This is a genomic window from Psychrobacter aquaticus CMS 56, from assembly GCF_000471625.1.
Classification (GTDB): Bacteria; Pseudomonadota; Gammaproteobacteria; order Pseudomonadales; family Moraxellaceae; genus Psychrobacter; species Psychrobacter aquaticus.
The window spans coordinates 1-99,471 of the sequence record NZ_AUSW01000017.1; the positions used below are offsets into that span (position 1 = coordinate 1).

Annotated in this window: 85 protein-coding genes; 43 read left to right on the top strand and 42 right to left on the bottom strand. The window is 43.5% G+C overall.

Going from position 1 to position 99,471, the window contains the following annotated elements; translation table 11 throughout:
* Positions 1-392 precede the first annotated feature (392 nt).
* Positions 393-716, top strand: coding sequence for a DUF1244 domain-containing protein (locus M917_RS05430; protein ID WP_021813780.1), 324 nt, complete (start codon positions 393-395; stop codon positions 714-716).
* A gap of 102 nt (positions 717-818) precedes the next feature.
* Here the strand turns inward: M917_RS05430 and M917_RS05435 are convergent, their stop codons facing one another.
* Both M917_RS05435 and rluF read right to left on the bottom strand, forming a co-directional pair.
* Positions 819-1,256, bottom strand: coding sequence for an SRPBCC family protein (locus tag M917_RS05435; protein WP_021813781.1), 438 nt, complete (start codon positions 1,254-1,256; stop codon positions 819-821).
* Between the two features lie 81 nt (positions 1,257-1,337).
* The gene (gene rluF / locus M917_RS05440) at positions 1,338-2,324 is read right to left on the bottom strand and encodes a 23S rRNA pseudouridine(2604) synthase RluF (protein WP_021813782.1); all 987 of its coding nucleotides are present in this window, start codon (positions 2,322-2,324) and stop codon (positions 1,338-1,340) included.
* Positions 2,325-2,757: 433 nt separating this feature from the next.
* On the opposite strand from rluF, the gene M917_RS05445 reads away from it, so the two are divergent.
* Positions 2,758-3,531, top strand: a complete 774-nt coding sequence (locus M917_RS05445) for a sulfite exporter TauE/SafE family protein (RefSeq protein WP_021813783.1) — start codon at positions 2,758-2,760, stop codon at positions 3,529-3,531.
* A gap of 111 nt (positions 3,532-3,642) precedes the next feature.
* Here the strand turns inward: M917_RS05445 and M917_RS05450 are convergent, their stop codons facing one another.
* Positions 3,643-4,347, bottom strand: a complete 705-nt coding sequence (locus M917_RS05450) for a hypothetical protein (protein ID WP_021813784.1) — start codon at positions 4,345-4,347, stop codon at positions 3,643-3,645.
* 507 nt (positions 4,348-4,854) lie between these two features.
* On the opposite strand from M917_RS05450, the gene otsB reads away from it, so the two are divergent.
* Genes otsB through M917_RS05480 form a run of 6 tightly spaced genes read left to right on the top strand, consistent with a single transcriptional unit; the run spans position 4,855 to position 10,914 of the window.
* Positions 4,855-5,742, top strand: coding sequence for a trehalose-phosphatase (gene otsB / locus M917_RS05455; RefSeq protein ID WP_227500816.1), 888 nt, complete (start codon positions 4,855-4,857; stop codon positions 5,740-5,742).
* Entirely contained in the window at positions 5,739-7,406 is a 1,668-nt protein-coding gene (locus M917_RS05460; protein WP_021813786.1) for an alpha,alpha-trehalose-phosphate synthase (UDP-forming), read from the top strand. The genes otsB and M917_RS05460 overlap by 4 nt, the downstream gene beginning before the upstream one ends.
* Positions 7,407-7,419: 13 nt before the next feature.
* Positions 7,420-8,508, top strand: a complete 1,089-nt coding sequence (locus M917_RS05465) for an acyl-CoA/acyl-ACP dehydrogenase (RefSeq protein ID WP_021813787.1) — start codon at positions 7,420-7,422, stop codon at positions 8,506-8,508.
* Positions 8,496-9,395, top strand: coding sequence for a PIG-L deacetylase family protein (locus M917_RS05470; RefSeq protein ID WP_021813788.1), 900 nt, complete (start codon positions 8,496-8,498; stop codon positions 9,393-9,395). The genes M917_RS05465 and M917_RS05470 overlap by 13 nt, the downstream gene beginning before the upstream one ends.
* Positions 9,379-10,191, top strand: coding sequence for a class I SAM-dependent DNA methyltransferase (locus tag M917_RS05475; protein ID WP_021813789.1), 813 nt, complete (start codon positions 9,379-9,381; stop codon positions 10,189-10,191). Before M917_RS05470 ends, M917_RS05475 begins: the two co-directional genes overlap by 17 nt.
* A 51-nt stretch (positions 10,192-10,242) precedes the next feature.
* The gene (locus M917_RS05480) at positions 10,243-10,914 is read left to right on the top strand and encodes a glycosyltransferase (protein ID WP_040642078.1); all 672 of its coding nucleotides are present in this window, start codon (positions 10,243-10,245) and stop codon (positions 10,912-10,914) included.
* A 217-nt stretch (positions 10,915-11,131) separates the two neighbouring features.
* Here the strand turns inward: M917_RS05480 and M917_RS05485 are convergent, their stop codons facing one another.
* From M917_RS05485 to M917_RS05500, 4 genes are all read right to left on the bottom strand, one after another.
* On the bottom strand, positions 11,132-11,842 hold the full coding sequence (locus tag M917_RS05485; RefSeq protein ID WP_040642079.1) for a DarT1-associated NADAR antitoxin family protein: 711 nt from the start codon (positions 11,840-11,842) through the stop codon (positions 11,132-11,134).
* Between the two features lie 404 nt (positions 11,843-12,246).
* Entirely contained in the window at positions 12,247-14,436 is a 2,190-nt protein-coding gene (locus tag M917_RS05490; protein ID WP_040642082.1) for a 3-hydroxyacyl-CoA dehydrogenase NAD-binding domain-containing protein, read from the bottom strand.
* A 59-nt stretch (positions 14,437-14,495) separates the two neighbouring features.
* Positions 14,496-15,704, bottom strand: coding sequence for an acetyl-CoA C-acetyltransferase (locus M917_RS05495; RefSeq protein WP_021813793.1), 1,209 nt, complete (start codon positions 15,702-15,704; stop codon positions 14,496-14,498).
* Between the two features lie 285 nt (positions 15,705-15,989).
* The gene (locus tag M917_RS05500; protein WP_021813794.1) at positions 15,990-16,622 is read right to left on the bottom strand and encodes a hypothetical protein; all 633 of its coding nucleotides are present in this window, start codon (positions 16,620-16,622) and stop codon (positions 15,990-15,992) included.
* Between the two features lie 401 nt (positions 16,623-17,023).
* Between M917_RS05500 and M917_RS05505 the strand changes: the two genes are divergently transcribed.
* Complete coding sequence (locus M917_RS05505) at positions 17,024-18,223, top strand: sugar transporter (RefSeq protein ID WP_040642084.1); 1,200 nt, start codon at positions 17,024-17,026, stop codon at positions 18,221-18,223.
* A 99-nt stretch (positions 18,224-18,322) separates the two neighbouring features.
* Here M917_RS05505 and arfB read toward each other — a convergent pair whose 3' ends face one another.
* The 6 genes from arfB to M917_RS05535 form a co-directional block, all read right to left on the bottom strand.
* Entirely contained in the window at positions 18,323-18,736 is a 414-nt protein-coding gene (gene arfB, locus M917_RS05510; RefSeq protein ID WP_021813796.1) for an alternative ribosome rescue aminoacyl-tRNA hydrolase ArfB, read from the bottom strand.
* Between the two features lie 46 nt (positions 18,737-18,782).
* Complete coding sequence (locus tag M917_RS05515; RefSeq protein WP_021813797.1) at positions 18,783-19,664, bottom strand: HpcH/HpaI aldolase/citrate lyase family protein; 882 nt, start codon at positions 19,662-19,664, stop codon at positions 18,783-18,785.
* Between the two features lie 170 nt (positions 19,665-19,834).
* Positions 19,835-20,596, bottom strand: coding sequence for an SDR family oxidoreductase (locus M917_RS05520; RefSeq protein WP_021813798.1), 762 nt, complete (start codon positions 20,594-20,596; stop codon positions 19,835-19,837).
* Positions 20,597-20,654: 58 nt separating this feature from the next.
* Entirely contained in the window at positions 20,655-21,449 is a 795-nt protein-coding gene (locus M917_RS05525) for an SDR family NAD(P)-dependent oxidoreductase (RefSeq protein WP_021813799.1), read from the bottom strand.
* A 3-nt stretch (positions 21,450-21,452) separates the two neighbouring features.
* Positions 21,453-22,460 (bottom strand): NADP-dependent oxidoreductase, encoded by a 1,008-nt coding sequence (locus M917_RS05530; RefSeq protein ID WP_021813800.1) that lies wholly within the window; start codon positions 22,458-22,460, stop codon positions 21,453-21,455.
* Positions 22,461-22,482: 22 nt separating this feature from the next.
* Positions 22,483-24,303: an acyl-CoA dehydrogenase gene (locus M917_RS05535; protein WP_021813801.1), complete on the bottom strand. Its 1,821-nt coding sequence runs from the start codon at positions 24,301-24,303 to the stop codon at positions 22,483-22,485.
* 289 nt (positions 24,304-24,592) lie between these two features.
* Here M917_RS05535 and M917_RS05540 point away from each other — a divergent pair, with 289 nt between their 5' ends.
* On the top strand, positions 24,593-25,591 hold the full coding sequence (locus M917_RS05540) for a GlxA family transcriptional regulator (RefSeq protein WP_021813802.1): 999 nt from the start codon (positions 24,593-24,595) through the stop codon (positions 25,589-25,591).
* A 29-nt stretch (positions 25,592-25,620) separates the two neighbouring features.
* On the opposite strand, the gene M917_RS05545 is transcribed toward M917_RS05540, so the two are convergent.
* The gene (locus M917_RS05545; protein ID WP_040642085.1) at positions 25,621-26,892 is read right to left on the bottom strand and encodes an LD-carboxypeptidase; all 1,272 of its coding nucleotides are present in this window, start codon (positions 26,890-26,892) and stop codon (positions 25,621-25,623) included.
* 283 nt (positions 26,893-27,175) lie between these two features.
* On the opposite strand from M917_RS05545, the gene M917_RS05550 reads away from it, so the two are divergent.
* On the top strand, positions 27,176-27,670 hold the full coding sequence (locus M917_RS05550) for a YkvA family protein (RefSeq protein ID WP_021813804.1): 495 nt from the start codon (positions 27,176-27,178) through the stop codon (positions 27,668-27,670).
* Between the two features lie 108 nt (positions 27,671-27,778).
* Here M917_RS05550 and M917_RS05555 read toward each other — a convergent pair whose 3' ends face one another.
* Positions 27,779-28,084 carry a hypothetical protein gene (locus M917_RS05555; protein ID WP_021813805.1) on the bottom strand — a complete coding sequence of 102 codons (306 nt, stop codon included), beginning with the start codon at positions 28,082-28,084 and terminating at the stop codon, positions 27,779-27,781.
* Between the two features lie 62 nt (positions 28,085-28,146).
* Complete coding sequence (locus M917_RS05560; protein ID WP_021813806.1) at positions 28,147-28,698, bottom strand: hypothetical protein; 552 nt, start codon at positions 28,696-28,698, stop codon at positions 28,147-28,149.
* 404 nt (positions 28,699-29,102) lie between these two features.
* On the opposite strand from M917_RS05560, the gene dnaQ reads away from it, so the two are divergent.
* The 3 genes from dnaQ (at position 29,103) to nudC (ending at position 33,716) form a co-directional block, all read left to right on the top strand.
* Positions 29,103-30,704 carry a DNA polymerase III subunit epsilon gene (gene dnaQ, locus M917_RS05570; RefSeq protein WP_021813807.1) on the top strand — a complete coding sequence of 534 codons (1,602 nt, stop codon included), beginning with the start codon at positions 29,103-29,105 and terminating at the stop codon, positions 30,702-30,704.
* A gap of 231 nt (positions 30,705-30,935) precedes the next feature.
* The gene (locus M917_RS05575; RefSeq protein ID WP_021813809.1) at positions 30,936-32,618 is read left to right on the top strand and encodes a hypothetical protein; all 1,683 of its coding nucleotides are present in this window, start codon (positions 30,936-30,938) and stop codon (positions 32,616-32,618) included.
* A 141-nt stretch (positions 32,619-32,759) separates the two neighbouring features.
* Entirely contained in the window at positions 32,760-33,716 is a 957-nt protein-coding gene (gene nudC / locus M917_RS05580; RefSeq protein WP_021813810.1) for an NAD(+) diphosphatase, read from the top strand.
* Here the strand turns inward: nudC and M917_RS05585 are convergent, their stop codons facing one another.
* Positions 33,717-34,646, bottom strand: a complete 930-nt coding sequence (locus M917_RS05585) for a DMT family transporter (protein WP_021813811.1) — start codon at positions 34,644-34,646, stop codon at positions 33,717-33,719.
* A 367-nt stretch (positions 34,647-35,013) separates the two neighbouring features.
* Here M917_RS05585 and M917_RS05590 point away from each other — a divergent pair, with 367 nt between their 5' ends.
* From M917_RS05590 to M917_RS05610, 5 genes are all read left to right on the top strand, one after another.
* Entirely contained in the window at positions 35,014-35,877 is an 864-nt protein-coding gene (locus M917_RS05590; RefSeq protein WP_021813812.1) for an RnfABCDGE type electron transport complex subunit B, read from the top strand.
* Between the two features lie 32 nt (positions 35,878-35,909).
* Positions 35,910-36,605: an endonuclease III gene (gene nth, locus M917_RS05595; RefSeq protein WP_021813813.1), complete on the top strand. Its 696-nt coding sequence runs from the start codon at positions 35,910-35,912 to the stop codon at positions 36,603-36,605.
* A 451-nt stretch (positions 36,606-37,056) separates the two neighbouring features.
* Positions 37,057-38,223: a methionine adenosyltransferase gene (gene metK, locus M917_RS05600; protein ID WP_021813814.1), complete on the top strand. Its 1,167-nt coding sequence runs from the start codon at positions 37,057-37,059 to the stop codon at positions 38,221-38,223.
* A gap of 72 nt (positions 38,224-38,295) precedes the next feature.
* Positions 38,296-38,652 (top strand): DUF3144 domain-containing protein, encoded by a 357-nt coding sequence (locus tag M917_RS05605; protein WP_021813815.1) that lies wholly within the window; start codon positions 38,296-38,298, stop codon positions 38,650-38,652.
* A 224-nt stretch (positions 38,653-38,876) separates the two neighbouring features.
* On the top strand, positions 38,877-39,194 hold the full coding sequence (locus tag M917_RS05610; protein WP_040642054.1) for a hypothetical protein: 318 nt from the start codon (positions 38,877-38,879) through the stop codon (positions 39,192-39,194).
* A gap of 285 nt (positions 39,195-39,479) precedes the next feature.
* Here M917_RS05610 and M917_RS05615 read toward each other — a convergent pair whose 3' ends face one another.
* The 6 genes from M917_RS05615 to M917_RS05640 form a co-directional block, all read right to left on the bottom strand.
* Entirely contained in the window at positions 39,480-41,123 is a 1,644-nt protein-coding gene (locus tag M917_RS05615) for a BCCT family transporter (RefSeq protein WP_021813816.1), read from the bottom strand.
* A 173-nt stretch (positions 41,124-41,296) separates the two neighbouring features.
* Positions 41,297-42,547, bottom strand: a complete 1,251-nt coding sequence (locus M917_RS05620) for a PQQ-dependent sugar dehydrogenase (RefSeq protein WP_021813817.1) — start codon at positions 42,545-42,547, stop codon at positions 41,297-41,299.
* Between the two features lie 179 nt (positions 42,548-42,726).
* Positions 42,727-45,324: an ATP-dependent chaperone ClpB gene (gene clpB / locus M917_RS05625; RefSeq protein WP_021813818.1), complete on the bottom strand. Its 2,598-nt coding sequence runs from the start codon at positions 45,322-45,324 to the stop codon at positions 42,727-42,729.
* Positions 45,325-45,823: 499 nt separating this feature from the next.
* Positions 45,824-46,393: a L,D-transpeptidase family protein gene (locus M917_RS05630; protein WP_021813819.1), complete on the bottom strand. Its 570-nt coding sequence runs from the start codon at positions 46,391-46,393 to the stop codon at positions 45,824-45,826.
* 114 nt (positions 46,394-46,507) lie between these two features.
* Positions 46,508-47,287: an SDR family NAD(P)-dependent oxidoreductase gene (locus tag M917_RS05635; protein ID WP_021813820.1), complete on the bottom strand. Its 780-nt coding sequence runs from the start codon at positions 47,285-47,287 to the stop codon at positions 46,508-46,510.
* A gap of 102 nt (positions 47,288-47,389) precedes the next feature.
* Positions 47,390-49,117: an AMP-binding protein gene (locus M917_RS05640; RefSeq protein WP_021813821.1), complete on the bottom strand. Its 1,728-nt coding sequence runs from the start codon at positions 49,115-49,117 to the stop codon at positions 47,390-47,392.
* A 450-nt stretch (positions 49,118-49,567) separates the two neighbouring features.
* On the opposite strand from M917_RS05640, the gene M917_RS05645 reads away from it, so the two are divergent.
* Genes M917_RS05645 through M917_RS05655 form a run of 3 tightly spaced genes read left to right on the top strand, consistent with a single transcriptional unit; the run spans position 49,568 to position 52,645 of the window.
* Positions 49,568-50,605, top strand: coding sequence for a FecCD family ABC transporter permease (locus tag M917_RS05645; RefSeq protein WP_040642056.1), 1,038 nt, complete (start codon positions 49,568-49,570; stop codon positions 50,603-50,605).
* A complete protein-coding gene (locus M917_RS05650; protein WP_021813823.1) occupies positions 50,602-51,846 on the top strand; it encodes an ABC transporter substrate-binding protein in 1,245 nt (414 codons plus the stop codon). The genes M917_RS05645 and M917_RS05650 overlap by 4 nt, the downstream gene beginning before the upstream one ends.
* A 31-nt stretch (positions 51,847-51,877) precedes the next feature.
* The gene (locus M917_RS05655; RefSeq protein ID WP_021813824.1) at positions 51,878-52,645 is read left to right on the top strand and encodes an ABC transporter ATP-binding protein; all 768 of its coding nucleotides are present in this window, start codon (positions 51,878-51,880) and stop codon (positions 52,643-52,645) included.
* Positions 52,646-52,670: 25 nt separating this feature from the next.
* Here the strand turns inward: M917_RS05655 and M917_RS05660 are convergent, their stop codons facing one another.
* The 3 genes from M917_RS05660 to M917_RS05670 form a co-directional block, all read right to left on the bottom strand.
* Positions 52,671-53,540: a DMT family transporter gene (locus tag M917_RS05660; RefSeq protein ID WP_021813825.1), complete on the bottom strand. Its 870-nt coding sequence runs from the start codon at positions 53,538-53,540 to the stop codon at positions 52,671-52,673.
* A gap of 749 nt (positions 53,541-54,289) precedes the next feature.
* The gene (locus M917_RS05665; RefSeq protein WP_021813826.1) at positions 54,290-54,652 is read right to left on the bottom strand and encodes a 5-carboxymethyl-2-hydroxymuconate Delta-isomerase; all 363 of its coding nucleotides are present in this window, start codon (positions 54,650-54,652) and stop codon (positions 54,290-54,292) included.
* 50 nt (positions 54,653-54,702) lie between these two features.
* Positions 54,703-55,581, bottom strand: a complete 879-nt coding sequence (locus M917_RS05670) for a DMT family transporter (RefSeq protein ID WP_021813827.1) — start codon at positions 55,579-55,581, stop codon at positions 54,703-54,705.
* Positions 55,582-55,938: 357 nt separating this feature from the next.
* On the opposite strand from M917_RS05670, the gene M917_RS05675 reads away from it, so the two are divergent.
* Entirely contained in the window at positions 55,939-56,814 is an 876-nt protein-coding gene (locus tag M917_RS05675; protein WP_021813828.1) for a LysR substrate-binding domain-containing protein, read from the top strand.
* 1,110 nt (positions 56,815-57,924) lie between these two features.
* On the opposite strand, the gene M917_RS05685 is transcribed toward M917_RS05675, so the two are convergent.
* Positions 57,925-59,046: a DNA topoisomerase IB gene (locus M917_RS05685; protein WP_021813830.1), complete on the bottom strand. Its 1,122-nt coding sequence runs from the start codon at positions 59,044-59,046 to the stop codon at positions 57,925-57,927.
* 179 nt (positions 59,047-59,225) lie between these two features.
* On the opposite strand from M917_RS05685, the gene M917_RS05690 reads away from it, so the two are divergent.
* A complete protein-coding gene (locus M917_RS05690; protein WP_021813831.1) occupies positions 59,226-59,678 on the top strand; it encodes a GNAT family N-acetyltransferase in 453 nt (150 codons plus the stop codon).
* A 118-nt stretch (positions 59,679-59,796) separates the two neighbouring features.
* Here M917_RS05690 and ppnP read toward each other — a convergent pair whose 3' ends face one another.
* The 3 genes from ppnP to M917_RS05705 form a co-directional block, all read right to left on the bottom strand.
* Positions 59,797-60,081 carry a pyrimidine/purine nucleoside phosphorylase gene (ppnP, locus tag M917_RS05695; protein WP_021813832.1) on the bottom strand — a complete coding sequence of 95 codons (285 nt, stop codon included), beginning with the start codon at positions 60,079-60,081 and terminating at the stop codon, positions 59,797-59,799.
* Between the two features lie 43 nt (positions 60,082-60,124).
* Positions 60,125-61,220 (bottom strand): peptide chain release factor 2 gene (gene prfB / locus M917_RS05700; protein WP_131657721.1). Its coding sequence is split into 2 segments (ribosomal slippage): positions 60,125-61,147 and positions 61,149-61,220, totalling 1,095 coding nucleotides; the frame shifts between segments, so codons are not numbered across the junction.
* Positions 61,221-61,348: 128 nt separating this feature from the next.
* Positions 61,349-62,050: an HAD family hydrolase gene (locus tag M917_RS05705; protein ID WP_021813834.1), complete on the bottom strand. Its 702-nt coding sequence runs from the start codon at positions 62,048-62,050 to the stop codon at positions 61,349-61,351.
* A 187-nt stretch (positions 62,051-62,237) separates the two neighbouring features.
* Here M917_RS05705 and M917_RS05710 point away from each other — a divergent pair, with 187 nt between their 5' ends.
* Positions 62,238-62,687: a hypothetical protein gene (locus tag M917_RS05710; protein ID WP_040642059.1), complete on the top strand. Its 450-nt coding sequence runs from the start codon at positions 62,238-62,240 to the stop codon at positions 62,685-62,687.
* Between the two features lie 108 nt (positions 62,688-62,795).
* Here M917_RS05710 and M917_RS05715 read toward each other — a convergent pair whose 3' ends face one another.
* Positions 62,796-63,332, bottom strand: coding sequence for a gamma carbonic anhydrase family protein (locus M917_RS05715; RefSeq protein WP_021813836.1), 537 nt, complete (start codon positions 63,330-63,332; stop codon positions 62,796-62,798).
* Between the two features lie 150 nt (positions 63,333-63,482).
* Here M917_RS05715 and M917_RS05720 point away from each other — a divergent pair, with 150 nt between their 5' ends.
* The 5 genes from M917_RS05720 to greA all read left to right on the top strand — a co-directional run bounded on the left by M917_RS05720 (position 63,483) and on the right by greA (position 70,460).
* Complete coding sequence (locus M917_RS05720) at positions 63,483-64,037, top strand: phosphatase PAP2 family protein (protein WP_021813837.1); 555 nt, start codon at positions 63,483-63,485, stop codon at positions 64,035-64,037.
* A 320-nt stretch (positions 64,038-64,357) separates the two neighbouring features.
* Positions 64,358-65,590: a glutamine-hydrolyzing carbamoyl-phosphate synthase small subunit gene (gene carA, locus M917_RS05725; protein ID WP_021813838.1), complete on the top strand. Its 1,233-nt coding sequence runs from the start codon at positions 64,358-64,360 to the stop codon at positions 65,588-65,590.
* Entirely contained in the window at positions 65,587-66,267 is a 681-nt protein-coding gene (locus M917_RS05730) for a hypothetical protein (protein WP_040642060.1), read from the top strand. Before carA ends, M917_RS05730 begins: the two co-directional genes overlap by 4 nt.
* A 128-nt stretch (positions 66,268-66,395) precedes the next feature.
* Positions 66,396-69,659, top strand: coding sequence for a carbamoyl-phosphate synthase large subunit (carB, locus tag M917_RS05735; protein WP_021813840.1), 3,264 nt, complete (start codon positions 66,396-66,398; stop codon positions 69,657-69,659).
* A 324-nt stretch (positions 69,660-69,983) separates the two neighbouring features.
* On the top strand, positions 69,984-70,460 hold the full coding sequence (gene greA, locus M917_RS05740) for a transcription elongation factor GreA (RefSeq protein WP_021813841.1): 477 nt from the start codon (positions 69,984-69,986) through the stop codon (positions 70,458-70,460).
* Positions 70,461-70,614: 154 nt separating this feature from the next.
* Here the strand turns inward: greA and M917_RS14195 are convergent, their stop codons facing one another.
* On the bottom strand, positions 70,615-70,773 hold the full coding sequence (locus tag M917_RS14195; RefSeq protein ID WP_021813843.1) for a hypothetical protein: 159 nt from the start codon (positions 70,771-70,773) through the stop codon (positions 70,615-70,617).
* Positions 70,774-70,859: 86 nt separating this feature from the next.
* Here M917_RS14195 and M917_RS05745 point away from each other — a divergent pair, with 86 nt between their 5' ends.
* From M917_RS05745 to M917_RS05760, 4 genes are all read left to right on the top strand, one after another.
* On the top strand, positions 70,860-71,804 hold the full coding sequence (locus M917_RS05745) for a hypothetical protein (RefSeq protein ID WP_021813844.1): 945 nt from the start codon (positions 70,860-70,862) through the stop codon (positions 71,802-71,804).
* Between the two features lie 295 nt (positions 71,805-72,099).
* The gene (locus M917_RS05750) at positions 72,100-73,368 is read left to right on the top strand and encodes a putative DNA modification/repair radical SAM protein (RefSeq protein ID WP_021813845.1); all 1,269 of its coding nucleotides are present in this window, start codon (positions 72,100-72,102) and stop codon (positions 73,366-73,368) included.
* Positions 73,369-73,447: 79 nt separating this feature from the next.
* Positions 73,448-74,320, top strand: coding sequence for a TIGR03915 family putative DNA repair protein (locus tag M917_RS05755; protein WP_021813846.1), 873 nt, complete (start codon positions 73,448-73,450; stop codon positions 74,318-74,320).
* 103 nt (positions 74,321-74,423) lie between these two features.
* Positions 74,424-75,839 (top strand): glycosyltransferase, encoded by a 1,416-nt coding sequence (locus tag M917_RS05760; protein ID WP_227500817.1) that lies wholly within the window; start codon positions 74,424-74,426, stop codon positions 75,837-75,839.
* Positions 75,840-75,841: 2 nt separating this feature from the next.
* Here M917_RS05760 and M917_RS05765 read toward each other — a convergent pair whose 3' ends face one another.
* The 3 genes from M917_RS05765 to M917_RS05775 all read right to left on the bottom strand — a co-directional run bounded on the left by M917_RS05765 (position 75,842) and on the right by M917_RS05775 (position 80,446).
* A complete protein-coding gene (locus M917_RS05765; protein WP_021813848.1) occupies positions 75,842-77,284 on the bottom strand; it encodes an APC family permease in 1,443 nt (480 codons plus the stop codon).
* A gap of 304 nt (positions 77,285-77,588) precedes the next feature.
* Complete coding sequence (gene gabT, locus M917_RS05770; RefSeq protein WP_021813849.1) at positions 77,589-78,854, bottom strand: 4-aminobutyrate--2-oxoglutarate transaminase; 1,266 nt, start codon at positions 78,852-78,854, stop codon at positions 77,589-77,591.
* Between the two features lie 128 nt (positions 78,855-78,982).
* Positions 78,983-80,446, bottom strand: a complete 1,464-nt coding sequence (locus M917_RS05775; RefSeq protein ID WP_021813850.1) for an NAD-dependent succinate-semialdehyde dehydrogenase — start codon at positions 80,444-80,446, stop codon at positions 78,983-78,985.
* A 362-nt stretch (positions 80,447-80,808) separates the two neighbouring features.
* On the opposite strand from M917_RS05775, the gene M917_RS05780 reads away from it, so the two are divergent.
* Entirely contained in the window at positions 80,809-81,588 is a 780-nt protein-coding gene (locus M917_RS05780) for an IclR family transcriptional regulator (protein ID WP_021813852.1), read from the top strand.
* Positions 81,589-81,627: 39 nt separating this feature from the next.
* On the opposite strand, the gene M917_RS05785 is transcribed toward M917_RS05780, so the two are convergent.
* Both M917_RS05785 and M917_RS05790 read right to left on the bottom strand, forming a co-directional pair.
* On the bottom strand, positions 81,628-82,827 hold the full coding sequence (locus tag M917_RS05785; protein ID WP_021813853.1) for a CaiB/BaiF CoA transferase family protein: 1,200 nt from the start codon (positions 82,825-82,827) through the stop codon (positions 81,628-81,630).
* A 219-nt stretch (positions 82,828-83,046) separates the two neighbouring features.
* Positions 83,047-84,231 carry an acyl-CoA dehydrogenase gene (locus M917_RS05790; protein ID WP_021813854.1) on the bottom strand — a complete coding sequence of 395 codons (1,185 nt, stop codon included), beginning with the start codon at positions 84,229-84,231 and terminating at the stop codon, positions 83,047-83,049.
* 176 nt (positions 84,232-84,407) lie between these two features.
* On the opposite strand from M917_RS05790, the gene M917_RS05795 reads away from it, so the two are divergent.
* Positions 84,408-85,235: an IclR family transcriptional regulator gene (locus M917_RS05795; RefSeq protein WP_021813855.1), complete on the top strand. Its 828-nt coding sequence runs from the start codon at positions 84,408-84,410 to the stop codon at positions 85,233-85,235.
* 18 nt (positions 85,236-85,253) lie between these two features.
* On the opposite strand, the gene rtcR is transcribed toward M917_RS05795, so the two are convergent.
* Positions 85,254-86,960 carry an RNA repair transcriptional activator RtcR gene (gene rtcR / locus M917_RS05800; RefSeq protein ID WP_021813856.1) on the bottom strand — a complete coding sequence of 569 codons (1,707 nt, stop codon included), beginning with the start codon at positions 86,958-86,960 and terminating at the stop codon, positions 85,254-85,256.
* A complete protein-coding gene (locus tag M917_RS05805) occupies positions 86,953-87,960 on the bottom strand; it encodes a DUF4062 domain-containing protein (protein WP_021813857.1) in 1,008 nt (335 codons plus the stop codon). The genes rtcR and M917_RS05805 overlap by 8 nt, the downstream gene beginning before the upstream one ends.
* 240 nt (positions 87,961-88,200) lie before the next feature.
* Here M917_RS05805 and M917_RS05810 point away from each other — a divergent pair, with 240 nt between their 5' ends.
* The 7 genes from M917_RS05810 (at position 88,201) to M917_RS05840 (ending at position 95,492) form a co-directional block, all read left to right on the top strand.
* Positions 88,201-89,433, top strand: coding sequence for an RtcB family protein (locus M917_RS05810; RefSeq protein WP_021813858.1), 1,233 nt, complete (start codon positions 88,201-88,203; stop codon positions 89,431-89,433).
* A gap of 18 nt (positions 89,434-89,451) precedes the next feature.
* A complete protein-coding gene (locus M917_RS05815; RefSeq protein WP_021813859.1) occupies positions 89,452-89,898 on the top strand; it encodes a hypothetical protein in 447 nt (148 codons plus the stop codon).
* A 28-nt stretch (positions 89,899-89,926) separates the two neighbouring features.
* Positions 89,927-90,502: an SMI1/KNR4 family protein gene (locus M917_RS05820; RefSeq protein WP_021813860.1), complete on the top strand. Its 576-nt coding sequence runs from the start codon at positions 89,927-89,929 to the stop codon at positions 90,500-90,502.
* Positions 90,503-90,523: 21 nt separating this feature from the next.
* The gene (locus tag M917_RS05825; RefSeq protein WP_021813861.1) at positions 90,524-90,982 is read left to right on the top strand and encodes a DIP1984 family protein; all 459 of its coding nucleotides are present in this window, start codon (positions 90,524-90,526) and stop codon (positions 90,980-90,982) included.
* Between the two features lie 508 nt (positions 90,983-91,490).
* Positions 91,491-92,609, top strand: a complete 1,119-nt coding sequence (gene rtcA / locus M917_RS05830; protein ID WP_021813862.1) for an RNA 3'-terminal phosphate cyclase — start codon at positions 91,491-91,493, stop codon at positions 92,607-92,609.
* Positions 92,610-92,829: 220 nt separating this feature from the next.
* Positions 92,830-94,632 (top strand): FMN-binding glutamate synthase family protein, encoded by a 1,803-nt coding sequence (locus M917_RS05835; protein WP_021813863.1) that lies wholly within the window; start codon positions 92,830-92,832, stop codon positions 94,630-94,632.
* Positions 94,633-94,688: 56 nt separating this feature from the next.
* Positions 94,689-95,492 carry a phosphodiester glycosidase family protein gene (locus M917_RS05840; protein ID WP_021813864.1) on the top strand — a complete coding sequence of 268 codons (804 nt, stop codon included), beginning with the start codon at positions 94,689-94,691 and terminating at the stop codon, positions 95,490-95,492.
* A gap of 112 nt (positions 95,493-95,604) precedes the next feature.
* Here M917_RS05840 and M917_RS05845 read toward each other — a convergent pair whose 3' ends face one another.
* The 3 genes from M917_RS05845 to M917_RS05855 form a co-directional block, all read right to left on the bottom strand.
* Positions 95,605-96,801, bottom strand: coding sequence for a globin domain-containing protein (locus M917_RS05845; RefSeq protein ID WP_021813865.1), 1,197 nt, complete (start codon positions 96,799-96,801; stop codon positions 95,605-95,607).
* A gap of 341 nt (positions 96,802-97,142) precedes the next feature.
* On the bottom strand, positions 97,143-98,366 hold the full coding sequence (locus tag M917_RS05850; protein ID WP_021813866.1) for a vWA domain-containing protein: 1,224 nt from the start codon (positions 98,364-98,366) through the stop codon (positions 97,143-97,145).
* 55 nt (positions 98,367-98,421) lie between these two features.
* Positions 98,422-99,279 (bottom strand): AAA family ATPase, encoded by an 858-nt coding sequence (locus M917_RS05855; protein WP_021813867.1) that lies wholly within the window; start codon positions 99,277-99,279, stop codon positions 98,422-98,424.
* Positions 99,280-99,471 lie beyond the last annotated feature (192 nt).

Below are 99,471 nucleotides of genomic sequence, written 5' to 3' on the forward strand. Positions count from 1 at the left end.
TATACATAGAGATAATCAAAAAATCTACATCGTATATATATCATATGATGTAGCTTATAGTTAATTAGCATTGTTTCTATAATTTTAGTCCGCGAGCCTTGCCAAGGTTGGGGTTTCCCGCTCCAAATATGGCTTGAAAAAGCACTAAAAGCCTCACTCCTTAAATAGGAAGTGAGGCTTTTTTTTGTCTAATTTTTGGGGTTTGGAAATGAAAAGTGGTTTAATATTATGATTAAGAAGTTTTAAATTAGTGAACCCCTACTATGATGAGTTTACCAAGTTTGTTTGTACGATTTTTTTAATATAGATTGATACAGGTTATCAGCACTCTTAAAATGCCAAATATAATAACAAACACCCACAAACACACATTAATGATTAGGAAAAATCTTATGGCAAAATTAGAATCAAACATCGAATTAGAAGCCGCGGCATTTCGTCGCTTATTGGCTCATTTAGACGAGCGTAAAGATGTACAAAATATTGACCTAATGAACCTTGCCGATTTTTGTCGTAACTGCTTATCTAAATGGTATCAAGCTGCTGGTGAGGAACGTGGTATTGAAATCGAATACGAAGATGCGCGCGAGCTTGTTTATGGTATGCCTTACTCTGAATGGAAAGAGAAGCATCAACAAAAAGCAACACCAGAGCAATTAGCGCGTTTTAACGAGATTGAAGCTGCCAAAAACGAGAGTGATAAAGGACAAGACTGATTAAGAATAATAAGAGTTGCCCAAACTCCATAAGCGACACTCAGAGCAAACTATAAAAGATATTACAAAGACCCCAAGATAAAACTAAACATTGCCTCTAATTTAGCGGCTTTCTAAAGACTTGAGCATGCTATTAAAGACTATTGTGCCTTGTTTCTGCATTTTACGATCAAACAAACGCCCAACCAATGGCACAACCAATCGGCCTTCAGAGATCCAAGTCACGTGTGTGCTTCCATCCCCTAAGTCTTTTAAATCAATAATGCCCTTATAGTGCTCCATTTTTATAGGCTTAGCTTTTTCGATTTGATATTGCATATGCGTAGGACGCTCAAACGCAGTAATTCGCTCCCAGACTTTAAAGGCTCCGGTTTGTACCGTTCTTAAAGCGCCGACTCCATTACGCTCTTCATCACCTTCGGTCACCAACTTAGCCACACCTACAGATTTGAATAACCCATAACTGGCATGGTCACTTAGTGCCTCAAACACCTCATCAATTGGTTTTCTGACAATGCGTTCTACTTTTATTTTAAACATAACATTATCTCGCTAAGGTTAAAGTTATTTAGCTTACTGCCATTTCAGAAATAAATAAAGCAGTCACACTTTAAAAACTTATTACCGTGAAGAGCCTCGACCTTTTGCAGGACGCTTGCCATTTGTGGCAGGTTTGCCATTGCCCCCAGACTTTTTGCCATCACCAAAAGGACGTCTATTTTTACCTTTAGAACCTGCTGGTTTTTTAGCATCATCCTTGGCGTATTTATTACGGCCCTTTGCTGCACTCGCTGATTTTGAAGATGACCTCTCTTTTGACGAGGCATCAGTACGAGGTTTTTTGCGTGCTGCATTGCCAGATTTCTTGCCCGAATGATTGTCTTGCGAGGAAGAGTCTTCTACAGATTTAAGTAAAATAGACAACTCTGTTGGGGTTAAGTCTCGCCAATCACCAACGGGAGTACCTTTGAGACTTACATTCATAATCCGCGTACGCTCAAGCTTCACGACTTCATAGCCGAAATGTTCACACATACGGCGAATTTGACGGTTCAAACCCTGTACTAGCGTGATGTTAAATACGTTGGGCGCCACTTTAGTAACAGGACATTTTTTCGTCATCTTGCCAAGCATAGGCACGCCGCCCGCTAAACCCTCAATAAAACTATCTGTTATCGGCTTATTCACCGTTACCAAATACTCTTTCTCGTGATTATTACCAGCACGCAATACTTTATTCACCAAATCGCCATTGTTGGTCAAAAAGATTAGACCCTGAGAGTCTTTATCCAAACGACCAATCGGGAAAATACGTACCGAATGTCTCACAAAATCGACAATGTTATTTTTCTCGGAGCTTTCCGTGGTGCTCACAATGCCCACTGGCTTATTTAAGACAATAAAAACGAAATCATCAGCCTCTCGTAGTTCAATAAGCTGCCCGTTGACTTTTACCGCATCTCCAGCAACCACTTGCGCGCCTACTTGAGCACGCTTGCCATTGATGTACACATTACCTTGTTCAATAAAGCGGTCAGCGTCGCGCCTGGAGCAAATACCGCTTTCGCTAATGTATTTATTTAAACGAGTCGAGGAAGCGTTGAACATAAAGCACCGTTTTACCTGATAAGAAGCATTTTTTGCTAAGAAAAAAGCCTAAATTGAATGGATTATCAATAACGAAACAGCTCACATTATATAGGAAATTGAGCAACTCTTTGAGGAGAGATGGGCAAAAACCTAGAAATATATGCAGAATCATAAAATCGGAATGGCGTCAAAAGAGTTTCTTACAACCTGTGTAAACATTAGATTTAACATCAGAATCATGCTTTTAATCTGATACTCTATAAGTTTCTACCAACTTACTATAGTCAATCCACTATAAAATAAATACAGTACTACCAGAATAATATTTTCTTATTCTCTGTCAGCAACGGCACAGCAAGCAAAATTTGCTCCAGTCCCGCATCATAATTTAGGGAGTGTCCTAGCGTATTCATTTTATTTAGTATCGACCATATGGGAATAGGATTTTATAGTGGACAGTATTTTAAACCTATTGCAAACCATCCCAACTTGGCACTTAGTAGGCTTGTTTGTGGCTGGCATGCTTGCTTTTATTATCTCTATTATATCGGGTGGTGGCGGTGCCATATTACTGATACCTGTCACTTCTTGGATGATCGGGGCAACCGCTGCAGCCCCTGTGATCAATTTGGCCACTTTTGTTAGTAACGGCTCGCGGATGTATTTATTCTGGCATGATATTGATTGGTCGTTGACCAAATACTATGTGCCAAGTGCTCTCGTCGGGGCATGGCTGGCAGCATTGATATTTAGTCGATTGGATGCAGGCTGGATTCAGTTATTGATTGGCGTATTTTTAGTGTCTACCATCTTCCAATATAAGTTCGGCAAAGTCAGTAAAACGTTTGATATGCCCAAAGTAGGCTTTATACCGTTAGGCTTTGTCATTGCCTTTATGAGCACTTTGGTGGGTGGTCTAGGTCCTATACTGAACCCCTTTTATATGAATTCTGGACTAGAAAAAGAAAACCTTATCGCCACCAAAACGGCCAATTCTTTTTTTGTGGGTATTATACAAATCGCTAGCTACGCTTTTTTTGGCTTACTCACTGCCAAGCTTTGGGTCTATGGTCTTGTATTAGGATTGGGTGCGGTTATTGGCAATATCATTGGCAAACGCTTTTTGGCGGGAATGAGCATTAGTCAGTTTAGAGTTATGCTACTCATACTCATGGTCATCAGTGGCTTGATCATGATAATAAGAAATATCAATGTAATTTTCTAATCCGTTTTTATTAACACTGTTCTGTTTTTTGCCGTGGGCCAAACTCTCAACAGCCAAAAGGCTGTCCTAGACTATTTTATCTAGAGCAACCCTACAGACTGAACCACCCTACTATTCCGCATCATCTAATAGTTTGTTAAGCGCCTCTACCATAGCGTCATCTATGATGTTGTTTTCTACATAGCTTACTATCTCATCGATGGTCGTCAGATCCATTTCTCGAATACCTAAGCTCGCTAGCTGCTCATTAATAGAGTCTAAACTTTCATTACTTTCAGTATCATCCAATAAATTTTCTTCGAATCTTCCTCTGACGAACCAATACATTTTTTCTAGCACGGTTTCTTTTTTGGTCAACGTAGAATAACCGTCGCCATAAATGAATAGATTAAAATGATACGGTATCTCTACATCATTAATGAAAAAAGTACGCATGCATTCTAATGTATAGGCTTGAATCTCTTCATTTTCGACATCTTCATCACCTTTATTATCCTCATCATATTCAATCGCTTCTTCTATCAATCCGCCTAGTATTTGATAGTCGCCTACTTTGATTTTATGATTGTAAATTATACTAGAATCCGCTATCGCATCGAAAATAATGGCACTGACATCCAAGGTATGATTATCAATATCATAAAATACTTTTAACGCTGGTAAAAACTCTGTCAGCTTTTCTTCGGGCACTGGAATGAGAAACTGCTGCTCGTATATTTTAATCATGTCTTCAGGCGCATAGGTATTGGCACTATCAGTTTCATTTCTGCCGGTAGGCTGCATCGGTAAAAAATTATACGGGTTATTATTGGTCATGTAGTACGGCCTTGTTATTTGGGTTGGGTTTGTTAAATATCTATGGGCGTATTGTCTCTTATTCAGACGCTTTTGGATATACCGTTATAAAAATACCCGTTCAATCAGTCTTATCCAGTGACTAGCCATTACAAGTATCTACGCTTGTAAACTTACCTTCAAAAAATAGAAAAACTTTTATCAAACTGTCACTCCTTCTTGTACTGTTTGACTCAATCTTTAATAAGGCAAGCCTTTGATTTTGTGAATAAATACTCCATAACAGAATCGCATTAAATGATATTCGATAAGTTACAGAACTTACGCTAAATTAAACATTCTCGCTATCGGAGATTGCTTGGGTCTATGGCACACTCATGATAAGGCTTAGTTAATTATTGGTTATGAATTTATAAATCACTACTTAACGACCTATTGGCTTTACATAGATTATCTCGAATTTGGGTTAAATAAGGCCAAAACATAAGACGGCTCTATTTAAAAGGAAAAAATCTGACTTCTGCAAGGATGCTCCGCTTGAATTTATCCCCTATATATATTCAGCCAAATAACTTTGCTGATTACTTATCCAATCAGCAAGAGTATTGTTTGTTTTTAGATATAGATGGCACGCTTGCCAATTTTACGCTCAATCCAAAAGACAGCGTCATCCCAAGTTCGACACTAGTTCTTTTACAAAAAATCCAAAGTCACGGTGTCAAAATCGCTGCCATCACAGGACGCAGCCTGATAGAAGCAAAGCAGATGCTCTCCCCTATGACATTACCCATTGCAGCGACTCACGGATTAGAAATAGCGTTTGATGATGAGACAGACAATGACGGTATCACTATTGATACCACTGAGCTGTCTACCATTAGGCAAGCCATAATCGACTCTTGCACACCTTATAATGACTTCATTATAGAAACCAAACCCTATTCTGTCGCCTTACACTATCGGCAAAACCCTACTCTAGCCGATGTGGCTGATAGCATTGTGTCAACCGTTCTGGACAGTCACGCTGATTGGACAGTAAAGGTAGGAAAATATGTGTTTGAAATTGTGCCAAAAGGGATAAATAAAGGCGCCGCCATTTTGAGCTTATTAGAAAAAATGCAAACCAATGAGACGTCTTGTGCGATTTTTATCGGTGATGATGTCACTGACGAGGCAGGATTTGTAGCAATACAAGAGGGAAATGGCGCAATAGAAAACGCCTTCTCGCCAGCAACTGGCATGGGTATTAAAGTGGGTACTGAGCCAACCTGCGCCCATTATTATGTAAATGACATTTCTGAAGTGACGGTTCTACTTCAAAGCTTTTTAACCTTTTGCCAAACACACGCCACGCTAGCGCCTGACTTAGCAGCTGTTAGCCCTACTACTAACAAAACAGCGAGACACTTGATATGAGCCGCTTAATCGTCTTATCCAATCGGGTTAAAATGCCCGACAATAACCCGATGGCAGGTGGACTTGCGATAGCATTGCACAACGTATTGACAAGAAATTCAGGCATCTGGATGGGCTGGAATGGCGAAATAATTGACCCCTATGCAGACACCCATAACAGCTGTGACACCAATGAATTTAGCAATAGCAGGCAAAATGCTTTAGCAAATTCTGTTCTGCAAAGGGCTGATGCAAAAGTCACTTATATGACCACTGCTCTAACTCGCAAACAATATCAGCATTTTTACTGCGGATTTGCCAATAGTGTGCTGTGGCCACTGTTACACGAGCGCACTGAGTTAATCAGCCAAGCACCAGAAGATTATACAGGCTATCAAGTGGTAAACCGCCTTTTTGCTAGCCAATTAAAAAAAGTCGTTCAACCCGATGATGTGATTTGGGTGCATGATTATCACTTTTTAAGTGTGGCGTATCATTGTCGTCAATTGGGCATGAGTAATCGCATCGGCTTTTTCTTGCATATTCCATTTGCACCATTGGCATGTTGGCAACAGCTTGATAAAAGCCCTGAACTTATTACGCATCTTGCCCATTATGATGTGCTCGGTACACAAACTCAGAAAGGTAAAGCCAATGCGCTTGCTGTCTTTCGACATTACTTAAAAGACAGTATTTTAAGAGATTCGCCGATAAACGTATTAGATGCAGAGCAAAATTTTGCAAGCTCTCATAAACCAGCGAGCGCGCAGTTGATGCTCAATCTGGACTTAAGCGCCCCGCACTGTTTGGCAATTAATGCCTATCCAATCGGCGTCAATATAGCAAAAATCCAGCAGCAGGTCATGAACTCGTCCTCATATTTATCTTCACAATCTGCCCAGCATAATCAAAAAATAGCGGCTATAAAACCTACCGCCCAACAAATCATTGCGGTAGATAGGATTGATTACTCCAAAGGTCTATTGAAACGTTTTTCAGCGTATCGCTCTTTTTTACAGCACTATCCGATGTATCAACATCAGCTAAAATTATTACAAATTGCGTGCCCTAGCCGCTTAGACTTACCTCTTTACCAACAGCTTTACGATGATGTCAGACAAGCAGTGAATGGCGTTAATCAGCATTTTTCGCATAGTGAATGTAGAACAGATGCCTTTAAAGCCAATGATCTTAAAGCCGATGGTTTGAAAGTTAGCGACGTTAAAGCTGGCACTCTTATAAAAAATTGGCAGGCGATTACATATAGCGAAAAAGTCTTAAGCCACGAGACAGTAATGACAGCGTTTTGGCATAGTGATATCGGCTGGGTGAATTCACTGAAAGACGGTATGAATCTAGTCGCCAAAGAATACATTGCCGCGCAAAATCCTGACAATCCAGGAGTGCTGTTGCTGTCACAATATGCAGGGGCTGCCGAGCAAATGCAAGCGGCGGTCATCATCGACCCACACCAGCCCAAAAGCATCATCCACGGTTTAAAAATGGCTTTAGAGATGCCACTTGCGCAGCGAAAGGAACACCATCAGGAGTTATTGCACGGATTGCAGCAAGACAATTTGCACGCTTGGCAGCAAAATTTTTTAGATGATGTATACAATGGCAAAAGCCGACAAAAAAGCAGCGAACACCCAGCCGCAGTCCAAATGCCTGAACCACAAGAATAGTGAGGAGACGTGTATGTCATTATTAAATACCAGAAATTCGTTATTGCTAAATATCAAATCCGCCATAGAAGAAATCATTACCGCTGATAATCAATCCATCAGTACATTTGTCATCACCGATACATTGCGCCATGACATTTTAAATATCTTAGTGACTTATAGCGACAAAATTCCTCACCCTGCCAATGGTGACGGCAACCATTCACAAACCTTGATCCGTTGGCAGATTTTGGCATATGTGGCAGGCATTGACTTAACGATTGCGAAATGGTTCGAGTCGCACTTAGACGCGCTTAGTATTTTACATGAAGTGGGCTATAGCGAAGCGACACAAGGGCTATGGGCAATTTGGGCAGCAGAAGGTCATCCTGATCCCATACGTTATCAACAAGGCAAAATCAGTGGCACGAAATCGTGGTGTTCAGGGGCCAATATCGTTCATTATGGCCTCATGACTTACCGAGATGAACAGGGTCAATCACAACTGCTAGTTGTGAACATGAAGCAAGATGGGATCAGTATCGATAATGGAGCATGGCAAGCGGTCGGCATGCAAGCCACTGATACGGCTACTATACAGTTTCATCAAGTAACAGCCAGTAATGTTGGGGCGGCAAATGCATATTTAGAGCGTGTGGGATTTTGGCATGGAGCAGCAGGTGTGGCGGCTTGCTGGTATGGGGCAACGACTTCTCTAGCTGACTATTTAATAAAGGCGTATCAGCAAAAACCAAATGATTATAAAGCCATGTATTTGGGGCAGATTGGTACGGCATTGGCAGTTACTCAGCAGTACTTTCATCACGTTTCTCACTTGATCGACAGTCAACCAAATCGCAGTCATGAACTTGCCATTCGCCAATTAAGAGCAAACGTCGAGCAGCTGGCGCGCGAAGTCATCGAAACCGTTGGACTGGCATTGGGCGCGGCACCCTTTTGTGGTAATGCCCATTTCGCAAGACTAGCAGCGGATTTGCCTGTGTTTATTCGCCAAAGTCATGGCGCGTTTGACTTACAAAAGATTGGCGAACTATCAAGTACTTTAACCAGCGAATCAATCACTGCATCAACTGATGGGGAGGAAAATATATGGCAACTGTAACCAACAGTATGTCAAAAAATCCCGCATGGTCTGACCTAACATTTAGCGATAATGGTACAGGGATCAGTACCAATGCCGTAACCGATCATACGGCAGCGCCTGAACACCATCACCCAATTGTCGGTGACCGTGTGATTGAAGGTGATGGCACCAGTCAAAACGCTTGGCAAAACTGGCAAGGGTTGCAAGATTTACCTCGATTGCATATTGCACAAGACTTCTTACCGCATCAGCGTGTGTGTGTCTTTGCCCCTCATCCCGATGATGAAATCTTGGGCTGCGGCGGTATGCTGCAACAACTGGCGGCAAATGGCAATCCCATCGTCCTTGTCCATGTGACCAATGGCACGCAAAGCCACCCAAACTCGCAAATTTATCCGCCGCACACACTTGATATCATTCGCCCGCAAGAAAGCCTTGCTGCATTAGACATACTAGGTGTGGCGATTCAAACGACGACTGTTTCTCTAGATTTACCTGACGGTGATGTGTTCGCCCAGCAAGCACAGTTTAACGAAAAATTGGCCGCTATTATCCAGCCTGATGATATTTTGGTGACGCCCTTTATTCATGATGGGCATCCTGATCATGAAGCAACAGGGCAAGTGGTCGCCGCATTTGCCAAACAGCACAATCTGGCCTGTTATCAAGCATTAATTTGGGCGTGGCATTGGGCAAAGCCTGACGATAGCCGCATTCCTTGGCATTCTGCCATTAGATTGGACTTAACTGCGGAGCAGCTACAGCGTAAAACTCAAGCCATTGCTTGCTTTACAAGCCAAATAACCGTTGATGAAAGTACGGGTAACTCGCCCATTTTATCGGCTCAAACCATCGCTAGAATTAGCCAGATCTGGGAGGTCTATTTATATGAGCCACACCTCTAAATCGACGACACCAATGAGTCTTACCGATGATTCGTATGTCCCTAAAACAGCCTCGGCTGGCGATGCCGCTATTGATCATCAATCTGATACTTATTCAGAAACCTATTTTGATGCCTTATATAGTGACAGTACCGACCCATGGGAGTATCAGACGCGCTGGTACGAAAAACGCAAACGAGATATGTGTCTGGCGGTACTGCCACAAGCGCAATATAGCAATGCCATTGAATTGGGCTGCGGTAATGGTGTATTCAGCGAATTACTTGCCCGCCGTTGTCAGGCATTGGTCAGTATCGATGGTAATAAAAATGCGGTAGAACTTTCCACACAACGCTTGGCAGGATTTTCTCATGTCAGAGTGATACAAGGAGTGATTCCTAATGGATTATTGACGCTAGGTGAGGCACTTTTAAGTACTTATCCTTTATCAGACTTACCTGCCAATCCATCGCCCTTTGATTTGATTGTCATTAGCGAAATTCTATATTATTTATCACCAACTGATATCGATACAGTAATCGCTTGGATCGAACAAAACCTTGCCATAGGTGGCACGTTATTATGCTGTCATTGGCGCTACCCCATTGATGGCTTTAAGATGACAGGCGAAATGGTACATCAACGCTTACACCAAACGTTTAACTTGACCAATACTGTGCCAAGCAATAAGACAGTTAATATAAAAAATCATCAAGGGACTTTTACGCATCAAAGTAAGATGGTAGATACCGATTTTTTATTGGATGTTTGGCAAAACTCTCCGAAATCAGTCGCTATGCAAGAAAACTTAATATGACGGATATGACAATCAGTAAAATAGCGCGAGGAAGATGGAAACATGGCTGATATAAAAATCGGTATTGTGATTCCTGCTCATAACGAGGCGATGACTATTAGCGATTGCCTAGCATCGGTTCAGACCGCTATTGAGCAACTGCCCTCAAACATTTCGGCGTATCCGCTTGTGGTGCTGGATGACTGTACCGATGACACACTGGCGTTAGTCGAAAACGCAGGTGTTGATTATATAGAGTGTGATTATCATTGTGTAGGAAAGGTGCGAGACCTGGGCATTCGCCATGCTATCAAAAAAGGCGCAACATGGATTGCTTGTACGGACGCAGATTCAATCGTGACGCCAGATTGGTTGATGGAGCAAGTTACTCATATTAAGCAGCAGCCTACCGATATGATTTGCGGCGTAGTAGACGTTGATAACTGGGCGCATCTGACATCACAAACGCGAGAAGCTTATATCGCGCATTATCAAGATATGATGGGACATCGTCATATTCATGGGGCAAATTTGAGCTTTAGGGATGAGGCCTATCTCGCCGTTGGTGGCTTTGCACCACTACCTTGCCATGAAGATGTGGATTTGGTCAAAAAATTTGAAAATCAAGGCTATGCCATTACTTGGAGTAATCATGTCCGTGTGATTACCAGTAGTCGTTTAGAGGCGCGGGCGAATGAAGGTTTTGCGGCATTTTTAGCAAATTTAGAGAAGAGTAATTTATAAAGCCTTAGTATTAAATATCGCAAAAAATTTACACCAGCAATACTGTAGCGACTTTAAAGCATTTCAACTATATGAGTCAAAACGTTCTATCATTACTGATCACGCAATGTCTAAACCTTATTAAAAATAACAACGTACACAAACGAAAAAAGCTACAATACATAGGCTTATGTATCGTAGCTTTTGGCTGACTCAAATGTTTTATCGTTGCTGGCTATCAGACCCAGCCAGCTTCCAAAAGGTTCTCGGTATTACTCACTTTAAACTCATGATATAAATTAAAAAATACCATTGGATCTTCAACACTATCGAGCAACTCACGTTTATTCAGCGCGACAAACATGGCAAGTGCATAAGCTGCACAGTGGATAGATTTCTTGGGATTAAACTCAAGATCGGTAAAAGCCTGATATTGCATCACTTCTTCATGCAGCTGAGTATTTTGTTTTAGGGCATTCACATACAGCCAATCATAAAACGTGGTTAATGGCTCGACACTCCATTCCATACCAAAATAGTTATAGCCAATCAGTTCACCCGAGGTTATTAAGCGCTCGTCTTTTCTGGTTTGTCGTGGCGGCACACTTAGCAAATCAGTATAAGGGCCACCGTCCTCAAAAATCATACTGCTTTGAAAGGCATTTTCGACACTGTACTGACTACCATCATCATTCGTGAGCTTTAAGCTCAATGGACTTAGCGGAAAACTCAACTTGTTGCCAGACTTGCTGGACAGCTCTAACACGTGACTGAAGCCATATTTTTTGCGAATAACTTGATGCATATCATTGATGGATTTTTTCTTTTGTCGACTCGCAAACCCTACATGCCGCTCGAACCGAACCATGTCCGTTTTTACCAGATTGTCACTGGCGACTCTCGGCATAAATACAGGTCTGTGTTCTACAGCGTCTGGTGTTTGTTGCATAGGGTTCTGTCTTGGTTCCATAGCGATGTGCCTTATATCAATATATCAATGGTCTTGTATAAATGTTCTTTTATAACGGGTCTGGCATAAATATGATCGGTATCAAATAAAATAAATACGCGACATTATAATACCAAAGAGGCGCTGATCGGCTTCAATGAAAGCATACCGTCGCCTTTTTTTGGTTACGAAAAAAGCCTGTTAGTATACTGATTTTACCAAGTTTATCCCTACTGTTTCTTCAAAATAACGCGATTTTCTGCCATCTTATTGAATCAGTGATAGTTGATCCAGTTTGAAAGTGGTACAAGGCAATCGAGTACAGATGTATATGTCATACTTCAAGCGAGGTTAACGCTGTAACTCTTTTATAGTGGATTGACTATATCAAATTATCCAGCGGATCAGTCGTCCGAGAACAACTCACCTTTATCTGCCATCTCTAACAAAATCTGGGCAGGCGCAAAACGCTCACCGTATTGAGCCGCAAGCTCATGACTGCGCGCGATAAATGCCTCCAAACCCGTGGCATTGATAAACTGTAGCGTACCGCCGTGATGAGGCGCAAAGCCCCAACCAAAGATAGAACCAATATTGGCATCAGCGACAGAGCGCACGACTTTTTCTCCATAACACTTGGCGGATTCATTGGCTTGAATAAACATCAAACGATCAATCAAGTCTTGCTGAGACGGCTGCTCAGATTTTGGTGGATACAGATTCATCAGTTCAGGCCATAAATGTTTGTCACCATTATCCAAATACTCATAAAAGCCTTTGCCATTCTTTTTACCCTCGCGATTGTGCTCTTTCACCAGCGTTTTGAGTATTTCATAAGAAGGACGCACCTCAACAGGCTTGCCCTCAGCTGCCAGATCAAGCTGCTGCTGTTCGCTGACGTGCAATGCCAAACTCAATGACACCTCATCTTGTAGCGCCAATGGTGGCATCGGCATCCCTGTTCTCATACCAGCGACTTCGATACTGCGTGGATGAACGCCCTCACCTAACATCGCCATGCCCTCTGTGACATACGTGCCAAATACACGCGAGGTATAAAAACCGCGACTGTCATTCACAACGATAGGCGTTTTGCCAATGTGCATCACATAGTCAAAAGCTTTGGCTAAAGTGGCATTATCGGTTTGCTCACCCATAATGATTTCAACCAATGGCATCTTATCAACTGGCGAAAAAAAATGCAGGCCGATAAATTGGTTCGGGCGCTTGCTGGCTTTTGCTAATCCTGTAATCGGCAACGTGGAGGTATTAGAAGCGTAGATAGCTGTGTTAGCAATCATCGCTTCACTCTGTTCGGTACACTTGGCTTTAATCTCACGATTCTCAAATACCGCTTCAATCACAAGATCGCAGTCTGCCAAATCATCGTAGGAAACAGTCGGTTTGATGCGATCTAATAGCTCTTTTTTTTTCTCTTCAGTCGAATGCTGACGGCTGATCGCTTTATCCAAAATAGTGGCAGAATAGACTTTGCCTTTTTCAGCATTTGCCATTTCAGTATCTAGGAGTACTACCTGTATTCCCGCCTTGGCGGTGACATAAGCAATGCCCGCGCCCATCATACCAGCGCCCAAAATACCAACTTTTTTGGTTGCTGAACGCTCCATACCATGAGGACGAGACTGACCTTTTTTGATACTGTTAAGCTGAGTCCAAAGGGTATTAATCATATTTTTAGATTCAGTGGACAGCACACAAGCAGCAAAGTAACGCGACTCAATCTCAAGGCCAGTATCGATATCCACGAGGCAGCCTTCGAACACGCAAGACAGGATATGGGTAATCGCGGGATAATTGCCGTGTGATTTTTGATTGGTCATAGCAGGCGCTACTGAAAATATTGGCACGACGTTGGGATGGTTGCTGTCACCTCCGGGGATTTTGAAGCCTTTTTTATCCCACGGTTGTTGTGCATTAGGATTACCATGAATCCAGTCTTTGGCTTGTTTTAGCATATCTGCTCTACTGCTAGCAGTGGCATCTATCAGGCCGATGTCTTTGGCAGCAATTGGATGCAGCTCTTTGCCTTGGTTCATTAGCATCAATGCCGATTCAATACCTATTAAACGTGGTAAACGCTGAGTACCACCACCACCCGGCAATAAGCCCAACTTGACCTCAGGCAGGCCTAGTTTGGTTTTAGGTGAGTCAATAGCAATGCGATAGTGACATGCTAGCGCCAGCTCTAAACCACCGCCCAGCGCTGTTCCCGTTATGGCCGCAACGACAGGTTTTCCTGATATTTCAAGCTTACGCAGACTACTCTTGAGATTTTTAACCAACTCAAACGCTTGCTCAGCCGTTTCAATATGAGCCAGTTGATCGATATCTGCACCAACGACAAAGGTTTCTTTACCAGAGGTTAAAATCAAACCTTTGGCAGCGTCATCACTGATAAAGCTGTCTGCTATCGTTGATAAAAAAGCCTCTGTAAAGCCATCACCGATGACATTCATTTTACGATTCGCTTGATCGATAATGACGGTAACAATACCATCAGCGTCACGCTGGGCAGAGAAGTTTTCTAGCTCGTTAATTGTCGTTACGCTGTCTACTGTATGGTTATTTGTCATCATTTTTATCCCTTAAATGATTCTTTGTATATTATTTTTTCATCTATTTGCGAAAAGGGTTAAACACGCTCAATAATAGTGGCAATCCCCATACCACCGCCTACGCACAGCGTAATCATGGCGGTTTTTAGGTCACGGCGTTCTAACTCATCCAGAACAGTTGTCATCAGCATCGCACCCGTCGCCCCAAGCGGATGACCCATGGCGATAGCACCGCCATTGACATTCACGATGTCGAGCGAGAGTCCAAAATCATCGGCGGTATTCAGCGGTATCGCGGCGAAGGCCTCATTGATTTCCCATAGGTCGATATCTGAGGCTTGCATGCCCGCTTTTTTGAGGGCTTTTTGACAGGCAGGCGTTGGACCTGTCAGCATAATGGCAGGTTCTGAGCCAATAACGGATGCCATGGTGATTTTGGCACGTGGCTTTAACCCTGCTTTTTGACCAGCCGCCGCATTACCCACTAAGCAAATTGCCGCGCCATCGACGATACCCGACGAGTTACCCGCATGATGCACGTGATTGACGGATTCAATGGTGGTATATCTGTCTAATATCACGCTATCAAAGCCAATTTTGCCAAGCTTAATAAAAGAAGGGTTAAGACCAGCCAAGGTTTCGACAGTGGTATTGGGACGGATGGTTTCATCTTTAGCCAATAGCATCATGCCATTGATATCCGTAACGGGGACGACAGATTTGTCATAATAACCCTGCTCCCAAGCATAGGCAGCACGGCAGTGTGACTCCGTGGCAAAGGCATCGACCTCATTACGACTAAAGCCTTTGAGCGTCGCTATGGTGTCCGCACCAACCCCTTGCGGCACATAATGCGTGGCTTCATTGACGCGTGGATCCATATACCAAGCACCGCCATCAGAGCCCATCGGTACACGGCTCATGGATTCTACGCCACCTGCGACCACCATATCCTCCATACCTGATATGACTTTGGCAGCGGCCAAGTTGATTGACTCAAGCCCTGATGCACAAAATCGAGACAAGGTTAGACCTGCCACACTTTGCGCCCAGCCAGCATCAATGACGGCAATACGCGCAATATCAGAGCCTTGTTCACCAACAGGTGTCACGCAGCCGAGCACCACATCATCGACCAAGCTGGTATCCAAATTATGGCGCTGCTGCATCTCTTTTAATAAAGTACGAACCAGCCAAATCGGTGATGCCTGATACAAAGAGCCGTCTTTTTTTCCTTTACCACGCGGCGTGCGGATAGCCTCATAAATGTACGCAATCTCAGTCATAAAAATTCCTTTTTTATGGTTCAAATAAATAACAATCGTAATCTGGTCAGTTTACTTACTGAATAATTCGTTTGTTTATCCATATCTAAAATCAGAGTAGCAAGAAACACCAGTGTAAGTACTATATTTTATAGACTGTGCAGGCTTAGGATTGATTATAGCTATAAAAATATTTATTCTCTCCAAAAAGCAAAAACCCCACAATAAAGTGGGGCTTGGTTCATCTGAATCTGTATGTTACTAATATTACGCTTAGGATATCAGCATTTTCGTATATCGAAGCGTCTACACACTACTGGATTTTGGCAAACGGTACATTAAACTATCAACTACCTTGTTATTGTGCTCAGTCATTAGCTCGTAGCCTTTAATAACTCCGTCAAAAGGCAAACTACCTTCGTAACGCTGGTAGTGCTCACAAATACTTTCTTTCACAATCAAACTACGCTCTATTTCCTCTAATTCGGCAAAGTCATCCGGCAAACGTATATGAGCCAAACGTGAGGCATTACTGCGCGCCAGCCAATTTGCACCATCAAACTTAAATACTATCTTCGCTTGCAAGCTGTAGCTTGGTAAAACCTGAGGACAATGCGTCAAATCATATTTGATTTTGGCAATATCTTCTGCAAATGGCGTATAAGGTATCTCAAGCACCGCAAACAATTTGGTTAAAAATTCGTCAGCCGTAAAGTGTTTGTCAATATAGCTGCCGTCAAGCCCAAGGTGTTTGTTCGACAGAACATGCCGTAGCCGCTCACAGGCAGGTATGGTATGTTTTAAAGGATAACCCATGGCTTTGACAATGTCTTGTGAACACAGTTTGAGCGTGTCTATTTGATTGACCGCGTATTGTGCAAGAGGGTGACGGGGATGATAACGACGAGTATATTTGGATTGGTTGGCAGTGTGGCTCATGATATTAAACACCTTATACTCCTGTAACTCCGACGAAAAAGGTTGAAATACGCCCAAATAGGCAAATAAAATCAGGCACAAATGAGGATGTCGGAGTACAGGCTCATGCGCTTTACCAGAATTGTTTTATATCGTGCTGGAAGTTGCAAGGTTTGTACGCCACTATTTTATTGCAATAATAATTGGCACACAAAACCGTTAAACCCACGATATAGCATTCAATAATGATAGCACATCAAATGATAAAAAATAAATACTGATACAAGCGCTCATTATCAAAAAACTCCTTTAACTGTTGCCATTGACTTGGTATCTTGCCCCGACATCCTTATATCACTTGATATTTTTCATATTGCTTTTGGCTATATTGCTGTATTAGCACCTTATTTGTGTTGGATTTTATGAAACATAACCTTGAGGCGAGCTCCTATTCTCGCCGAACTCAGTATTTTCAAGTATTCTTGATGGGCGTTAGTGCGTTCATTATGAATACCACAGAATTTGTCCCTGTCGCTCTATTAAGTGACATTGCCCAAGATTTCTCCATCACGACGGCAGAGACGGGCTGGATGTTGACGCTTTATGCGTGGATCGTCGCTGCCATGTCATTGCCACTGATGCTACTCACCAGTCGGTTTGAGCGCAAGCGTTTGCTCTTGGCATTGTTTGCGGTATTTATTGCCAGTCATGCCTTGTCAGTATTTGCATGGAGTTTTAACGTGCTGCTTATCAGCCGCGTTGGGATTGCGCTATCGCATGCGATATTTTGGTCAATCACGGCGGCCATTGCCATACGTGTGGCACCCGAAGGCAAAAAGGCGTTGGCGCTTAGTGTGCTTGCGACCGGTACGTCATTAGCGATGGTGCTGGGTGTGCCGCTAGGACGATTGATCGGTCAATGGTTTGGCTGGCGAGCGACCTTTGGCGGTATTGGTGTCGTGGCGCTCATTGTATTTATTCTACAAGCGAGACTATTGCCCACACTGCCCAGCATGTTTGAGGGGTCTTTTAGAAAAATCCCAGAGTTACTAAAAAATCCTATGCTGGTCTGCCTATACTTGCTTATTTTGCTCGTCTTTACAGCACACTATACCGCTTACTCTTATATTGAGCCATTTATGCGTCAAGTTGGCTCAATCAGTGAAAACTCAGCCACTTTTATCTTGTTATTATTCGGTGTGGCAGGCATTGCGGGCAGTGTGATATTTAGTCGCTGGGGTGACAAATTCAATACTAGGTTGATGCTGATATCGACGATACTGATGCTGGCGTCCATGCTCGTGTTGTTGTTTGCCGTGACGTCTGTATGGGCGCTCAGTGTGATTGCGCTGCTTTGGGGAACAGCACTTATGCTGCTGATTATCTCCATGCAAGCCAAGGTGCTCATGGTGGATGTCAGCGCCCAAGACATGCTGATGTCGATGTTCTCAGGTATTATTAATTTAGGAATTGGCGCAGGTGCTTTGTTCGGCGGTTATGCGGTGACGCACGTCTCTCTATCAAGCGTAGGCTATGTTGGGGCAGCTATCGCTGTTGTGGCGTTGCTACTGATGCTATTTATGATAAGATGCTTTCCTGAGTTGAGCAAAAGACTCGGTTAATTACAACCTTGGTTAGTTGCGACTAGTAAAATCAACAAAAAAATGCCAGCTCAGGAAAAGGGCTGGCATTTTTCATTGTTCCTTTAAAAAGCAATTTCCTTAAAAGTCTACTTTGCCGCGCAACACTTTGGTCTTGCCGCGCTGGGTTTTTTGATCCACTCGTTTTCGCTTAGCATTTCTACTCGGCTTGGTTGACTTGCGGGTTTTATTAACATAAGTGGCTTTTATGATAAAACTGCGCAGACGTTCTAGCGCATCGATTTTGTTTCTTTCTTGCGTGCGAAACTGTTGGGCTTTAATGATGAGTACGCCCTCCTTGGTGATCCGACTGTCTTTGCTATCCAGCAGGCGCTGCTTGTGCTCATCGCTTAAACTTGAAGCCGTGATATCAAAACGTAGATGAATGGCAGAGGAGACTTTATTGACGTTTTGACCGCCCGCTCCTTGCGCGCGTATGGCGCTGATATCGACTTCATTGTCACTTAGGCTAATTGTATCGCTGATAAAAATCATAATGTGCTTTTATAAAGTATTGGTGTGGATGGTTTATGATAAAGCATTATCCGCCCGTCTGCCACTGAGTCAATAACTGACGGCAGCGCGCAATCACTGGCGCATCGACCATCTCGCCCTCTATCTTAAACACCGCCTGACCGCTGCGCTCATACTCTGCGACCACACGCTTGGCAAACTGAATTTCCTTGTCTGTCGGCTGTAAAGCTTTGTGGACAATGGCTACTTGCTTGGGATGAATACAAAGCATCCCTGACATGCCCATTTGTGACCATAGCTGTACTCGATTTCGCAGTCCTTCTTCATCCTTAAAGTCAGGATAGACGGTATCAATAGGCGGGGCGAGCTGGTGTACTTTTGAGGTCAAAATCAGCTGATAGCGAATCTGATTGGCGATGATATCTGCGGCAGGCGTGCCCACTTGTACACGTAGATCATTACACAAGTCTAAAAATCCATAACTGAATGCGGTAAGACCAGTGGCTTTCGCCATGCTGTCTATTTGATATAAACCAGCAGCGCTTTCTATGAGCGCAATGACTGGCAGACCCGTACGCTGGTGGACATATTCAATGTCTGCGACCTGCTCTGCTTTTGCCAATAGCACACCCGCCAGCTTTGGCATTTGCTGATATAATATTAAGTCTGCAACAAACGCCTCACTGCTCGCTTGATTAATACGTAACCAAATTGGCTGATATATTTGCTTCTCGTTTTGATCGTCATAGTAGTTTTTTAATGCCTCTCGAGCTTGCACTTTGTCCGCTTCGGCAACGGCATCTTCTAAATCGACAATCACCGCATCCGCCCCCCTCGCAAATGCTTTTTCTATTCGATCAATTCGCGTCGCGGGGACGAATAACCATGTGTTATTGTGAGCAGTAGTCTTCGTTTTATTACTATCTTTATTATTACTAACTGAATCCATATTTGCCTCCCTACATTTTGACGCCACCCATTTATTTGAACTTCTATCTGAGCATACCTTATTTTAGATGTTTGCATTAAAACATGAATCAAAAAAAACCGCATAAACAATACTTTCATGCGGTTTTCGATTTTGAATACTGTCGCTATTTTGCATTTAACCATTTAAAGCTAGGCAAGCATGCCACCATCAACCACCACTGTCGCGCCTGTGGTATAGCTTGAAGCATCAGACACCAGATACAATACCGTCCCCGCCATTTCATCGGGATCAGCCACACGTCCTAGCGGTATGGTATGCAGCGCCATTTTTAATATTTTGTCATTGGTAGTCAGTGCGGAGGCAAATTTAGTATTCGTCAAGCCCGGCAATAGGGCATTCACACGAATATTTAATGGGCCACACTCTTTGGCAAAGGCTTTAGTCATGCTAATGACAGCAGCCTTGGTGATTGAGTAAATACCCTGCTTGTCACCCGCAACCAAGCCGTTGACCGACGCTGTATTTAAAATCACACCGCCGCCCTGCTCGCGCATCATCTTGCCAGCCGCCGTCGACATAAAGAAATAACCGCGAATGTTCACTTCTACAGTTTTATCAAAAGCGGCCAAATCCGTGTCCAAAATATGACCATAATAAGGGTTTGCCGCCGCATTGTTTACTAAAATATCAATTTGACCGAACTCACTTTTAATATGCTCAAAAATCGCATCAATCTGCTCCATGTCTCCCACATGACAAGCAAACGCGCTGGCTTTATGACCATTCGCTGTAATGCTATCCGCAACCGCTTGGCAAGCATCGACTTTACGACTAGAAACGATCACGTGTGCCCCTCTTGACGCCAGCAGACGGGCGATAGATTCACCAATACCGCGACTGGCACCCGTCACCAACGCAATCTTGCCCGTTAAATCAAATAAATCTTTCATCACTATTCCTTATAGTTTAAATGCTTGAATAAAAGCCTTATCAAAAATCCGTTTGATATTAAGCCAGCATGCCGCCGTCCAAAGTAAAGGCATGACCGTTCATAAAACTGCTCTCGTCGCTAGCAAGCCACGCAATCGCGCCAGACACTTCATCGACTTCCCCTAAACGGCGCAGTGGGCTGGCCTTTATGGTGGCTTGCTGTGCGCGCTCGTTCATATTTGCCATGGTATTGCGTACCATTGGTGTGTCGATAAAACTTGGACAGACTGCATTAAAGCGAATATTGACACGTGCATACTCATGAGCAGCGGACTTGGTTAGTCCCATCACTCCATGTTTGGCGGCGCTATAAGCCGATAGCAAAGGCGCGGAACGCAGACCTGCAATAGAGGCCACATTAATCACATGACCACCGCCATTGGTCGCCATACAAGCAACAGCAGCACGCATACAGTGCCAAACGCCTTTTAAATTGACCGCGATATTACGATCAAAATCATCATCGCTCAGCTCATGCATGGGCGCAGGTTGATGGTCAATACCTGCATTATTGATCACGACATCGAGACCACCCAGCGCTTGCATCGCAAAAGCAAACAACGCGCGCACTTCATCGCCACTAGTGACATCGACTTTTTTAAACACGATACTATTGCCAGCATCTTGCCCTTGCTTGGCAACGGCAGTCCCCATCTCTTCTGCCAAATCGCCAATCACAACCTTGGCGCCGCGACTGGCCAGCAGTAGCGCACTGGCAGCACCAATACCAGACGCACCGCCCGTGATTAAAATCCGTTTGCCGGCCACATTACTGGCCACGCCTGATGCAATTCCCTTTGTATTCACTTTCATGATCTATCCCTCTACCTTAAGAACCAACTTGCCGAAGTTTTTACCTTTAAAAAGCATCATCAAGGTATCAGGGAACGTCTCGATACCCTCAACGATGTGGTCTTTAACCTTGATATCACCTGACTGAATCCAGCCTGCAATATCTTTCATTGCCGTCGGGTATTCTTTGATATTATCAAAGACGACAATGCCTTCCATACGCGCGCGATTGACCAATAACGACAGATAGTTTGATGGACCTTTGATCGGTGTCGTGTTGTTATATTGGCTAATCGCACCGCAAATTACGATACGCGCGCGCAGATTGATTTGGGTAAGTACGTCGTTCAATATGTCGCCGCCCACATTGTCAAAGTAGACATCGACACCGTCTGGACAAGTTTGCTTAAGCGCTTTTTTCACATCTTCGTTTTTATAATCGATGGTCGCATCAAAACCCAACTCATCTATCAAAAACTGACATTTCTCACTACCGCCCGCAATACCAACTACTCGGCAGCCTTTGATTTTGGCAATTTGACCAACTAGGCCACCCACTGCGCCAGCCGCGCCAGATACGACGACGGTTTCGCCTGCTTTTGGCTCGCCCGTTTTTAATAATCCAAAATAACCTGTCATTCCCGGCATACCGAGCACACCTAGGTAATAAGACAGGGGTGCAAGATTTGGATCAACCTTATATAATCCAGTACCGTCACTAACAGCATACGACTGCACACCGTTGTGACCACAAACATAGTCGCCGACTGCAAATTTCTCATGCTTACTGTCGATGACTTCACCCACTGTCCCCGCGCGCATGACATCACCAACTTGTACCGGCTCTATATAAGACTTCGCATCGTTTAGCCAGCCGCGCATTGCCGGATCTATAGAGAGGTATGCGATTTTTATCAGTAACTGTCCGTCAGTAATGGTCGGTAATTCTGACTCGGTATATTCCCAAGTATCGGCGCTCGGTTCGCCAACAGGTCTTGCTTTTAGTCGCCACTGCTTATTCATCGTTGTCATTTCTCTTTCCTTAGAGCTGTTATTAGAACCATTCAGCTTGCATGTCAGTGCAGACCGAGTTGGTGTTGGTGAGTAATTCAATATCGCGTTTGATTAGTGGTAACTCCCAATCGATAAAGTATTTTGCCGCTTGTATTTTGCCGCGATAGAAGTTTTGTTTGTCACTATTTTTGGTTTCATTCTTTTCGGCTTCAATCAGTAACTGTTCAGCTTTACTGGCTTGACGAATCCAAATCCAGCCCACCACGATTGAGGCAAAAATATTCATCAAAGCCTGCGCGTTACCCGTGAGTGTCACCGCTTTTTCTGTCTGTAGAATGTTGCCCAAATGAACTAGAACTTCATGTAAATGCGCCATATAAGGCGTCAATTTACCTGCCAATTTAGCGGTCTCAGGTGTGGTAATACTTTCCAAATCTTGGGTGATTTCCCGTTTCAAAATCTGAATACCCAGACCCTTGTTTTGCCATAATTTGCGAAATGACAAATCCAACGCTTGCACGCCATTTGTGCCTTCGTGAATGGGGTTTAAACGATTGTCACGCCAAAACTGCTCGGCTTGATACTCACGCGTATAACCAGCACCGCCCAATACTTGAATGCCCAAGTCATTGGCTTTGGGGCCATATTCAGACGGCCATGCTTTTAGCACAGGCGTGAGTAAGTCCAACAACTCTGACAGCTCGTTTTTTAACACATCATCTTCACAAGTGTTGATGCGGTCGATCAGGTTTGAGCCGTATAAGCACAATGACATCCCGCCTTCAGAATACGCCTTTTGCGCCAGCAGCATCCGCTTCACATCGCCATGTTGAATAATGGCAATTGCCGCATCTTCAGGTTTGTTATTGGGTGCAATCCTGCCTTGCGTTCTGTCTTTGGCATAATCAAGCGAATATTGATAACCGCGATACCCAATCATTGCCGCGCCAAAACCAACCGCGATACGCGCCTCGTTCATCATCTTAAACATATAACGCAAGCCAAAATGCTCTTCGCCAATGAGATAACCGTAACATTCGCCGTCATCACCGAAGCTTAATGCCGTGGAAGTCGCACCTCGATAGCCAAGCTTATGAATGAGTCCTGTTAGATGCACGTCATTGCGCGCGCCAACGGACAAATCGTCATTTAAACGATATTTTGGCACCGCAAATAAAGAGATACCTTTCACGCCCCTAGGGCCGCCTGGCACTTTGGCCAAGACCAGATGGACGATATTGTCAGACAGCTCATGATCGCCCGCTGAGATATAGATCTTGCTACCTTTCACTCGATACGAGCCGTCCTCTTGTTTTACTGCGGTGGTTTTGATATCCGCCAGCGACGAGCCAGCGTGCGGCTCTGTTAGCGCCATCGTTCCAGTAAACTCACCCGTCAACATGCGCGGCATAAAGGCCTCTTTGATCTCATCACTAGCGAAATGTGAAATGACATTGATCGCGGCGGTGGTCAAAAAGGGATACGCAGTGGTTGATGGATTGGCTGCCATAAAATAGCCTGCCACTGCGGTCATGACCGTCTCAGGCAACTGCATGCCCCCATCTTCAAAGCTGTAGCGCCCAGCAATAAAACCTGATTCGCGAAAGGCATCAAAAGCAACTTTTACCTCGTCTATCATGCTCACTTTTTTGCCATCGAACTGCGGCTCATTCTTATCCGCCAAGTGGTTGTGAGGCAAAAATAAATCAGTGGCTATTTTGTCTGCTGTGTCTAATACGGCGTCAAATGTGTCGCGGCTGTGTTCCGCAAATTTTGGATGTTCAGTTAGCGTCTCAGTACCTAAGACATCATATAGTTGGAAGGGTAATTCAAAATCGTTGATGAGTTTATCTGCTGCCATAGTGTTCTCGTTAGTATTGTCGTTAACAAATGAGTGAGGCTTATCACTAAATACTAAGCTAATTTTGTGCGCTTCCGTATTGTCATTTATGACATAATTATGGTCAAATAAGACATATTATCGATACTGCATAAAATGGGTACCAGACATTATGACGCGAGACGGGTACAAATTTTTCTTGCTTTGCCTTCGCAGCTCGATGCTACAAAAAACTTGTCCCCGTCTCGCTGTGTTTTTTGATATTAACTTAACTATAGTATTGGCAAGCAATAAAGGAAAACAAAGACTCATGTCTCAATTAAAACCGTTTAAGGTCATTATTTTAGGTTTCGATGGCGTGCTGGGCAGTGTACTGGCTGGCGCATTGGACTTGTTTTCGTTTACAGGTGTCAGCTGGCAGCGATTTTTGAATGAGGCGGTAGCGCCTAGATTTAACGTGCAGACAGCCAGCTTAGGCGGGGTCGATATTCGATGTAGCAATCGCTTAATCATGCAAGCGCATTGCGATATTCAAGAAGTAGCCGAGTGCGACTTACTGTTAATCCCTACCATCGGCGATTCAATTGATAAAGTATTGATGCAAAACAGTGAGCTATTGCCCCATCTAAAAAGACTGGCAAATACCAAAGCGGATATCGCCAGTAACTGTAGCGGCGCATTTTTTTTGGCCGCAGCAGGACTGTTAGACAATAAGGTAGCGACAACCCACTGGGGTTATGCGAGTAAATTTAAGGCAGACTTTCCGCTGGTGGATTTGCAGGAAAACCAATTTGTCACCCAGTCGGGCAACATATTTTGTGCGGCAGGTGGCAGCGCTTTTTATGACTTGGGATTGTTATTGATAGAACGTTATTGTGGACGTGAGATTTCTACGCAAGTGGCAAAAACTCAGATTATCGACAGCAAAAGAGGCAATCAAAACAGTTATACCAACGTGACGTTGCACAAACCGCATGCAGATCAACTGGTCAAACAAGTACAAGAATTCATTGAAGAAAATTTTAATCAGTCTATTCAAGTGAACCACTTAGCTACCATGGTCAATATCACACCGCGTACGTTAAACAGACGCTTTCAAGCCGCTGTTGCCATGCGTCCGATTGAGTATATTCAAGCTGTCAGAATCGAACAGGCAAAGCGTTTATTGGAATCAGGCGATGTGACCATTAAATCGCTGGCGGATAAGGTTGGCTACGATGACCTCTCTTCGTTTACCCGTTTATTCAAACGTGCTACTGAGCTAACTCCTAAAGAATATCAGGATAAATTTTCGCGATTGGCGATTTAGGCTTTCTTTATTACTACTTTCTCTGATAGCTAAACGTTTTGCCACAACCCTTCTACATGCATGGCATCCGCCTTAATAGTGGGATAATCCGTAAATGACAATTGATAACCGCCGCTAGTATTTGGACTGATTTGACAGGTCGACCCCAGTGGAAAGCTGTGCTTCTCCCCAATATGACCAAAGCGCATGCCACTATAAATCGGCAATCCTGTCAGCTCATGTAATTGCCGAATAACGGTGGCAACATCATAACGTTTATCATAACTGTCCTCCCCTGCACCAGACAATGCCCCAAACACAATCGCTTGCTGACCTTTGAACACGCCTGCCAAATACAAATCATACAACATGCGCTCAATGCGATAAGCCTGCTCGCCCACATCTTCTAAAAACACAATACCACCGTCAATGCGTGGCAAATACTCACTACCTGCCAGCGCCGATACCACGCTCAGATTGCCACCCCAAATAGTGCCCGTTAATGTTGTTGGCTGACCTTTTGTTAAAATGCTGGTTGTCAGAATATTGGTTGTCAAAATACTGGGTAAATTTGGACTAGTCAGCGATGCATCTTGTATGTTAATGGTCAGATTAGGATTGCACAGCGCTTCAGCAAATTGTTGGCACGTCACTCTATCTGGTTTGGTTTTGCCAAACTCGCTATAAAGCATGGGCGCGGCAAGCGAACTCATATCGCCTTTTGCCAGTAGCGCACACTGAATGGCGGTCACATCGCTAAAACCTGCGAGTATCGTGCCACGCTCCGCCATAATACGCCCAAGCGTCGTCCAGTCAACCATGGGCAGTATACGCATCGCACCATAACCGCCGCGCACACCTAATAATAATTTTGGTGCCGCTATCGCACCAGTGGCAAGGTTTTGAAAATCACTAGCCCGCTGTGAATCCGTACCTGCAAAGCGCAAATATTGACGATTGGTAATCAACGGGTTGTCTACTTTAAAACCAGCGCAAGCCAGACGATCTAATGCCAATTGATTGCGCTCACCACTGCCCCCGACATTCGAGCTGGCAAAAATCCGTGTCTCGATGGTCGGCGTGATACAACCGGTTTGCGCGAGCGCTGTTTGCGCTGAGAACTGCTCATCCAATAATGCGGTTGGTAAATCGTCCTTGGTGACTTGCAGGTTGTTATCACTATAGTCGCTAGGGCTGGCGGCAAAAACCTGAGAAATACCTTGCGCCGCTAATGCTGCCGTACCCGCGCTGACACCTATACGGCGCAAGAACTGCCGCCGGTTTAACCCAGTACTGAGTGTCGCCTCTGTCTTTGACTGCATATTTATGGTTTGCTGTATAAATGGCGCTTTTGAACCCATGCTTTTCTACTACCTATATATTTTTATATTTGTTATTTATCTTTTTTAAAACAGTGCGTTACGCGTAAGCACATTGTCAGGTACACGCATTATTACGCATGCGTATTGTACCGCATCTGCTCACTCGCCAAGTTGCCTAACCTTTACCCATCTTTACTTTTTCGCTACCTAGACACACAATACGACGCTCTTATGTTTGTTACTGTAGATACATATTCATGGCAAACAAGCAAAGGCAATCATTATGTTTAACAAAAAAACTGGTAAAAAAGACGCGCTTGACTCCAATTTGAAATACTTGATTGGCAAAGAAGGCAAACTTAAAGAAAAACTAGAAGACAATAGCTATCTTGAACCTTTTAGCGATGATTTGATGCTGTTTATGAATCTTATCAAAGACTATTACAAAGGTGATTACCGTAAGGTTCCGTTTAAAACTATCTCAGCTGGCGTGGTTGGCGCGATCTATACGCTAAACCCCATTGACCTTATCCCAGACTCCATTCCATTCATTGGTTACATCGACGACGCCCTCGTACTGAAATTTTGCTTAAGACAGGCTCGAAAAGATCTACAAAAATACAAAGCATGGAAGCAAGAGCAATCGGATGCTCAGAGTAAGTTAGAGGCTAAGGAAAACACGGATAAAATCAGTAACGAGCAGACTAACACTGATAAAAAAGAGAGTGATCAGAAAGATAGTGATAAGAACAGCACAGACCTCAAAAAGGCCTCATAGCTGCTAATATATTAATCGCTCAGAAAACTGCAGTCTCGAAAAAGCCACGACCGTTCACATAAGAACTGGTCGTGGCTTTTTTGTTGCCAGTTTATCTACTAACACGCGTTAATCTGGTACATCATAACGAGCCTTTTCGGGATTAAGACCGAACGAATAGACAAAGGTCGCGACGAGGCTGTTAATAACAATAAAAGGCAAATCAAGCGACGCATGCCCTAATAAATAACGACTAATTAACCAAGAGATTATCAGCATAATAATAAGAAACCCGCCCAAGTACGCCAAAATAGTCGGATGCTTAAGATTATAAGGCTGCTCAGGTTCAGGTTTTTTATCCAATATATACGTTCTTATTGCCCAACCCGCTGCATAAGAAAAACCACCTAATACCACATAACTAAAAAAATTCATATTGCCTAACTCTAATAATCCAACGGTTTATAACAGCGGATATTTGATAATAAATGACGTTTTTAAATACTCTCATTAACGTTATCAATAACAATATTGGCATGCGGATTGGCCAAAATATCAGTATTGACCTCGTCGCATTCCACACGATAGATCGTATTGGCACCGCGATAAATATGAGACAAATACTCGCTATCTAGTAGCGGATCGATATTGGCATAAACGGGTTTGACATGAGCCAGCACCAGCACTCTATCAGGACGCCCAATAACGGCATCGACATTGTCTGGATCGATAGAGAAAAACTGCGGTATTTCACTGTTCTCAATCATCTCTAATGGCTCAGGATTATCCCAGACGCGCTTGGCACTTGCAGGTTCTTTCATTTGCATCACCCACGAGCCATCTTGTTGACTGACTTTTATTTGAGCAGGCTCATCACTACTGACCGTATAACACCCTTCAAAAACCGACAGGTCTGTCGTTTCAGCCACGACTGGATTGGTCTGCGTATGACTGTCATTACAAGCGGCCAACCATAGCGGACTACTCACCACTATACCAACCAACAGCTGTGTCACTCTTTTGGAAAAAACGTTTGGGCATAAGGACATAATAGGGTTATCCTGCATTCATGCGTTAAAAGCTTTGGTTGAGAACGCTGTCATCACATCGCTTATCAGCAAAACTGCTATTTAGCACTATGGTGATAGCATTGGGACGCAAGCAATGCGCTGATCTTGCTCATTTTAATGACACCAAAAGACAGACATCTCTTAGTTAATTTTTAGTTGCTTGTTAGTTACTTGCTCTATTTTAACAGAAAACCAGCCCGTTACTATTGTCATATAGAAAGCGCGCAAGAGTTTTGCATTTTCGTGCGCCAAAGCTGCCCATAGCAACAACAGATTTGTTATACTCAAGCCCGCATATAAAGGGATTTTCAGCGTTAAAATCATGTTAACAAAATCCCTTTGCGCGACCTCACGTTTATCATTTATCAGGCCAATACGTTTTTATGTCAGACAATCACTCCTCAGCGCAGCCATTCAATAAAAACAACGCGATCAATCCGTTGACCGCCAAACCAAACACGACAGTTGCCTATACGGACGGTGCCTGCAAAGGCAACCCCGGTGCTGGTGGTTGGGGGGCGCATCTCATCTTTAGCGATGGTCTTACGCAGGATTTGTATGGTGGCGATAAAGAGACGACCAATAACCGTATGGAGCTGATGGGTGCGATACAGGCTTTGACACACAGCCCACTTACGCAAAAGCTTGAGATTTGGACTGACTCAAGTTATGTCAAAAAAGGTATCACCGAGTGGATTGAGGGCTGGAAAAAAAGAGGCTGGAAAACTGCCAGTAAAAAACCAGTCGCCAATCAAGACCTTTGGCAACAATTAGACAAGCTGTGTCAACAGCGCGATGTCGATTGGCACTGGGTTAAAGGTCATGCAGGACATGCTGGCAATGAAAAAGCAGACGAGCTGGCAAATTTAGGCGTTACTTCCAGTAGTAGTGAGGGGTTGTCAACGACACATGCACAAGATATATCTAAAAAAAAACAGCCAATAATGCCTGATAAAGCAGCAACTTCTCATGATGACTGGTTGAGTTTTGACCCACTCGGTCTTGATATAGTGGAAGATGAGCTTGACGAAGAATTATTCGACAGTCATGACCATAAACACCATGACGATAGTATGATCCATAAAAACGCTATCATAGAAGCAGACTGCTATCAAAATAGTGTCACCAAACCAGCGAGTACCACAGATATGCTAGACGCCCACGCGCCCGTGACTGATACAATAGACGAAAATAATACGCCAGAGATTGCAACTGATGCCATAAAGTTCGATGGGAACACCAGCCGTGCCAATCCCCACTTTAAACCGCTGCTACCTAAACCGATACATCGTCATGAAACCGACCGCCAACTCATTATGGATACTGAGACCACAGGGCTTGATGCCCTAAAAGGCGACCGCATTATTGAAGTTGGTATTGTCGAGATGGTCGGACGTAAGTTTACTGGCGAAAAACTGCACGTCTATATCAACCCTCAGCGCGGTATGGATGATGAGGTTATTCGCATTCATGGTATTTCTGAGGCATTTTTAGCCGACAAACCAACATTCGATCAAGTCGCTCAGTTTTTGTATGACTTTATGGACGGCGCCGAGATTATCGCTCACAATGCGTCGTTCGACATGAACTTCTTAAATATGGAATTTGCCAAAGTCGGTCTAAATGACTTTGCCGAGCGTGTACAAGTAACTGATTCGCTTGTCATGGCAAAACAGCAATATCCTGGACAAAAAAACACCCTAGATGCGTTAGTGCGTCGTCTAAATGTAGGTAAACAAGATCGTACCTTCCATGGTGCCTTACTTGACTCAGAGATTTTGGCTGAAGTATATTTGGCAATGACTGGTGGACAAGTCACACTTGCCATTGAAGACGACACGCAGACGGACGGCAAACAGACCGCCCATGCCAGCTTTGCTAATCTAGCGGCTTTATTATTAGAATCATCGGTGGATGAGGAATCCAATCACCACTGGTACACCTCGCTTGCAGCAGATTACCCTGAGCTCAAAGCCAACCTATAGATATCATTTGAATGGGACATCATTTAAGTAGCTTATGATATGAATATTTGTATAATATGGTCTTGATTATTGCTGTAATAAGCGTTAAAACGTTAGGGCTTGTTTGAACATTCAATCATGGCGCTGACAGAGACTATTTGTGAATATCAAACACGCCTTAATAATAAATGCTTTTTTAAACCTCATTGAAACCATCGCCATTCTCATCAGTACCTTATGGAAAAAATACCTATGGACCAGCCTGCGCAAATGAAGTTAACAGCCCCAACGCTTAGTGTTACTGATTTTAATCTGCCATCACTACATTTGTTGCATGATGAAATCATAGTGACCCTAAAAGACACTGAGATTCATCTGAGCGAATTCAATGATGATAACAGTCAAGCTCCTTTATTATTAGACTCTATTATCGTATTAAAGCAGCTGTCCTGTATCTTTAAGCTGATTACTTTGGTCGGTGCCGAGGTTTTATGTACCGCTATCGCTCATGGTCTCCAGCACCTTTATGATAATGGTGATAATAACGATACCAAATTAATCATGGACTTATCAGAGGCCATCATGACGCTGGATCGCTATGTCGAGTTTGTCTTATTGACTGAGTCGGTCGAGCCAACCTTGTTATTACCAGTTATCAATAAGCTAAATGCTCACAGACAAGAGGCACCTATCACCGCAGACAATTTTTCTGCTTTTGGCAGTAGTAGCGTTATCATTGCAAATCCTGAAAAAAACTTTCAATCACTGAGCGAGCTCAATCTTGACAGTAAATTACTGACTGATGCTTACCGTAGTGGTCTTGGCGTTGTTTTGCTTCATCGAGATGGTCACGTCAGCCCAGATGACCAGCAAAAACTTGATGCCATGAGTGCCGCCTGTGCTTTGATAGCGGCAAATACCGACAGCTTATTTTGGCAAGCGGCCAATGCGGCTGTTACCGATATTGCGACTGTCTTACCGTTGAATCTTAGCCAAAAACACACTCTTATCTATTTAGAGCAGCAGTTCCAAAGTTACTTACCTGTGTTAGACAGGCGTTTTGCAGAGTTGGTCAGTTTTGCGTGTCAACGTGATAACGAAGAGGCACAAAGATTGCGGGAACAATACGCAATTAATAAGTTAGAAGGCCCGCAAATTGAACAAATGAAGCGCTTCTTGTTCGGCCCTAATCGTGCACTTACCGATACGTTGCACACCATTATTCAAACCCAAATTAACGAGATCAAAGAACGCGTGGACAGCTACGCACGTGGTGATTCCCTCAATCCTATTGACATGCAGACAACACAAATTATTGAAGAACTCACTGTCTTAAGCTCGGTAATGCGCTTACTGGGTTTGGTAAATGCTGCCAACAGCCTTATCACAGCGGCAGACGCTGTCAAACGTTGGAAAGCGCCTTCGCCTGAGGATTTTGATCATTTGTTACTCGCATTAATGCAAGCAGAAAATGCCACCATCGCTATGGCAGAAATGCATACCCCTGGGGCAATTTACTTGCCTTTGAATAACCCTCATATCTCATTGCATCAGCTCAATACTGCCAATGACACTTTGATACAAGAAAGTCGTACCGCCATTGCCAGTGCCGAACAAGCGATCAATGACTATTTGGCTGAGCCAGAGCGAGATATGCTCAACATTCAAAATATACCTGAGATGATGCGCCAAGTGGCAGGAGCGGTGCGTTTCTTGCAGCTGCCAACGCCAGCCAGTATGCTGAGTCAGTTAGCCAACTATCTTGAACAGCAAATCAAAGACGGAAAACGTGTAGAAGATGATACGCTTGCCTATATTGCGGATGTTATTATGGCTGTCGATTATCATCTAGATGGTTTTGAACACAATCGTCCTGTTAGCAAGCAAGCACTTGATATTGGTCAGCAGAGTTTGAGTCATCTCCTCACTGCTTAATGAGGATGCTGCGTTGCCACTCTAGCGTTATTTTTGTGGTCAATTTTTTGCTGCTATCGTTGTTCATTTATTTATCTCACTTTTAGCAAGTTTGTATGTTACCCACTACAAACTTGTTTTTGACGTTTTGGAATTTTATATATGACTCGTGCTTTTGTATTTAGTGATGACACCCTACTATGCCGTCAAATGCCTGATGGCTGGTGGCCATTACAGGTTCAATTGCCCGAGTTTAATTCAATTTTAGACGATAGCACCTACCAGCAAGCTTATCAGATTGGTCATGTAACGCTACTCGAAAGTCTGTCGCCCAGTCATTGGCTACCTGACAGCTTGCTAGAGACTGCCGTTGACGTTGCGCATGACCTTACCGATAATAATAGCTTTACAGCTCTTGCCACCAGCGCCATTACCTATGATTACGCAATCACTCATGACGTGATCCTGCCTATTATCGCTGAGACCAGCGGTAATGCTTTTGTTCCTTATCGCCAACTTATCCCTCAGCTACCTGCCGCACTGTCTACTCAAGTTAGCCAAGCCATACAGTTATTGCGTTGGCAGGCAGATACGCAGTTTTGTAGTCGCTGTGCAGCCCCTGTCGTCCATGCCGAAACAGATGAGCGTGCCATGGTCTGTCCAGTATGCCGATTGCGGCAATACCCTCGTGTCCAGCCTTGCGTCATTACTGCTGTTACCCGCCCCAATCCGCAGACAGGAGAGATGCAAATTTTATTGGCACATCATCATCGCTACGGGGAGCAAAAATTGCCATTAATGTATGGCTTGATTGCTGGTTTCGTAGAAGTGGGTGAAAGTCTAGAGCATGCAGTGGTACGTGAAGTAGCAGAAGAGGTCAATATTAGCGTAAAAGACATTCGCTATGTGAGCAGTCAACCGTGGCCTTTTCCTTCGAATTTAATGCTTGGCTTTCGGGCGTCTTACGCCAGCGGCGATATCATTATTCAAGAAGATGAGCTGTCGCATGCTGACTTTTTTGACATCTCAAACTTGCCCAAAATACCGCCAAAAGGCAGTATCGCTCGAGAGCTAATCGATCAAATAGCCAAAGAACAAAAAGTTTTGTTGTCCAATTAATTAAGCATTACGTATCGTCAAACGCTGCTGTTGCCATTTCACTAATTTGGGTATCAATAAACCAGCAATCACAATAACCATGCCTAACAACTGCAAAGCCGTTACTTGCTGACCGTAAGCAAAGGCTGTGATCGCCGCAAACACTGGTACGAAGTTAAAAAACAAAGAGGCATTGGCAGCACCCAATTGCTTCACGCCAGAAATCCACAGTAGATAGCCGCCCACAGTCCCAAAGATGCCAATAAATATCAAGTCACCAAAGACACTGCGACTGATGGCCAAACTCTCTTGTAGTGGATGCACTTCTGCACTAAACAGTAGCATGAGCGAGATCACTCCTAGACCTGATAGCATACCGACCAAAGTATAAGGAATCATCGGCATCCATCGACTGATGCCTTGGGTTAAGTGGGTATACAGACTCCAGCACAGCATCCCTAAAAAAATCATCTGATCGCCGTGGTTAAATTTGAATCCCAGCAGTTTTGCAAACGCGCCATCAGTTAGTACCAGTAGCACCCCAGAGAGACAAACGACCAGACTAAAAAGCGCGCCCTTCGTAGGAAATGTCCGCTGCGCCACAGAGCCAATCAAAGAAGTCACCAACGGACTGAGCGCCATAATCAACGCACCATTATTGGCATTGGTCTGTGCCAAACCCGTAAACAAACCTAAGTTTAAACCGCCGACACCGATGATGGACACGCCAATGGCCCACGCCCATTGTCTTTGGGTAAGATCCGGCATTGGCATATGTTTATATTTTGCATAAAGATACAGACACACGGCTGCAATGCTAAAACGCCACACGACCAAGGTTAAGGCATGGACTTCCCCTAGAGCATGTTTGCCAACGGGGAAACTTGCGCCCCAAAAAAACGTGCACAATAACAGACATAGTACGGCATTGGTATTTGCTGAACGACTCATATTTATTACATCCAAAAACTTGCGAAAAGATACTCACCAGTGTATATATTTTAAATACGGTATAAACAAGTAAGGCGTGTGGATCTGGGATTTATTCCCAATGCTGATGCACAGCTTTTAATCGCATCAGGCGATTTGCCATAGCAATTGCCTTATAATGCTTGTGCCTTTTTATTTAGAATTCACTATAAATGTGTTAACCTTTCGCGGCGCAAAGGCACTCATCATGGCTAGTTTTTTTATGATTGAAGGTATAACATCAATAAATAAACCTATAATATGCATATAAAATACCCAATAAATAGTTAATTGTCTGTCTTATTATTGACAGATATAAGCGATGACCGATATTAAGGCCTGTAGTACCATGTCCCAGACCGACCACCACGTCCAAGCAGCGTCACGTACTGAGCAAACACGCTTAGTTAATCTGCCTATCTTGTTCGATACCTTACATATCGAGACACTGCCTGCTGATATACAAGCAAAAATTTCACGAGTTGACGCTTGTCTGCCGCAAACACAATGTGGTCTTTGCGAGCATCCAGATGGCTGTTTGCCGTATGCCGCCGCTATCGTGCTAGATGGTGAGCCCTACAATAAGTGCGTTCCCGGTGGTCAACCGGTCACCGACGCTATCGCTCACATTATTGACCCCAACACTAAGAACATCATACTTAAGGCGGTACCCTCGCAGTGGTCAACAGATATTAGCTCTGGACGACCGACAGAAGTACGCGCCATTATCCGCGAAGATGACTGTATCGGCTGTACCAAATGTATTCCGGCCTGTCCAGTCGATGCCATCGTCGGCACTGGCAAACACATGCATACTATTTTTACAGATTTGTGCACGGGTTGTGAGCTGTGCATCGCACCCTGCCCAGTTGATTGCATCGATTTGGTTACGATAGAGCGCGAGCTTTCTATATCTGAGCGAGCCGCCGAGCAAGAAGATTTAAGACTGCGCTATCACACGCATTTAAGACGCGTAACCGAGCAGCTTACTGATAGCAGCAACAGCAGACCTGTGGTTAGCATGGTAGAGGCAAAACTGAATAATGCTGCCAGCCAAACTGTCACTATCAGTGAATCTCAGGCAAAAAACACCATTGCGGCGGCCAAACTGCGTACCAAAATTAAAAAACTAGAGAAGCAATTAAGCGTTCGTGCCAACGAGCAAAAGCAAGCCGAGCTTGACGCACTACAGACCGAGCTTTTACAGTTATAGTCATCAATATCCAAAATAATAGTAAAAATACCATGAGCAAAACCGTCAAACATAAAACAGCCGATACGCCGCCCTCCAGAAGAATGCCCAATCGTGATGTGCGTCCATTCTTTGAGAAGTTGGCGGAGACGATTAAAGAGCCTGTCACTGAACTCAATTACGCCAGCAATTTTGAGTTACTGGTGGCGGTGATCTTATCTGCCCAAGCGACTGATGTAAGCGTCAATATTGCGACCCAGAAATTGTATCCAGTGGCGAATACGCCTGAGGCAATATTGGCATTGGGCGAAGATGGCCTAAAGTCTTATATCAAAAACATTGGCTTATACAATGCTAAAGCCAAAAACGTCATCAAAACCTGCCGCGATTTGATCGAAAAATTTGACAGCACTGTCCCCAACAATCGCAAAGATTTGGAGTCACTGGCAGGCGTTGGCCGAAAAACCGCCAATGTGGTGTTAAATACCGCCTTTGGTCAACCCACCATGGCGGTCGACACCCATATTTTCCGTGTGGGCAATCGCACAGGGCTCGCTACTGGTAAAACTGTATTAATCGTCGAAAATAAGCTGGTCGAACGTATCCCAGAAGACTACATTGTTGATGCCCATCATTACCTTATTTTGCACGGGCGCTATACTTGTCAAGCTCGCACACCCAAATGCGGTGCTTGCCCCGTTTATGACGAATGTATGTTTAAGGACAAAACCAAGTTCTTGGAGCTATAGTTTTTAGAATTATAATCAGCCAAGAATCGTAACCCAATAGTGAATCTAAGCAAGCGCTCATCAGATGTAGTTTATTCTAAATAAAAGAACTACAACCCTAATATTACTGCATTCGTCTTATGGTGGATTGACTATCTCAATGTTCGGCAATAGCAAATGCCATGTTGAGCATTTCTTATAGTAAAGCAAGTGCTGCTCACTAGAGTTTTATTGCGTTTCGAGGTAGAATAACCCTATTTTACGTCCAAGCATTATGACAATTACCATGACTATAATAAGGTAATGGGCATAATGCTAATGGTATATCCGGATTCATTTTGGCTTAACGCTCTATAATATAAGCTAATCAGTGAAGTTGATAATCACCTATTGCACGGCCAACATTAATCCAAGCAGCGCTCAGACGTTATGCTTTTTCCTATACTTATCGATTCAATTAAGCGATCCCATTATGCGTGAATACAATTTATTTACCTCAGAATCTGTGAGCGAAGGCCATCCTGATAAAATGGCTGACCAAATATCAGACGCTATTCTTGATGCTATTTTACGTGAAGACCTACATGCGCGCGTGGCATGTGAGACCTTGGTTAAAACAGGTGCAGTGGTATTGGCTGGTGAAATTACCACCACAGCCAATGTCGACTTTGAGCGTATTGTCCGTGATACAGTAAATGGCATTGGCTATCATCATTCAGACTTAGGCTTTGATGGCGAAACTTGTGCGGTGATTAATATGCTGGGCAAGCAATCTCCTGAGATTGCTCAAGGGGTTGATCGCAGTGATCCTGAAGAACAAGGTGCTGGCGACCAAGGCCTCATGTTCGGCTATGCCAGCAATGAAACTGAAGTATTAATGCCCGCACCTATCGAATTCGCTCATCGCTTGATGGAGCGTCAGTCTGAGTTACGCCGTGGAGGAGAACTGCCTTGGTTACGTCCAGATGCAAAGGCTCAAGTGACTCTAAAATACGACGGTAACAAACCTGTCGCCATTGATGCGGTCGTATTATCAACGCAGCATGATCCTAGTATCTCGCAGTCTGATCTACAAGAAGCGGTGATGGAATCTATCATCAAACAAGTACTGCCAGCGGATCTATTACATGCGGGTACACGCTATCATATCAATCCAACAGGTAAATTCGTCATCGGCGGCCCTGTTGGGGATGCAGGATTGACTGGTCGTAAAATTATCGTTGATACTTACGGCGGTATGGCGCGTCATGGTGGCGGCGCATTCAGTGGTAAAGATCCTTCAAAAGTGGATCGTAGTGCTGCTTATGCTGTCCGTTATGTTGCTAAGAATATCGTAGCAGCAGGACTTGCTGAGCGCTGTGAAATACAGGTCAGCTATGCTATTGGGGTCGCTGAACCAACCTCTATTTCGGTCAATACTTTTGGGACGAATAAAATCAGCAATGATGAGATCATTCGTCTGATTCGTACCCATTTTGATCTGCGTCCTTATGGCATTACTCGTATGCTCAACTTGCTGCAACCAATGTATCAGCAAACCGCTACTTTTGGTCATTTTGGGCGTATAGGGTCAGAAACTGCCTTTACGTGGGAAAAAACAGACAAAGCTGAGATCTTAAAAGCAGACGCTGGTTTATAAGAGACATACTTTTATAGTTTTACAAATCCTCTTTATATATAGAAAATTACTGACACTTATTAGGAGTCGTTTATGTCTCAAGACAATATTCAAGATAGCAATGTTGATACAAACATTGAAATCACCCCTGAAATGCAGGCATTTTATCAACGTGCTGATGCCATCATTGGTATCGCAAACAGTCAGTTAGGTTCCGATGCCCATTCAGGACAAGTAGGGGCTTCTTTATTGTATGCCGCCGCCCGTTATAGCGCGTCAGTTGCTTCTATTGGTTTTATCAAAGGCGACGATTTTGCTAAAGAAAAAGACGATATCGTTGAGTTTTACGTCAAACAATATCGTCAAATGCTGAGTGATAACTTGACTGATTACGCACAAAACTTTGATAAATACGTACAAGTAAATCAAGACGAGAAATCAGCAGAATAAATAAAGTCTCACTGCTCAAGTGATGTCTTAAATTTAAAAAACTTGTACATTCATTATATTAAACCCCAAGCTCAGTATGGAGCTTGGGGTTTTTTAGGCGTCGTTTAAAATTGGTTTACCGCACCTTGACTATAGATAGCATTCTACAAATGCGCTACTATAAACAAGAAAGCCGACTATCGTTAATAAGAAATCACAACTCTCATTTATAAGGACATATTTTTATGGGCAATTTTTTTAAATCCTCACTACTTGGTCTAACTCTGACCATGGCGTTGGCAAGCTGTAGCTATCTGCCTAACTCCGTTACGCCTGATACCACTCCTACCCAACCAGCCACCAACCCGCTGCTTAAAGGCAGTTTTACTCAATGCCCATCTTCTACTTCCAAGCCTGGAGATACTATGTGTACCATGCAGTATGATCCTGTCTGCGTGAAAACCAAAGTTGGCTCAGTAATAAGTTATCGTACAGCAGGTAATGCCTGTTCTGCTTGTAACATGCCTGAAGCCATAGGATATGTAAAAGGCGAATGCCAGTAATATAGTCGAATCTAAATAAAACAGAACCATTATATTTCAACGCTGAACGGGTATAAATTTTTCTGGCTTGCTGTGCCTTCGCAGCTCGATGCGGCGAAACTTCTCGTTTAAAGATAAGCATTCCAGTCCCGCTATGTCTTTTTTATACTGAACTCACTATATTTATTTAGGCCGTGTTCTCATAGACTCAATGAAAGCGCCATAAAAAATCCTAAGATGTCTCTGCATCTTAGGATTGCCTGTTTTCATTTTCTATTCATCATCTTGCATGTAGATGCAGGATGCTTAGTCGCCCTTAACTATCTTAGGCGGGCCTTTGAGTAAATGCTCATCAACGAATTCGTTAGCCGAATTATGATCTGCCGATTCATCAGTAATAAAGTCCTGCTGTGCCCGGTATAAGATCAGACGATCACGACTCAGACCACGTAATAATGCATACATCATCACAAAAATGACTAAAGCAAATGGCAGTCCTGCGACAATGGCTGCTGCCTGTAGCGCAGACAACCCGCCAGCCGCTAGCAAGATAGCAGCAATCACCCCTTCAGTCGTTGCCCAAAACAACCGCTGAATTTTTGGTGGATCGGTATCACCACCAGCGGTCAGCATATCAATGACAAAACTGGCTGAGTCTGACGATGTCACAAACCAAAGCATAATCATCACCACAATCAACAGCGTGATCGGTTGTGCCAATGGATAGTATTCCACCAGTTTAAAAATTGCACTACCAGTATCTGCTTGTACTGCTTCCACCAGTCCTGGGCTAATACCGGTTACTGCAGAGGCAAGCTCCATATGAATGGCAACACCACCAAACGTCGTGAACCAGAAAAATAAAATCAGCATGGGAATAAGCAATACCCCGAGCGTAAACTCGCGAATAGTACGGCCACGAGAGATACGAGCAATAAAGATACCGACGAATGGTGCCCAACTAACCCACCATGCCCAATAAAATATCGTCCAACCGCTCTGCCAATCTGTCCCACTATAAGACTCGCCCCACGTCCCTAGAGATACAATCACTGTCAGATAATTACCAATGTTTTCAATAAAGCTATCAAAGATAAAGAGCGTCGGCCCCAAAACGACCATGAATGCTAATAAAACAACCGTGAATCCAATATTAATATCACTGAGCCGTTTAATGCCTTTATCCAAACCCATCATAACGGAAGCCGCTGCAAGCGCTGTAATGAATGCGATTAAAGCAAATTGTATAGGGAGACTACTCGGTATCCCAAACAGCTTCTCAAGCCCAGAATTGATCTGCATCACCCCAAGCCCAAGTGAGGTGACCACACCAAACATCGTACCAAATACCGCCAAAATATCGACAGTATGTCCCCATCGACCGTAGATTCTTTTGCCAATCAACGGATAAAGCGTCGATCGAATCGATAAAGGCAAACCACGGCGAAAATGGAAATAGGCTAACGATAAAGCCACAACCGTATAAACAGCCCAAGCATGTAGACCCCAATGCATAAACGACAGGTTCATCGCTTGCTTGGCTGCCGCAACTGTTTCGGCGTCACCCATTGGCGGTGCCATAAAATGATACAGGGGTTCAGCTGTACCCCAGTAAACCAAGCCAATACCAATCCCTGCAGAAAACAACATACCAATCCACGAAAACAGATTGTATTGTGGCCGCTCAGTTTGATTGCCTAGCCGTATATCGCCATAGCGACTCGTCGCTAAGTAAATACAAAGTGCAAGAGCCATATTCACCAAGATAATAAACAGCCAACCGAATTTATCGGTGATAAAACCTTGTAAAAAACTAAAAAGCGTCCCTGCGGTTTCGGTAAAAAATGCGCCAAAAATGATAAAACCCAAAATCAACAGCGACGATGTGATAAACACAGGCTTACTTACCCGTGGAAAAGGACCCAATCTACCTACTTTTACTTTGTCCATGTGCAAGTCCCTAAATTTAAGAAACGTCACCTTAACAAAATATGTCTTAACAATCAATTAATTACAAAATAAAACTTGATATGAATATTGTTTTAATATAGATAAATTAAGTTACATATGATGGGTGACGCACCGTAGGCAGGCGCGTCACTAAAAACAATACTAAGACTCTACTACTTAGGTAACAACTTTAACAATCGTCCACTATCGCCATCTTCCAACACCCACACCTCACCATCCACGGCCAATACACTGCGAATGCGTTCGCCCATATCATAGCGATAACGCTCATCAGCAGTATTGTCAGCAGCAGTATCAACGACGATAAGCGCCTTGGATGACAAACCGCCGATAAGCATGTTACCTTGCCACGCTGGAAAATTGCGCTGCGCACCCACAGTATAAAGACTCATCGATGAAGGGGATATGACAGGTGTCCACGTAATCTTGGGCGCTACAAACTCGGGGCCAGTATCATGATCTGGAATATCAAGACCTGAATAATTACGCCCATTAGAGACCAGCGGCCAGCCATAGTTACTGCCTTTTTCGATCAGATTAAACTCATCGCCGCCTCTTGGACCCATCTCGTTCGCCCATAATTTACCATCACCATCAAACACCATACCCAATACATTACGGTTGCCTGTGGTCCAGAACTGAGCGGCAATATCATTGCCATTGTCCGCAAATGGATTGTCTGCTGGCACTGAACCATCAAGGTTTAACCTAATGATTTTACCCAAATTCACCGTCATGTCTTGCGCGGGTTCTTTTTGTTGACGATCACCTGAGCTGATATATAAGTACTGTCCATCAGGTGAGAAGAGCAAACGGTGACTATAATGACCTTGCCCTTTTACTTTTGGTGTTTGCTGCCAAATCGGTACAATTTCTTGCAAGCGTGGCGCATTGGTATTCAATCCTGAAAGTTTGGCTTTGACAACTTTAGCACCAAATGCATTACTCTCGCTGCCTGTGCCCGCCTCTGCATAACTGATATAAATAGCGTTAGACGTGGCAAAATCTGGCGCAATGACGACATCGCCAAGTCCGCCTTGCCCGCCATAAGCAACCTTGGGCACGCCTGTCACAGCTGTCTTAGCCCCTGTTGCTGTATCGACGATAAATAACTCACCTGTCTTTTGCGTCACAAGGAATTTTGGTGGCTCATCATTTATTTTAGGTAGCGCAGTCATTGCCCAAGGTTCAGAAAAAGTAGCCACAGCCTTGGTAGTAAATTCAGGTTTTTCGGCACTGGTTGATGCAGCAGCGGTAGGAGATTTTTCTTTATATTCTGCAAGATCGGCGTTGGTGTTGACTACCGCCTGATTAGAGCAAGCAGCCGTACTAAACAGAAGTGCTGATATGATGATTGGTAGGGTTAATGGCGCATTCTTGTATCTGGCATTGATTATTGTCATTTGTCCTCTCCATCTATGTTAAGTTCATGTCATTAGAGCTTAAATTATTTATGGCATAAAAAACGTGTTAAAAAAGTAAATAATATTGAAATGCCAAATAAAAACCCTTTACCTGCTATCACAAGTAAAGGGTTAAATTTAATTTATAAAGACAGTCGTTTAGCGTTTAATACTGGCTACTAGCTCATTCTAAGTTTTTCAAAAACCAACTTATCATCTGCACCGACATCAACTTTGATGATATCGCCCGCAATAAAATCACCTGCCAATAGTTTCAATGACAAGGGGTTTTCGATCTCTTGCTGAATGGCACGTTTGAGTGGACGCGCACCATAGACAGGATCATAGCCAACGGCAACCAGTTTGTTCATAGCATCGGCTGAGAGTTCGATATCCATCTCACGCTCATATAAGCGCCGGCGCAAGCGATTTAACTGAATGGCTGCAATCCCTGCCATCTGTGACATACCAAGCGGATGGAAAACCACAATTTCATCAATACGGTTGACAAACTCTGGGCGGAAATGCTGCCCAACCGAGTCCATAACTTCAGCTTTGATAGCATCGTAGCTTTCGCCGACCATCTCTTGGATTTTATGCGAACCCAAGTTGCTGGTCATGATGATGACGGTATTTTTGAAGTCTACCACTCGGCCTTGTGAATCAGTCAAACGCCCATCATCCAACACTTGCAATAAGATATTGAACACATCAGGATGCGCTTTTTCGACCTCGTCAAACAAAATTACACTGTAAGGTTTGCGGCGTACGGCTTCCGTTAAGGCACCGCCCTCTTCATAGCCGACATAACCTGGAGGCGCACCCACCAAACGACTGACGCTATGTTTCTCCATGTATTCGCTCATGTCGATACGGACGATCGCATCTTCACTATCGAACAAGAAGTTCGCCAGTGACTTGGTCAGCTCCGTTTTACCGACACCCGTAGGCCCTAAAAATAGGAACGAGCCTGAAGGACGGTTCGGATCAGACAAGCCCGCTCGACTACGACGTACCGCATTTGCCACGGCTTCGACCGCTTCATTCTGTCCAATAACGCGCTCATGAAGCTTTTGTTCCATAGCAAGCATTTTGTCACGCTCACCTTGCATCATTTTACTGACTGGAATGCCAGTCGCTGCGGCAACCACTTCGGCAATTTCATTGTCCGTGACTTTATTACGTAACAGTTTTACGCCATTGCCTTCGCCTGTTTGCTCTTTTTGTTCCGCCAAGTCAGACTCAGTAATACGGCGCTCTAACTGCGGAATCGTCTCATACTGCAGTTTACTCATGGTTTCATAATCGCCTTCGCGGCTGGCTTTGTCATAAGCAATACGGGCTTTGTCCAGCTCGTCTTTTAATTGCTGACTGCCTTTGACCAGAGCTTTTTCTGCTTGCCAAATCTCATTGAGATCAGCGTACTCTTTTTCTAGCTCTTCAATTTGCGCGTCAAGCACTTTACGCTCCGCTTGTGCGCCAGCGTCTTCTTCATTTTTGAGCACTTCGCGCTGCATTTTTAGTTGAATCAAGCGACTATCGAGCTTCCCTAATGATTCAGGTTTACTGTCCATCTCCATACGCAAACGACTGGCCGCCTCATCAATCAAATCAATCGCTTTGTCCGGTAGCTTACGGTCGGTAATATAGCGATGGCTCATGCGAGCAGCAGCGATAATCGCGCTGTCCTGAATATCAACCCCGTGGTGCAGCTCATAACGCTCTTTGAGACCACGCAATATCGCGATGGTATCCTCAACCGTTGGCTCATCAACCAGCACTTTTTGGAATCGACGCTCAAGCGCTGCATCTTTTTCGATATATTTGCGATATTCATCCAACGTTGTCGCGCCGACGCAATGTAGCTCACCGCGAGCGAGTGCTGGTTTTAACATATTACCAGCATCCATTGCCCCTTCCGACTTACCAGCGCCAACCATGGTATGCAGCTCATCAATGAACAAAATGACATTGCCTTCTTGCTTGGCCAAGTCACTCAATACGCTCTTGAGACGCTCCTCAAACTCACCGCGGAATTTAGCACCTGCAATCAGTGCACCTAAGTCTAACGACAGTACTTCTTTACGGCGCAGACCTTCTGGTACGTCACCATTGATGATCTTTTGTGCTAAGCCTTCGACAATAGCCGTTTTACCAACACCTGGCTCACCGATCAGTACGGGGTTATTTTTGGTACGACGTGACAATACTTGAATGGTACGGCGAATCTCTTCATCACGACCGATCACAGGATCAAGTTTGCCAAGCTCTGCCTGTTCAGTCAGGTTAATCGTATATTTATTTAACGCATCACGCTGATCTTCCGCATTTTGATTGTTTACCGTATCATCCCCGCGCAATTGCTCAATGACTGCCTTTAACTTACTTGCCGTCACGCCAGCACTTTCAAATATTTTTTTGGTTTCGCCTTGCTCAGCGAGTGCCAACATCACCCATTCGGTTGCGATAAAATCATCACCTTCTTTTTGGGCTTGGCGATCCGCTAAGTTTAAGATTTTTACTGAGTTTGGGTTTAGATTGACGTCGCCTGTTGGCTCCGAAATCGTTGCTTGATTATTTAATGCCTTTGCCACGCCGTTTTTTAATGCAGGAATAGAAGCACCCGCTTGTTGGCAAATAGACAAATTGGATTCATCTTGTAGCAATACGGCCAGTAGATGAACTGGATCAATACCAGTATGATCGCGTCCCAACGCTAGGCTCTGTGCTTCTTGAATCGCAGATTGCAGTTTTTGGGTAAATTTTTCGAACCTCATTATTGTGTCCTTTTATAATTAGTATTTTTAGTTGATTGACAAAAAATAAGATGCCAAAAATATGGCATTTATTATCGCTCTAATTTCGTATCCATCACTGTTAGTTGTTCTTGATATAGGGTGCAATATGTAAGATATCAACTCGTCTGAATTACTTGTCAATTATAAATAATGACTTAGTGGCAAATGACAGAAAAGTCAGGTTTTGATTCTGTCAAAAAACCTTACTGATTGTGATGATATCGCCATAGAACTTTAATAGGTACATTAAGAATGTATTTCAAGAGAACAAATAAAGAATAACAAAAAGAAAGGTTTACTTCACAGAAAAGCATACGTAGAGTACCGATTTAAAAGAATTTTGATAATAGTTGATACATCATATTTGACAGACATTTTTTAATACTGACTATTAAGTATGGTTAGAATATCTACAAAACCCACTTTACTACAAGTATGAATGTTTCATTGACTTGAGTGATAGAAAGTTAAACAACATTTACTCAACTATTTCAATAGCAGTGCCTACCTTCACTACTGCCATAATCTCATCCATCTCGCTATTGGTGACCGCAATACAACCATCTGTCCAATTACGACGTTGATTAATCCAAGCCAAATGACCAAAGCCATTCATCTGTCCATGAATCATGATATTACCACCCGGATTGATGCCTAATGATTGTGCCTTTGCTTTATCAGTAGCATTGGGATAACTGATATGAATGGAGCGATGGGCAATAGAATTTTCGTTTTTATAATCTAACGTATAGTTTCCTACTGGCGTACGCTCATCGCCTTCTTGCTGCTTATGCCCAATAGGATTATCGCCTAACGCAATATGATAAGTTTTAACAACCTCGCCTTGACTTAATAACTTCAACACACGTTCTGATTTATCAACGAAAACTTTATCGATAATGACCGTATTAGGAATGGGAGATTTGGTATTTGAGGCATTTTTGATGTAAGCAATGGCGCTTGCGCTAACAATAGTCGCAAGGCTCAGTCCTATCACAATGAGAAACCAGCTTGAGTATTTACGAGACTCTATACGAAAAAATGACATAGGCTTTGCTCCTTATAACTCATACTTAATAGCAAGGAATCATAATATAGCAAAGCACTATGTCAATCTTTGTGCAGAATTAATGAATAAAGCGCTAAGGACACTTAAAAGCACTTATACCATACGAATCGCCCCATCTAGACGAATGACTTCACCATTTAAGTACGCATTATCAATAATATGAGTGACCAGTTTGGCAAACTCATTTGGATTGCCCAAACGTTTTGGATAAGGCACACCAGCCTCCAACTGCTCGCGCGCTTTTTCGGGAATACTTTGCATCATTGGCGTCGCAAAGACTCCAGGAGCAATGGTCATGACACGAATACCATGACGCGCCAACTCACGAGCCAGCGGCAAAGTCAAACCGACCACACCCGCTTTCGACGACGCATAACTGGCTTGTCCTACTTGACCGTCAAAGGCCGCGATAGAGGCTGTATTGATAATGACACCTTGATCGATATTTTTCTCATCACTGCCATCATGAGCCACACGCTTGGCAATACTGGCCGCGACCAAACGCGCAACATTAAAAGAACCCACAAGATTGATATTGACGCCGCGACTAAAGGACTCAAGATCGGCTGGATTGTTGTCACGATCTAGCAGCTTTTGTACCACTGCGATACCCGCACAATTAATCGAACCTTGCAGACCGCCAAACGCTTTTTCTGCCATATCGACAGCCGCTTGTACTTCATCACCACTGGTTACATCACAGCGTACAAAACGTGCGTTATCACCCAACTCATCGACCAATGCTTGTCCGGCAGATTCATTGAGATCAGCGATGACGACATTACCACCTTGAGCGACGATAGCGCGAACCACTGATTCACCCAATCCAGATGCACCGCCCGTGACCAAAAAGCTGTTTTCTTTAATTTGCATGATGATTCCTTTATATAGCTATTTTTATTCAATGTTTTCATTCAATATTTTTATTGAGAAAAATGCATCCTAGTATAATGCCTTGTTTTAAACCGACTACATTTAAGCCACCGACAAGCTACGTAATAAAAAGCGCTGAATCTTACCACTGGGCGTCTTTGGTAGCGCGGCCACAAACTCAACTTCACGTGGGTATGCATGAGTTGATAAACGCTTACGTACCAATTCTTGGATTTGCTTGGCAATCTCTTCAGTCCCTTCGATGCCGTCTTTTAGCACCACATACGATTTGATGGTATGACCACGCACCTCGTCTGGCACACCAACGGCGGCTGATTCTGCAACCGCTTCGTGTTCTAGCACGGTGTTTTCAACATCGGTTGGCCCCACGCGATAACCTGCAGTGATAATAATGTCATCATCTCGTCCTGAAAACCAATAACTGCCATCGCTATGGCGCTCGACCACATCACCTGTCAGATAGTAATCATCAGCGAACGCTTGCTTTTCATTCCAGCTATAGCCACGAAAATAAAACGCTGGCGACTGACTGACCACGACTGCCAATTGCCCTTGCTCGCCATCAGGCAACACGTTCATGTCATCGTCCAATACGACAAGGGTGTGCCCCGGTAATGCCATACCCATAGAGCCGACTGGACATTCATGTGTCAACGCATGATGCTCACAGCAGGTCATGCCCGTCTCTGTCTGACCATACTGATCACAAACCTTACAATTTAAATAGGTTTCGACCCAATTGACCACTTCAGTATTTAACGTCTCCCCTGCTGAATTGGCACAGCGTAAAAATAGTTTACTGCTGTCATTAGCATCGTCATTAACGTTGTCAAACACCCCGCTGGATTTCATCATACGAAATGCCGTTGGTGAAGAAGCCAAATTGCTAATCTTGTGACGTATCATAAAGTCGCGAGTGTTGGCAGCATCAAAGCCAGCTTCATTAAAATACGTGGTAATGCCTAATAATAATGGTCCTGTGATGGCGTAATACAATCCATACGCCCAGCCCGGATCTGCCATATTCCAATAGTGATCGTCTTTGCGTAGATCGATGGCATAGTGCATATATAGATAAAAAGCGGATAGCGCTGATAACGGTACGCTGACCCCTTTAGATTTACCAACCGTACCTGAGGTAAACATCTGCAAAAATGGCGCAGCGGTATCTAATATCACAGGCTCTATTGTTTGCGGCTGCGTCGCCAATGACTTGCTATAGTTGTCGTCACCCCACGTCTGAGCGTCCGCGACACTGCCAACCAGTACCATCTTGGTTTGCTCGGCCAAATTTTCAAATTTTCCGCGATTCTCCTGATTGGTAAAGACCACTTTGGTGCCTGCTTTGTCCATTCGGTACTTAATAGAATCGTAACCAAAAGCGGTAAATAACGGTTGATAGACTGCTCCAATCCGCCATGTGGCCAATACAATGGTCAGTAGCTCTGGCGTGCGCGGTAGCATGGTCGCCACTTGATCGCCTATCTGTACACCATAAGACTGCAATAAATTGGCAACTTGGGCGCTCGCGTTATCAAGCTCCGCAAATGTCATTTGCGTCACATTACCCGCCGTGTCTTCGTGCACCAGCGCGATAGTATCGCCACGACCGTCACGCACATGGCGACCGCAGCACGCCATATAGGCATTCAAACGATCGTCTATATGCTCACCAAATATTTCCGTCAACAATGTATTCATATCGAAGTTATCATAATAATCACGATAATTCGTTGGTGCATTTTTAGGACTGGTATCCGTGTCTAACGATGAAGGGCTTAAAGAAGCACTTGGAGAGGAGATATTCATAAGCTAATCCTTTAGCAATAGCAGGTCACTGGTAAAATGGTTTAAATAATTGCCAGACGGTCACATCCTATAGGCCGTTGTGCAATCGTATTTAACATGATCTATTAGTAACGCATTTTTATATTTATTTCAATACATAACGTATCATTTATAAAAAATCCCGTCCAGACAATTATATGATATCAAAGCTCGACAAAATTCTTTACCGCTTTATGTTTCTTACCGCACTATATGATTCGAATTCTCAGATGACCTTTAATTGGTTAATATTCATCCAGACTAAGTGGAACATAATTCCTGTTACTTTTTCAATTTTAAAGTAATTGGTTTTAATGAGAAAACTTAGTATTTAATTGCGAATATTTATCATTACCATTATAATCCTCAATTCAAATTTCAAGCGAACACAATAGGGTTGTTTAATATGGCTCTAACCCTATGGATTATAAAATGACCCAATCAGTCAGCGAGCGTATCATTCGTGAGCAACGAAAAATCGAGAACAAGCGCCGCCTAGTGTTGTTGGCGTTTGCGGTAGCGTGCTTAGTGGGGCTGATTTTGGATGTGATGACAGGCCCTTCGATGTTACCTATAAGGGATGTGATTGAGGCATTATTACGCCTAACAGGTGTGGAAGATACCACCCATACCATTGTTTATGATCTACGCTTGCCCGTTGCCTTGATGGCGTTAGTGGTCGGTGCATCGCTTGGGGCAGGCGGTGCTGAAATGCAAACCTTATTAAATAATCCCATGGCAAGCCCATATACCTTGGGTCTTGCAGCAGCGGCAGGGTTTGGGGCGTCGCTCGTGATTGCGTTTGGTGGGTTTGGTTTACCTATACAGTATGCCGTACCGATCGGTGCATTTGTCATGACCATGCTAGCCTCAGCGGTGTTGTTTTTATTCGCTTCTCTAAAGCAATTTGCCGCCGCCACTTTGATACTGGTGGGCATTGCCCTTTTGTTTATTTTTCAATCGCTGTTATCGTTGGTGCAATTTATCGCATCGCCTGAAGTGTCTCAGCAAGTTCTATTTTGGTTATTTGGTAACCTTAACAAAGCCACGTGGACCAATATTGCGGTGGTTGCTGTGGTCAGTACGGTTTGCATTACCTTATTGATGCGAGATGGCTGGCAATTAACGGCTTTACGTCTCGGGGAGGAGAGAGCCGCCGCCCTTGGCGTCAATTTAACAAGATTACGTATTAGAACGCTAATTTTGGTCGCTATGATGACGGCAACGGCGATTAGTTTTGTTGGAGTCATTGGGTTTATCGGCTTGGTTGCCCCGCATGTTGCCCGCCTATTGGTGGGAGAAGACCAACGCTATTTTTTACCAGCAACCATGCTCGCTGGAGCGGCTTTTTTATCATTTTCATCGGTATTATCAAAAGTTATTATTCCAGGGGCATTGTTCCCTGTAGGGATTGTGACCTCATTTGTGGGCGTGCCCTTTTTGTTTTGGATTATTTGGAGTAAGCGGTGAGACAATTTATTCGTGCCACGTTGGCGACAGCAGTATTAATGACAGCGATGAGTGCACAAGCTGAAATCAAGACAATTCATGATGTACTAGGGCGTGACGTTAAAGTCGATGTGCCTGCCAAACGGGTGGTGTTAGGGTTTTATTATCCTGATTATATTGCGGCAACGGGGGCAGATAGTTTTGGGCAAGTGGTGGGTATTTCTCGGGAGTTTTGGGAAAAATTCAATCCGGGTAGCTGGGAATTATATAGTAAAAAATTACCCAATTTACAGGGCATTGGCGATATTGGCAATATCGATAGAGGCACGTTCTCGCTTGAAAAAACTTTGGCAATGAAACCTGATGTGGTGATATTGGCAAAGCAGCAGTACGATACGCTAAAAGCCGAAATGCCTCGTTTTGAGGCGGCAAACATCCCTGTGGTGGTGGTCGATTATAACGACCAGAGTGTCAAAAGGCATACCGAAAGCACCAAAATTTTTGGGCAAATCGCAGGGACAGAACAACGGGCTAACCAAGTCGCCCAAGAGTATGCCGATGGGATTACCGATATCCAAAAGCGGGTTCAAGCCGCTGAGTCAGCAAAGCCAAAAATTTATGTTGAATTTGGTGATAAAGGACCAAAAGAGCACAGCTTTACGTTTGGCAAAAATATGTGGGGTGCGATTGCCGATACGGTGGGCGGTGATAATATCAGTAAACCGTTTGTCGAAAATTGGGGGCCTATTAACCCTGAGCAACTACTGGTGAGTAAACCTGACGTTATTATGATCTCAGGTACAGAAGTTGGTATGAAACAAACTGATGCGATGGCAATGGGCATTGATGTTAGTGCCAATGAAGCCCAGCGCCGGCTCAAAGGCTTTACCACACGTAACGGTTGGGAAAATCTACCGGCGGTAAAAAATAACCGTGTGTATGGCATTTATCATACGGCTTCTCGCTCGTTGTCTGATTTGGCATCGGCTCAGTTTATGGCAAAGGCTCTCTATCCTGAAGCCTTTACTGATATAGATCCTGAAAAAACCTACATGAATTTTCATGAAAAATACTTGCCAGTTAAGCCGAGCGGCACGTTTTTTATTCAGCTAGGCTGTGGCGCAAGTATTTGTAAAAACACTGCATCAACGACAGTCACAGCGCCCGACATAGCTGACACAGAACTGACCACCGCTACGCCGCCTCAAACAATGTCATGGTGGGATAAGATGGTTAATTGGCTGGGTAACCTGTTTGCTTAATTTTTGCTATTAACTTTATAAAGATATCATAATGCTTGAACTTGATCATTTAACCGTACAGCGTGGCTCGCTCACTGTTGCCCAAAATATCAATGCCCAGTTCCACTCAGGCAAAATATACACGCTGCTTGGGGCAAATGGCGCAGGAAAATCAAGCTTATTAAAGGCGATTTTTGGTGAATTGGCATTTTTGGGCAATGTCCGCTATCGAGACACCGTGCAACGTAAAGCCCATCTGATGGCATGGCGTAAGCCCATCGCTTATATGCCCCAAGATAGCCATACCGATGCCGAGCTTAACACGCTTGAGGTAGTGCTATTGGGGCGTATGGACGCGCTGGGTCGGCATATTAGCGATGACTTGATGCGTGAGGCAATTGACCTGATGGCACAATTAAATATTGCTGAACTGGCACATCGTCCTATCGGTGCATTAAGTGGAGGACAACGTCAGCTTGCCATGTTTGCCCAAGCCTTGCTACGTCGTCCCAAAATTTTATTACTTGATGAGCCTGTATCGGCACTAGACATGGCACATCAAATCAATTTATTACAAAAGGTGAGACATTATACTCAAGAACATCAACTTATTTGCTTGATGGTATTGCATGATTTAAGCCTTGCCGCTCAATTTTCTGATGAATTATTGCTGTTGGCAGATGGTAAAATCCAAGCACAAGGCACGCCTAAAACAGTGCTACAGCCTCAAATTTTACGTCAAGTGTATCAAGTGGACATCGAGATTTTGACCAGTAGCCGAGGGTTGCCTGTTGTACATCCTTACCGGAAAATCGATTAAATTATTGATCATTGTTAATGCAATTTTAATCAGTTTTCTTCTCAGGAAAGCTACTAACCACCCCTGCCAAAATCACTGCCACAATACCTAAAATCTCTAAGGAGCCGATGGTTTCGCCTACAAATACCACCCCATAAATTGATGCAAATACCACGGTCAAATAAGACAACGCCGCCACCGTAAATTTTTGTCCCACATGATATGCATGGGTCATTGCAAGTTGTGCCAACAATCCTGCGCCACCAATACCAGCTATATAAGGCAAGATTTCTGGCGTCAGACGATGCCACCCTACCCACGTTGCCACCACTGCCGAAATTACCGCCGCCACCGCCGAAAAGTAAAACACAATCCGCCACGCAGGTTCGCCCATCAGCGACAACGCCCGCACTTGTAATAGGGCAAAAGCGGTAAAAATGCCGCCACTCAGCGTAATCAAGGTTTGAATTAACCTATCTGACTCAAAGGCAGGTTTCAACATCAAACAAATACCGCCCAAGCCCATTAACAGGGCTATCCATGTTTTTAACGAAGGCGTTTCTTTTAGCCAGACAATGGATAAAATTGCAATGAATACGACTGAAGTATAGTTAAGGGTCACTGAGGTTGCCAGAGGTAGCTGACTTAACCCATAAAAAGCCAGTAATAAAGCGGTTGTTCCTGCGACGCTACGCTTCATGTGTCCCCAAAAAAATGGGGTTTTAAGGGTTTGACGACGCACGAGCGTCCCACAAAAAATTATCAAGGCAGGCAAAACCGAGCGCCAAAACGCCAACTCGTAAGGATTCATATCAAGCTGTGTGCCAGCATTTTTTACCAAAATGCTCATTAAGGCAAATAAAAATGCCGCCACAATCATCCATGCTGAACCTAACGCATATTTTGCTTTTATCATTGTCAATTTATCAAATGGTGAAAAAACGCTATTGTAGCATTCTGCCTCCCTGTAATAGCGACCTGTGCTATCAATCACGGACAAAAACACTTGGTAGATTATGTCCGGTAGCCTGACGGTAAAAGTTTTGAAATACCTGAGTAAATAACTTAAATCCCAACCCTTTGGTATTGTTTGACGGTTGTAAAAAACTTCAATATATCTGATTGAGTCATCAAACATGCTCCAATATAAGTGGTTTCATTATAGCGGTCTATTTTAAGTGGTCTATTAATAAGTTCTAAGGGCGAAATAGTTGGTTCCGTTGAGGTATACATCAATAGAACCAGTGAAAACTGACTTCCTATATCCAAAGTTACTTACCATAACGTTTAGTATAGGATTACATATTCGGTGCGCTATACAGGCATTGAACAGCTTATGATAAATATGTACTTAACGACGATAAAATCGATATCCTGAGTCATTATGATCAAACTGTCTGATTAGTGCCCTTCATGTTAATTTCTACAGTTTATTCAGCATAGCTCATCGTCTAACATCCCCACCGAAAAAAAGAATTATATCTAGGACATATTCCCAATTTTAAAATTGGGAATAAAAATAATATAAATTACAGTAAAACGAGATAAACAGTATAAATAATATTGAACTATTAATCAGACATTCAGACGTTCTTGGCCCATCTATACATTATCGTTTGGATTGAGAACATACCTTGGATAGCATTTTTCTGAGATAAAGTTTTATTATTTTTTATGATAAACCCCGCTGCCGTTCTCTACTTCCACACATATTTGCAAGGCAACTCGTTCGGATTGTTTCTCACTTAACTCCACTTCTATGGTTGTGATTAACAGTTCTGCCAGCTGATTACGAATGTCCAAACTACGGCCTGTCATTATTTTTAGATTTGCATAAATAAAGCCGTTTGTTTGCTCGTCATCTTCAAGGCCCACTAAAAACGTATCGATAGGTATCATACGGGCTTTAATATCTGTTGGCTTACCAAAATGCCCACTATCCCAAAGCACCTTATTCAAAGATTTAAGTAATGATTCTTTATGAGTAATGCTGACATTAGGTGTCGCTTGAATGGTTAAATGTGGCATAAATATATCCTTTTGAGTATGAGTGAGAAGTGCGTCTAAAAAAATATAACCTAAACTGAAGCCCTTCTACCAGTTTGAATTAATAGAACGCCACCGATAATTGATATTAAGGCTATGATCTCTAAACTGGTGATATCCTCTCCAACTATAGCACCAATAATAACAGCAACGATTGGTGCAATATAAGTAGCACCAGCAGCTTTCACAGAACCTAACCTTTCAATAATAAAATAATAGATTAGATAAGCTGCCCCTGTTCCTAATAAGCCAAGTCCAAGTACTGTTCCCCACATTGCCTGAGTGTTCGTTGCTATCTTAGTAATACCCTCAAAATCGATCAGTACTGACAGCGTTATGACGGCTATACCCGTCTGCCAAGTTGCCAACGCAAGTGGCGGTAGTTTCAAAGGAGATAAAAAACGACGTGCATATACAAATGATGCACCGACACTCAGAGATCCTGCTAACATCCATAATACGCCTATGAGAGAAACACCCATTGCCCCTTGCCAAGGTCGTGCACTTAATACAATGCCAGCAAACCCTAAAGCAACGCCTAGAGCCATTCGCTTAGTTGGTCGCTCTTCTGGCAAAAATAACGCAGCACCTAAAAAAGTAAAAATGGGAATTGAACCGCTCAATAATCCTGCGATACTACTGGGTAATAATGCAGTGCCTGCAACAAACCCATAGTAATAAAAGGAAGTTGCGAGCACTGACATCACTATAAAGTGTGGTATGTGAGGCAACTGTTTACGAGTAATGACCTTACTACGCCATGCGATTAGTGCCAACGGCAAAAAACCAAATAATACTCGTAAAAACACAGTTTGAGCGGGCGAAATTAATTCTGTAGCCCACTTCATAAAAATGAAATTTGACCCCCAAATCACACCCAGTAAAATGAGCGCTGCATATACTCTAAACATAAAAGCCACCTTAAAAACTCGAAAGCTATCTAAGTAGCTAGACGGCGATTTGCCTCACTTGTGAAGTAGAACAAACCCTCATCAATAGGTATCTAATTAGTAAGCATAGAACCTATGTTACCTAAGCCTTATTTGGCTCATAGATGAAAGTATGGCTGTACGACAACTATGTTGAAGAAGTTTATGAGCTGGAGTAGCATCTCTGTTTGATCTACTGGTGTAATAGAAATGAGTTTTTCTACAGTCACTCTCTACTTCATTAGCTATCATTTATTCATTATAGCTAATGAAGGTGAATGCCTTGCATGATATTAAAAGGTGTTAGACTATAGAAAATCTATTGTATAAAGGATTACTATGTCACGTCATTATCGTTCTCTGCCGCCGCTAAATGCCTTACGTGCATTTGAAGCTGCTGGTCGTAAGCTAAGTTTTCGTGCAGCAGCTGATGAGCTTTTTGTGACCCAAGGGGCAGTTGCTCAGCAAGTTCGCATATTAGAAGAATATATTGGTTTTTCTTTATTTCAGAGGTTACCCAGAGGCGTTGCACTTACCAGTAAAGGAAGCGTATATTTTGCAGAAATCACGAAGGCTTTTGACACGATAGACCAGGCAACAGTACAACTACTTAAAGAGCCTGAAACTGTTACTATCAGCGTGACACCTGCGTTTGCCACTAAAATCTTGTTGCCTCAACTGTCTGTCTTAACGACCGCAGTTCCTCATATTGATTTGCGCACGGTAGCGACCGAATCCATTGCAGACTTTGATCGTGATCAAGTGGATATTGCTGTACGTCTTACTCATCCACCATTCCCTACATCGTTTGAGACGCGGCTACTGTTTAAACAAAAACTTGTGCCAGTTGCCAGCCCTCATCTTATCGGTGACAGAACACTTCCTATGTCACTTAAGTACTTGCGTGATATGCCACTACTGCACGACTCGCACAATCATTGGCCACGCTTCTTTGGGATCACAGGTAAATTACCGGGCGCAGTATTTAACCAAACTGCGCTCGCTTTAGATGCTGCTTTGGCTGGTCAAGGAGTTGCGATTGCCTGTCAGGCTTTTGTACAAGCAGACTTATCGGCGGGTCGATTGATTCAAGTTAGTGAGTCGGATTTAATCGTAGAACCAGATTATTATCTTGTCCGAAAACGAGTGACTGCATCTAGGAAGAATGTGGATGCGGTATGGGATTGGTGTATTGAAAACTTAGTAACTACCTAAATCTCTTAGCTCTATTTAAAATAATTCTCCATTCAGCCTTGGTGTAGAAACGTAGCTTGTGACTATTTAGGTTATGCCCATTTTTTCTCGATAATTACTTTAAAATATTTGATTTGGTATTCTTCTTTTGTGTCAATTATGGCTATGTCTGATGTCAGCATGCTTTTTAGAACACCACCGGATTATTTTATAAGCAGTGCTAATTTGATCGTAACTTATATTGCCTAACTAACCACTGAATCAAGGTAGCTAATGTTAATGCTGCTAATAGTGTACAGATAGCCAGTAGGTCAATACGGATAGGTGCGATCATATCCTGTGTTAATTGCTGACTAATAAAGTAATAAGGTATAGACAGCAACCATGCCCCTAAAGTAACTATTTGTAGTTTAGTCATATGCTTAACTCTCTATTAAAATTATAGTAGTGTATCAGAAAGTACGCTGAGGGATTAGAAGAGGAGTGACACCCAAATACTGATGCAGATACTGTTTATACATATTTGATAAATGGCATAGAAGTAATAGAATTTCTATCGCCTGAGCTAGATATCATTGATAGTAAAGTTACTGTGCCAACTAAAGTTTTTACTGATGGTTGCTATCTCTGGACGATGATAATTCCTCATCTAGTAAAAAATTATAAGGTGTCGTTACCAGAAGAGTTTATGCATTATTTAAGAAAACAGAATAAGTATGCTAATCAATATGATAGTGATCGTATAAGACAAATACTAGACAGTCTCGAAGGTAAAAAAATTGACAGTTATATGAAGTTTAGTGTTGATGAATAATTAACATATTTTGAGTACTTTAGCATTCATTTGCCATAAGAAACGTTGTAGGAACATGTTGCCATAATGATGTTAAATTACTACCTTTTTACCGTCTAGAATGGGCAGTAAAGAACCCCAAAAAACCCTGACTGTTCCCATAACGTCCGTTATGGGAAATTACTTTAGACCTGAAAAATCTATCGTATCGGTTACGCTAAAATAGCAATATCCTCAGCGATAATACGTTTAAAAAATACTGGATCGTATTGGACGACATCTAACTTCGCATTTAAACGATGACGGCTTATGCCTGCATTCTGTTAATTATTACTTTATTACTTTTCTACTTTGTTCAAAAATCCAAGCAATGCCTTTTCTTCACAACTTTGATATTTCTTGGTACGTCCACGGCGGGCTTGTTTGTAAGACTCAAAAAACTGATCCGCTAAGAATTGCTCAATAATAATAGGATTAATATAAGAAGAACGGCAAACAGCAGGAGTATTACCCAGTGCTTCTGCCACTGCTTTAACCATATCCGTGACCAACTGCTGGCGATCAGAGCTTTCAGGCTCACTGGCTAATACATTTTTACCCTCTGCTGTATCAAGCGCATCATACAAATGACTGGCTGCGAGGACACTGGCCATCCATGTACGAAAATCTTTTGCACTATACAGTTGACCATTGCTGCCACTAACGCAAGTATGGGTTCGTAGATACTCATTGATATCGGCACTATCAACGACTTGCTTGACACCATTGTCATCCAAATATTTAAAAATCTGATAACCAGGCAATTCAGAACAGGCTTGCACAATCTGTATCAAGCGCTCGTCTTGTAGCTCAATATGATGCTCTTTTGAGCTTTTACCAACGAAGTCAAACGCCAGACCGTTGTCTATTTCGCTCACATGCTTGCTTCTTAACGTACTCAAACCATAGCTTTTGTTCAATTTAGCATAACGGCTATTGCCGATACGAATCAAAGTCGTCTCTAACAATTTGACCACGGCTGCGAGGACATTGGCTCGTGATAAAGGCGTTGCCTCCAAGTCTTTTTCGACTTGAGCGCGCAAGTTTGGTAACGCTTCTGCAAAGCCAATCATGGCGTCAAACTTAGCTTGGTCGCGGACGCGATCCCACTCGGGATGGTACAAGTACTGTTTACGTGCTTTGTCATCACGCCCTGTTGATTGCAGATGGCCCTTATTATCTTGGCATATCCAAACCTCTGACCACATTGGCGGTATCACCAAAGCATCAAATCGCTTACGCAATGCTTTGTCTTTTACCGTTTTGCCAGTTGCATCTCGATAAGTAAACCCGCGACCCCAACGTCTGCGTCCATATCCCGGTTCATTGTCGCTCACATAGCGCAGATTTGCCAAACCAGCTAAGTGTTCATAATCATGACGCACATCTTGAATAGGGTTTTGCTGATTTTCTTTGTCCATAAGAAGACTCGTCTGATAAATGAATCGTTTTAGCATAATGAACTATGGTAAATTTTGCTGTTTATTTGCCACGGATAAAGTGTAATCCTGTGTAAAATAAAATTGATACAAGGGTTTTAGGTTATGGGCTTTTAAGGCATAATTTAGCACTACTCACGACTTAAGTTTATTAAAATAAAATGAACCATTCATCTGTAAAAATAAAACCGCTAGCTATCACTGATTACGACCTTTGGTTACACTTATGGCAAAACTATCTGACGTTTTATAAGACCAGTTTGCCGTCAACTACAACGGAGACGACGTGGCGCAATATGCTTAATGACGACGTGGCTATCTATGGATTTGGGGCGTGGAAAGATGATATTTTGGTAGGTATTACCCATGTAGTGCTGCATCCCAATACATGGAATACCACAGAATGTTGTTATTTAGAAGACTTATACGTTAGTGAAACTGTGCGCGGTCAAGGCGTAGGACGTGCTTTGATTGAGCAGGTCTATGCATTTGCCAATGAGAAAGACTGCAACCGTGTTTACTGGACGACGCAAGAAGGCAACACCGACGCGCGCCAACTTTATGACAAAATTGCGAGCTTGACTGATATGGTTCAGTATCGTCACAACTTATAGTATTGGGAACCCACTTCTTTTAAAATGACCATAAAAAAAACGCCAAGCGTTAAACACTTGGCGTTGGTTGTTTTAAGACAACATTAGTCATATAAATGTAGCTTTAACTCAACAAATATTATTTGCCATACACACATAAATAAGCCGTTTCGACTTCTACTTTTACCTGAAACTTTTTATTGGCTTCAACGGTAAACTGCTCGCCAGCATTAAAAGTTTGCCATTCATCACTTTCTGGTAGCTTGACCGTCAATGCGCCGCTGACTACACTCATGGTTTCAAACTCACTGGTGCCAAATTCGTACTCACCAACTTCCATCACACCAACGGTGGCAGGCTTGGTTGCCGTTTGAAAGGCGATAGAAGTGACTTTATTATCAAAATAATTGTTAACGCTTGGCATAATGGTTCCTTAATAAGATTTTAGGTAATATTTCAAAGGTATTTTACAGACCTGCTTTTAGACTCGCTTCGATAAATTGATCGAGGTCACCATCTAACACAGCACCGGTGTTAAAGGTTTCAACGCCTGTGCGCAGATCCTTGATACGTGAGTCATCCAGTACGTAAGAGCGAATTTGACTGCCCCAGCCAACGTCAGATTTGCCATCTTCGACCGCTTGCTGTTTTTCCATGCGCTTTTGCATCTCAAGCTCATAAAGCTTGGCGCGCAGCATTTTCATGGCAGTGGCTTTGTTGCCATGCTGGCTGCGTTCATTCTGACACGTCACAACCACCCCACTTGGCTCATGAGTAATACGCACGGCAGAGTCAGTGGTATTAACGTGCTGACCACCTGCCCCCGATGAGCGATACGTATCAATGCGTAAATCCGCAGGATTGATGTCAATCTCGACATTATCATCGATTTCAGGCGAGACAAACACCGCAGCAAATGACGTATGACGTCCATTATTACTATCAAACGGTGATTTGCGTACCAGACGATGCACGCCAATCTCGGTACGAAGCCAACCAAAAGCATAATCGCCCTTAATCTCAATCGTCGCTGATTTAATCCCAGCGACACCGCCAGCGGAGACTTCGATCACATCAACCTTGAAGTCATGAGCCTCAGCCCAGCGTGTATACATACGCAGTAGCATTTCTGCCCAATCTTGTGCTTCCGTACCACCACTGCCCGACTGAATATCCAAATAGCAATTGTTCGGGTCCATCTCACCACTGAACATGCGGCGGAATTCTAAATCAGCAACGCGTTTTTCCGCATTATCCAGCTCGCTCTGTACGTCGGCAAGCAGTGACTCATCGTCTTCTTCTACCGCCAACTCTAGCATTGCAGATGCATCTGCTAATGTGGTTTCAAGTGAGACTACGACATCGATGACACCATCGAGATGACTTTTTTCTTTGTTGATCTTGGTCGCACGCTCTGGGTCATTCCATAGCTCGGGGTTCTCTAGTTCTAAATTGACTTCTTCTAAGCGCTCTTGCTTACCATCGAAGTCAAAGATACCTCCGCAAGTCCTGCCCACGTTCAGACAAGTCTTTGATTTTTTCTTGATACGAATTGATTTCCATAAATTTTCCTATTTTTTTGAATAATGCCTGTTTTCTTGAACAGCGAGTGTATAACCAATAAGGTGCTATTTTAAAGGAGATTGACGTTAAATGGTTGGCTAATTACGGTTGACCATACACTAAGCAAACTAAATTGACCAATCTTCTACTGCCCAGCGATGCGCGAGTGCATGGGCATGTAGTGCGTCATCAGGTGAGACACAAATAGCGACATCTGCCCACTCAAGCAGTGGAATGTCGTTTTTGGAGTCTGAATATGCATAGGTTTTTTCAAACGTAAGGCCTGCTGCTTGCTGCTTATCAAGCCATTTATTAAGATGATAAATCTTGCCTTCTTGGAAGTTTGGCTTATCCATTAATTTACCAGTATAGCGTTCATCCTTTATCTCAAGCGGTGTCGATAAAACATTGGCGTCTTCAATACCAAACCGTTTGGCAATGGCAGAAACCACAAAGTCATTGGTCGCAGAAATGATTACCACTTCATGACCCTGCTCAATATGCTGACACAGCACTTCCATTGCTTTTGGGCGAATGTGTGGCTCGATTTCACTTTTGATATAATCTTCTCGCAGCTCATGCAATCTGTCCATCGGTAGACTACTCAAAAACTGAGCGACAAATTCATTGTACTCAGTTGCATCAAGCGTGCCTTCGATATAATCTTGATAAAACTTTTGGTTGGCCGTGCGATATTCAGCTTCGTCAACGAGTTCATGCTTGACGATATATTCGCCCCACAGATAGTCGCTATCGACATCGAGTAAGGTATGGTCTAAATCAAATAACGCCAATTCTTTTTGATCATTCTGTGTTTGAGTCGCCTGCATAGTAAAACCTTATTGTTGTTTTTTGAGGGATATAATTTTTGATATAAATGAATGTATGCATAAAAAACTTGATGAATAAGCTTGCGAGAACGTTACTGTTTACCAAATAAAATTATGGTAACTTAATTTTCATAGTCCATTTTCATAGTCCATTTTCATAGTCCATTTAAAAAATTTAGAGAACGCTATGAAATCACCGAATGATAAACTTGACCCACCTAACAGACCACGTAGACCTGCTCGCTCAACTAGAGAAATTCGGCAGCGCAAGTCAGGGAACAGCGATCAGTCATTCTTAGATCGTCTGATGTATGCGCTCTTGAACGGGCTAATGTATGGCGTTGGTGGCCTACTGATAGACTTAGCCATTGTGGTCATTCGTTCAATATTCGGTCATGGCAATGGCGACGTTTTCTGGCTCTTCACCCCTTTTATGTTGATACTTGGGGCATTAATGGGGTTCATCGTTGGTAAATCCGCTGGCGCTGAAAGTGTTAATGCGTTAAATATCAACGAAACGAGCAATCAGAGCGCTTACCTAAGTGACTATTCTGTACGCCATGATATTTTTCGCGGACTGGTTATTGGCATCGTCATTTTTGCCATTATTTGGCTGGTGATGATGTTGATGGCATAAAGGCCAATTATATAAGAATAAGATCAAAAACATAAATAGAATATAAGCCGTTCAAGATAAAAGAGATACACTAGAACTTATGACTCTATTATTCACTTATCGTTAAATTTAGTCTGGCATTGTCATTTCTTTCAAGCCCTTTTTAAAACTCTGACAATGCTCTGCATAATGCAGCGCTGACAGTTTTAGCATAGCCGCTTGCTCATCCGTCAGTGTCTTAACCACTTTTGCTGGTGCGCCCATCACTAATGAGTTATCGGGAATCTCTTTGCCTTCAGTAACCAATGCCTTGGCACCAATAATACAGTTTTTACCGATTTTGGCATTATTCAATACTACCGCCCCAATACCAATCAAACTATTATCACCAATTTCACAGCCATGTAACATTGCTAAATGACCGATGGTGACATAGTTGCCAATTTTTACTTCAATGCCAGCATCGGTATGAATCACGCTGTTTTCTTGTACATTACTATAATCACCGATATGAATGTGACTCACATCTCCGCGAATTACCGCGCCAAACCAAACGCTGGCTTGATGACCCAAATATACGTCGCCTATCACGCGTGCTGAATCAGCCACCCAACCGTTAAATGGTACAGCAAACTCAGGCGTTTTGTCTAAATACTGATAAATCATAATCCATCCTTAGTCGTTATATTTTATAAAAGACAATCTGTCGTAGAAATCGTTTTATAAAGAAATTTGAGGTAAAGCTTGATAGTCATAAAGACTGATAAAAACTTTGTAGTATAATGCCGCCAATAAACCCTATTTAGGCTCGCCGCAATGATCAGTAAAAAATATACAGCTACTTTTATATTGTTATCAAGTAGCATTATTGTCACTACCCCTACTCATGCGGGCAACAGCTCTGATATTGCCAAAGCAGGAGACATACTATCCTTTGCCATACCTGCAGCTGCTTACGGTAGCACTTATTATATGGACGATAAAGAGGGACGGCAGCAATTTTACTATTCATTTGCGACCAATGTTGCCGCTACTTATGCTTTGAAATCAGTAGTTGATAAAGAGCGACCTAATGGTAGTGATGATAACTCTTTTCCCTCCGGTCATACCTCAAGAGCTTTTCAAGGCGCTAGCTTCATTCATAAACGCTATGGACTAGAATATAGCATTCCTGCTTATATTGGTGCAGGTTTTGTTGCCTATAGTCGTGTCGAAGCAGATGAACACGATACTGCCGATGTGGTAGCAGGAGCAGCGTTAGGCATTGCCAGTAGTATGTATTTAACGAAAAGTTATCATAATGACCAGCTGCACATCGCAACCAATTTATCCCCAGATTATTATGGGTTATCAGCTCATTATAGTTTTTAAGACGTTGATGATATTTTTCATAGATCAACGTCTTTGATTCTTATTAATCTTCTTTGCCGTTAAGGTGCTAGCCCTTAACGCAAAACTCTAGTATAATGCGCAAAATCTGTGCCAAAGCGAGCGGACATGATGCAATTTACTACCTATTCACTATCTAGTGGGTCTTGTAGTTTTCATCAATAATGTCTTCTCGCTTTTTTGTGGAAAAATTTTGGCTTTGCGTTTTTATGTTTATTTGGCAGCAATAATGAAAAGCAATATGAAGCCGAAATCTTATCCTAAATAATAATGGCACTCACCAATAACAGCGGAGGCAACCCTTGAATTCATCGGCAGAAACACAAGCAATTTTAGCACTAGCAGACGGTACGATTTTTCGCGGTGTCAGTATCGGTAGCGAAGGTCATCGTGTTGGTGAAGTGGTATTTAATACAGCCATGACAGGGTATCAAGAAATTCTAACCGATCCAAGTTATGCGCGCCAGCTCGTGACCCTCACCTATCCGCACATTGGTAATACAGGAACCAACGCTGAAGATACGGAGTCCGGCAACGGCCACAAAGTGTGGGCAGATGGCCTCATCATCCGTGACGCAACTTTAGTTACCTCAAATTTCCGTAATTCTGAATCACTTGCAGATTATCTAGGGCGCAATGATACCGTTGCTATCGCTGAGATTGACACGCGTCAATTGACTCGTCTATTACGTGATAAAGGTGCTCAAAACGGCTGTATTTTTACTGCCTCAAACGGTGAAACGATTAGCACTGATGATGAGCAACAAGCTATCAAACTCGCACAAGAATTTGCTGGTCTCGAAGGCATGGATTTGGCAAAAGAGTGTTGCACGACAGAGAGCTTTGAATGGACAGCGGGCACATGGGATCTATCAGACACCCTACTCAATCGTGATGTAGAAGGTAGCCATGACAGCGGTACGGGTGGCTTCTTTAAGCAGCTGGGTACTCATATCGACTCTAAATATAATGTTGTCGCTTATGACTTTGGTAGCAAAACCAATATCCTGCGTATGCTAGTCGACCGTGGTTGTCATGTGACGGTCGTACCAGCGCAAACTCCTATCGCTGACGTGCTAGCAATGAATCCAGACGGTATTTTCTTATCAAACGGCCCTGGCGATCCTGCGGCTTGTGACTATGCTATCGATGCGGTACGTCACATTATCGAAGAAACAAATATTCCAACGTTTGGTATTTGTTTAGGTCACCAGTTAATTGGTCTTGCCAGCGGTGCCAATACTATCAAGATGAAAACCGGTCATCATGGTGCCAACCATCCCGTACAAGATTTGGCGACTGGCACAGTGATGATCACCAGTCAAAACCACGGCTTCGCGGTTGATGAAGACACGTTGCCAGACAACGTGAAATCTACTCATCGTTCATTATTTGACGGTACTAACCAAGGCATCGAGCTGACCAATAAGCCAGTATTTAGCTTCCAAGGTCACCCAGAAGCCAGCCCAGGCCCTCATGACTGTGCGCCATTATTTGATAAGTTTGCTGAGATGATGGGACAGTCTAAATCGTGAGCAAATCTATTAAAAGTAGTTTTTTGATTGGAATATTAGCTGTTGGTTTGGCCTCATGCACTACGACTAAAGCAGCCGTGGACAATCTTAACTTACAAAATCAGCAGCAATTAGCCGCACCTAATTCCAACTTATCAAGCAGGCAAGAACTGAGCTTTGAAAATAAAAAAGAACTATTAGCAGAAAAAATTAGACTTGCTGATTTTTCTATCAGAGCAATAAACGATCCTAAGTTTGTTAATGCTCTATTATCTGATGATATTAGCTCAAAAGAAGAAAAGCAGTGCGTTTTCGATAATATTGATAGAAAGGCTTTTTATGATCTTTCTAGTGATATGATTGAAGATTTAGTAGCTAAGAACCCTGAATATATTGATTTATATTTAGACAAACTAGATTTACTAATTTCTATCGCTGATATTTTTTATAACTCTCCAAATGCGATTGAGTTTGATGAGGAAGATTTATCAGCTTCTCCTGCACTGGCTCTTCTCACAAAGAAAGATGCTTTGATATTTCAAAAAATGATTGTAGATGAACGCTATAAAGACTTATTGATTTTAGTAGGTCAGCCGGTCAGAGTAGATAATTCTATTTTTGATTCTGCCTCTGTGAAGTTTTTGTTTCTCGGTGGCGCTGTAGGTGACTCTGAAAAGAAATGTAGGCTTGCACGCTGAATACTATCAAACAGACCATCTGTAAATATGTGACGATTTTAGGATCAAAAACATAGTACCGTAAAAATCAAACATATTACTAAATACTTTATAAATCTCAAACCGCCAAAATAGGACTTAAAAATATTATGCCAAAACGTACCGACATAAAAAGCATTCTTATCATTGGCGCAGGCCCTATCGTTATCGGTCAAGCGTGTGAATTTGACTATTCAGGCGCACAGGCTTGTAAAGCACTAAAAGAAGAAGGCTACCGTGTCATCTTGGTCAACTCAAACCCTGCGACCATTATGACCGACCCTGTCATGGCTGATGCGACCTATATCGAGCCAATTACGTGGCAGACGGTTGAGCAAATCATTGCCAAGGAACGTCCGGATGCGATCTTACCAACGATGGGCGGACAGACCGCTCTCAACTGTGCGCTAGATCTAGACAAGCACGGTGTATTGACCAAGTACAATTGTGAGTTGATTGGCGCGACCAAAGACTCGATCGAAATGGCAGAAGATCGCAACTTGTTTGATAAAGCCATGAAGCGTATCGGCCTTGAATGTCCTCGCGCTGAAACCGCTGAAACCATGGAAGAAGCCTTTGCCACCCAAGAAAAAATGGGCTATCCGTGTATCATCCGTCCGTCATTCACCATGGGCGGTTCAGGTGGTGGTATCGCTTACAACCGTGATGAGTTCATCGAAATTTGTGAGCGCGGTTTTGACCTATCACCAAACCATCAGTTGCTGATCGATGAGTCGTTAATCGGTTGGAAAGAGTATGAGATGGAAGTGGTTCGTGACAAAAACGACAACTGCATCATCATCTGCGCGATTGAAAACTTTGATCCAATGGGCGTGCATACAGGCGACTCAATTACGGTCGCACCAGCACAGACCTTGACTGACAAAGAATACCAAATCATGCGTAATGCCTCTTTGGCAGTACTGCGTGAAATTGGCGTTGAAACGGGTGGCTCAAACGTCCAGTTCGGTATCAACCCTGACACAGGTCGTATGGTTGTCATCGAGATGAATCCACGCGTATCACGTTCATCGGCATTGGCGTCAAAAGCCACGGGCTTCCCGATTGCCAAAATCGCAGCGAAACTAGCCATTGGTTATACGCTAGATGAATTACAAAACGATATCACTGGTGGCAAAACACCAGCGAGCTTTGAGCCTGCACTCGACTATGTTGTCACTAAGATTCCACGTTTTAACTTTGAAAAATTCGCGCAAGCCGATAGTGTGTTATCAACCCAAATGAAATCGGTTGGTGAAGTCATGGCGATTGGTCGTAACTTTCAAGAATCTATGCAAAAAGCCTTACGTGGTATGGAAACAGGTAATGATGGTTTTGATGAGCAAATCGACTTATCAAAAGTGCCAACTGATAAAGCACGTAGCGAAATTATCAATCGCTTGACCATCCCAACGCCTGAACGCATTTATTATATTGCGGATGCTTTCCGTGTCGGCATGAGCGTCGATGAGGTGTTTAACTTCACTAAGATTGACCCATGGTTTTTGGTGCAAATTGAAGACATCGTCAAAACAGAAGCCACTGTAAAATCTCTTGGTTTTGGTGAACTGAACGAGAAAAATCTACGTAGCTTTAAACGTAAAGGATTGTCAGATTTGCGTCTTGCTAAATTGCTTGGTGTCTCACAAAAGCAATTGCGCGAAAAACGTTGGGATTTAAACGTTTATCCAGTCTATAAGCGTGTGGATACGTGTGCAGCAGAATTTGCGACCAGCACCGCTTATATGTATTCGACGTACGATAGTGAATGTGAAGCCAATCCAACCAATAACAAGAAGATCATGGTCATTGGTGGTGGTCCTAACCGTATTGGTCAAGGTATCGAGTTTGATTACTGCTGTGTACACGCGGCTCTTGCCATGCGCGAAGACGGTTATGAGACCATCATGGTCAACTGTAACCCTGAAACGGTTTCAACCGATTATGACACGTCTGACCGTCTATACTTTGAGCCAATTACCTTAGAAGACGTCCTAGAAATTGTCCGTATCGAAAATCCTGACGGTGTGATTGTTCAGTTTGGTGGTCAAACGCCATTGAAACTTGCCCGCGCCCTTGAAGCCGCTGGTGTCAAAATCATTGGTACTAGCCCTGATGCGATTGACCGCGCTGAAGACCGCGAACGCTTCCAGCATATGATTCAACAATTAGACCTTGTTCAACCAACCAATGCTTTGGCGACTAGCTTAGAAGATGGTTTGGTTAAAGCAAAAGACGTCGGTTATCCATTGGTGGTACGCCCCTCTTATGTTCTAGGCGGCCGCGCTATGGAAATCGTCTATAACGAAGATGAGCTAAGACATTATCTGCGCACTGCCGTGCAAGCGTCAAATGAAGCGCCTGTATTACTAGATCGTTTCTTGGATGATGCCATCGAAGTCGATGTGGACTGTGTATGTGACGGCACAGACGTCGTCATCGGCGGTATCATGCAGCATATCGAACAAGCTGGCGTCCACTCAGGTGACTCAGCATGTTCGCTACCGCCATACTCACTATCTAAAGAACTATGTGATGTGATGCGTGCGCAAACCGTCGCCATGGCAAAAGAGCTGGGTGTTATTGGTCTGATGAACGTCCAGTTCGCAGTAAAAGGCGAAACGGTGTACATTTTAGAAGTGAACCCACGTGCCGCACGTACAGTGCCGTTTGTCTCTAAATGTATTGGCACGTCATTAGCGCAGGTTGCTGCTCGCTGTATGGCTGGCACGTCGCTTAAAGACCAAGGTTTTACGAATGAAATTGTTCCTGCATTTTTCGCAGTCAAAGAAGCAGTTTTCCCATTTGCCAAGTTCCCTGGTGTTGATCCAATTTTGAGTCCTGAGATGAAATCAACAGGCGAAGTGATGGGTGTGGGCAAAACCTTTGGCGAAGCATTCTATAAAGCCATCATCGGCAGTAACGAACGTCTGCCAGGTCTACCGACTGAAGGCGAAACCAAAACGGTCTTTATTTCTGTTCGTGACAGTGACAAAGCGCAAATCGCTCCAATCGCTCGTCAGCTGGCAGACTTTGGTTTTAAGATAGTCTCAACGACTGGCACGAAAAAAGTGCTGAGCGATGCTGGCATTGAATGCAAGCAAATCAACAAAGTCACCGAAGGCCGCCCTCATATCGTCGACGCCTTGAAAAACGGCAAAATCGACCTTATTATTAATACAACCGAAGGCAAGCAGGCACAAGAGGATTCATTCTCTATCCGCCGTAGCGCACTGCAAGGCAAAGTATTTTATGTCACCACTTTAGGGGCGGCAGATGCAATCTGTAAATCTTATGCGATTGACTTGCCATTTGAAGTTTATAAATTGCAAGATTTACATGAACAAGCAAAGACTATTGACGTGGCTGAATAATTTCAGTAGATTAGGCATAACTGTCAGACTTATATAAAAGCTGATACGACCCTTGTTATTGGTTTTTATATGACAATCGTGCTTTAAAAAAACAATATCTTTGTAAAGATAGACCCAAAAGCATAGTGGCTGAACGGCGACTATGCTTTTTATTACGTAAGGTTCGGTGTGTCTAATTTTAAGAATAGACACACTCATACATGACAATCCGTTTAATGGTGACCTCATCTGAACCTCAGTCTTTTTATATTTCATACTCATTGCAACAACATTGGCACCATCTCCTTATGAGATGGTGTGGTGTTATTGGTTTAAGGAAAAAACATGCAACGTTATCCCATGACTCCGCAAGGACATGCGGCTTTAGAAGCCGAATTAAAACAGTTAAAAAGTGTCGACCGTCCACGCATCACCGCTTCTATCGCTGAAGCGCGTGAACACGGCGATTTAAAAGAAAACGCTGAATATCATGCAGCGCGTGAGCAACAAGGTTTTTGTGAAGCACGTATCCGTGATATCGAAGCCAAACTTGGTGGTGCACAAGTCATCGATCCTGCCACGTTGCCAAAAGAAGGCCGTGTGGTATTTGGTGTGACCGTCGTTATTGAAAACATGGACACCGAAGAAGAAAAACAGTACAAAATCGTTGGTGACGATGAAGCCGATTTTAAAGCGGGTAAAATCTCAGTCAACTCGCCAATCGCGCGTGGTCTCATCGGTAAAGTCGAAGGCGACGAAGCACGTATAGAGACCCCTAAAGGCGTGGTCGAATACGAAGTTATGAAAGTCATATACGATTAATTTGAATGGCTTCCTATTACATTCCGCTAAGATTCTCTGATATTACGGTTAATAGAATTGCCATTAACTTAGACAATCAATCAAGAAAACAAGGCAAACCATTGTTATTTTTAGAATAGTAGTTACACAATGCTGCTTTTCTACTCGATTTGTTTTAGCGCATAATTGCTTGCATATAGATTGCTGTACCATTTGGCTCGGCATCGGACGGAAAATAATGATGGCTGAATACAGTCAAAATCATCCACCAATGCTTTGACGATAGTAGCCAGTATTGCCTCTTATCAGTACCGATACCCTTGTTATTTGACATGCTTTGTTGTGTCATTTAGCGGGGGTTTTTCTTGTCTAAACGTTATTTATTTCTGTTTCATTTACTGTTATTTAAAGGAGTCTTTTATGGTTATGCATTTTGATACACCAACTATTACTGCTAAACAAACGATTGTCCAAAAAACATCACTCACCACCGCTTTGTCTGCAATGCTAGCAGGCACAGTGCTTGCTGCCACTTCAGCCTATGCCGCGCCCGAAATCACTATCAACTCATCTGCTGGCGGTAGCACGACTGTCGTTGAGCAATACTCTGATGGCAAAACAGCAACCATCACTTCGACACCAAACGGCATTACCATGCAAGACGGTATGCCTTATGCGGTAACTCAAGTCACCACGGTTCCACGTTATGTCGTCCGCCAAGGTGGCATTAATAATACGGTCATTACGCAAGGCAGCACTACAGTCACCAGCGTCCCTGTGACCAATCAGATGACCAACCAAGTCACCAAGGTCGATGTTATTACCACACCAATCAATACGGTGACGCAAGTATTACCTGTTGCCACGGCTACTCAGTTACCAGTCATCAATACAACAGCGGCGACTGTGGTAAACAGTCAGCCTATTACCAATCAGCAGATAATCACCACGACTTCTTTAGACGCTCTACAACTCACACCAACGTTTAGTACGCCTGATATTGTCAACGCGCAAACCAAGGTCATGAAGATTCTAAAAAATAGCGCTGGACGTGACGTCGCAGTGCCTGCCAATCATATCGCACCAGGTGATGTGATTGAATACCATACGACTTATACCAACACCACAGCACAGCCAGTTAACGATATCAATGCGATGGTTTCCTTACCGGCTAACGTGAGACTGGTATCATTAAACAGTCCGTTACCAACGCTTGCGACCACGGGTGGCAACAGCTATCAGACCATTCAACAAGTTGGCAATACTGTCGTCGTTCAAGAGAATTACTCTGGACTTAAATGGAATTTAGTCAATCTTAATCCCAATGCTGCTCAGACTGTCGTCATACGCGCACAGGTTCAATAAAAATAAAGCCAATTTTAAAACATCAACAGTAATTTAAAATAGCAAAAGTAAACAAGCATTATTCTTTATAAAAGGTCTTGAACATTCAAGGCCTTTTTTAGTCTCAGCTATTAGCGGTATGACTGGATAAGTAGGAAACATAATGTGACATAGCTGACCATTGACTACTAACGAACTTCACCTAAAAAGCGACACTCAATGTCGTGTTGTTTTCGCAATTTTCCTATAAATACAATGCTTTAACACCAATTTTGTTAAAATAGACTTTCATTAATTCATTGGTAAATACCTGCTTATGGCCACCATCAACTATGAAAGACTACAGGGCAAGCTCAATATTTTAGCAGATGCGGCTAAATATGATGTCTCTTGCTCCTCCTCTGCTGGTACCCGAAAAAACCAAGGCGGTGGTCTTGGTGATGCTTCAGCAACTGGTATTTGCCATAGCTACACTGAAGATGGCCGCTGTGTCAGTCTGCTAAAAATCCTTTTGACTAACCACTGTATTTACGACTGTGCATATTGTACCTCTCGCAAAAGCAATGACACGCCGCGCGCCGCTTTTAGCGTTGAAGAAGTGGTCGATTTAACCATGCAGTTTTATCGTCGTAATTATATTGAAGGGTTGTTTTTAAGTTCAGGCATCTTTAAAAGTGGCGATTACACGATGGAGCGACTGGTCGAAGTTGCCAAAATACTGCGTACCCGTGAGCGTTTTAATGGTTATATTCATCTAAAAACGATTCCCGGTGCGTCGAAAGAATTGTTGCTAGAAGCTGGACTATATGCCGATCGCTTAAGCGTAAATATCGAGATTCCGACCAAGTCAGGACTTGCCTTGCTCGCACCAGAAAAATCGCATGAGCAATTAAAAGCGCCAATGGAGACGGTGAAAGAAGAGATTATTACCATTCGTGAAAGCCGTAAAACCCACAAGAAAGCGCCAAAATTTACACCAGCAGGTCAAACCAGCCAAATGATCGTTGGTGCCAGTAATGAGACAGACTTGCAAGTTATTCAGCTATCCAGCCATTTTTATAAGCAATATGATCTTAAACGCGTCTACTACTCAGGCTACGTGCCGATGCTCTCTGACAGCCGCTTGCCAGCGATTGGAACGCCTGTGCCTATGGTGCGTGAGAACCGTCTCTATCAGGCAGATTGGCTGATGCGTTTTTATGGTTTTGGCGCGCATGAAATTGTTGAGCCTGAGTCGCCTTTTCTAGATTTGGACTGTGACCCAAAACTGGCTTGGGCAATACGTCATCGTGAACATTTCCCAGTCAATATCCAAACAGCGACGTATGAGATGATTGTACGGATTCCTGGTATCGGTACAAAGACCGCTAAAAAAATAGTGAAAGCACGTAAATTTAATCAGCTGACGTTATATCATCTAAAGAAGATGGGCGCAGCGGTCAATCGAGCCAAATACTTTATCGCTACAACGGGTAAAAATGAGCATCTTGCCCATTTGACTCGCGATAATTTTCGTCAATATGTACTGGCGCAAACGCAGACCAAATTTAAAGATCAACGTAGTGGACAGTTGGCATTATTTTAGAATCTGTCTTACAGACACGCTCTAAAATAAATACACTCTAAAGCAAGTTGCCACCTCGCTACTTCATGTAGGATAAAACATGTCTCAAATTGCACAAAACTATACTTATCCTATTGGTCAGTTAACGCCCAGTATCGTGCTCTATCAGCCAAGTTTTGAGGGCTGGCTGAGCGCGGTTTATTATGTTTATGAGCAAAAATTACAGCATGATCCAGCATTACAGCTGACCGCTCACGACAGTTATGTGCCCTCATTGATCGCTCAAACAGTTAGCGTTGATACCGATGAAGACAAAGCAGAGCGGGTGCTAACCAAGCTGAACACGCTATTGGGTCGCTCAGGTATGCGCAATATCTTATGGGGGTTTTTATCGGAGAAAGACGATATCGGCACCACTTTATTTCATGTGGTCAAGTATGCCATTGATTATCCTAGTCGGCACATCATGCAAGATCTTGGTCATTTAGACATACTTGAACTGGTACAGACGGTCAAATCTGTCGGGCGTGAAAAACACCGTATGGAAGCATTTGTGCGTTTTGAGCACACCACTGATGATATTTATTTTGCGCGTGTATCGCCTGATTTTAACGTGTTGCCATTGATTGGTGAACATTTTCGCCAGCGCTATCAAGACCAACACTGGGCGATTTATGATATAACGCGCGGCTATGGCATTTATTATGACAAAAGTCAGAGTACACCCTCGCATCCAGCTAAACTACAAACCATTACTGACCTTGATGATGCCGTATTGCGCCATCCTGCCAGTATTCATAGTCCTGATGAGCAGCGTTATCAGAAATTTTGGCAAGGGTACTTTACCAATGTCAATATTAAAGAACGTAAGAACCCACGATTGCATAAACAGTACCTACCGCAGCGCTATTGGAAGTATTTGAGTGAAAAACAAGTGCTACCCACTGCCGAACATCTACAAAAACGTCGCTAAAAACTCACTGTCCAACGTTATCTTTTTATTTTGAAGGTTGAGTTTTGACCAATTTTGACTGACAATAGCAGCTTGCTATTATCTACCAGTGACCCCCGTTATTATGAAAGTTATGCGCCTGCTGTCATCCTTAAAGCATGATGAATCCGAACGCGGTATTTTTCATCTTGGGCGAGCATTGGTCAAAAACGAGCATACCTCCATCATCGTTGCTAGTGCGGATGAAGACAATGATTTGGTCAAACGTCTAAAACGTGACGGTAATCACTATCATCAGCTACACATGAATAAAAAGTCTTGGTTATCATTATTACAAGTTTCAGCCCTGCGCCAACTGATTGAAAAATATGATCCTGATGTCATTCATGTCCACTCACGCACACCTGCATGGATACTGCATTTAGCGTTGCGCCGTGCGCGCGTCAAACGTATGCCAAAGTTGGTATCAACCATGTATGGTTTTTATCCTATCAATAAGTACTCAAAGGCCTTACTTGATGTCGACACCATTATTACGGTATCTGACAGTGTCACCAATTATCTAAAAAAAGGCCTACGCCGCGAAGACGCTGATCCCAAAACCATCAAACGCATTTATCGCGGGGTCGATACTCGCCGCTATCCCTATCGGCACAATCCTTCTGTCTATTGGTTAAGGCATACCTTTGCTGAATACCCCGAGCTTGAGCATAAAAAGTGGCTGGTGTTTCCCACAGTCATCGGTCACGAATATGGTCAAGAGTGGCTCATTGATATTTTGGGTAATTTACAAGAGCAATTCCCCAACATTCATGTCATTATTATGGACGAAGACTATAAAGTTAACGATGTGGTGCATGAAGATTTTCGTCAGCGTACCAATGCGCTAGATCTGGCCGACCGTATCACTTATGTCGGTAGCAAACGTAATGACATGCGTGAGTGGCTCTCAGCGGCCAATATCGTTTTGGCGCTGGCGAACGAGCCTGAATCGATCGGTATCAATGCTCTACAAGCAATTCATTTAGGCACACCTGTTATTGGCTGGGATCAAGCTGCCTTTAGTGAGATTTTACAACCGCTTTATCCGCAAGGGCTGGTTAAAAAATATAATGCCAACGCCTTATGCAAAGCCGTTAGAAACCAGCTAGAAAGCGTCACTCGTCCTGAAATGACAAACAAATTTACCATGCGTGAAATGATAGATGAAACCATTGCGGTCTACCAAGATTTACATAATAAAACGCTAGCAGAAGAGCAGGCCGAAGCAGATGCCGCAGCGATAAGCAGAATCCACAAAAGCTTAAAGAAACCCTCTAAACTTAACCGTAAACTCACTAGTAGATATTCTGAGTCCCTTTATATAAATCCTGAGCTTTCATTAGATAAAAACAGCAAAGTAGACCTGCGCAAAAAAAAGCCCAAAACGACAGATATCTCAAAGACACCTGCTGCTTCAGAAATGATTCAAGAAAGTAAAAAAACCTACGCTTCAACGTTAGGTTTTTTTATTGTTAAACGGATTTACTCACATCAATAACGCTATTTTTTATATGGATTGTCTTTTAACCATTGCTGATTCACAATTTTTAGTTCATGCAGCTCATGATCCATGATTTCTTTACTCTTACCAGGATTTTTCATCGTGGCATAACCATACAATGCAGCACCTAGAACCGTCCAACCGAGGAAGATCCACCACTCGATAGGGACAAGTGCTGATGGCATACCCGGTAGATAGAGCGTCAACATGCCTAGGCTTAGGATAATGGTGATAATACCAACCAATTTACCTGCTGGTACTCTAAACGGACGTACCATATCAGGCTCGCGGTAGCGCAGCACCAAGAATGAAAGAGCCACACAGGTATAAGCGATAACGATACCAAAGCCGCCAGCATCGACAATCCACACAAGCATCTTGCGACCAAATAATGGCGCTAGCGTCGCCAGACCACCGATCAACAAGATAGCATTGACTGGGGTGTTGTACTTAGGGTGTAGCTTGCACAAAAACTGTGGCAACATGTGCGTTTTGCCCATAGCATATAACAAGCGGCTACCACCGATAAGGAACGCGTTCCAACTCGATAAAATACCAAGCACACCGCCAATAACCAGTAAAGTACCCGCCCATTTACCATTCCAAGCGTTGGTCATCGCGTCAGCTGTAGCCAATGTTGAGTCTTGCGCTTGTAACAGTGGTAAGGTCTTACCCACACTCCAAGCGACAGCCACATACCAAAGTACGGCGATGATAATAGAAACAATCAAAAATTTGCCAATATTTGGACGGGTTAGATTAATTTCTTCTGCTGCCTGCGGAATCACGTCAAAGCCCACGAATAAAAAAGGTACCATAACCATTACAGTCATGATGCCACCCATACCACCAATAAAGGCTGGGGCTTGTACCGAATTTGAGGTCTCAGGATTGAACAGCACAGCACCAACGAACAATAATATACCGACGAGGAAAATACCCACGACTGCCAGCTTTTGGAACCAAGCGCTAACTTCCATACCGCGTATATTGAGCCATGTGACAATCACTGAGCCGATCATTCCGACAGCCACCCATGTGGCATAGACGTCCCAGCCTGCAATGGTCCAAAGATAACCTTGACTATAATTGGGAACGATATATTCGACAACGGTAGGCAGTGCCACAGCCTCAAAGGCTACGACGGAAAAATAACCAAACAAAATACTCCATGAGCAAATAAAGGAGACATTCACCCCAAGTGCTCGATGGGTATAAGTATGCTCACCACCAGTAATCGGCATTGATGCGGCCAGTTCAGCGTAAGTAACACCAATCAAAACAACCACAAAACCGCCGATCAAAAAGGCGCTAACTGCGCCCCATATACCTGCCGAGATGATCCAACCACCTGCCAGTACGACCCAGCCCCAACCAACCATTGCCCCGAATGCCAGCGCAATGATATCAAATACACCTAACGTTTTCTTTAATTCAGACATAACCTACTCCTTGTCTGTGTGTCATCCGTGTGAACCTTTTACAGTTACACTATTTTTGTTTAGTGGGATAGCACCCATCATATTTACTATATATGCCGTTTTGTCTCACAATGTCATTTACTATTTGCTTGACATCTAAATTAAAAAACAAAAACGGCGTCTTGACTTGCAAGGCGCCGTTCAGAAACACACTCAGAATGAGTGCCGTGAGGGCAGCCTTGCCATTGTCTTAAATACAAATTTTTAACCAAAATCAGTGTTTGATTAAAAGCAATCCATCGCTAAAGTAAATGACACTCAATATTTATTGAACTGTTAGGATACCTTTAATGATATCAAGACCTTCTTGTAGTACTTCGTCTTCGACCGTCAATGGCACCATCACTCGAATGGCATTGCCATACATACCACAAGACGCTAGTAGCAAGCCTTGCTCAAATGATTTTGCTTTTAGGTTGGCTGCTGCTGCTGCATCAGGTTTGCCTTCGCTATCGATTAATTCAAACGCCAGCATCGCACCTTTATGACGGATATGACCGATCGTGCTTAGATTGAGCCCTGTTAAGAATGACTCGATTTTATCGCCAATCTCAATGCTACGTTCCAGTAAGTTTTCTTCTTCGATCACTTCCATCACAGCGAGTGCTGCTACACAAGCAAGTGGGTTACCAGAGTAAGTACCGCCCAAGCCGCCTACTTGTGGGGCATCCATGATATCAGCACGGCCAATGACCGCAGAAATAGGATAACCACCAGCCAAACTCTTCGCGGCGGTCATCAAATCAGGCTCAACACCTAGCTGCTCAGTGGCAAACAACGTACCAGTTCTGGCAAAACCGCACTGTACTTCATCAAAAATAAGTACGATGCCATGTTCATCACAGATGGCGCGTAATGCTTTGGCAAATGACGGAGTAACCTGATGGAAACCACCCTCGCCTTGTACTGGCTCGATGATCATCGCTGCTACTTCACTAGGATCGATATCTGCTTGGAAGATCATATCAAGGCTATGCAGCGCTTGTTCTTCGGTAACGTTCAACTCTTCTGCAGGGAACAATGCATGAAATACAGGTCCTGGCATAGGGCCAAAGTTCTTTTTGTATGGTAATACTTTGCCTGTCAGGCTCATACACATCATAGTGCGACCATGCCAACCACCAACAAAAGAGATAACGCCTGGACGACGGGTTTTAGCACGAGCAATCTTGATGCAGTTTTCAACGGCTTCTGCGCCAGTGGTCAAAAAGAAAGCCTTAGTGTCACCGCTGATAGGCGCTTTTTCACACAGTTTTTCAGCCAAATCTACATAGCATTCGTAGTTGATCATTTGCGCCGCAGTGTGGGTAAATTTGTCAAGCTGCTCATGGACACGTTGGGTGATTTTTGGATGGCTGTGACCGGTGTTCAATACTGAGATACCACCGACAAAGTCGATATAACGCTTGCCTTCAATATCCCAGATTTCTGAGTTCTTTGCTCTTTCGGCAAAGATAGGAAAGGCAACCCCAAGTCCTGTTGGTAAAACAGCTTTGCGGCGCTCAAGTAATGATTGATTGGTAGTCGTCATAGGAATGTCCTTTTCTTTGTTCGTAATATAAGTGCCATCTGGTTAGTAGTAGATTGGCGGTTTATTTGATATAAAACATCACAGATATCTAAAATTTTTCGCTAAGTATTGAGCAATTAGCGACACTATTAGCTGATGTCAGAACACCAGTATTTGGTCGTGATATAGTCTTCGATGCCATATTTTGAGCCTTCACGGCCAAAGCCAGACTGTTTCACGCCGCCAAATGGGGCAACTTCTGTAGAAATCAAACCCGTGTTATGACCGATAATGCCGTACTCAAGGCCTTCGGTCACGCGCCATGAGCGGGCATAGTCGCTACTATAAAAATAAGCGGCCAAACCATAAATAGTATCGTTTGCGGCACGGATAACTTCTGCTTCGTCTTTGAACGTAAAGATCGTCGCAATCGGTCCAAAGATTTCTTCAGAAGCAATGTCCATCTCGCTGCTAATATCAGTGATGACGGTTGGATTGTAAGTTAGCTCTGAGGCGTCATTGATGCTACCACCAGTGACCAATTTAGCGCCTTTATCGATGGCATCTTTGAGAAGTGCTTGTACCTTATCTAATGCTTTTTTGTTGATAAGCGGGCCAATATCTACGCCTTCTTCTAGACCGTTACCAACTTTTAGCTCAGCGACTTTTTTGACAAAGATATCTAAGAACGCATCTTTGATACTGTCTTGCACATAGACGCGGTTGGCACAAACACAGGTCTGACCAGCATTACGGTATTTAGAAGCGATTAAGCCTGTAGCAGCTTTCTCTAAGTCAGCATCATCAAAGACGATAAATGGCGCATTGCCACCAAGCTCTAATGACAGCTTCTTAATAGTCGGTGCACACTGAGCCATCAACGTACGGCCAACTTCGGTAGAGCCAGTGAACGATAGCTTATGAATACGGGCGTCACCGGTCAGGATTTCACCAATGGTCGATGATTGACCCGTTACGATTTGGAGCACGCCTGCAGGAATACCGGCTTGCTCAGCCAATGCCCCTAATGCTAGAGCAGAAAATGGTGTTTCGGTGGCTGGTTTGACTATAATCGTACAGCCAGCTGCCATCGCGGGGGCAACTTTGCGCGTGATCATCGCGGCTGGAAAGTTCCAAGGCGTAATCGCGGCACAAACACCAATTGGCTGCTTAAGAACGACGTGACGTAGCTGTGAGCTATTGGCAGGAATGACATCACCATAGACACGTTTGCCTTCTTCTGCGAACCAGCGAATAAAGCTATTGGCATACCCGATTTCACCGCGTGACTCAGTGAGCGGCTTACCTTGTTCAGCAGTCATAATGATGGCAAGATCTTCTTTATTGGCATCGATAAGGTCTGCCCACTTTTGCAATAGCTCGGCACGCTCTTTAGCCGTTTTTGCCGCCCAATCTGCTTGGACTTCATGAGCATAAGCAACGGCTTCATTGACATCATCGGTCGTGAGGCTAGGCACGGTACCGATAAGCTCATCGTTAAAAGGGTTATTGACTTCAAGTACTGCTTCATCACTGGCAGCGTGCCAGCCGTCTTTAGTGAAGCAAGATTGTTTGAGTAGATCTGGATTTGATAACTGTAGCGTATGTGACATGTTGACGCTCCTTGTCATATAGGGTGTATGTTTATAAGAATGGATATAATAAGATGTATGAAATAATTATTGATAATTCATTTTTTGTTCAATATACTGAACACATATTCTATATATGAGACATCATTATAAGAATGATATGACGCGATTTGCAACCCTTAAATCTCATTATTTTAAAAATTATACCAATCCCAAAAAATATAATGGATTGTGCCAAACGCATTTGGCCTACTAAATGTAGTATTGATACTTGTTTTTTTGGCTATTCAAATTTTTGAAAACAGTAAGTCATGTTTGTGAATATCAAACACGCCCTATTACTTTATAATGCTTCTTTTTTATCTTATTTTTACAGGTGACCTATGAGCGCGACCGCCGTTCCTGCATTGGACAAAACATTTCAGATTTTGGATTTAATTACAGATAGCTCACAGCCTTTGACAGCGGCTCATATCGCCAAAGAACTTGGACTACCGCGTAGCTCTACCCACAATATCTTGCAGAGTTTGTTGACCAAGCATGTCATCTATAAAGACCCTGAAAGCCGCTTTCATCTAGGCTCTTATTTGATGTATTGGGCAGGCAGATACGAACAACAGCAAGGCGTCGTCCAATTGTTTAAAGATTTGATTGTGCAATACCCTGTGCTACTTCAGCACACGGTCACTTTGTCAAAATTGGATTTGGGAGAAGTGGTGTTTTTGGCTTGTCATGAATCGACTGAGCCACTTGGTTTTACTTTTCGTGCAGGTGTGCGTGTACCAGCCGTGTTTTCGGCGACAGGCAAAGCCATGCTATCCACGTTGTCTATGGACAGCATAAAATCGTTGTATAAAGAGAGGTTTCCTACGCCCATGACCCAACATGGAGTCAAAAACTTTGCGGATTTGTCTACTGAGCTTATGACAATTCAGGAAAGTCGAGTGTCACTCGATGATGGGCAATTGCGCGATGGCATGTATTGCTTGGGTACTTATATTCGTAATGCCTCGGGCAATGCCGTTGCTGGTATGGCCGTTAGTTTTTTGCAAGGAGAGTACGAAGCGAAGCGTGCTGAGGTCAGTGCAGTGCTGATTGAATTGGCCGAACAAATTGAGCAGTGCTTGGGCTTTAATCCGAACGCTATCAAGCAGCAATATTGATGCTCTACAGCATAGCGCGTGTTGAACATTTAGCTCACTTTAAATAATGCCGTCTGCTTTTAGCTTAGCGATCATCTCGCTGTCATAACCCAAATCTGCAAGTGTACTGTCGGTATGCTCGCTCAAATGCGGTGGTGGCGTGCGATAACTGACAGGTGATGCAGATAATTTGATGGGATTGCCAAGCGCGCGTACCGGACTGCCTTGTACCGCAAAATCAATCACCATCTCCCGCGCTTGTGCTTGTGGCATGGCTAATGCTTCAGCCACGTTATGAATCGCACCGCAAGGTACGCCCACCTGATCTAAAGCTGCAAGCCAGTAAGCACGAGGATGCTTGGCAAATATTTTAGTCAATTCAGCACACAGAAATTCGCGATTGGCAACGCGGTTAGGATTAGTCGCAAAGCGCTCATCAGTGTGCCAATCGACTGCTAATACCTCGCACAGTTTGGCAAACTGGCTATCATTGCCACAGGCCAAAATAAAGTGCGCCTCCCCTTCGGCAGCAAACACTTGATAAGGCACAATATTGGGATGCTGGTTGCCCAGTCTTGGTGGTATTTTATCCGAAGCCAAATGGTTCATGCCGACATTGGCAAGCATAGAAAGCGCACTGTCTAATAGCGCCACATCCACCTGTTGCCCAAGTCCAGTATGTTGACGCGCCAATAGCGCCGCTTGAATACCAATGGTCAATTGCAACCCTGCAAACAAATCAACGACAGCCACGCCAACTTTGTGTGGTTCGCCATCACTAGGGCCGGTGATACTCATCAGCCCTGATAAACCTTGGATAATATAATCATAACCGGGACGCTTGGCATCAGGCCCTGTCTGCCCAAACCCTGTCAGAGATGCATAGATCAAGCGCGGATTGTCTTGTTTGAGGTTTTCATAATCCAAGCCGTACTTTTTTAGACCGCCGACTTTGAAGTTCTCTACCAAAATATCACTGTCAGCGATGAGTTGCTTGATAATGGTCTGACCTGCTGGCGTGGTGATATCGACGGTAAGGGATTTTTTGTTGCGGTTAATAGTGGCGTAATAAGCGGACGTGTCATCACTGAATGTTGGCGGTGCCCAGTGGCGCGTTTCATCACCAATATGTGGACGCTCAACTTTGATGACATCAGCCCCTAGATCAGCGAGTATTTGTGTACAAGATGGACCTGCCAACACTCTAGATAAATCGAGTACCTTGATACCATGCAATGCACCTTTTGGTATATCCGTCATAATATTCCCTTATTGTGTGGCATGTTCTTTGTTTATTTATTAATAAAATTGCTATTCATCATTTAATTTTCCATGTTTTTTAATAACACGCACTGACAAATAAATGGCGAATAACAACTGAAAAACGTACGCTACTGTTGATGCTCTTTTGAATAAAAAGCCAAATAGCAACGTACGTCATAAAAAATAGCTGTGTTATATATCTTTAGTTAGAGAGGGTTAAAAGAATGCTTGAATACCCGTCTGGGCACGGCCCAAGATTAGCGCATGAATATCATGCGTACCTTCATAAGTATTGACCGCTTCCAAGTTCATCACATGACGGATAATGTGGAACTCATCAGAGATACCATTACCGCCATGCATATCACGCGCAATACGAGCGATATCAAGTGCCTTACCGCAGTTATTACGCTTAATCAGTGAGATCATTTCAGGTGCTGCGTTGTCTTCATCCATCAGACGACCGACACGTAGCGCGGCTTGTAGACCTAAGGTAATCTCTGTTTGCATATTAGCCAGCTTCAACTGTACCAACTGAGTAGCTGCCAGTGGCCGACCAAACTGCTTACGATCTAGCGTGTACTGACGAGCCGCTTTCCAGCAGAATTCAGCCGCGCCCATTGAGCCCCAAGCGATACCATAACGGGCTTTGTTTAAACAACCAAATGGCCCTTTTAGACCACGAATATCTGGGAAAGCATTGGCTTCAGGGACGAACACTTTGTCCATGACGATCTCACCCGTAACTGAGGCACGCAATGAGAACTTGCCTTCGATTTTCGGCGCTGATAATCCTTTCATGCCTTTGTCTAAAACAAAACCACGAATATCACCAGCATCATCTTTTGCCCAGACCACAAACACGTCAGCGATAGGACTGTTGGTAATCCACATTTTATTGCCCGTCAGCTCGTAGCCACCATCGACTGCACGCGCACGCGTCGACATCGATGAAGGATCTGAACCTGAATCTGGCTCTGTCAGACCAAAGCAGCCGACGTATTCACCCGTGGCAAGTTTTGGCAAATACTTTTCTCTTTGTTCCTCTGTGCCATACGCCCAAATCGGATGCATCACAAGGCTTGACTGCACGCTCATCGCTGAGCGGTAGCCCGAATCGACCGCTTCCACTTCCTTAGCAATCAGACCATAGGCGACACTCGATAGACCTGCACAACCGTAGCCTTCAATCGTCACGCCAAGCAAACCCATTTCACCCATTTGACACATGATATTACGATCAAAATGCTCATTACGATTGGCCTGAACGATACCTGGCATCAGCTCTTTTTGAAAAAACTGCTGAGCACTGTCTGTCACCATGCGCTCTTCGTCAGTTAGCTGGTCGCGTAATAAAAAAGGATCTTCCCAATCAAAACGGGGGCTGGTCGATGTTGCCATGTGTCTCTCCTTGATATCAGTCTTTCTGACTGATGAGTAGTGATAAATGTTGTAAAACGGCTTAGCAAATTATTGACTTTATAATTCCGCTGTGCGAAACTTAGTTTCATAATATAAAACTATTTAAGCAAAATTAAGTCACGCTGTAAACCTTTATCAAAAAAAATGAGTATAAAATGACAAAATCTGTATCAGCAGCTATGCCATTGCTGGATCGCATGAATAGCACCCTCACGCAAAACAAAGAAGACAATGACCGGCAGTTTGTGACTGCACTGGGGCGCGGATTGATCTTGCTTGCGGCTTTTGAGCATCACGATGCGCTCAGTCATCAGCAGTTGTATCAAATGACCAAACTGCCAAAAGCGACCGTCACGCGCCTTATCCATACTTTAATCACGCTTGGATTTTTACGCACGACGGAACACGGTCACTACCAACTGGGCAGTAGTGCTGTCAGGCTTAGCGCGACTGCCTGGAGTCGTCACGATATGGTGGCGTCAGCTGCGCCATTGTTGAGACAGTTCGCCAGTGAAAATGAGGTATCGGTGAATTTGGCCACCGAAGTCGAAGGAGAAATGCGCTATCACGCTTGCTGTCGTAGCCCTGCACGTTTGTCAGTCAATCTACAAGTTGGCTCAGCCGTACCCGTGGCTCACACCGCAATTGGACGCGCTTTTTATGCCGCAAGCTCACAGGCAAGACAAGCCGTCATTAGCAGTCATTTACAAGAGAATTTATCTAAAGAAGATTTCACGCGTGCGCAAACCGCCTTGGATCAAGCTGTAGCGCACTATGGCAAGCATGGTTATACCGTATCCGACGGTGAGTTTTCTCATGATATCTTGGCGGTAGCGGTTGGCGTATATGATGTCGCAACTGGGCAGTATGCGTACTCATTAAATGCCAGTGTGCCCCGAGCGAATTGGGATGCAGCTGAATATACAGCGATGATTGTGCCAAAATTGCAGGCTTTGGCGGAACGGATTGGGAGTGGGGATTAAAGAGATGACTCCCACTTGTTAAACCAACTCATCAAACTTAAGCCCAAACTTCATCAAATACTTACGCAGACGGTCGCTGTCATTGGGACTTTTTAGCTTATCACGCGAATGCTCATACAAATAGCGCCCAGCTGCTGCTTGGTTTTTATGTGTCTTACAAACCTCAATAACATAGGCCAATTGTACCGCGTCAAATGGATCAAGATCAGCTAGAGTTTGCTCGTCTAGATAATTGCTTAGTAGTGCGTGGCTTGCTTGCTCGACTGTTTGACTATTAAATGTGAGTTTAGATTTGCTATCGCTTAGGCTATTTTTATTATTATCACTCGCCTGATTGTATTTATTTGAACCTGAGCCATCAGGCAAACTCCAAAGATGCCCTAAGCGCTCAGTCTCCGCATGCACGTCATCTACCCGAATTACTTTACTCTCAGCAAGTGTAGTCAGCCGAATCATGCTGGCGGTCAAATCGCGAAAATTCCCTTGCCATGTTGCGTCCGCACTCATGGCAAAGCTTTCATATCGCTGTCTTGCCTCTAGTGTGAATCGATATTGCTGCTGTTGCTCACTGCCCAAACGCGCCAGCTCATAGTCGATATTGGCAGGTAAGTCTTCCAACCTATCTTTTAGTGACGGCAAGAAGAACGTCCACGTATTGAGCCTTGCAAATAAGTCCGCACGAAACTCACCATCAGCAACCACTTGGCGCAAGTCTTTATTAGTGCCCGCCATTAATTGAAACGACACGCTAATTGGCGTATCACTACCAAGCGGATAAAAACGCTGCTCCTCCAGTGCGGTCAATAACATCGCTTGCTCATCAAGACCCAGCTCACCAATCTCATCTAAGAATAACAAACCGCCATCGGCAGATTTCAGCAGTCCTTCCCGACTTGTTGCCGCGCCTGTGAAAGCGCCTTTAACATGACCAAACAGCACACTCATCGCTGTATCGCCGCGCAAAGTCGCACAATTGACTTCGATGAATTTATCGAGCGTGTACTTGCTTTGTGTGGTGCTACTCGCTTTGGCTTTCTTAAGGGCGTAGATTTGACCTGCCAGTTGCGACTTGCCCGCCCCTGTCGCGCCCATCAGTAATATTGGCGCAGTCGAGCGCGTGGCGACCTTTTCGATATCAGATATGAGTTTTTGATAAGCGACATTTTGTGTGACCAGATTGGCTTGCAGTGTTTGCCAATGCTGCTGTTTTTCTGCCTCAAAGCGTTCACGCAAGCCATCATAACGTGAGACATCCAAGTCAATCACTTGATAGCGACCTTGCGGATCGGCTTGATCCGGTCTTGGACAAGGCGACGTTTGAATCAGATCTGCTGGAATAAAACCCGCTTCCACCAATAAAAACCAGCAGATTTGCGCTACGTGCGTGCCTGTCGTTAGATGTAGCAAATAGTCTGTTTTATCTTGAAAATCAAATCCAGCGACAAAGTCATACAGCTCGGCATAGACCTCTGCAAAATCCCACGGGCTAGATAACGATACGTGGTGACCAATCACTTTGGTATGTGAACTGACTTGCGCTACATCATCGACGATGATTTTAAATAAGCGTTTATCACGTTTGCTATACAAGATATGCAGCTCATCGACGAGCAACTCATCGTGTAGACCAAGACTTACGGTCGGACGCCAGCGTTGCCAGCGGTTACTACTAAAACCATTGTCTAAGGTGGTGCCGAGAAAGCCGATAACTGCGGTTTTATTCATTATCTTTTCCATCAATTTCACGTTTAATTGACATTATTTCCAGCAAAAATCTTTGCCCTTCAGGCGTTATTTCCCAATAATTGGTAGAACCTACACCAGTAAAGTCAACGTAATCTAAAGTTAGAAGTTGAATTTTTATTTTTTCAAAATCCGTAAAGTCTATTTGCGAATAGCTGAACTTCCCATATTTTCTCGAAACTACATAATCACTTAAAGCATCAAAAATTGTATTTTCTCTTTCTCTTTTGAGAATTTTTGGACCAATACATTTAATTAAGCTATTCCAAGTTACATCTTGCTTCCAAGACTTAAGTTTTTCTTGTCCACCTTCTATAACCTTACATTTAACCTGTATTGAAACCTCATCATCACCTTGAGCTAAATCCGACATGCTATTTTGATCTTTCTGAAACTCTTGAATCTGTCTTTCAAGCTTATCATTTTCTTGTCTAAGATCATTCAGCTGTTTTAACAGTTCAGTATTGTCCGTTGCCTGATTGCCTCTTACCCACCCTATAGCAGGATAGGTTTTTATTGTCTTAGGGAGACTAAGCGCAACTAGACCTGACAATTCTTTTGCGTCACTCCAGAACTTCACCAAACGCCCTGTAGTTACCTTATTCCTAAATTTTTCTAACTTATCTTGAGCTTCAGAGTCCATCTCTACTTTCTCAACAGCTAATTTTTCAGGACTACCATGAACTAACGCTATAACCTTTAATCCTTGATTGATAGCGTAGTCGTATTCCATTTCTGTATAACTAATACCCTCATCAGACAAACTGCCGTATCTACCACCTATAATAAGTAAGTAATAATCGCTATCATCAATCACCTTTTTGATGAACTCGAATTGCTCTTCAGCTAGTGCAGGAAACAGCTCCATTCCAGCTGGTATACAGTCCATTTCCATGAGTGTCTGAATGACGTTACTTCTTTCATCTTTTAAGTCTGCAAATGTAGAACTCACAAACACTTGATATCTTTTGTCCATATCCATCTGTCCCTCGTAAAATATATTTTTATATATAAAAATAGAATTTTTTCTATTTTAAATAATTTCCTTAGATTATAGCTTATACCTGAGGAAATATTTTTAATTTATTTACGCTAACAATATCAAACACTTAAAAATAAATTCTGAATATTTTAAAAAATTGGCACGCTCTTCGCATTATATAAAGAATAAGAAAATTAATTATTTTACGAAGCCAATATTTTAAATATTAAGGAATTACTCATGCAACCAACAACTCATAACATCATTCAAGATGGTGGTACACCTATCAGACTTTGGACAAAGGGCGTACCTGTCGATACAAAAGCCCACGATCAGCTTATCAAAGCCTCGCAAATGCCCTTTATCTATAAGTGGCTCGCGGTGATGCCTGATGTGCATGTTGGGATTGGCGCAACTATTGGAACCGTACTGCCAACCAAAGAAGCGATTATCCCTGCTGCCGTCGGGGTCGATATTGGCTGCGGGATGATGGCGGTGCAAACAACGCTGACCGCTGATGATTTGCCTGATAACTTGCGCGGTCTGCGTACTGAGCTTGAAAAAGCGATTCCACATGGGCGCAGCAAAACTCGTGGTCGTGGCTCGCGTCGTGATGTTGGCGCATGGACAAATCCTGATAATACTGTCAAAGAGGGTTGGGGTACGTTGGTCGATGATTTTAATTATCTGACCCAAAAACATCCTAAACTTAAAAATACCAATAACCTGAATCATTTGGGAACGCTGGGTACAGGCAATCATTTTGTAGAAGTATGCTTGGACGAAACCAATCAGGTATGGATTATGCTACATTCAGGCTCTCGCGGCGTGGGCAATGCCATCGGTCGCTACTTCATTGAGTTGGCACGCGAGGACATGCGTAAGTGGTTTATTAATTTGCCTGATAAGGATTTGGCGTATTTTGCTGAGGGCACTGAGCACTTCGATGATTATTGGTTTGCCGTTGGTTGGGCGCAGCGTTTCGCCTTTAAGAACCGTGAAATCATGATGGAAAAAGCCATCAAAGCGCTACGTCAAATCGTGCCAAAACCGTTTGATGCAACGGTAAAAGCGGTGAACTGTCATCACAATTATGTGGCGAAAGAAGAGCACTACGGTGAAGAAATCTTCGTCACTCGTAAAGGCGCGGTACGTGCCCGCGTTGGTGAATACGGTATCATTCCGGGGTCAATGGGCGCAAAATCCTTTATCGTGCGCGGTAAAGGCAACGAGGAATCGTTTTGCTCTTGCTCGCATGGCGCAGGTCGCGTCATGTCACGCACTCAAGCAAAACAGGAATTCACGGTCGCTGATCAAATCGCACAAACCGAAGGTGTGGAATGCCGCAAAGACAGCGATGTGATTGACGAGATTCCAGCAGCTTATAAGAATATCGATGACGTTATGAAAGCGCAAAGTGATTTGGTGGAAGTGGTGCATACGCTTCGGCAGGTGGTTTGTGTTAAAGGCTAAACGGCTAGGGAGTAAGGTATGAGCTTAGATAAAATAGATTTTGAGATTAGTAATTACAAAGGCTTATATCGTGTGCGAATCAAGGTCAATGAAACAAATATATTCGACTATGAATTTATAGATTTATTTAAAAACTTATTAAGTCTAGTTGAGATTGGTTTTGCACTGCAACGAGAGCCTGTTAACAAAATTCACTACTTTACTCTTACCGATTATAACCAAGAGGTTAACTTCAAAGTCTCACCAAACCCACCAATGGACTGGTTAATTTTAGGAATACCTACGGTTAATAATATGGAAAAATTTCGCTTCGATAGACTGGCTTTTTGCAAGGCTTTGAAATCAAGCATTGTAGAATTTATGCGTGATCAAAATATGGACTATCTCGGTAATCCTAAGATGCCGAAAAACCTTAATGGTTATGGAGATGAAGTCTGGAAAGTTATTGGTCATGAGTGGTTTTAATCACTAAGTTACTAAATAAGGAATACTCATGAAACATGCACAAAAAAAAGAGGTTATCCGAAAGCTCAAAGCAAAGAAAGTCAAATTTGAGCATGGATTATCTGATCAAGAGATTCAAGAAATTGAGCTAAAATTTGATATACAATTTCCACCTGATTTGCGAGATTTTTTACAAACAGAACTCCCTATCTCAGACAACTTTGTCAATTGGCGTCTTGGTTTAAAGTCCAAAGATGAGGAAGCCTATATTAGACAAAGAATTGATTGGCCATTTGGTGGCATAGTGTTTGATATAGAGCACAGTACCTTTTGGATGGAAGAATGGGGTGAGAAATATGATGATATTAATAAAAACATTATGGTCGCCGAAATCTATTATGAGACTTATCCGAAAATGATACCCATTTTCTCGCATCGCTATATCCCTAGTACACCTTATAAAGCTGGTAATCCTGTCTTTTCTATTTATCAGACAGATATCATCTACTATGGATACGATTTAGCGCACTACTTTGCTCATGAATTTCGTTTTGAATTGTCAGATAAATTTCCAACGATAGATGAACCAAGTTATATTGATTTTTGGGGTGATATTCAATCCTAATTAAAATAAGAGAGAACAAAAATGAAACTCGCAGAAGCCCTACTTATCCGTAGCGATATGCAAAAAAAGCTGGCGCAAATCAAAGGACGCATGCGCAGTAATATCAAAGTCCAAGAAGGCGACACGCCAAATGAAGACCCAAACGCCTTGATGATCGATGCCAGTCAAATCATTACCGAGCTGAGCGTGGTGATTGAACGCATTCACCGTACCAATGCCATTGCCAAAACCAATGAAGGCCAATCGATGCTGACGCTATTGATCGAGCGTGATACTTTAGAGATGCGTCACAAGCTGTTGATTGAGTCGATTGAAGCCACCGATACCGAGGTTGATCGTTATAGCCCTCGCGAGATTAAGTGGCATGTCATGGTCTCGGTCGCAAGCTTACAAAAGCAAGCTGATGACATCGCAATGAAACTGCGCAAGATTAACCTTGTCATTCAAGCCAATAACTGGCAGATTGACCTTGTTGAATAAGTTATATAATCGATTAGATTTAAAAAGAACATAGCGAACTTCTAAGCTGAGCTGAGTTTTTTTACGCCTCTGGAGTGCGAAGCACACAGCAAGCGAGGAAAATTCAACTTAGCAAAGTGCCATTTAAGATGCATTTCTTTTGATTCGGCTATATCGTTTGATTCATATTTTGCAAAACCGATTTTAGAATTTTCTGCCAGTTTAAAATAAGTTGGCGGACTCCCCTTTTGGAACCGACTGGGCGAGTGTCAGACCCCGCGTATCCACAGCAGGGGGTTGAAAACATACTGTAGTGGCTGCTACGCGTTGCCGGCAAACGCTTTTTTTACCATTCATGCCCCGTACACGTCACTTGGCACAATGCACCATTTAGACCTTACCACCAGACACTGACAGTCGGTTTCAATTTTATTATTCATGCTTCTCGTATTTTAAGGGCGGCATTTTATTGTGGGCATATTAAAAATGTCATGAAACAATAGTCATATAAACAATCAAGAAAACCATTATGCCAACCATTACAAAAAACAAAACCCTAAAGATCGACGGCAGCACGGGCGAAGGCGGCGGACAAATCATCCGTACCGCACTATCCCTATCAATGCTGACTGGCACGCCAATCGAGATCATCAATATCCGTGCTGGACGCGCCAAACCCGGATTGATGCGCCAGCATTTGGTTTGCGTACAAGCCTCGCAAGCCATATCGAACGCGACGGTAACAGGGGCGCATTTGGGCAGTACGACGTTTAGCTTTACGCCTATTGCTATCAAGCCGGGAGACTATACATTTGATATTGGCTCGGCAGGCAGTACCAGTCTGGTGCTCCAAACGCTATTACCTGCTCTATTTTTTGCCAATGTCGATGAACGCGCAAAGTCAACTGTGACGATCAAAGGTGGTACGCACAACCCACTCGCTCCAACCACGGACTTCTTAACTGGAGCGTTTGTTCCTGCCCTTGCAAAATTGGGCATGCAAGTTGATATCGATTTGCAGCAAGTAGGGTTTGCGCCCATTGGTGGCGGTGAAGTTAAGGCGACAATCACGCCATTTTTGCGCCGCGCTAACACGTCGCCATTTGAACTCACTGAACGTGGCGAATTGGTTAGCATCGCCTTAGTTGCAAGCGTGCTCAATTTAGAATATGACATTTGCAAACGCGAGCTTGCAAGCGCACAAGCGTCCTTGATTGAATCAGGAATTGATAGCACGCTGATGACTACTCGGAGCAATAAAATAAACGGTATTGGCGAAGGCAATACGTGTTATGCGCAGGTTACGCATAAAGTTGGCGAGCCATCCACTCATGAAATGCAAACTCATAAGCAGCATCACGAGATGTTTACTTTGCTTGGAGAAAAACGCAGCTCAGCAGAAAATATGGGCAGTCGCTTGGCAGGATTGGTTAAGCGCTATCTGTTTACGACCGATGCGCTCGTTGACGAATACCTAACCGATCAGCTGCTATTGCCATTAGCGTTATCTGGCGGCGGAGAGTTTAGTGCACGTATGATTAGCGGTCATACTGAAACACAAGCGTGGCTGATTGAGCAGTTTTTGCCCGTTGAGATTACATTTAACGCTATTGACGACAACAAAATATTGGTTAAGGTCATTGCTTAAAATGAGTAATACCAAGAGTCAGCATTAGCACACTGTTACCCAATTACTGCTATGCGGTGATATCATATGTGTATGATGTAGGCGATAAATTTGGGCGTTTTACTGGTGTTTGAGAACCCTATTTGAGAACCATGACCACGATAGAGGTATTTTTGATTCACCTTCTCTTTAAACCCCTTTCATCGTTTTTACTCTTTACCTATGACTGTTGAGCCGTGCTATGCCGCAATCTCGTACCAATCTGAATCCTGAGCCCGAAACTAATGAGCCCTATTTGATCGGTTTATTACTGCGCTTTAGTACTTTTGGTGCTGCAATATTACTTCTACTAGCAGGTCTGTTGCTTATTAACTGGTGGCTGATTGTTATCGGTGGTTTCGGAGTGGCGCTGGGCATTTATGATGTCATTCAATCCAAACACGCCATCTTAAGTAATTATCCTATTGCTGGACATATTCGTTACGTGCTCGAGGACTTTCGCCCTGAGATTCGCCAGTATTTGTTAGAAGATGATAAAGAGCAAGTGCCATTTTCACGCCAGCAACGCGCCCTTGTCTATCAGCGCGCCAAAAACGTGAGTGATACCAATGCTTTTGGTACGCTAGACAATTTATACACGCATGGTAAAGAATGGTTTTTGCAATCAGCGATCAGCCAGCCTTTAGAAAACCAAGACTTTCGTATCATGGTGGGCGGCGAGCGTTGTCAACAGCCCCATGATATGTCGGTGTTCAATATCTCAGCGATGAGTTTTGGTAGCTTATCAGCCAACGCCATCATGGCACTCAATCAAGGCGCAAAACTTGGCGGTTTTACCCATGATACCGGTGAAGGGGCTATTAGTCCTTATCATCGTAAGTTCGGCGGTGATTTGATTTGGGAGTTGGGAACGGGATATTTTGGTTGCCGTGATGACAATGGCAACTTTGACCCCCAGTCGTTTGCTGAAAAAGCCATTGATCCACAAGTGAAGATGATCGAAATCAAGCTATCACAAGGGGCAAAACCGGGTAAAGGCGGCGTCCTACCCGCAGAAAAAATCACGCAAGAAATCGCCGACACGCGACAAGTACCCACTGGACAAGATTGTGTTTCGCCCTCGTCCCATACTGCATTTAGTACGCCGCGCGAGCTGGTTGCCTTTTGGCAACAGCTACGTGAACTGTCAGGCGGCAAACCTGTTGGCTTCAAGCTGTGTGTGGGTCAACCTTGGCAGTTTATGGCGATCGTCAAAGCCATGATTGAGACTCAGAATTATCCTGATTTTATCGTTATCGATGGTGCAGAAGGCGGTACGGGCGCGGCTCCTGTTGAGTTTATGGACAACGTCGGTATGCCAATGGTTGAAGGGTTTTTATTGGTACATAATACGTTGGTCGGCGCGGGCATTCGTGACAAAATCAAGCTTGGCGTGAGCGGTAAAATCGTCTCTGGCTTTGATATTGCTCGTATGATTGCATTAGGGGCAGACTGGTGCAACTCAGCGCGCGGCTTTATGTTTGCCGTTGGCTGTATTCAATCGCGCTCTTGCCATACCAACACTTGTCCGACAGGCGTTGCCACCCAAGATCCTTATCGTCAAAAAGCCTTGGATGTCCCAAGTAAAGCTGAGCGCGTCGCAAGCTTTCACAAAAACACACTCAAATCGCTTGCCAGTATTGTCGGCGCTGTTGGCTTACAGCATCCCAGTCAATTGCAGCCTTACCACATTGCGCGACGCTTAGACGATGGGCAGATAAAGCTACTATCGAAGTTCTTTTATTTTACGGACAGAGAGGCATTGCTAGATCATAGCGCCCGTGCGGACGTGTTCAATCAGATGTGGGTCATGGCGAATCCTGATAGCTTCTTAGCCAATAACGATGCGCTCATCGCTTATAACAAAGACTCACGTGATAAAGGCAAAGAAACCAGTGCGCCGACCAAACAAAGCACTGAAAGTCTAGAAAATATCGACAATAGTGGTCTGCTCATCGGTAATGTCAATAATACCTTTCGCGACTTTCCCTCTAGCAATAATTAAAAACTGATATATAGTCGATACCAAATAAAATGAATACACGATTGGTGCCAAGTTTTATGCCTACCTTACCTTTATGCACAGCCCTCGTCATTTTGCTAAGCGTCAGTGCTTGCCAGCCAGTCAGTACTAACGTCTCTGACAGCGACACGCAAAATTGGTCATGTCAGTCGCAAGACACCCCGTTTGCTTACAGCACTTGTAGCATTAAAGCTAAGGCGTTGACGAATGGCCGCTACTCACTACAATTATTTTGGCAACAGCCTGATAGTACGCAGCCCCTGCTTACTTTTGATGCGTTGTTAGCAACCTTGCCAGCCGAGCAAACGCTTCATTTTGCCATGAATGCGGGTATGTATAATGAAAAATACGCACCGATTGGCTATACCGTCATCGAAGGCACTGAGAAGCGCGCTTTGAACCTAAAAGAAGGCGGTGGCAATTTTCATCTGTTACCTAATGGCGTGCTGTGGTGGGATAAATCTGGCAACGTAAAGATTACCGAAAGCCATACTTTAAATAAGCAGATGAATGATGGCACTGCACAGACTTGGTATGCCACTCAATCTGGCCCTATGCTGGTCATCAATGACGAAATACATCCGCAATTTAACCCTGATAGTACCTCTCTCAAAATTCGTAATGGGGCTGGTGTTTGCAGCGATGGCAGCATACAATTTGTCAACAGCGATGCGCCTGTGACATTTTACCAGTTTGCATCACTGTTCAAAGATGAGCTAGGCTGTCCAAATGCGCTATTTTTGGATGGCGGCATTGCTTCAGCGTTATATGCGCCTAGTATGGACAAGCACGATAAAAAAGAGATGGGCGTGATGATTGGTGTCATTGAGCATAAGAATTAGTATGATTTACCACTATAGGACTGATATTTAATACATCCAAATATAGGCAATAAAAAGCACTTAGGATGAATTATTCATGCTAAGTGCTTTTTTTCAGAATTGGGATCAAGCGCTAGCCGCCCAAACTCATCTTAGGACCAAATGGCTCGTAATGAACACTATCGACGCCATGATCTAATGCCACTAACCCATCAATCATACTTTCCATAAATGGCATGGAGCCACATACGTAAATATCAGCAGGCTTAGGTAAAGTAGCCAGCCACGCTTCATCTAATAATTGTCCCGATTCAAAGTAAAAGATATGTTTTTCTACAGTTTCGGCTTTTTCTAAAAACTCATCTACCTCAGCCGCAAAGGCATGATGCGCTTCATTCTGACAAGCATACGCCCAAACAATAGGGCGTCTTGGATTGGCAGCCACTTGCGCCTCTAGCATCGATAAAATAGGCGTTACCCCAACGCCCGCGCTCACCAATACCAGTCGAATCTCATGTTGTTGTATCAAATCTTGATTAAGCGCAAAGTCACCGGCAGGTGCAGACAATAAAATGGTATCACCAATTTCTAAGCCATCATGCAAATAGTTGGATACCAAACCATGATGCTCATTACGGTTGTCACGTCTAACCGCAAACTGAATGCCTTTTTCGGTGCTCGCTGAATATAGAGAGTAATGACGCAGAGCAATATGATTGCTGTCTTTTGGATCTGTTTTTACGGTGATATATTGACCAGCGGTTAAATTCAATTTACTCAGGTCAATCTCCTGACCGCGCTCTGACTGGTCATGCGCAGGTATAACAGTAAAAGCCGCGATATCGGTGGCTGCTGCTACCTTTTCAGTTATGGTAAAGGGCGCGAATCCTTGCCATATTTCTTCTTGATACATGCCACGTTCTATTTGGATAAATACCGACGCAATTTCATCATACGCTTCTGTCCACGCCGTAATGATGTCATCAGTCGCCGCCTCTCCTAACACTTCTTTTATCGCACCGATCAAATGTTGACCAACGATGGGGTAATGCTCGGGCAGAATTTGCAAAGCACGATGCTTGTGGCTGATCTGGGTCACTTGTGGCAAGAGCGTCGCCAACTTATCCAAATGTTTAGCCGCTGCCAACACTGTCGTCGCCAATGCCGTTTGTTGACGACCCAGCTTTTGGTTAGTTTCGTTAAATATATCCAAAAGTTCAGGATGCGCTGCAAACATGTTTTTATAAAATACAGTGGTAATGGTCGTTCCATGCTCTTCGAGTACGGGGATGGTTGCTTTTACAATTTCTAAAGTCTTTGGTGAGGCCATACTATCTCTCTTAATGAGTCATCATGTTAATAAGTGAAGGAGCTGATAATGAATTACTTACGTCCGTGCTAATGATTAAAGTCTATAAACAGTTATCAAAAAAGATGGGCAAACGCTCTTTTTCACACGTACTTAGTCTAATCAATAAAAAAACTATAAGATTCATTTAAAATGAATCTTATCACACTTTACTGTGCATACCAACGCTGTATTGTTATAAAACTAATTTTCTCAATCCAAAAAAGCCGCCGTCATGATGTCATAACGGCGGCTTTGTATAGTATCTAATTTAATAAACATACATTAATCTTGAGCATCAGAAGTGAGCGCACGTACTAAAATTATCGTGCCATATAATTGGTCATTTCTTCTACGCCATGCAATGTCATGGGATACATCTTATTCTCAAACAGTTTTTTGATCTCGACGATGGTTTGCGTATACTGCCAATAGCTCGGGTTTTCAGGATTGAGCCACGCCACTTTATCAAAGTGCTCAAGTACCCGCTTTAGCCATACAATACCCGCTTCATTATTCATATACTCGACGCTACCGCCTACTGTCATAAGCTCATAAGGCGACATCGACGCATCACCGACGAAAATGACGCGATACTCTCGACCATATTTATTGAGCAGCTCAAAAGTCGGCATCGGGGCGCTGTGACGACGGTTATTGTCCTTCCACACATAGTCATAGAGACAGTTATGAAAATAAAAGAACTCTAAGGTTTTAAACTCATTTTTTGCGGCAGAAAACAGCTTCTCTAGCGCCTCAACATGGATATCCATACTACCGCCCACATCAAACAGCATCAGTACCTTGACACGATTACGACGTTCAGCCTGCATATGAATATCGAGCACGCCTTTTTTGGCGGTACGCTTGATGGTCTCATGAATATCAAGCTCATCCGCGCTGCCTGTCCGTGCAAACTGGCGCAAGTTACGCAGTGCCATTTGAATTTGACGCGTACCAAGTTGACTGTCATCATCGAGATTGCGGTATTTACGCTGCTCCCAGACTTTTGCAGCACTGCGTTTACGCGACTCGCCCCCGACACGTACACCTTCTGGGTGGTCGCCATACGCACCGAATGGTGATGTGCCGCCTGTACCAACCCACTTGCTGCCCCCTTGATGACGCGCTTTTTGCTCTTTCAAACGCTCCTCAAGAGCTTTCATTAACTCTTCAAGCGAGCCGTATTTTTTTAGCAGTCGCCGCTGCTCTTCGGTCAAATTCTTCGGATCGAGCTTTAGATCCAACCATTCTTTCGGAATATCCGTCAACTTGGCCAGTAGCTCATCCATATCGAGACTATCAACGCCTTCGAAATAATCCGCCATTGCCCGATCAAATTTATCAAAATGACGCTCGTCTTTGACCATACACAGACGAATCAGACGATACATATCTTCTCGGCTGGCAAAGGTAGACAGCTCAGTATTTTCCGGATGCGGCTGCATCATCAGCCCTTGATCTAACGCGGCATTTAGATCAAGCAGCTCACGCGTACTAACAGGGACGCCGTAAGTACGTAAGGTGTAGAATAGTTTGATAAACATAAGAGTCGCATCACTTATTGGCTGATATGGTTATAAGTTGAAAGTTAGCAGGCGCTTAACGACGCATCATATTGGCAAAACGCTGCAACAGACTCACATCGGCTTCGTTTTTGAGGAGTGCACCATACAATGGCGGAATCGACTTTTCACCGCGCAGGTTTTCTTCTAATTCTGCTTGTGCCATATCGTCAGCGAGCAATAGCGTCAACCAATCGACCAATTCTGAGGTTGATGGCGGCTTTTTTAGGCCTTGAATATTGCGCAGTTTATAAAAGATATCCAGCGCATCATTGACCAATTTTTCTTGAATGTTAGGGAAATGCACCTCGATGATTTGGCGCATGGTTTCTTCTTCAGGAAAATCAATATAATGAAAGAAACAGCGACGCAAAAACGCATCTGGTAGCTCTTTTTCATTGTTTGAGGTGATAATTACCACAGGTCGCTGTGCGGCGGTGATGGTCTCGCCCGTCTCATAAACATAAAAGGACATTTTATCAAGCTCGTGTAACAAGTCATTCGGGAACTCGATATCAGCCTTATCAATCTCATCGATCAGTAGTACACTGCGCTCTTGACTGGTAAAGGCATCCCACAGTTTACCCGGCTTGATATAATTGCCAATCTCATAAACCTTATCATCACCCAATTGCGAATCTCGCAAACGCGATACCGCATCATACTCATATAGACCTTGTTCGGCTTTAGTGGTCGACTTGATGTGCCACGTAATCAGCGGCATCCCTAGACTCTCAGCAACCTCTTCAGCCAATAACGTCTTACCTGTGCCCGGCTCTCCTTTAATGAGCAAAGGCTTTTGTAATGTCATCGCTGCATTTACGGCCAGCTGCAAATCGTCGGTGGCAATATAATTTTGCGTGCCAGTAAAGCTTTTCTTGATGTTTTCAGTCATAGCTAAGTCTCAGTTATTGTTATACATTAGATACTTTAAAGGCGATTTATAAAGAAGAAATAATCATTTAGAGTAGCACAACCTTTCCTATTGCCAAAATACTCATGCGTTCGCAGTTATTGCCAAATGCGTTACACCTCCAAAGATGTTAGAAATCTCACTTCACTGATTAATAAACATACTTCCATAAAA

Bases quoted from the DNA above. Each gene is read 5' to 3' on its own strand.
- M917_RS05430 (WP_021813780.1), top strand. From the start codon at position 393: ATGGCAAAATTAGAATCAAACATCGAATTAGAAGCCGCGGCATTTCGT.
- M917_RS05435 (WP_021813781.1), bottom strand. From the start codon at position 1,256: ATGTTTAAAATAAAAGTAGAACGCATTGTCAGAAAACCAATTGATGAG.
- rluF (WP_021813782.1), bottom strand. From the start codon at position 2,324: ATGTTCAACGCTTCCTCGACTCGTTTAAATAAATACATTAGCGAAAGC.
- M917_RS05450 (WP_021813784.1), bottom strand. From the start codon at position 4,347: ATGACCAATAATAACCCGTATAATTTTTTACCGATGCAGCCTACCGGC.
- otsB (WP_227500816.1), top strand. From the start codon at position 4,855: ATGCTCCGCTTGAATTTATCCCCTATATATATTCAGCCAAATAACTTT.
- M917_RS05460 (WP_021813786.1), top strand. From the start codon at position 5,739: ATGAGCCGCTTAATCGTCTTATCCAATCGGGTTAAAATGCCCGACAAT.
- M917_RS05465 (WP_021813787.1), top strand. From the start codon at position 7,420: ATGTCATTATTAAATACCAGAAATTCGTTATTGCTAAATATCAAATCC.
- M917_RS05470 (WP_021813788.1), top strand. From the start codon at position 8,496: ATGGCAACTGTAACCAACAGTATGTCAAAAAATCCCGCATGGTCTGAC.
- M917_RS05475 (WP_021813789.1), top strand. From the start codon at position 9,379: ATGAGCCACACCTCTAAATCGACGACACCAATGAGTCTTACCGATGAT.
- M917_RS05485 (WP_040642079.1), bottom strand. From the start codon at position 11,842: ATGCAACAAACACCAGACGCTGTAGAACACAGACCTGTATTTATGCCG.
- M917_RS05490 (WP_040642082.1), bottom strand. From the start codon at position 14,436: ATGACAAATAACCATACAGTAGACAGCGTAACGACAATTAACGAGCTA.
- M917_RS05495 (WP_021813793.1), bottom strand. From the start codon at position 15,704: ATGACTGAGATTGCGTACATTTATGAGGCTATCCGCACGCCGCGTGGT.
- M917_RS05500 (WP_021813794.1), bottom strand. From the start codon at position 16,622: ATGAGCCACACTGCCAACCAATCCAAATATACTCGTCGTTATCATCCC.
- M917_RS05505 (WP_040642084.1), top strand. From the start codon at position 17,024: ATGAAACATAACCTTGAGGCGAGCTCCTATTCTCGCCGAACTCAGTAT.
- arfB (WP_021813796.1), bottom strand. From the start codon at position 18,736: ATGATTTTTATCAGCGATACAATTAGCCTAAGTGACAATGAAGTCGAT.
- M917_RS05515 (WP_021813797.1), bottom strand. From the start codon at position 19,664: ATGGATTCAGTTAGTAATAATAAAGATAGTAATAAAACGAAGACTACT.
- M917_RS05520 (WP_021813798.1), bottom strand. From the start codon at position 20,596: ATGAAAGATTTATTTGATTTAACGGGCAAGATTGCGTTGGTGACGGGT.
- M917_RS05525 (WP_021813799.1), bottom strand. From the start codon at position 21,449: ATGAAAGTGAATACAAAGGGAATTGCATCAGGCGTGGCCAGTAATGTG.
- M917_RS05530 (WP_021813800.1), bottom strand. From the start codon at position 22,460: ATGACAACGATGAATAAGCAGTGGCGACTAAAAGCAAGACCTGTTGGC.
- M917_RS05535 (WP_021813801.1), bottom strand. From the start codon at position 24,303: ATGGCAGCAGATAAACTCATCAACGATTTTGAATTACCCTTCCAACTA.
- M917_RS05540 (WP_021813802.1), top strand. From the start codon at position 24,593: ATGTCTCAATTAAAACCGTTTAAGGTCATTATTTTAGGTTTCGATGGC.
- M917_RS05545 (WP_040642085.1), bottom strand. From the start codon at position 26,892: ATGCAGTCAAAGACAGAGGCGACACTCAGTACTGGGTTAAACCGGCGG.
- M917_RS05550 (WP_021813804.1), top strand. From the start codon at position 27,176: ATGTTTAACAAAAAAACTGGTAAAAAAGACGCGCTTGACTCCAATTTG.
- M917_RS05555 (WP_021813805.1), bottom strand. From the start codon at position 28,084: ATGAATTTTTTTAGTTATGTGGTATTAGGTGGTTTTTCTTATGCAGCG.
- M917_RS05560 (WP_021813806.1), bottom strand. From the start codon at position 28,698: ATGTCCTTATGCCCAAACGTTTTTTCCAAAAGAGTGACACAGCTGTTG.
- dnaQ (WP_021813807.1), top strand. From the start codon at position 29,103: ATGTCAGACAATCACTCCTCAGCGCAGCCATTCAATAAAAACAACGCG.
- M917_RS05575 (WP_021813809.1), top strand. From the start codon at position 30,936: ATGGACCAGCCTGCGCAAATGAAGTTAACAGCCCCAACGCTTAGTGTT.
- nudC (WP_021813810.1), top strand. From the start codon at position 32,760: ATGACTCGTGCTTTTGTATTTAGTGATGACACCCTACTATGCCGTCAA.
- M917_RS05585 (WP_021813811.1), bottom strand. From the start codon at position 34,646: ATGAGTCGTTCAGCAAATACCAATGCCGTACTATGTCTGTTATTGTGC.
- M917_RS05590 (WP_021813812.1), top strand. From the start codon at position 35,014: ATGTCCCAGACCGACCACCACGTCCAAGCAGCGTCACGTACTGAGCAA.
- nth (WP_021813813.1), top strand. From the start codon at position 35,910: ATGAGCAAAACCGTCAAACATAAAACAGCCGATACGCCGCCCTCCAGA.
- metK (WP_021813814.1), top strand. From the start codon at position 37,057: ATGCGTGAATACAATTTATTTACCTCAGAATCTGTGAGCGAAGGCCAT.
- M917_RS05605 (WP_021813815.1), top strand. From the start codon at position 38,296: ATGTCTCAAGACAATATTCAAGATAGCAATGTTGATACAAACATTGAA.
- M917_RS05610 (WP_040642054.1), top strand. From the start codon at position 38,877: ATGGGCAATTTTTTTAAATCCTCACTACTTGGTCTAACTCTGACCATG.
- M917_RS05615 (WP_021813816.1), bottom strand. From the start codon at position 41,123: ATGGACAAAGTAAAAGTAGGTAGATTGGGTCCTTTTCCACGGGTAAGT.
- M917_RS05620 (WP_021813817.1), bottom strand. From the start codon at position 42,547: ATGACAATAATCAATGCCAGATACAAGAATGCGCCATTAACCCTACCA.
- clpB (WP_021813818.1), bottom strand. From the start codon at position 45,324: ATGAGGTTCGAAAAATTTACCCAAAAACTGCAATCTGCGATTCAAGAA.
- M917_RS05630 (WP_021813819.1), bottom strand. From the start codon at position 46,393: ATGTCATTTTTTCGTATAGAGTCTCGTAAATACTCAAGCTGGTTTCTC.
- M917_RS05635 (WP_021813820.1), bottom strand. From the start codon at position 47,287: ATGCAAATTAAAGAAAACAGCTTTTTGGTCACGGGCGGTGCATCTGGA.
- M917_RS05640 (WP_021813821.1), bottom strand. From the start codon at position 49,117: ATGAATATCTCCTCTCCAAGTGCTTCTTTAAGCCCTTCATCGTTAGAC.
- M917_RS05645 (WP_040642056.1), top strand. From the start codon at position 49,568: ATGACCCAATCAGTCAGCGAGCGTATCATTCGTGAGCAACGAAAAATC.
- M917_RS05655 (WP_021813824.1), top strand. From the start codon at position 51,878: ATGCTTGAACTTGATCATTTAACCGTACAGCGTGGCTCGCTCACTGTT.
- M917_RS05660 (WP_021813825.1), bottom strand. From the start codon at position 53,540: ATGATAAAAGCAAAATATGCGTTAGGTTCAGCATGGATGATTGTGGCG.
- M917_RS05665 (WP_021813826.1), bottom strand. From the start codon at position 54,652: ATGCCACATTTAACCATTCAAGCGACACCTAATGTCAGCATTACTCAT.
- M917_RS05670 (WP_021813827.1), bottom strand. From the start codon at position 55,581: ATGTTTAGAGTATATGCAGCGCTCATTTTACTGGGTGTGATTTGGGGG.
- M917_RS05675 (WP_021813828.1), top strand. From the start codon at position 55,939: ATGTCACGTCATTATCGTTCTCTGCCGCCGCTAAATGCCTTACGTGCA.
- M917_RS05685 (WP_021813830.1), bottom strand. From the start codon at position 59,046: ATGGACAAAGAAAATCAGCAAAACCCTATTCAAGATGTGCGTCATGAT.
- M917_RS05690 (WP_021813831.1), top strand. From the start codon at position 59,226: ATGAACCATTCATCTGTAAAAATAAAACCGCTAGCTATCACTGATTAC.
- ppnP (WP_021813832.1), bottom strand. From the start codon at position 60,081: ATGCCAAGCGTTAACAATTATTTTGATAATAAAGTCACTTCTATCGCC.
- M917_RS05705 (WP_021813834.1), bottom strand. From the start codon at position 62,050: ATGCAGGCGACTCAAACACAGAATGATCAAAAAGAATTGGCGTTATTT.
- M917_RS05710 (WP_040642059.1), top strand. From the start codon at position 62,238: ATGAAATCACCGAATGATAAACTTGACCCACCTAACAGACCACGTAGA.
- M917_RS05715 (WP_021813836.1), bottom strand. From the start codon at position 63,332: ATGATTTATCAGTATTTAGACAAAACGCCTGAGTTTGCTGTACCATTT.
- M917_RS05720 (WP_021813837.1), top strand. From the start codon at position 63,483: ATGATCAGTAAAAAATATACAGCTACTTTTATATTGTTATCAAGTAGC.
- carB (WP_021813840.1), top strand. From the start codon at position 66,396: ATGCCAAAACGTACCGACATAAAAAGCATTCTTATCATTGGCGCAGGC.
- greA (WP_021813841.1), top strand. From the start codon at position 69,984: ATGCAACGTTATCCCATGACTCCGCAAGGACATGCGGCTTTAGAAGCC.
- M917_RS14195 (WP_021813843.1), bottom strand. From the start codon at position 70,773: ATGTCAAATAACAAGGGTATCGGTACTGATAAGAGGCAATACTGGCTA.
- M917_RS05745 (WP_021813844.1), top strand. From the start codon at position 70,860: ATGGTTATGCATTTTGATACACCAACTATTACTGCTAAACAAACGATT.
- M917_RS05750 (WP_021813845.1), top strand. From the start codon at position 72,100: ATGGCCACCATCAACTATGAAAGACTACAGGGCAAGCTCAATATTTTA.
- M917_RS05755 (WP_021813846.1), top strand. From the start codon at position 73,448: ATGTCTCAAATTGCACAAAACTATACTTATCCTATTGGTCAGTTAACG.
- M917_RS05760 (WP_227500817.1), top strand. From the start codon at position 74,424: ATGAAAGTTATGCGCCTGCTGTCATCCTTAAAGCATGATGAATCCGAA.
- M917_RS05765 (WP_021813848.1), bottom strand. From the start codon at position 77,284: ATGTCTGAATTAAAGAAAACGTTAGGTGTATTTGATATCATTGCGCTG.
- gabT (WP_021813849.1), bottom strand. From the start codon at position 78,854: ATGACGACTACCAATCAATCATTACTTGAGCGCCGCAAAGCTGTTTTA.
- M917_RS05775 (WP_021813850.1), bottom strand. From the start codon at position 80,446: ATGTCACATACGCTACAGTTATCAAATCCAGATCTACTCAAACAATCT.
- M917_RS05780 (WP_021813852.1), top strand. From the start codon at position 80,809: ATGAGCGCGACCGCCGTTCCTGCATTGGACAAAACATTTCAGATTTTG.
- M917_RS05785 (WP_021813853.1), bottom strand. From the start codon at position 82,827: ATGACGGATATACCAAAAGGTGCATTGCATGGTATCAAGGTACTCGAT.
- M917_RS05790 (WP_021813854.1), bottom strand. From the start codon at position 84,231: ATGGCAACATCGACCAGCCCCCGTTTTGATTGGGAAGATCCTTTTTTA.
- M917_RS05795 (WP_021813855.1), top strand. From the start codon at position 84,408: ATGACAAAATCTGTATCAGCAGCTATGCCATTGCTGGATCGCATGAAT.
- rtcR (WP_021813856.1), bottom strand. From the start codon at position 86,960: ATGAATAAAACCGCAGTTATCGGCTTTCTCGGCACCACCTTAGACAAT.
- M917_RS05805 (WP_021813857.1), bottom strand. From the start codon at position 87,960: ATGGATATGGACAAAAGATATCAAGTGTTTGTGAGTTCTACATTTGCA.
- M917_RS05810 (WP_021813858.1), top strand. From the start codon at position 88,201: ATGCAACCAACAACTCATAACATCATTCAAGATGGTGGTACACCTATC.
- M917_RS05815 (WP_021813859.1), top strand. From the start codon at position 89,452: ATGAGCTTAGATAAAATAGATTTTGAGATTAGTAATTACAAAGGCTTA.
- M917_RS05820 (WP_021813860.1), top strand. From the start codon at position 89,927: ATGAAACATGCACAAAAAAAAGAGGTTATCCGAAAGCTCAAAGCAAAG.
- M917_RS05825 (WP_021813861.1), top strand. From the start codon at position 90,524: ATGAAACTCGCAGAAGCCCTACTTATCCGTAGCGATATGCAAAAAAAG.
- rtcA (WP_021813862.1), top strand. From the start codon at position 91,491: ATGCCAACCATTACAAAAAACAAAACCCTAAAGATCGACGGCAGCACG.
- M917_RS05835 (WP_021813863.1), top strand. From the start codon at position 92,830: ATGCCGCAATCTCGTACCAATCTGAATCCTGAGCCCGAAACTAATGAG.
- M917_RS05840 (WP_021813864.1), top strand. From the start codon at position 94,689: ATGCCTACCTTACCTTTATGCACAGCCCTCGTCATTTTGCTAAGCGTC.
- M917_RS05845 (WP_021813865.1), bottom strand. From the start codon at position 96,801: ATGGCCTCACCAAAGACTTTAGAAATTGTAAAAGCAACCATCCCCGTA.
- M917_RS05850 (WP_021813866.1), bottom strand. From the start codon at position 98,366: ATGTTTATCAAACTATTCTACACCTTACGTACTTACGGCGTCCCTGTT.
- M917_RS05855 (WP_021813867.1), bottom strand. From the start codon at position 99,279: ATGACTGAAAACATCAAGAAAAGCTTTACTGGCACGCAAAATTATATT.